Source organism: Streptomyces sp. MGP-BFMKR1, from assembly GCF_057766585.1.
In genome coordinates this window covers 3388381-3501762 of the sequence record NZ_CM173408.1, presented here as the reverse complement: position 1 = coordinate 3501762, position 113382 = coordinate 3388381, and the positions used below count along the sequence as shown (strand labels likewise).

The window sequence follows — 113382 nt, the reverse complement described above, 5'->3', positions numbered from 1 at the left end:
CTACAGCAAGGCTCTTGAGATCAGCGGTGTGGGTTACCGCGTCCAGGCGAAGGGCTCCAACCTGGAGTTCTCGCTGGGCTACAGCCACCCCATCCTGATCGAGGCCCCCGAGGGCATCACCTTCAAGGTCGAGTCCCCGACCAAGCTCAGCGTCGAGGGCATCGACAAGCAGAAGGTCGGCGAGGTCGCCGCGAACATCCGCAAGCTGCGCAAGCCCGACCCGTACAAGGCCAAGGGCGTGAAGTACGCGGGCGAAGTCATCCGCCGCAAGGTCGGAAAGGCTGGTAAGTAAGCCATGGCATACGGTGTGAAGATCGCGAAGGGCAACGCCCGCAAGGGTGCCGCCCTCAAGCGTCGCCACATCCGCGTTCGCAAGCGGATCTCGGGTACCCCCGAGCGTCCCCGCCTCGTGGTCACGCGTTCCAACCGCCACATGGTGGCGCAGGTCATCGACGACATCGCGGGCCACACGCTCGCGTCGGCGTCGACCCTGGACGCGTCGATCCGCGGCGGAGAAGGCGACAAGAGCGCCCAGGCCCAGCAGGTCGGAGCCCTGGTGGCCGAGCGTGCCAAGGCCGCCGGCGTCGAGGCCGTGGTGTTCGACCGCGGTGGCAACCAGTACGCCGGGCGCATCGCCGCTCTGGCGGACGCCGCCCGCGAAGCCGGGCTGAAGTTCTAAGCCCCGGTTCCGGAGCTAGCGGACCGTAACAGAGAGAGGTATTACCAATGGCTGGACCCCAGCGCCGCGGTGGCGGCGCCGGTGGCGGCGAGCGGCGGGACCGGAAGGGCCGGGACGGCGGCGCTGCTGCCGAGAAGACCGCGTACGTTGAGCGCGTTGTCGCGATCAACCGCGTCGCCAAGGTCGTGAAGGGTGGTCGTCGCTTCAGCTTCACCGCGCTGGTCGTGGTGGGCGACGGTGACGGCACCGTGGGTGTCGGATACGGGAAGGCGAAGGAGGTTCCGGCCGCCATCGCCAAGGGCGTTGAGGAGGCCAAGAAGAACTTCTTCAAGGTCCCCCGGATCCAGGGCACCATCCCGCACCCGATCCAGGGTGAGGAGGCCGCGGGTGTCGTGCTGCTCAAGCCGGCGTCCCCCGGTACCGGTGTGATCGCCGGTGGCCCGGTGCGCGCCGTCCTGGAGTGCGCGGGCATCCACGACGTGCTGAGCAAGTCGCTCGGTTCGTCGAACCCGATCAACATCGTGCACGCCACGCGTGCGGCTCTGCAGGGGCTTCAGCGTCCCGAGGAGATCGCCGCCCGCCGTGGCCTGCCGCTGGAAGACGTCGCCCCCGCCGCACTGCTGCGGGCGCGTGCCGGGGTGGGTGCGTAATGGCTCGCCTCAAGGTCACGCAGACGAAGTCGTACATCGGCAGCAAGCAGAACCACCGTGACACGCTGCGCTCGCTCGGCCTGAAGAGGCTCGGCGACGTCGTGGTCAAGGAAGACCGCCCCGAGTTCCGCGGCATGGTGAAGACCGTCCGCCACCTCGTGACGGTTGAGGAGGTCGACTGATCATGGCTGGTTCCTCCGAGAGCAAGCCGCTGAAGGTCCACAACCTCCGTCCCGCCCCGGGCGCCAAGACCGCCAAGACCCGTGTGGGTCGTGGTGAGGCGTCGAAGGGTAAGACGGCCGGTCGTGGTACCAAGGGCACGAAGGCCCGCTACCAGGTTCCGGAGCGCTTCGAGGGCGGGCAGATGCCCCTCCACATGCGCCTCCCGAAGCTGAAGGGCTTCAAGAACCCCGCGCACAAGCAGTTCCAGGTCGTCAACCTGGACAAGCTGGCGTCGCTCTACCCGCAGGGTGGCGAGGTCACGGTGGCCGACCTGGTCGCCAAGGGCGCGGTGCGCAAGAACGAGCTCGTCAAGGTGCTCGGCACCGGCGAGATCTCCGTGGCGCTGCAGGTGACGGTGGACGCCGTCTCCGGCTCCGCCAAGGAGAAGATCGCCGCCGCCGGCGGCACCGTCACCGAGCTCATCTGAGCCGGTGACAACCTGCCGGGGATGCCCCTCATAAGGGGCATCCCCGGTTGGTCGTTCCTAGGGGGGCCCAGTCGCCGGTAAGGTGGCGTGCGCTGTTACCCTCCGCGTGGCCTGTGTCCGCGCGGGTTTTGACTGATTTGTATTCGTCGATCCTCAAGACCGTCACCTCTCGCGCTCGACGCGGGGGGCGCAGGAGGCACCGTGCTCACCGCGTTCGCCCGAGCGTTCAAGACGCCCGACCTGCGCAAGAAGCTGCTCTTCACGTTGGGCATCATTGTCCTGTTCCGGCTCGGGGCGCACGTCCCGGTCCCGGGCATCGACTACAAGAACGTCCAAGAGTGCATGGATCAGGCTGAGGCCCAGCAGGGTCTGTTCGGTCTGGTGAACATGTTCAGCGGTGGCGCCCTGCTGCAGATCACCATCTTCGCGCTAGGGATCATGCCGTACATCACGGCGAGCATCATCCTTCAGCTGCTCACGGTGGTGATCCCCCGCCTTGAGGCCCTCAAGAAGGAGGGTCAGTCCGGGCAGGCGAAGATCACGCAGTACACCCGTTACCTGACGGTGGCGCTCGCGATCTTGCAGGGCACCGGCCTGGTGGCCACCGCGCGCAGCGGCTCGCTCTTCCAGAACTGCAACGTCGGCGACCAGATCGTCCCGGACCAGTCGATCTTCGTCACGATCACCATGGTCCTCACCATGACCGCCGGCACCGCGCTGGTGATGTGGCTCGGTGAGCTCGTCACCGACCGTGGCATCGGCAACGGCATGTCGATCCTGATGTTCGTCTCGATCGCCGCCGGCTTCCCGAGCGCGCTGTGGGCGATCCGGGTGCAGGGCAAGATCATGGACGGCTGGCTGGAGTTCGGCCTCGTCATCCTCTGTGGTCTGGCGATGGTGGCCCTGGTGGTCTTCGTGGAGCAGGCGCAGCGCCGCATTCCCGTCCAGTACGCGAAGCGCATGATCGGCCGCCGCTCGTACGGCGGGACCTCGACCTACATCCCGCTGAAGGTGAACCAGGCGGGTGTGATCCCGGTCATCTTCGCTTCCTCGCTGCTCTACATTCCGGCGCTCATCGCTCAGTTCAGCGGTTCCGACTCGGAATGGGCGACCTGGATCGAGGCCAACTTCGTGACGGGCGACCACCCGGTCTACATCGTCACGTACTTCCTGCTGATCGTTTTCTTCGCCTTCTTCTACGTCGCGATCTCCTTCAACCCCGAAGAAGTTGCTGACAACATGAAGAAGTATGGTGGCTTCATCCCGGGTATTCGGGCTGGTCGTCCCACTGCGGAGTACTTGAGCTACGTGCTGAACCGCATCACGTGGCCCGGCTCGCTCTACCTGGGCCTGATCGCTCTGGTGCCGACGGTGGCGCTGGTGACGCTCAACGCAAACCAGAACTTCCCGTTCGGTGGCACCAGCATCCTCATCATCGTGGGTGTGGGTCTGGAGACGGTGAAGCAGATCGAGAGCCAGCTTCAGCAGCGACACTACGAAGGGTTCCTCCGCTGATGCGAATCGTCCTCGTCGGGCCTCCCGGGGCGGGCAAGGGAACGCAGGCCGCGTACCTCGCCAAGAACTTGTCAATCCCGCACATCTCCACGGGTGACCTTTTCCGCGCGAACATCAGTCAGGGCACGCCCCTGGGCCAGAAGGCCCAGGAGTACATGAAGGCCGGACAACTGGTGCCGGACGAGGTCACGGTGGGCATGGCCAAGGACCGCATGGCCCAGCCCGACGCGGAGCACGGCTTCCTGCTCGACGGGTTCCCGCGCAACCTCCACCAGGCCAAGGTCCTCGACCAGCTCCTGGCCGACGAGGGGCTGCGGCTGGACGCGGTGCTGGACCTGGAGGTCCCCGAGGGCGAGGTCGTGAAGCGGATCGCCGGCCGGCGCACCTGCCGTACGGACTCCAGCCACACCTTCCACGTGGAGTACAGCAAGCCGAAGGTGGAGGGCGTCTGCGACATCTGCGGCGGCGCCCTGTACCAGCGCGAGGACGACAGCGAGGAAACGGTCCGCAAGCGCCTTGAGGTCTACCACAGCGAGACCGAGCCGATCATCGACTTCTACAAGGCCCAGGGCCTGGTCGTGACGATCTCGGCGCTGGGCAAGGTGGCCGAGGTCACGCAGCGGGCCATGGAGGCCCTGCCGCAGCGGGCCGAGCGGGCCTCGGAGGCCGACGGGCGGACCGTTCCCGGTCCGTGAGTCCGCGAGCGGGGCGGGTCGGCCGCGACGTACGCGTCGAAGGCCCGCCGCGGTGCGGTGACAGTGTGTGTGCGGCCGTGGTGCTCCTGGGAGCGCCACGGCCGTACTGTTGTGTGTGCAGGTATCACGAACCCCGGAAGGTGGAAGAAGGCGACCCATGCTGGAGATCAAGACCCCGGACCAGATCGCGAAGATGCGCGAGGCGGGGCTGGTCGTCGCGCGCGTCCACCAGGCGTGCCGGGAGGCGGCCGTCGTGGGCGCCACCACCAGGGACCTGGACGAGGCCGCCCGCAAGGTGCTCGCCGACGCCGGCGCGAAGTCGAACTTCCTGGGGTACGGGGGCTTCCCGGCCACGATCTGCACGTCGGTGAACGACGTGGTGGTGCACGGCATCCCGGACCGGGAGACGGTCCTGAAGGACGGCGACATCATCTCCATCGACGCCGGCGCCATCGTGGACGGCTGGCACGGCGACGCGGCGTTCACCGCCTTCGTGGGCGAGGGCCACGCGCCGGAGCTGCACGAGCTGAGCCGGGTCACCGAGGAGTCCATGTGGGCCGGGATCGCCGCGGTGCGCAAGGGCAACCGGCTGGTGGACATCTCCAAGGCGATCGAGGGCTACATCCGCCGGCAGCCGCGGCCGGCGTCCGGTCGGTACGGGATCATCGAGGACTACGGCGGCCACGGCATCGGCAGCGAGATGCACATGGAGCCGCACCTGCTGAACTACGTCACGCGCAAGCGGGGCAAGGGTCCGAAGCTGGTGCCGGGCTTCTGCATCGCGATCGAGCCGATGGTGAGCCTGGGCACGGCCGCCACGCACGTGCTCGCCGACGACTGGACGGTCAAGACGGACGACGGCTCCTGGTCGAGCCACTGGGAGCACTCGGTGGCGCTGACCGAGGAGGGCCCGCTGGTGCTGACCGCGGTGGACGGCGGTAAGGCGAAGCTGGCGGAGTACGGCGTGACGACGGCGCCGGACCCGCTCGCGACGGCCTGACGCCGGGGCCTGACACGACGGCCTGACACGAGGGCCTGACGCGGGGGCCGGTGCCGGGCCGTGGCCCGGCTCGGTGCCGGCGTCACGGGCCCCGGGCGCCGGTGCGGCGGGGCCGGTGGCGGCGCGGCCGGCTGGCGTACCCCCTGAGCGGGGCGTTGCTTAAAGATCTCCACGTTCGGGCAGTAGACCTGGATTCGTCTTTCGGGAAGCCCTGACGTAGACTGATGCGTCGGCTCTCGTATATCCGCGCGCCCGCATCCGTTTCCCTCAATCGGAGGCATGCGAGCGCGTGATCGTGTCGAGAGTTGATCAAGGTAGCCGATTCGAAGGGCGAAGCGTGGCCAAGAAGCAAGGTGCCATCGAAATCGAGGGCACCGTGATCGAGTCCCTCCCGAACGCCATGTTCAAGGTGGAGCTCCAGAACGGTCACCAGGTCCTCGCGCACATCAGTGGCAAGATGCGCATGCACTACATCCGCATCCTCCCTGACGACCGGGTCGTGGTGGAGCTGTCTCCCTACGACCTGACGCGCGGACGCATCGTCTACCGCTACAAGTAGATCTCGCTGCCGTCCCGCTCCCGTGGGGCGATGGCACGACCCGGAGAACCTCACACCCATGAAGGTCAAGCCGAGCGTCAAGAAGATCTGCGACAAGTGCAAGGTGATCCGCCGTCACGGCCGGGTCATGGTCATCTGCGACAACCTGCGCCACAAGCAGCGCCAGGGCTGACGCACGACCCGCACCTCGCAGTACCTTCGCGCGACGCGAGCAACTCGTACATACGCAGTCACCCGTCTCCTCCTCGCAGGGGACGACACCCCCGGCGGAGGCCGGGGACCCGGTAGCCGCCACCGCGCAGGCCCGGGAGTGGTGTTGCGGAAGACCTCCGAATAGCAACTGGAGCCAGATTTATGGCACGCCTCGCAGGCGTTGACCTCCCGCGCGAAAAGCGCGTCGAGGTCGCCCTCACCTACGTCTTCGGCATTGGTCGCACCCGTGCCCAGGAGACCCTGAAGAACACCGGCGTCAACCCCGACACCCGCGTGCGCGACCTGGCCGAAGAGGACCTGGTCAAGATCCGCGAGTACGTCGACGCCAACCTCAAGACCGAGGGTGACCTCCGTCGTGAGATTCAGGCCGACATCCGCCGCAAGGTGGAGATCGGCTGCTACCAGGGTCTGCGTCACCGTCGTGGCCTGCCGGTCCACGGTCAGCGCACGAGCACCAACGCCCGCACCCGCAAGGGCCCGCGTCGCGCCATCGCCGGCAAGAAGAAGCCGGGCAAGAAGTAGTCCGCACCGGACGCGCCGCGGCCCGGGGGCTCGCCCCCGGTCCCCGCGAGCAGTTCGCGGTCCGAGCTGTAGGACCGATCACCTCCACGGGAGTTCATCAGAATGCCTCCGAAGAGCCGTACGGCTGGCGCCAAGAAGGTGCGCCGCAAGGAGAAGAAGAACGTCGCCCACGGGCACGCTCACATCAAGAGCACGTTCAACAACACGATCGTCTCGATCACCGACCCCACGGGCAACGTGATCTCCTGGGCCTCTGCCGGCCACGTCGGCTTCAAGGGCTCGCGCAAGTCGACCCCGTTCGCCGCGCAGATGGCCGCCGAGTCGGCCGCGCGCCGCGCGCAGGAGCACGGCATGCGCAAGGTGGACGTCTTCGTCAAGGGTCCCGGCTCCGGCCGTGAGACCGCGATCCGTTCGCTCCAGGCCACCGGCCTGGAGGTCGGCTCCATCCAGGACGTCACGCCGACCCCGCACAACGGCTGCCGCCCCCCGAAGCGGCGCCGGGTCTGACGGACCGGTTGGGCTAGAAGTCGAGCCGCCACCCGAAGCAGCGCACCCGCGCTACGGACGGTAGTCGCTCACAGGTCACGGGCGGTACACCTCCACCAAGGCGGCGTACCGCCCGTACCCTTGCAGTATCCGTCGGCATCAAATAGTGGGTGCCGAAGACTGGAGGCAACACCTCATGCTGATCGCTCAGCGTCCCTCTCTGACCGAAGAGGTCGTCGACGAGTACCGCTCCCGGTTCGTGATCGAGCCGCTGGAGCCGGGCTTCGGCTACACCCTCGGTAACTCCCTGCGTCGTACGCTCCTCTCCTCGATCCCCGGTGCGGCGGTCACGTCCATCCGGATCGACGGGGTCCTGCACGAGTTCACCACCGTGCCGGGCGTCAAGGAGGACGTCACCGACCTGATCCTCAACATCAAGCAGCTCGTCGTCTCCTCGGAGCACGACGAGCCGGTCGTGATGTACCTGCGCAAGCAGGGCCCCGGCCTGGTCACCGCCGCGGACATCGCCCCGCCGGCCGGCGTCGAGGTGCACAACCCGGACCTGGTCCTGGCCACCCTGAACGGCAAGGGCAAGCTGGAGATGGAGCTGACCGTCGAGCGCGGTCGCGGCTACGTCTCCGCCGTGCAGAACAAGCAGGTCGGCCAGGAGATCGGCCGCATTCCGGTCGACTCGATCTACTCGCCGGTCCTCAAGGTCACCTACAAGGTCGAGGCGACCCGTGTCGAGCAGCGCACCGACTTCGACAAGCTGATCGTCGACGTCGAGACCAAGCAGGCCATGCGCCCGCGCGACGCCATGGCGTCGGCCGGTAAGACCCTGGTCGAGCTGTTCGGTCTGGCCCGCGAGCTGAACGTGGACGCCGAGGGCATCGACATGGGCCCGTCCCCGACGGACGCCGCGCTCGCCGCCGATCTGGCGCTGCCGATCGAGGAGCTGGAGCTCACGGTCCGCTCGTACAACTGCCTCAAGCGTGAGGGCATCCACTCGGTGGGCGAGCTGGTGGCCCGCTCCGAGGCGGACCTGCTCGACATCCGCAACTTCGGCGCCAAGTCGATCGACGAGGTCAAGGCGAAGCTGGCCGGCATGGGCCTGGCGCTCAAGGACAGCCCGCCCGGATTCGACCCGACCGCCGCCGCGGACGCCTTCGGCGCCGACGACGACGCGGACGCCGGGTTCGTCGAGACCGAGCAGTACTGAGCCGCTCCCGGCCGGGGCGGGGGCCAGCCCCGCGTCCCGGCCGGGGACGCAGCGAGACTTCCCGGGCGCGAGCCCGGGTTCCGGCGGACGATCGTCCGTCCGGGAACTGACACCGGTACCTGATACGGCCGGTGCAGACACCGAGGAGAAACACCATGCCGAAGCCTGCCAAGGGTGCCCGTCTGGGCGGCAGCGCCGCGCACGAGCGTCTGCTGCTCGCGAACCTCGCCACGGCGCTGTTCGAGCACGGCCGCATCAAGACGACCGAGGCCAAGGCCCGCCGCCTGCGTCCGGTCGCCGAGCGCCTGGTCACCAAGGCGAAGAAGGGCGACCTGCACAACCGTCGCCTGGTGCTGCAGACCATCCGCGACAAGGGTGTCGTGCACACCCTCTTCACGGAGATCGCGCCGCGCTACGAGAACCGCCCGGGTGGCTACACCCGCATCACCAAGATCGGTAGCCGCCGTGGCGACAACGCGCCCATGGCCGTCATCGAGCTGGTCGAGGCGCTGACCGTGCAGCAGACCGCCGTGGGTGAGGCCGAGGCCGCCACCAAGCGGTCCGCCAAGGACGCCGCCGGCGACGAGGCCGTCGCGGACCTCAAGAAGGGCGAGGCCGAGCAGGCCCCGACCGAGGCCGCCGACGAGACCGAGGCCAAGGACGCCTGATCGCCGCTCCCGCTCCGGCGGGGCGCGTGAGACAGACGTTGCCAACGGGCCCGTTCCAGATCTCTGGGGCGGGCCCGTTCGGCATGAGACAGGGATGCTGCGTGGACAAGGACGGCGAGTGAGCGACGAGGCGGCCCCCGGGCAGGTACGGCTGCGGCTGGACCTCAGCTACGACGGCAGGGACTTCTCCGGCTGGGCCCGGCAGGCGGGCGGGCGGCGCACCGTCCAGGGCGAGATCGAGGACGCGCTGCGCACGGTGACGCGCTCGACGCGCACGTACGAGCTGACGGTGGCCGGCCGCACGGACGCCGGGGTGCACGCGCGGGGGCAGGTCGCGCACGTGGACCTGCCCGTCGAGGTCTGGGAAGAGCACCGGGAGCGGCTGCTGCGCCGGCTGGCCGGGCGGCTCCCGCACGACGTGCGCGTCTGGCGGGTCGAGCCGGCGCCGGCGGGCTTCAACGCCCGCTTCTCGGCGATCTGGCGGCGGTACGCGTACCGGGTGACCGACCACCCGGGCGGCGTGGACCCGCTGCTGCGCGGGCACGTGCTGTGGCACGACTGGCCGCTGGACGTGGCGGCCATGAACGAGGCGGCCGGGCACCTCGTGGGCGAGCACGACTTCGCGGCGTACTGCAAGCGGCGCGAGGGCGCGACGACGATCCGTACGCTCCAGCGGTTCTCCTGGGAGCGGGGCGCGGACGGGGTGATCACCGCGACCGTGCGGGCGGACGCCTTCTGCCACAACATGGTGCGCTCGCTGGTGGGCGCGATGCTCTTCGTGGGCGACGGGCACCGGCCGGTGGACTGGCCGCGCGCGGTGTTGGCCGCGGGCGTGCGGGACTCGGCCGTGCACGTGGTGCGCCCGCACGGGCTGACCCTGGAGGAGGTCGGCTACCCGGCCGACGAGCTGCTCGCGGCGCGTAGCCGGGAGGCCCGGAACAAGCGCACGCTGCCGGGCGCGGGCGGGGCCGTGGGCTGCTGCTAAGGGCTGGCGGTACACCGGGAGCCGCCGCGCTCGCGCGGGCGCGGCGGACGCGGTTGAGCGGGCGGGAATGAGTGGACGCGGTTGAGCGGGCGGGCGGGCCCGGGGGATGGGCCCGCCCGCCCACTCGGGCGTCGGGTGCCTTACGCGGTGCGCTTGGGGCAGGTCAGGGCGAGGTTGTTGGCCTTGGTGAAGTAGGGCCGCACGCCCCCCACGACGGGGTAGAGGTCGGTCTTGTTGCGGTCGAGGATGTCGCCCAGGACGCGGCCGACGCGCAGGCTCGCGGGCCCGTCGCCGCCCGGCTGGAGGCTGACGTCCCAGACCGGGTCGACCGACTCCTTGCCGGAGCGGGTGGCGTGCACCTGCTCGTAGCGCAGCGTGAAGCGGAACCGGTCCGGGCCGAGCACGGTCACCGGGGCGGTGAACGCCTTGCCGGCGGTGCGCGGCTTGGCGATGACGGTGGGCGCGGCGCCCGTGCCGTCCTCGGTCAGCGTGGTGCCGTGCAGTGTGCAGGTGACGGTCACGCCGACGTCGTCGGCGTGCACGGTGTGGGCCTCGGCGTGCGCGTCGCGGTACCAGGTGCGCAGGGCGAGGTAGCCGTCCACGGTGGTGTACGGCACCCACCAGGTGAACGGCGTGCCGTCCAACGGCCGCGCGTCGACCAGGCCACGGCCCTCGGCGTAGTGGCAGGCCAGGCGGCGGCGGGCGCCGTCGCCGCGGACGACGTGCAGGTCCCAGCGGCCCTCGGTGAGCCGGACCAGCTCGTGGTCCACGACCGCGGTCCAGGCCCCGCCGGGCTCGGCCGGCGGCTGGAGCGGGACGCGGAACTGGTCGCCCTTGGCGCGGTCGGTCAGCGTCACGGCCAGCTTGGGCCCGTGCACGCCGGCGCCACGGACGCTGAGCGTGAGGCGTCCCGTGCCGTCGGCCCGGCAGGTGGCGACGGGCCGCAGCGGGGGCTTGCGCACCAGGCTCTTGACGGTGGCCTTGAGCACGTCGGTCAGCGGCTTGCGCTGGGTCCGCGCACCGGAGGCGCCCCGCGACGGCGCGGCCTGACCACGGGCCGCGTACAGCTCGCCGATCAGCTTCTCGTACGCGGCGGCCACGTGCTCGGGCGCGTAGCGGGCGGCGGCGGCGCGGGCGGCCTGGCCCATCCGGCGGCGCCGGTCCTCGTCCTCGATGAGGGAGAGCAGGCCCTTGGCGATGGCGTCCGCGTCGCCGTTGGCGACCAGCAGCCCGTCCTCGCCGTCCGCGATGATCTCGCCGGGGCCGTGCGGGCAGTTGGTGGCCACCACGGGCACGCCGCAGTGCATGGCCTCCACGATCGTCATGCCGAACGACTCCTCGCGGGAGGTGACGGCCGCGATCGAGCCCTTGGCCCACTCGGTCTCGATGGGGGCGTGCGGGCCCATGAGGGTGATGTGGTCGGCCAGGCCGAGGTCGTCGATCTGCTGGCGCAGCGCGGCGTGCTGCGGGCCGCGCCCGTACAGCCGCAGCTTCCAGTCCGGGTGCGCGGCGGCGACCGTCGCCCAGGCGGTGACGAGCAGGTCGTAGCGCTTGACCGGGACCAGCCGGCCGGCGGCGACGACCAGCTTGGCGGTGCCGTCGGAGGGCTCGACGTCGGTCGCGGGGACGCCGTTGGGCAGCCCGACGAGACGGGTGGTGATGTCGGGCAGCTTGGCGCGGTGGGTGGCCGCGTCGGCCTCGGAGACGGTGGTGTGGGCGTCGAGCCGGGCGATGGCCGCGTCGCACGCGGCGCGCAGGGCGGGCTTGTGCGTCTCGTACAGCCGGTGCTCCTGGCCGATGCGCAGGAAGTCGCGGCCTCGGCCACGGCCCAACTCGGCCAGGTAGATGAGCAGGCCGGGGCGGGTCGCTATGACGACGTCCGCGTCGGTGGCGTCGAGGAAGGCGGCGACGCGCTCGTCGGTGAGCGCGTTGAAGTTCACCGTGCCGTTGGCCTCGGCGGCCGGGATGCGCGGGGTGATCTGCTTGAGCAGCGGGTTGTCCGCGTCGCTGGCGCGGCCCTTGCGCAGGTCGATCAGGTTGACGACGCGCACCGCGTCGTGCAGCGGGAGGCTCGGGGCCTCCGCGGTGCGCATGAGGGAGACGATCTCCACCTCGTGGTGTTCGGCGAGGGCGCCCGCCACATTGAACGTGGAACGGATCGTTCCCCCGATGCCGTACACGTTGTGCAGCAGAAATGAGATCTTCATTTTGACTTCACGCAGGACGGCTTGCGTCCGTTGCGTGCTGCCTCCCCTCTGGCCTGGCCTGCCTCATTAGACGATCGCGGGTGCAGAAAGTTGCTTATGCATGCGGTGATATGCAATGGCCCACAATCATCGAGCACACCACAACCTTCCGCCCCTTTTGTTCGTCCGCGGGTGCGGGCACGCGGGAGCGGGCGCGTTTTTCTTCGGGGCGACAGGGTGCGCCGGGGAGCGCGTCGCCGGGGCGGGGGAGCGCGGGAGGGGGCCGGGCGGCGGGGCGTGCGCCGGGTCGCCGGCCGCCGACCCGGCTGACGATGCGCCCGCCCGGCGCGCCGGCGCGCCCGATCACCGCAGGCCGGGGCGGGGTCGGCTGGGGTCGGGTGCGGCGGGGGCCGCCGTGCCGGCGGTGGCGCGGTGGGTGTGGGCGCGCGGGTCAGCGGGCCGTGGCCGCCGCTGACGCCTGGGCGTTCGCCCGCTGCATGATGCGGCTGAAGGCGTGCTCGGCGACGTCGAGCCCGGCCTGCCGGGCCTTGGTGTCGTCGGTGCGTACGGGGCTGCCGTCGGTGTTGCCGGCGATGGTGAAGTAGCCGTAGCGGCCGATGGCGTTGCTGGTGGAGCGGCAGGCGGTGTTGCGGCAGAAGCGCTCGACGCCGTCGCCCGGCAGCGAGACCAGGAAGGGCCCGGCGGCGGCCTTGGCCTTCTCGGCCGCGGCCTTGGTGTCGAAGACGGCGATGCCGACCGTGACGGCGACGTCGCCGTTGGTGTACGTCGCCCGCACCACCTGGCGGCAGCCGTTGCCGGTCAGCGCGGGGTAGAGCTTCTTCTGCGCCACGGAACCGCAGTCCTTCGTGCTCGCCGTGGCGCCCTTGGTGTAGTCGCGGCCGGCCACGGTGGCCCGGTCGCCGGGGAAGAGGCCGGCGGCGGTGATCGGCGCCGTGTCCTTGGAGCGGTCGGAGATGACCTCCAGCGGGCTGATCGGCGCGGGCGGGTCGACGTCGGAGAACGTCGGCTCGCTCTGCGCCGACTCGCTGGGCAGCTCGGCCGGGGTGGGGAGCTGGGAGGCGCTCCGGTCGCCCTTGCCCCCGTCGTCGTCGCCCACGATCACGGCGGTGGCGACGATCGCGGCGATGGCGGCGGCGGCCAGCGCCCCGCCGCCGAAGAGCAGCCACTTGCGGCGCCGGTCGCGGGCCGCGGTGTCGGCGAGGGCCGACCAGTCCGGCGTAGGCGGTTGAGATCCCCCGGGCCCGTACGGCCCCCCTTGCCCAAAGCTCATGCCGCGCATCCTATGGGCACGCCCGGGCGGCCGGGGGCCCGGTGGCCGCGCCGGAAAACGGTTGGCCGACGGCGGGGGGCGACACCCAGACTTCCGGTATGGGACACGTTGAGGGCGCGCATCTGGAGTACTACCTACCCGACGGCCGGGTGCTGTTCGGCGATGTCTCGTTCCGGGTGGGGGAGGGCTCCGCGGTCGCGCTGGTCGGTGCGAACGGCGCGGGCAAGACCACGCTGCTGCGGCTGATCTCGGGCGAGCTGAAACCGCACGGCGGCACGGTGACGGTCAGCGGCGGCCTGGGCGTGATGCCCCAGTTCGTCGGCTCGGTCCGGGACGAGCGCACCGTACGGGACCTGCTGGTCTCGGTGTCCCAGCCGCGGTTGCGGAAGGCGGCGCGGGCGGTGGACGAGGCCGAACACGCGGTCATGACCGTCGACGACGAGGCCGCCCAGATGGCGTACGCGCAGGCGCTGAGCGACTGGGCCGAGGCGCGCGGGTACGAGGCCGAGACGCTGTGGGACATGTGCACGATGGCCGCGCTCGGCATGCCGTACGAGCGGGCGCAGTGGCGGCAGGTGCGCACGCTCAGCGGCGGCGAGCAGAAGCGGCTGGTGCTTGAGGCGCTGCTGCGCGGGCCCGACGAGGTGCTGCTCCTGGACGAGCCGGACAACTACCTGGACGTGCCGGGCAAGCGCTGGCTTGAGGAGCGGCTGCGCGAGACGCCCAAGACGGTGCTGTTCGTCAGCCACGACCGGGAGCTGCTCGCCCGCTCCGCGCAGAAGATCATCAGCGTGGAGCCGGGCCCGGCCGGCAGCGACACCTGGGTGCACGGTGGCGGCTTCGCGACGTACCACGCGGCCCGCAAGGAGCGCTTCGCGCGCTTCGAGGAGCTGCGCCGGCGTTGGGACGAGGAGCACGCCAAGCTGCGCCGGCTGATGCTCACCTTCAAGCAGAAGGCGGCGTACAACGCGGACATGGCCTCGCGCTACCAGGCCGCCCAGACCCGGCTGCGCCGGTTCGAGGAGGCCGGCCCGCCACAGGAGCCGCCGCGCGAGCAGGACATCCGGATGCGGCTGCGCGGCGGGCGCACCGGGGTGCGGGCCATCACCTGCGAGCAGCTTGAGCTGACCGGCCTGATGCGCCCCTTCGACCTGGAGGTCTTCTTCGGCGAGCGGGTCGCGGTGCTCGGCTCGAACGGTTCGGGCAAGTCGCACTTCCTGCGCCTGCTGGCCGGCGGCGACGTGGCCCACACGGGGAAGTGGAAGCTGGGCGCGCGGGTGGTGCCCGGGCACTTCGCGCAGACCCACGCCCACCCCGAGCTGATGGGCCGCACGCTGGTCGACATCCTGTGGACGGAGCACGCCAAGGACCGCGGGGGCGCGATGAGCGTGCTGCGCCGGTACGAGCTGGAGGGGCAGGGGGACCAGCCCTTCGACAAGCTCTCCGGCGGCCAGCAGGCGCGGTTGCAGATCCTGCTCCTGGAGCTGGCGGGCGCCACCGCGCTGCTGCTCGACGAGCCGACGGACAACCTGGACCTGGAGAGCGCGGAGGCGTTGCAGGAGGGGCTCGCGGCGTACGAGGGCACGGTCCTCACGGTCACCCACGACCGCTGGTTCGCCCGGTCCTTCGACCGCTTCCTGGTCTTCGGCTCCGACGGCCTGGTCCGCGAGGTACCGGAGCCGGTCTGGGACGAGGGGCGGGTGCGGCGCGCGCGGTGACGGCGGCGCGGGCGGGCTGGCGCCCGGGGTCGGGGCTCGGGGTTCGGGGTTGGTGTCCGGGGTCGGGCTGCGACCGTGGCGAGGTCGGGCCCGGGGCTGGGGGCGGGGGCTGGCGGGCTGTTTTGACCCGGATGGGGGCGGGCCGGTATTCTGCCGGTTCGTTATGCGTATTGGCTTGCTCGATCTCACGTGAGGGGCCCTTACGCCGGTCCACCGGGCCGATGACCAGCGGCAGGCACTCGGGTTGCGTCCCCGGCGTGCCGCCACGGCTGTCGTGATCGTCCGGGTGGCCTTGTCAGGACTTCGTCCTCTTGATCCTCGCGGATCAGGGGCGACCCCATCACTGAAGAAGCGAAGGCTACGACCGTGCGTACGTACAGCCCCAAGCCCGGCGATGTCCAGCGCCAGTGGCACATCATTGACGCGCAGGACGTCGTCCTGGGCCGTCTGGCCACGACGGCCGCGTCCCTCCTGAGGGGCAAGCACAAGCCGATCTACGCGCCCCACGTCGACACCGGTGACTTCGTCATCATCGTCAACGCCGACAAGGTGCACCTCTCCGGCAACAAGCGGACCCAGAAGATGGCCTACCGCCACTCGGGTTACCCGGGTGGTCTGCGGTCCGTCCGCTACGACGAGCTGCTGGCGAAGAGCCCCGAGAAGGCCGTCGAGAAGGCCATCAAGGGCATGCTCCCCAAGAACACCCTGGGCCGTCAGATGCTCTCGAAGCTGAAGGTCTACTCGGGTGCCGAGCACCCGCACGGCGCTCAGCAGCCGGTCCCGTTCGAGATCACCCAGGTCGCGCAGTAGTACCGGCCACCCCTAAGACTGAAAGAATCTGAGGAGAATCGTGGCCGAGACCACCGCAGAGACCCCCGTCGTCGACGAGGTCGTGGAGACGACCGAGCAGATCGAGGACGTCGACGTTCCCGTCGAGGAGTACACGAGCGAGTCGCTCGCGTCCCGCTTCGGCGACCCGCAGCCCGCCGCGGGCCTCGGACGTCGCAAGAACGCCATCGCCCGCGTCCGCATCGTTCCGGGCACCGGCAAGTGGAAGATCAACGGTCGCACCCTTGAGGGCTACTTCCCGAACAAGGTGCACCAGCAGGAAGTCAACGAGCCCTTCAAGGTGCTCGAGCTCGACGACCGCTACGACGTCATCGCCCGCATCAGCGGCGGCGGCATCTCCGGCCAGGCCGGTGCGCTGCGCCTCGGTGTGGCCCGCGCGCTGAACGAGGCCGACGAGGACAACAACCGCGGCGCCCTCAAGAAGGCCGGGTTCCTCAAGCGTGACGACCGTGCGGTCGAGCGCAAGAAGGCCGGTCTGAAGAAGGCCCGCAAGGCCCCGCAGTACAGCAAGCGCTAATCTCGCGCAGAACGCTTCGCAGCGGTTTGCAGCGAGTCTCGCTGCGCTTCCAACGCCCCGGCGGCACCATTCGTGCTGCCGGGGCGTTCGGTTATGGACAACCAGGGGCGTATACCTGGACGTAAACCCTGGTTCATGTGACGTGATCTCGGAGGACACCAGTGGGACGACTCTTCGGTACGGACGGTGTGCGCGGTGTCGCCAACGCCGACCTGACAGCGGAGCTGGCGCTCGGCCTGTCGGTCGCGGCGGCGCATGTGCTCGCCGAGGCGGGCACGTTCGAGGGCCATCGCCCGGTGGCAGTGGTCGGACGCGATCCGCGGGCCTCCGGGGAGTTCCTTGAAGCCGCCGTCGTGGCCGGCCTGGCCAGCGCGGGCGTGGACGTGCGGCGCGTGGGCGTGCTGCCGACGCCCGCCGTCGCCTACCTGACCGGCGCGCTCGGCGCCGACCTCGGCGTGATGCTCTCCGCCAGCCACAACGCGATGCCCGACAACGGCATCAAGTTCTTCGCGCGCGGCGGACACAAGCTCGCCGACGAGTTGGAGGACCGGATCGAGGAGACGTACCACGCGCACGCCGCCGGCGAGCCGTGGGACCGCCCGACCGGCGCCGGCGTGGGCCGGGTCACCACCTACGACCAGGGCTTCGACAACTACGTCGCGCACCTGATCGGCGTGTTGCCGAACCGGCTCGACGGGCTCAAGGTCGTCATCGACGGTGCGCACGGCGCGGCGGCGCGGGTCTCGCCCGAGGCGTTCGCCCGGGCCGGCGCCGAGGTCATCACGATCGGCACCGAACCGGACGGCCTGAACATCAACGACGGCTGCGGCTCCACGCACCTGGCCAAGCTGCGCGCCGCCGTCGTCGAACACGGCGCCGACCTGGGCGTCGCCCACGACGGCGACGCCGACCGCTGCCTGGCCGTGGACGCGACCGGCGCCGAGGTGGACGGCGACCAGATCCTGGCCGTCCTCGCGCTGGCCATGCGCGACGCGGGCGGGCTGCGCAAGGACACCGTGGTCGCGACCGTCATGTCCAACCTGGGCTTCAAGCTGGCCATGGAGCGCGAGGGACTGTCCCTGGTGCAGACGGCCGTCGGCGACCGGTACGTGCTCGAGGAGATGAAGCGCAGCGGCTTCGCGCTGGGCGGCGAACAGTCCGGCCACGTGATCGTCCTCGACCACGCCACGACCGGCGACGGCACGCTGACCGGGCTGATGCTCGCCGCGCGTGTCGCCGCCACCGGGCGCTCGCTCGCGGACCTGGCGGGCGTCATGGAGCGACTGCCGCAGATCCTCATCAACGTGCCGGACGTGGACAAGTCGCGCGTCACCACCTCGCCCGAGGTACGGATCGCCGTCACCGACGCGGAGCGCGAACTCGGCGCCACCGGACGCGTGTTGCTGCGCCCGTCGGGCACCGAGCCGCTGGTGCGCGTGATGGTCGAGGCCGCCGACATCGAGCAGGCCAGGTCGGTCGCGGGCCGACTGGCGGACGTGGTGAAGTCGGCCCTCGGCTAGCTGGCTGACGGCACCGGTTGGCGGGGCGCCGGGCGCTGGGCGGGTGGCGTGGGGCTTGGGTTTCGGCTTGGGGCGGGGCTTGGGCTTCGGCTCGGGACGGGCTTGGCTGGGGCTTCGGCACGGGCTTGGGCTGGGGCTACGGCCGGGCTTTGGTTTGGGCCGGGGCTTCGGCTCGGGGTTGGGCTTGGCTTTTGTCTGGTGGCTGTTGGCTGGTGTCTTGTCTGGGCTGTTGTTTCTGCTTGCCCGTGTGCCCGTGTGCCCGTGTGCCCGTGTGCCCGTCTGGCCGCTTGCTGGTGGCTGGTGAGCGGGCCGGTCAGGTGGTGGGCGCGGGCGGTGCTGGCGGCGGGGGCGGTGCGGAGGCGGGGCTGCCTGGGCGTCTGTCCTGTGCGGTCGTCGCGCGTTGGTACGGCCGTATGACCGTGGTGGACCGAACCCCGGCGCTTCGATGGAATCGGAGCGCCGGGGTTTCGGCGTCTGTGCTCCTCCTAGGGAACAACCCCGATGCTGAGTACGCCATGTGAGGGAGCGTCGGCCAGGGTGAAGCCAGGGGGCGTGTCGTACCACGGTCCGATTCCCCCGGGCGGCGTGCTCGGCAGCATGGATGGCGTACGCGTGAGCCGTTCGTCTCGGGAGTGCCGCATGAGAGCCCATCCCCAGCCTGCCCCTCAACCTGGCCGGCAGGCCCATTCCGTCGGCCGACCCGACGGTCAGCCCTGGCCATTGCCGCGAGGTGGTGGCCCGACTCGGCGCCACGTTCGTGCTCGCGTTCGGGCGCGGGCCTGGGCGCGGGCGCGCTCAGGGGTGGCCGCCGCGGTCGTCGTCGGGTTGGCGGCGTCGGCTGGGTTGATGGCCGGGCCCGCGTGGGCTGACGGGCAGTCCGGTGGCGATGTGTCGCGGGCGGCTGCCGCGCCATCGGTGGTCGGCGCGCATGTGGTGGGGCGCGCGACGGACGGGCCCGATGTCGCGGCGCTGGAGAAGGCGTTGCGCGGGTTGCCGGACCGGGACGCCACGGCAGCGCTGGTGCGCGTCGGCGGCCATGGCACGTGGCGAGGGAAGGCCGGGGTGCGCGATCTGGTGAGCGGACGCGGGGCGTTGACCGATGCCCGGTTCCGCGCCGGGTCCACGACCAAGGTGGTGACCTCGGCCGTCGTGCTGCAACTCGCCGCCGAGGGCCGGATCGACCTGGACGGCACCGTGCAGGAGTACCTGCCGGGGTTGCTGTCCGACGCCTTCGGGCCCATCACCGTGCGCCACTTGCTCACGTTCACCAGCGGACTCCAGCCGGGTGCCAACCTCGGCCCGACGGACGGGGAGGGGTACGAGCGCCGCTTCGAGACCCTGACGCCGGAGGCTGTCGTGGCCGCGTCCGTCGCCAAGGGCCCCTACCGAGGCCCGGGCGAGGGCCCCGGCAAGAAGCAGCGGTACGGCAACATCGGCTACACCGTCCTCGGCATGCTCATCGAGAAGGTCACGGGCGACTCGTACGAGCACCAGGCGGCGGTGCGCGTGCTGCGGCCCGCCGGGATGTGGCACACGTCGTTCCCCGGCGGACCCGACCCGCGTCTCCACGGGCCGCACCACCGCGGCTACCAACTGCTGCGGGACGGCAGGTTGGTGGACGCGACGGAGTGGAACGTCTCCGACCGGTGGGCGGCCGGCGACATGATCTCTACCACCGCTGACCTGGAGCGCCTGCTGCGCGCACTGTTCCGGGGAAAGATCGTGCCGCAGCCGCTGCTGGACCGGGAGATGTTCACGCTGCCGGAGGTCGAGGGCGCTACCTACAGCGCGGGCCTCCAGCGCTTCATAGGCGAGGACGGGAAGACGGTGGTGTGGGGCAAGTCCGGCGCCCGACCCGGCTACGCGACAGCCATCGCGGCCACCCGGAATCTGTCCCGCACCCTGGTCTATTCGGTCAATGCGACGGAGGCGCATGGCGAGTTGAACCCGGTCAGCGTGCGCATCATTCGGGCCGTCTTTCCGTTGGAGTTGTCGCGATAGGGCGGTAGGGCGTTGGTGGGGTGGTGGGGTTCGGGCTGGGGCGGGGAGGTTGGGATTGGGCTCGGGGCTCGGGTTGCGCATGCGGTTCGCGTGCGGAGGGTGCGTACGTGGGTGGGGCGGCGGGTGAGTGGGGCGTGTGGGTGAGCCTGGGGTGCGGGTGCGGGTGCGGGTGCGGGTGCGGGTGCGGGTGCGGGTGCGGGTGCGGGTGAGTGCGTGGGTGTGGGTTGGTCTGCGTGCTGGTGTGTGGGTGAGCCTGGGCGTGGGTGCGTGGGTGCGTGGGTGCGTGGGTGCGTGGGTGCGTGGGTGCGTGGGTGCGTGGGCTGGTGGGAGGTTGGGCGGGCTGGCGTTGGGGCGCTGTGCTGGATGGGCGGGGGCGTAGTGCCTGGGGGTGGGCTGAGGTCGGGCTGTTCGGCTGAGGTTCCCCGGCGCTCGCCGGCTGGGGCCTGGCCGGGGGCCCTGCTCCGAAGGGGGCGGTGGCGTGGGTGGTGAATCTGAGGGGGTGGGGAGGGAGGGGAGGGGGGAGGGGCCTCCAAGTGCCCACTCCGCAGGCGATGCCCCCGACCCACCCGCCCTGCCAGCTACCAGCAGCCGCGCGGCGGGCGCCGGTTGCCGGGCGCCGGTTGCCGCTGCCGGTGGTCCCGGCGCCGGCAGAGGTGGAATACGCGTCCGATGCCGGTGGCCTCGGCGCCGGCCGAGGTCAAATCCGCAGCGGGTTGCCGGACCACCCGTTCACAGACGTATACCGGCCCCCAGGCGCGCAGTTCATGCCCTCTGACCTGCGGAGTCCCGGACCTGCAGGCTGATGGCCCGTCAGTCCGCCAACGCGGCGCGATCCGGCTCCCTCGATGGAGGGGAAAAAGTTCGGATGGAACAAACTCTTGACCGCGCTCCGACAATCAGTATGGTCTAGACCAAGCAGGCGGCGTGGGGCCGCTGTTACGGCCGACGACCCGTGCCCCCACACCCGGTCGCCATCTGACACGCCCTGTGGCTCTGCGCCGCCTGCGGTTGTCACCTGCCCCCACGGCAGGCCCCCCACTCAAGGAGTTCCACCATGCGCGGTAAGAAGAAGCTGGCTGTCACTCTCGGTGCGGCCATCGCGCCGATCCTGGCCGTCAGTCTGCCCTCCGGCTCGGCCAGCGCCCACGGCTACATCAACTCGCCCCCGAGCCGTCAGGCCCAGTGCGCGGCCGGCTCCCTGCCCTGTGGCCCCATCAAGTACGAGCCGCAGAGCGTGGAAGGCCCCAAGGGGCTCAAGAGCTGCAGCGGTGGCAACGCCGCCTTCGCCGAGTTGGACGATGACAGCAAGCCCTGGAAGGTCACCCCCGTCAGCCGCACCACCAGCTTCAACTGGCGTCTGACCGCCCGCCACGCCACCAGCACCTGGCAGTACTACGTGGGCGGCAGCAAGATCGCCGAGTTCAACGACGGCGGAGCACGGCCCGGCGAGACCGTGACCCACCAGGTCAACTTCGGTGGCCTGTCCGGCAAGCAGAAGGTGTTGGCGGTGTGGAACGTCGCCGACACGTCCAACGCCTTCTACGCCTGTGTGGACGTGAACATCAGCTAGCCCGGAACCGGGCACGGCGGCGCCGCACGCCGGCGCTCTCCGCTCGATCCGCCGCGCCGCCGCACGGCGCGGGGCGGGTCACTCGGCGGCGTCCCCGGGGCGCCGGGGTGGGGCGACGACGGACTGCACAACTACGGCGGGGGCCGCCGTCCGTCGTCGCCACCGACGCCGCCGTGTCCACTCCCAGCTCGTCCGGCGCTCCCCAGCCGCGCTGAGCCCGCCGGTTCCGGCCGGCTCGCAGTCCGTAGGCGGCGACCGCCCTGACTCCTACCGGTCGCGCCAGACCTGACCAGACCTGACCAGCCCTCCGGCCGCTGTCAGCCCCCCGGCCGCTGCCAGCCCCCCCGGCCGCTACCGGGCTCCCGGGCCCTACCGATCGACCCGGGAAGCGCCAAATTCCGGTCGCCTCGGCCGCTCGTCGCCTCGGCCGCTCAAGCCCCCGCCGTCTCGGCCGATACGCAGCCCACGAGCCTCAACCGAGGCGACGGCCACGGCCTCGATCACGGCCGCGCCGGAAGTCAGCGCCGCCACCGAGGTCAGTTCCGAGGTGAAGGGGCGGAGGCCAGGCTCCCCGGTCCGGGACCCAAGCCGAGGTGAAGGCCCGAGGTCAGGCCCCCAGCCACGAACCCCCAGCCCGGCGCCCCAGCCGGGGCGAGAACCCGAGGTCAGGCACGCATCCCGGAGCCCAAGAGGCCGGGGCGAAGGCCCGCTGCCAGGCCCGTAGCCCCAGGTCCAGGTAAGGGTCGAAGTCGCAACCGGGCCGGGCCCGGGACGACAGCCACCGGACCTCAACCGCCCTTCAACCGGCCCTCAATCAGCCCTCGGCCAGTCCGCAGTCAGTCCTCAGCCGACCTTCGGGGGCGTGTCCGCGAGGGCGGTCACCTGGAGTCGGCCCCAGTCCACGACGCGGTCGAAGTTCAGGACCGCGGACCGGGTCTCGGCGGGCGGGGTGACCTTGAGGTGCCGGGAGTGCACGGCGTCCGTGCCCGACTGGGTCCAGGCGAGGTCGGCCCATGCCGAGTCGCCGGCCTCCACGCGTACGTTGGTCTTGCCCGGGTCCTTCGCGTACCAGGTCGAGCCCCACTCGGCCTTGGTGGCGAGCGGCTTGTGCTGGGTGTTCTCCAGGCCGAGCCCCGGGTAGCCGCGCAGGATGCAGGTGTGGTCGGTGGTGTTCTCGAACCGCAGGTAGATGCCCGCGTGGCTCATGCCGTTGCGTGCGCCGTCCGGCACGCCGCCCTTGTCCAGCGTGACCTTGAGGCCGGCGAGCTTGCAGGTGGGCGTGGCGGTCACCGCGGGCGCGCCGCGGTCGCCGGCCTGCTGGCCGACCGCGCCGGCGCTGCTCGCGGTGAGCCCGGCGGTTAACAGGGTCGCGGCCAGGACGGCGCCCCCGGCGATGGCGCGGCCTGGGCGCGCGGCGCGGCGCGGTGCGATGGTCGTGGTGCGGGCGGTGCTCGTGGTGCGAGTGCTGTGCATGATGGGTTGGCTCCTCCTCGTACGGGTCCGGCGTTTGTGCTCCGGATGTCGGTATGGACCTGAGTGCGCCCATTCCGTACTAGAAGTGACCCGATGAAGTGGCCAACGGAGGGGTCTCCTTTCAGCCAGGAAACGGGCCCCGGTTTGCCGACCGTGACCCCCGCCGAGCGCCCGGCTTCCCCAGCGCCCTCGGCCGGGCTTCCCCCCCCGCCCCCGTACGCGCATGCGTCAGCAGCTCAACTGCCCTACACCGCAAGTCAGTTGAACGCAGCGGGTGTCACCGTCCGTCAGGGAATGAGGGTGGGCCGAGGCCGGGTGGTCGCCGGCCAGGGGCTCGGTGGTGTGGGCGGGGGGGGGTGTGCGGTGTGTGGCCCGTATGGCGAAACGGCCGCCGAGGCGGCCGTTTCGCCCCGCACCGCTGCGAGCGTGGCTGCTCAGTGGGGGTGCGGGGGAGGGGCGGAAGGGTGCGCGCCGGCGGTTAGAGCGGCAGCCCGTAGTCGGTGCAGGTCGGCTTGAAGTGCGGGTCGTTGGGCCCGAGCGCGTTCACCACGTGCTGCACGGTCGGCCCGTCGACGAACATTCCCACATGGCCGACCGGGTCCGCCGGGCACTGGTCCTGGATGGTGATGTTGCGGACCGCGTCGCCCTTGAGGAAGGCGTTGGTGTACGGGGTGACGACGGCGTCCTTCGTGGTCTGGAGTACCACGTGGCGCACGCCGGGCACGGTGTCGCCGTCGGCGAAGAGGTCCTTCTGGAATTGGGAGTTGATCTCCTGCTGCTTGAGCGCCGGCAGGCCGACGAAGTCGAAGAGGTTGTTGACGAAGCCGATGATCCCGAGCGCCTCGCCGAGGTTGGTCAGGCCCGAGAGCGTGGTGCCGTGGTTGCTCGGCGACAGGGCGACCAGGGTGCCCACCTTGCCGGCGCCGTTCAGCCGCTTGAGGTAGTAGTTCGGCATCATGCCGCCCTGCGAGTGGCCGACGAGGTTGACCTTCGGCGCGCCCGTCGCGGCCAGCACCCTGTCGATGAAGGCGCTCAACTGTCGGGCCGACGCGGGGATGTCGGCCAGTCCGCCGACGCGGCCGAGCGAGAGGTGGTTCATGCCGTAGTTGAGGGCGAAGACGCAGTGGCCCGCGTTGGCGAGGGTGGGGGAGATCTTCGTCCAGTTGGCGCCGAGGTTCACGCCGGTGGCGTGCACGAGGACGACGGGGTACGGGTGCTCGGCGGTCGGCTTGCACCGCCAGTCGTTGGCGCCCTCGACGGCGCCCGGGCTGGCGATGAAGTTGCGTACGGCCTCCGACAGGCCGCCCACCGGGTGCTCGGCCCGCACGCTCGGCCCGGCCTGGGTCGTGCTGGCGGACTGTTCGGCCTGGGCCGGGCCGGCGGCGGTGATGGTGGCCGCGCCCAGGCACAGGGTCATGCCGACGGCCGTGGCCCAGCGGCGCACGGACCGTAGGGGGCGCCGGGGGTTGGGGGACTGGTTCATGAGGGTGGACCTCCGAGGGGGAGGGGCGGTGGCCGGCCCGTACTCGGGCTGGCCGGACCGCGTGGGGGCGTGCCGGATCGCCGCGCGGGCGCACGGCGGCACGGGGACAGCGCCGGACGGCGGGCGTGGGACCCGCCGCCCGGCAGGGGCGCGACCCGCGGTGCGGGCGTGCCTGACCTGGGGCGGGGCAGGGGGCGCCGCCGTGAGCGGGGCGTTCCGCGGTGGGTGTGCGCGGACGGCGGCGCCGGCGCGCGACGCTCGGGGCGCCGGCGCACGGCGGCAAGCTCGTGGCGAGACCGGGTGGCGGCCGGCGCGGCGCGAGCGAGCGGCCCGGCCGGGCCGGGCCGCGTGGGGGCGTGCCGGTGGAGCGGGTGGAGCGGGGGCGGGCGTGGGGCGTGGTGGGTGCGGGGCGCGCGGCGTGGTGCCGCGCGGTGGTGGGGCGCTCGTGGGGTGTGGGGGTGGTACGCGGTGGTGCGGGTGTGCCCGTGGGGTGGTCGGTGGTGCGGGGTGGTGCGGCGGCTCTGCGTACTGCGGGTGGGACGGGGGTGCGTACGTCACCGCGTGCGGGCCCGCGCTGCGCGGGCGTGCGCGTGGTGACGTTGCTGGCCACGGCCCGAAAGGAGGCGCGTCCAGCCGGTGTTACCTGACGGTAAGTCTGCGGTCGCGCGCATGACAAGAGGCGTGCGTCGAGCGAATGTGGGCGGCCTCCGGGCCGTACGGGGCGGGCCGGCGGCTGGGCTCGTAAGGGCGGGGCGGAGGGGGCTGGCCGGGCCGCCGGGGTGGCGGGACCGGCCGGGGCCAGAAGCGCCCGGGGCGTCCGAGCCGGTGGTGGACGCGCCGGCGTACGAGCGGGGCCGGGCCCGCGGGCCCGGCCAGATGAGCGAGCGCGCGGGCGCACGGGCAGGGCCACGCCCGCACCCGCCTCCCCCACGGCGCTGCCCTCGCGTGCACCACACCCGCCGCACCGGCCAAACAGCCCGCACCCGTCGCCTCCCGCGCCCCCGCCCACCGCCCCCCACGCCCCGCCCCGTCCCGCCGGACTCGTCCGACTCGCCCAACAAGACCCGCCCCAATCCAACCCAATCCGGCCTGTTCCGGTCTGACTCGACCTACTCTGATCGGATCTGCTCCCACGCGACCGAGGTGAACGGCGTGAACGATGACGGCCCGGGGGGACTGCACTGCCTGGTCACGGGAGCGACGGGGTACATCGGGGGCCGTCTGGTGCCCGAGTTGCTGGCGGCCGGCCACCGGGTGCGGTGCGTGGGGCGCTCGCCCGAGAAGCTGTACGCGCACCCCTGGGCGGACCGGGTCGAGATCGTGCGCGGCGACGTGCTGGACGCCGACGCGATGGGCGCCGCGCTGCGCGGCATCGATGTCGCGTACTACCTGGTGCACGCGTTGGGCACCGGGCGGAGCTTCGAGGACACCGACCGGCGTGCCGCTCGTACCGTCGGCGAACAGGCCGCCGCCGCGGGCGTGCGCCGGCTCGTCTACCTCGGCGGTCTCACGCCAGAGGGCGTACCACCCGCCGAACTCTCGCCGCACCTGCGCTCGCGCACCGAGGTGGGCGACATCCTGCTCGCCTCGGGCGTGCCCACCGCCGTGTTGCGCGCCGCCGTCATCATCGGTTCCGGCTCCGCGTCCTTCGAGATGCTGCGCTACCTCACCGAGCGGTTGCCGGTCATGGTCACGCCGAGTTGGGTGCGTACCCGCATCCAGCCGATCGCCGTCCGCGACGTGCTGCGCTACCTCGTCGGCTGCGCCGAACTGCCCGCCGACGTGAACCGCGCCTTCGACATCGGCGGCCCGGACGTCATGACGTACGTGGCGATGATGCGCCGGTACGCCGAGGTCGCCAGGCTGCCGCGGCGGGTGATCGTGCCGATCCCGCTACTGACGCCGGGGCTCTCCGGCTACTGGGTGGGCCTGGTCACGCCCGTCCCGCACGCCATCGCCAAGCCGCTCGCGGCCTCGCTGCGACACGAGGTGGTCTGCCAGGAACACGACATCGCCCGCTATGTGCCCGACGGGCCGAACCAGCCGCTCCCCTTCGACGCCGCCCTCGCCCTGGCCCTCCGCAGGGTCCAGGAGGCGCAGGTGGCCACCCGTTGGTCGTCGGCCGCGTTGCCGGGGGCGCCGAGCGACCCGCTGCCGACCGACCCGGACTGGGCCGGCGGCAGCCTGTACACCGACCACCGCGAGCTGACCGTGGACGCCTCGCCGGCCGCCCTGTGGCGGGTCATCGAGGGCATCGGCGGCGAGAACGGCTGGTACTCCTTCCCGCTCGCCTGGGCCGTGCGCGGCTGGTTGGACCGGCTGGCCGGCGGGGCCGGGCTGCGCCGTGGCCGGCGCGACGCCCAGCACCTGCGGGTGGGGGACGCGCTGGACTTCTGGCGGGTCGAGGCGGTCGAACCGGGCCGGCTGTTGCGGCTGCGTGCCGAGATGCGGATGCCCGGGCTCGCCTGGCTGGAACTGCGCGTCGACCGGGACGCGGACACCGGCCGGACCCGTTACCGGCAGCGGGCGCTGTTCCACCCGCGCGGGCTGCTCGGCCACGCCTACTGGTGGGCCATCGCGCCGTTCCACGCCCTCATCTTCGGCGGTATGGCCCGCAACATCGTGGGGGCCGCCGCGCACGAGACGGCGCCGGACGCGGTCCCACCCGCCGCGCCACGGTGACCGCCCCCGCCTCGATCCCGCGGACCGGCCTCGCGGGACGCGCCCCGCGAGGCCGGCCCGCCCGGGCCGGGCCCCGCCAGCCGACCTCGCGGAGAGGGGCGGGCCCGGGCCAGGACCCGCCCCTCTCCGCGGCCCCGTGCGCATGTGGATCACCGGACCAGGAGGGAAGCCGATGCGGGTTTCCGTCGTCTTGTTCACCGCCGACCTGCGAATGCACGACCACCCGCCGCTGCGGGCCGCCCTGGCCGGCGGCGGGCGGGTGGTGCCGCTGTTCGTCCGCGACAGCGGCATCGCCACGGCCGGCTTCGGGGCGCCCAACCGGGAGGCGTTCCTCCGCGACTGTCTGGCCGACCTCGACGCGGGGCTGCGGTCGCGCGGGGGCCGGTTGGTGCTGCGCTCCGGCGACGTGGTGGAGGAGACGTGCCGGGTCGCGGCGCAGGTCCTGGCCGGGGAGGTGCACGTGTCCGCGGGCGCCAGCGGCTACGCGCAGCGCCGCGAGGAGCGGTTGCGGGCCGCGCTCGAACGGGACGGGCGGCACCTGGTGGTGCACGAGGCGGTGACCACCGTCCTGCCGCCCGGCGCGGTGTCCCCCTCCGGGGGCGGAAGTCACTTCGCGGTGTTCACGCCGTACTTCCGCGCCTGGTCCCGGCAGGCGCCACGGGACCCGCTGCCGGCCCCGCGCGCGGTGCGGCTGCCGGAACGGTCCGTCGCCTCCGACCGGATGCCCGTGCGCGGGGGCGTGCGCGGGCTCTCGCCCGGGCTCGCGGTCGGCGGCGAGAAGGACGGCCGGCGGCGCATGACCGCCTGGCTGCGCGACGGCCTGGCCGGCTACGAGGAGGGCCACGACGACCTCGCGGGCGACGCCACCTCGCGCTTCTCGCCCCATCTGCACTTCGGCACGCTGTCGCCGGTCGAACTCGTCGCCCGGGCGCGCAAGGTCGGCGGGCCGGGCGCGGCGGCCTTCGAGCGGCAACTGTGCTGGCGCGACTTCCACCACCAGGTGCTCGCGGCCCGCCCCGAGACGTCCTCGGCCGACTACCGACCGCGCGGCGACCGCTGGCGCGACGCGCGCGAGCAGGCGGCCGAGGACGTCGCGGCCTGGCGCTCGGGCCGCACCGGGTTCCCCGTGGTGGACGCCGCGATGCGACAACTGGCGCACGAGGGCTGGATGCACAACCGAGGCCGACTGCTCACCGCGAGCTTCCTGACCAAGACGCTGTACGTGGACTGGCGGGTCGGCGCCCGCCACTTCCTCGATCTGCTGGTCGACGGCGACGTGGCGAACAACCAGCTCAACTGGCAGTGGGTGGCCGGCACCGGCACGGACACCCGGCCCGGCCGGGTGCTCAACCCGGTGCGCCAGGGCAGACGGTACGACCCGGACGGCGCGTACGTACGCCGCTGGGTGCCCGAACTCGCCGACCTGCCGGGGCCGGCGGTGCACGAGCCGTGGACCCTGCCGGCCGAGGAGCGGGCGCGTTACGACTACCCCGACCCGATCGTCGACCTCGCCGCCGGCCGGGACCGCTTCCACCGCGCCCGCGACCAGGTGACCAGGGATGACCTGGGGTGACCTGGGCGTATGGCCTGTGCGGGCCCGTTGGCCGGCCCGGTGGCGCGGCTCGGCCGGGGGCGAGTGTCAGTGGTGGCCCTTAGCGTGGTGCGTGGTCGCTCGCCGCTGCGGCGCCGCCGTCCGCTCGCCCCCGCACGCCCGGCCCCGCTCCCGGGGCCGGCCGCCACCGTCACCGCCACCACCCCACGGAGATCCCGATGACCATTCGCCGTGTCGTCCCCAACCTCGCCTCGCGGGCGCAGGAGGAGAGCCGTGACTTCTACGGCCTGCTCGGCTTCGAGGAGGTCATGAACCAGGGCTGGATCATGACGCTCGCTTCCCCGTCCCAGCCCGCGGCGCAGGTCAGCTTCATGACCGAGGACAGGACCGGGCCCGTGATCCCGGACCTGAGCGTGGAGGTGGAGGACGTGGACGCGGCGTACGCGGCGCTGCGCGACAGCGGGGCGGAGATCGTGCACCCGTTGCAGGACGAGGAGTGGGGCGTACGCCGGTTCTTCGTCCGCGACCCCAACGGGCGGGTGGTCAACGTGCTCGGCCACCGCTGACCCGCCCCCGCCCGCGTACGGAACCCGTTCCCGCCCGCTTACGGGGGACCCGGCCCGCCCGCCGGGTCGGGTGGCGGTCAGGACAGTGTGTCCGCGACCACCGAGGCCGCCTCCGCGATCAGCTTGTTGTCGTACTCGGCGTCCTTGTCGCGCCGGTTCGACATGATCGCCATGACGATGGGGGCCGAGTCCGGGGGCCACACCACGGCGATGTCGTTGCGCGCGCCGTACGTGCTGCCGGAGCCGGTCTTGTCGCCGACCTTACAACTCTTCGGCACGCCGGCCCGGATCAGCTCGTCGCCGGTCTGGTTGGTGCGCAGCCAGGTGGTGAGTTGGGCGCGTTCCGGCTTGCGGAGCACGTCGCCGAGGACGAACGCCCGCAGGTTGTTGGCGAGCGTCCGTGGCGTGGTGGTGTCGCGCGGGGACGCCGGGTCCCAGTCGCTGAGCCCCGGTTCGATGCGCTCCATCCGCGTGACGTCGTCGCCGATCCCCTCAAGGACGGCGTCCAGCCCCTTCGGGCCGCCGATCTCCTCGAAGAGCAGGTTGGCCGCGGCGTTGTCGCTGTAGCGCACGGCGGCGTCGCAGAGCGCGCGCAGGGTCATCCCGGTGTCGACGTGCTTCTCGGTCACGGGAGAGTTGGCGACCAGGTCGTCCTTGGAGTACCGGATGACCTTGTCGAGGCCGGACAGGGAGAACTCGCGCAGCACGGCGCCGGCCTCCAGGGCCTTGAACGTGGAGGCGAAGGGGAACCGTTCGCCGTCGTTGTAGGCCACCTCGCGCCCGCTGCCGGTGTCGACGGCGTACACGCCGAGCCGCGCGTCGAACTTCCGCTCCAAGTCCTTGATCTTGTTGGTGGCCGCGGACGCCGCCGCGTCCGGCGTGCCGGGCGTCGCGGCCGACGGCGGCGCCGACGACGCGGTGGCCGACCGGCTGGCCGAGGGCGACGCGTCGGCGGAGTCGTCACCGCCGCAGGCCACGAGCGGCGCGAGGGTCAGCGTGGCGAGCGCGCCGATGACGGCTCGCCGGGCACGGGTGTGCTGCATGGCGTGGAAACCTCCGGTGGGTGTGTGCCCCGTGTGGGGCGCGTGGCCGAGCCCCGCGCACGACGGAGCAGGGCGTGCTTGGAGTGGGGCGCGGGCGTGCGGAAGGAGGGGGACCGCCCCGCCGATGCCGGGCCGGGCGTCTCGGACCACCCTCGCGCCCGGCGGCCATGCGGTCCAATGCGCCCGCGCGCGGTTCCATGCGCAAACGGCATACGAGGCGACTGCGGGGCGGGGGCGGAGTGGGTGCGGGGCGGTGCGGAGTGGGCGGGGAGCGAGCGCGGTGCCGGCGTACGGGACTGAGACCGGGCCCGGAACGGGACTGGGACCGGGCCCGGAACGGGGCTGACATAGGGTGCGGGCGTGGATCTGGTGGGAGCGTGTCGCGCGTTCGTCAGCGTCAGCGAGCGCGGCAGCTTCACCGTCGGGGCCGCCGCCGCCCGCATGTCCCAGTCGGTGGCCAGTCGGCGGGTGGCTGCGCTGGAGGAACGGTTCGGGGAGCCGCTGTTCGAGCGCGCCTCGCGGCGCGCCCGGCTCACCCCGTTCGGCCGCGACATGCTGCCGGTGGCCAGGCAACTCGTCCAGGCGGCGGACGTGCTGCTGGACGAGGCGGAGGCCGCCAGGCGTAAACCGTGGCGGCTCGCGGTGCCCGACATCTGCTCGACGGCCAGGCTCGCCCGCCTCGTCGCCGACGCGCGCGGCCAGGGCGTCACGCTCGACCTGCGGGTCGCGGCGCCGGCGCAGCGCGGCGAACTCCTGCACGCCCAGCAGGTGCGGGCCGCGCTGCTCGCGGTGCCCGCCGCCGACGCCACCTGGTCCGTGCCGCTCGGCCTGGCCGGGGTCGCCGACCCGGGCGTACGGCGCGTCTACCTCGACACGCTGCGGGTCGGCCGGGCCAGCACCGGCCCGGCCCGGCGCGTGTGGGTGCAGCCCGAGGACGACGTACCGCACGTACGCGACCCGCTCGCACGGCTCCGCGACGCGGTCGGCCTGCGGCCCGCCCAACTCGCCACCGCTGCCGACCTGACCACCGCCGCCGCGGAGGTGCTGGCAACCCGCGACCTGCTGCTGTGCTCCCCGGACCAGGCCGACGAACTCGCCCTGCACTGGCGGCCCATCGGAGAGTTGGCGCTGCGCCGCGGGTTCGCCCTCGCGGCGGCGGGCGACGGCAACCCCCACCTCGTCCAGACCCGCCTGGGCCGGGCCATCGCCCGCTGCCTGGGCGCGGCGGAGGCCGATGCGGGCGGTACGGGCGCCGCGGGCGGTACGGGGGATGCGGGCGGTACGGGCGCGGCCGACGCGGGCGTGGCCGGTGCGGGCGCCACGGCCGATGCGGACGAGATGGGTACGGATGCGGCAGTCGGCGCGAACGTGGCCGCCGACGCCGACGCCGACGCCGACGCCGACGCCGACGCCGCCCCGGCCGCCGGTGCGGTCGTGCGCCGGAGCGGTGACGCGCGGGGGGTGGTCGGGGCGTGAACACCGAGTCGCTGCTGCGCGCGGCGCGCGAGTCGCTGCGCGAGGGTGGCCTGCGCGGCTGTCTGCTCGTACGGGACCTGCACACCGGCGAGGAGCTGGGCATCGATCCGGACACCCAACTGCCCTCCGCGTCCCTGGTCAAGGTCCCGCTCGCGGTGGCGACGGTGGAGCGTATCCGGCGTGGGGAGTTGGACGGGGCGATGGCGCTTGAGGTGCGGCCCGGGCGGATCAGCACGCCGGGCCCGACCGGGCTGAGCCGGTTCCGCCACCCGGCCCGGGTGGCGGTCGACGACCTGCTCTACCTCAGTACGTGCGTGAGCGACGGCACGGCGGCCGACGCGCTCTTCGAACTCACCCCGCCCGCTCAGGTCGCCGCCATCCTGCGCGAACTCGGCCTGCGCGACATCACCGTCCGACACGGCATGCGCGAGCTGTCCGAGACCCCCGAGGAGCGCTTCGACGCGACCCAGGCCCACCTCGCGCACGCGCTGGCCATCGACGCCGGCACCAGCGGACGCGGCCACCGCGTGCCCCAGCTCGACACCACCCGCGCCAACACGGGCAGCGCCCGCGCCTACGTCGACCTGCTCCAAGCCCTGTGGCGGCCCTCGGCCATCCCCCCCGAGGTGGCGGCCCGGACACGCGACCTGATGGCGCACAACCTGTTCCGCCAACGGCTCGCCCCGGACTTCAGCTCCGACGCCACCACCTGGTCCTCCAAGACCGGCACCCTGCTCAACCTGCGCCACGAGATCGGCGTCGTGGAGCACGCCGACGGCCAGGTCTTCGCCGTCGCGGCCCTGACCGAGTCACTGGTCCCCGCCAGCTCCCAGCCGGGCGCGGAGGCCCTGATGTCCCAGGTGGCCCGCACGTTGCGGGATCACCTGCGGCAACTGTGAGCGGGGGGCCCGGCCCGCACGCCACCGCTCAACTCGTCGGCGCGGCGGGGCCGATGTCCTCTGCGGGTGTGATGTGCCAGTGGAGGGTGACGGTGGCGGTGTAGTGCAGGTGGCGTCCGTCGGGGTGGTCGCGGGCGGCGTGGCTGGTGCACCAGCGTTGGGCCTGGTGGTGCATGCCGGTGATGGTTTCGGTGGGTTCGGGGGTGGGTGACTGGTCGCCGCAGGTGGTGCAGGTGGCGTGGACGGTGTACGGGGTGGTGTCGGGGTCGGGGGCCAGGGTCATCTCGACGTAGCGGTAGCGGCGGCGTCCGTGGTGGCGGGTGGGGTGGGGTTGGTGGTTCATGTGCGTGGCTCCTGGCTGCTGACGCGCAGGCGGGCCGCGCGGGCGCAGGCCGGGTGGACGGTCAGGGTCCGGGGCGGGTCGGTGGGGGTACGGCGAGCGGTGAGGGTGACGCTCTCCTTGGGGTGCAACTCCCGTTCACACAGGGCGCACGGGGTGGGCAGCGCGCCGGGCCCGTGGGCGAAGAAGACGGCGGAGGTGAGCACCGCCCCCAGGTAGTACGGCTGGGCCAGGTAGCGGCCCGACCACTCGCCCGTGATCCGCCAGTGCAACCCCGGCCCGGTACGCCGGTGCGAGGGCGGCACCCCGACGTAGTGCGTGCGGCTGCCGGCGGCGAGCAGGCTCACGTACTGGCCCAACCGCTCCCAGTGCGCGAACCCGGCCGTCTCGCCCGGCGGCAGCAGCCAGTACGTGCAGGAGGTGCGCGGGTCGATGATGGCCGCGCAGTTCTCCGTACCGTCCAGGATCTGGAAGGCGGCGTCCGCGATGGCGGCGGAGGTGCGTACGGCGTCCCACTGGCAGCCGGCCGGCAGGAGCATCACGCCCTCCTCCGACGGCGGGACCCAGTCGAGTCCGATCACGACCGCCCGCCCTTCGTGGGCCGCAACGCGGCGAGGGCGTGGGCGCCCAGGTAAGTCGGCAGCGTGCGGCTGTGCCACCCCAACTCCCCGTCCCGCGTCCAGCGGACGCCTCCGCCGGGGGGAAGCCAGTCGTGGGGTGGGGGTGGGGCGGTGGCGACCATGAGGCGACTCCGTAACGGTGTGTGTTCTGGCCGTCACATCGTGATCGGATGCGAGATGCGCTGCGTTGCGCGATTGGCAACGCTCCCTCTGTTGACGCGGTGGTCCGTTGCTGCTAAACGCCACACCACGCGGCGAACTCGCGCAGTGGCTCCTCCGCACGCTGGCGTGCTCTCAGCAGCGTGGCCACGGTCTCGTGCACCGAGTGGTGATAACGCGTGAGCTGGGCCGACGCCGTGCGTGCCGCGTGGAGGGAGGCGAGCGCGGCGGGGCGTTTCGCGGTCCACGCCTCCGCACGGGCGCGGTCGATCCAGTAGTGCGCCGCCCTCGTCGGTGCGTACCCGTCCGGTAGGCGGACCGTACGGGCGTACTCCAGTGCCCGCGCATGGTCGTCGCGGTCGCCTGCCGCCGCGATCTGGTGCAGCCGTACGTTGAGCGGGCCGAACGCCAGCGCGTAGTGCCGGGTTTCGCCGGTCACCCTCGCCAGCTCGGTGGCTTGCCCGAGCCAGTCCTCCGCTGCCGAGTCGTCGCCGCCCCGGGCTGACAGGACGGCGGCCCGCAGTTGGAGGGTGCCCCGTACGGCCTGGGTGGCGCGGTCGCCGTCATCGTCCAGGTCACGCAGTGCGTGCCGCATCAGGGAGACGCCCCGGCTCAGCCGTGAGCTGTCCGCCGCCATCTGGGCGCGCTCGTACCGTTCGATCGCGACCTGGCGTGGATCGCCGGAGTGCGGCGCGGCGACGGCCATGCGGGTGAGGGCCAGCCGGGCCAGGTCCATGTATCCCAGCCGGTAGGCGACGATGGCCGCCGTGCGCGCGGCCTCGGCTTGCAGGGCGTGGGCGCGCTCTTGTCGGTGTCCGGCGGGCTGGAGTTGGCTGGCGATGGCGATCTCGGTGACCAGGCCCGGGAGGCGTTCGGCGAGCTTGGTGAACTCGGCCTGTACGCGCAGTGCGATGAGTCCTCGTATCGCCGTCTCCAGGGCCGTGAGTGAGCGCGGGGGCGGTGCGTCGGTGGGCGGGAGGTCCCAGTCGTCGAACGCGGCGCTGATCGGCGTGAGCAGGGCGTCGAGCTGGTCGCGTTGGAGAGCTTGGATGTACGGCTGGCCACGCAGCACGGAGACGTTGACGCCGAGCGCTCGGGCGACGGTGGCGAGGATGGGCTCGCTGGGGTAGCGATCCCCCTTCTCGATGCGGCAGAGCTGGCTAGCGGACACGTGGGCGTGCCGGCCCAGTTCCTGAAGGGAGTAGTCGCGGATCAGGCGGAGTTGGCGTACGCGGGCGCCGATGGTCTCGGTGGGGTCGGACATGGTGCTCCCCGTTCTGTGCTGACACTCAGCACGGTAGCGCTCAACGATGCGCAGGGCGGGCCCTGTTGCTCCGGTTGCCCCCAGCGTGTACGCCTCCGTCGTGGTCGACCACGGTGGCCGCGGGAACGCCGTCGAGGCGCTGCCGACCCGTTACGCGGGCACACTCAGGGCATCGGCCAGCACGCGCGTCTCGGGAGTCAGCGTGCGTCGCCGCTTGATCACGTGGCCCACGATGTCCTGTGCGTAGCGCTGTTGTACGAGCCATTCGGGTTGGGCGGCATGGATCGCGGTGAGCACCTCCACCGCCTCCGGGTACTTGCGCACCATCGTGTAGGCGCGGGCGACATCGAGCCGGTGGCGGTGGTAGTCGGTCTCCTGACCCGCCCCGGTTCCCACCAGTCGCTGGCCGGCGCGTAGGACCTCGTCCGGGCGGTCGAGGATCACCCCCTTCTCCGCTGCCTTGTACGCGACCACCACCGGCCCCCACGGGTCTGGACGGGTGCTGCTCGGGGTGATCGTCCCCGTTACGGTCGCCGCCGCCCGGGCGAGCCGCATCATGTCGTCGGCCTCCCCGTCACGGGCGTCGCGCAGGCTCGCGGACGCTCCGTGCAGGAGCAGCCAGCCCCAGGCCGCGATGGTCTCCACCGGTGCCCGCGACAGCTTGGGCTCCGTGTCGTCCGCCCAGCGCTGCGCCAGCTCGGACGCCTTGTCCAACCGACCCTGGCGCATCAACAGCCAGGACGAGGTGGCGATGACCGAAGCGGCGCGTACGCGGTCGGGCGCGTCGTCCAGGGCCCGGCGTAGCGCCAGCTCCGCCCCCTCGTACTGCCTGGCCTGCGTCAGCATGGCACCCGCCATGTGGAGGAGCTGGGCGCGGATGGAGCGCATCTCGGGTGAGCTGTCCAGCGCGTCGACCTCACGGAGCAGCGGCACCAGGACGGCGACCTCGTCGGCCATCCGCTTGGCGATGTGCAGCCGGCGCACCTCGGCGAGGGCCGCGAGGAGGCCGGGTGTGGTGGGTTCCTCGTCCAGGCGCGCCGGGCGGGGAGCGGCGACGGCCTCCAGGAGTGGCTGCCAGGGGGCGGGGTCCGGGGCCGGGTCCTCGGGCGGCTGACGCCGTACGAGAGCTGTCGTCGGCACCCGCAGGGCCGCTGCCAGCGCGCGTACCGTCTCCATGCGCGTCTCGCCGGCGCTGCCCTGTTCCAGTTTCCGCACAGTGGAGACGGACACCTTGGACGCGGTGGCCAACTCGCGCTGGGAGAGGCCGCGGCGCTTGCGTAGGTCACAGACGCGCTCGCCGAGCGTGCCGCGGTTCTCGGTCATATCGGACTCCTCGTCCTGACGTCGATACTCTGACGGTACCGCCGTCGCTGGGCGTGTTGTCAGGGCCAACGGGCTTTCGGCGCAGGGCTGTTGGCGCGTGGCGGGGCGCCGGGCGGAAGCTTCGAGCCGCCCCCGCCGCTCCCCCGGAACAAGGCCGCCGCCGCTACTCCGCCCGCAACGCCACAGCCGTACGCGTCCTGGCCGCCCAGCCGGCCGGAGCGAGCGCGCCCAGGAGGGCGATCGCGGCTCCGCTCAGGCCCAGCAGGAGCAGCCGTAGCGGGTCGTACACGTCGAGGACCGACGGCGGCAGGGTGGTGCCCACGGCGTGGCCCATGACTGGCATAACGAGGTGGTGGAGCGCGTAGCCCGCCGGCACGCCGAGCAGGCCGCCGAGCGTGCCGAGCGTCGTGACCGGGGTGAGTACCAGGAGCATGGTCTGGCGCGGTGACATGCCGATCGCCTTGCAGACGCCCAGGTCGTGGACGCGTTCGCGGGTGTCGAGGACGGCGGAGTCGAGTACGCCGAGGCCGGCCACGCAGATGAGCATGAGGGTGAGTAGCGCGGCCAGCGCGGACATGAGGAGGACGATGCCGTCCCGGCCCGGGGAGGTGTGGGTCGTGGCGTCGCCGCCCAGTGGCTGGACGACCGCGGCGAGTTCTCGCGCGTACGCGTCGGCGGAGACGCCGGGCCGCACCTCGACGAGGAAGGTGTCGGGCTCGGCCGAGGGGAAGTCGGCCAGGTCGGCGTGGATCTCCAGGTCGTCGCCCGAGGTGTCGAAGGACTCGCCCACGATGCGCAGGCGCGCGCTCTCCTCCGCGTGGGTGACCCGCACCGTGTCGCCGATCTGGCTGCTGGTGCGCTCCAGGAAGCGGGTGGGCACCACCACCTGTCCCGGACCGGTGAGCCAGTGCCCGGAGAGCATCTCGTAGCTGCCGGAGCGCGCGTCGCCCTCGTACAGGCTGGCCTGGACCGAGCCGGGGACGCCGGCGACGGTGACCTCGGTCTGGGCCTTGCCGTAGTACGAGTCCGTGCCCGGCTGCGAGGCGAGGGCGGCGCGGACCTTCGCCGGGTCGGCGGACCTGTGGTCGGGTGGCCCGGGCGCGGCGCCGCCTGGGGGTGACGGGCTGGTCGCGCTGTCGCCCGCGGGGGGAGGCGGTGGGGGAGCGAGGTGGTGGGCCCGGGTGGTGGTGACCGTGACCGCGGCCCGGCGCTCGGGGTCCTGGGCGGTGCCGATCGCGGTCAGGGACGAGGTCAGGCCCACCGCGAAGGTCGCCGCGACCGTGCCGGACGCCACCGCGAGCAGCGTCGCGAGGGCGCGGACTGGGTGCGTGAAGGGGGTGGCGAGTCCGTAGGTGACCGGGCGCGGCAGGGGCAGCCGCGCCAGCGCGCGGTGCGCCCACTGGCCGCGCCCCGGGCGCGGGGACCGGCCGAGCGCGATGGCCTCGACCGTACGCAGCCGCCCGGCCCGCAGGGCGGGGGCCAGCGCCGCGAGTCCCACGACCACCAGGGTGGCGGCCGGCACCGCGGCGCTCACCCACCAGGCCGCCGCGAGCGGGCCGGCGCCGTACATGGCCTCGGTGTCCGCGAGGAGCGGCACCGCCAGGAGGTTGCCCAGGGCGACGCCCAGGGCGGTGCCGACGCTGGCCGGGAGCAGCGCCTGGGCCAGGTAGGCGCGTACGACCTCGCGCGGGGTGAAGCCGATGGCCTTGAGGATGCCGATCCTGCGCCGGCTGGTGCCGACCGCGCCGCTGATCACGCTGCTGACGGTGATCACCGACATCACGATGCCGAGCACGCCGAAGGCCGTGACGAACGGGACGGTCGCCGCCGCGGCCTGGTCGGCGGCGCGCTGGGTGTCCAGCCAGGACCGGGTGCCGAGGAGCGCCCCGGGTGGCACGGCGGCGGCGAGCGTCCTCCGGTCGGCGAGGACCTGTTCCCTGGTGCTCGCGGAGTCGAAGCGGTAGAGCATCTGGCGCGTGACCGGGGTGCCCTTCGACGCCAGGGCGTTGACCTGTGCGGGCGTCGTCCAGGCGTCGGCGGTATCGCTGACGGACACGGCGAGGCCGACGACCGTGAGGGTGGGGGCGTCCGCGGCGTCCGAGGCTCGCAGCATGGTGCCGATCGCGATGGTGGGTCCCTCGAACGAGGCGGCGAGCACGACCTCGCCCGGTGCCCGCGCCCACCGGCCGGAGGTCAGCTCCACGCGGTCCACGGCGCCGCCCGGGCCGGGCCTGCCGACCAGGGTCAGCGTCGGCAGCGGGAAGCCCGTCGGGTCCACCGGGCGGAACGTCGTGGCGGGGTAGGGGCCCGCGCTCGCGGTGACGCCGGTCGCCTTTCCGGTGCGGGCCAGTTGGGCCGCGCTCGCCTTGGCCGGATCGTACTCAGCGCTGAGGTGCGCGCCGTGCTGCTTCCCGAAGGCGTGCGCGAAGGGCTCGGACGAGGCGACCAGCAGTGTCCCGGCGACCACGGCCGAGGCCACGGCCATCATCGTGGCCACGGCGATCACCACCGTCCGCCCCCACCGCCGCCCCACCCCGGAGCGCACGACCCGGCCCAGGGCGCCGCTGCCGAACCGGATCATCGCGCGGCCCGCGCGGACGAGTCGCTGGCGATACGACCGTCGACCAGGTGGACCGTGCGGCTCGCGCAGGCCCGTGCCAGCGTCGGGTCGTGCGTCACCAGCACGATGGTCTGCCCGGTCCGGCGCAGGTCCAGCAGCAGGCCGCGCACGTCGTGGCCCGCCGCGCTGTCGAGCGCGCCGGTGGGCTCGTCGGCGAGCAGCAGCGCGGGACGGTTGACCAACGCCCGGGCGAACGCGACCCGTTGGCGCTCTCCCCCGGAGAGCCGGCCCGGGTAGGCGCGGGCGTGCCGCTGGATGCCCAGCGCCTCCATGAGTTCAGCCGCGCGGGCGGCGGCCTGGCGCCGGCCAGCTCCGGCGAGTTGGGCCGGGAGCTGGATGTTGTCGGTGACGGTGAGGTCGTCGAGGAGGTTGAAGAACTGGAAGGCGATGCCGATGTGCGCGCGGCGGAACGTGGCCAGGGCGCGTTCGTTCAACTGGTCGATCCGTCGCCCGGCCACGGTCACGGAGCCGTCGGTCGGCCGATCGAGGCCGGCGACGAGGTTGAGCAGGGTGGACTTGCCGCTGCCGGAGGGGCCCGTCACGGCGAGGGCCTCGCCCTGGGCGACGCTGAGCGTGCACGGTCCGAGGGCCGGCGCTCCGCCGCTGTCGTAGCGCTTGGCCACACCCGCCAGTTCGATCACCTGACGCATACGAGTAGTCCGTCCTCACGGTCGCTGGGGGCGCCTGCTGTTGCCGGCCCGGTGAACGTAGAGGCGGCCGGGTGCGGGGCGCGTCGGCCGTGGAACCAACATCGGGCCCTCCGCGGGGACGAATGGGCCGTGGCGTCCTCCCCGAGGAGTACGACGTGCGGAGGAGGCCCTGACCGCACAGGCGGACGCGGCCCGTACGGCGGGCACCGCACAATCTAGGGATGGACACCGAACGCCGGCGCGGCGCGTACCAGCAGCTCGTCGACGCGCTGCGGCCGGAGGCCAGGGCGGCCCCGCCGTCCCGGCGAGCGGTGCGCGTCGATGTGGCGCTGGCGGTCGTGTTGACCGTCGTCGCCCTGTTCGTGGCGGTGCGCTATCCCGGTGACGGGCCGGTGGACATTCCGTCGCGGGTCGACGCCGGGGCCGGGGTCCCGGTTCCGCCCGCGCCGCCCGATCCGGGGCAGACGCCCGTGGCGGAGGAGCGGGAACCCGTGCCCTGGGCCCTGGTCGTCCTGTCGACGCTGCCGCTGGTGGCCCGGCGCCGGTACCCGCTGACCCAGTTCGTGGTGGTGCTGGGCGCGGCCCTGGCCGTGGGCGACTCCGCCTCCTGGATCACCGTGGTGGCCTGCGTCATCGGGGCCTACAGCGCCGTCGTCCACAGCCGGTACCGGGTGGCGGCGGTCGCCGTCCTGGTGATCGCCGCGGCGCTGTCCGGCTTCGCCTTCCGCAACGCGGACCCCGTGCTCCCCGGGTGGTCGAGCCCGGGGTTCGTGCTGCTCGTGGCCGGGACGCTGGCCAGCCTCGTCCGCTTCCTGCACCTGCGGTTGGCGGCGAGCCGGGACCGGGTCGCCGAGTTGCGGGCGGCTCAGGAGCAGGCCACGCGCCGGGCAGTCGAGGAGGAGCGCGCCCGCATCGCCGCCGAACTGCACGACGTGGTGACCCACAACGTGAGCGTGATGGTGATCCAGGCGGGCGCGGCCCGCAAGGTGATGGACGTGGTGCCCGAACAGTCGAAGGAAGCACTGCTGGCCGTCGAGGCGGGAGGCCGGGCCGCCATGGCCGAACTGCGCCACGTGATGGGCCTGTTGGCCGCACCGGACCAGGAGCGTCCCGACGCCCTGGAGCCCCAGCCAGGGCTCGCGCGACTCGACGCGCTGGTCCACCGGGTACGCGCCGCCGGGACGCCCGTCAGCGTCGACGTGTCACTGCCACCGACCCCGTTGCCGCCGGGGGTTGACCTCGCGGCCTACCGTGTCGTCCAGGAGGCGCTGACCAACACGCTCAAACACGCGCGCGGCGCGCACGCGTCCGTGGCCATCGCGTACACCGACGACTGGCTGGAGATCGAGGTCACGGACACCGGCGGCGCCCAGGGCCCCTCGCCGGTGGCGGGCAACGGCCGCGGCCACCTGGGGCTACGCGAACGGTTGGCCGTCTACCGGGGCGAGCTGACGACCGGACCGACGAACGCCGGTGGCTACCAGGTCACGGCCCGCATCCCACGGAGTGCCGGATGAACCCGCCCACGAACGGGCCCGTACCCACGGACCACCCACCGCTGCGCGTCCACCCACCACTGCGCGTCGTCATCGCCGACGACCAGGCCCTGGTGCGCACCGGCTTCCGCATGATCCTCGCCGCGGACGGCATCGACGTGACGGCCGAGGCGGCCGACGGGGCCGAGGCCGTCGCGGCGGTCCGCCGCACGCGGCCCGACGTGGTCCTCATGGACATTCGGATGCCGCAGACGGACGGCATCGAGGCCACCAGGCGCATCGTCGGCGACGCGGGCTTGGACGGCACCCGGGTCATCATCCTCACCACGTACGACCTCGACACTTACGTCTACGCCGCGCTCACGGCCGGCGCCAGCGGCTTCCTGCTCAAGGACGTCACCCCGGAACACCTGGTCGCCGCCCTGCGCCTGGTGCGGACCGGTGACGCGCTGCTCGCGCCCACCATCACGCGGCGGCTGATCGAGCGGTTCGCCCCACGGGAGGAGCCGCGCACCGTCGCACCGCACCGCGACCTGTCCGGCCTGAGCCCGCGCGAACTGGAGGTGCTCCGGCTGCTCGCGACGGGCCTCAGCAACGCCGAACTCGCCTCCCGGCTGTTCCTCAGCCCGACCACGGTCAAGAGCCACATCGGCCGCATCCTGACCAAACTGGACCTGCGCGACCGCGTCCAGGCCGTCGTCTTCGCGTACGAGACGGGCCTGGTCACCCCGGGCGGGGATGCGCCCAGCGGCGCGTAGCGCGTGGCGTGCCCGCCTGCCGGTCCGGTGGGGCGCGAGCCCGGTCCGGCGCGACGCCGTCACAACCCACCCGGTGAGCAGAGAATGAAGCGATGACATGGCGTGGTGATGTGGCCGAGTTGCTGGCGGAGGCCGGCGTTCTCGACGTGGACGTCGAGAACATCGAGAACATCGAGGACGTCGTCGCGGACGAGCACGTCCGGTCGGCCGCGTACCAGCGCGTCGTCTCGGTGGCCGCTTCCGCGCCGAGCCGTGAACGTGACCGCGCGCTCGTGGCCACGATCCTGCGCGACCCGCACGAGATGACGTCCAAGACGGCGGTGGTCGCCCTCGTGGACGGGGTCGCGACGCGGGCGAGCGGGCAGGCCGAGTTCCGGCGGTGGGCGGCCGGGGTGCTGCCGGAGGTCGACCGCCTGACGACGGAGGCGTACCGCGAGTTCATCCGCCGTCGCGTCCACGACTGGCTGTTTCACCTGGCCGTCAGGGACGGCCACGTGCCGACGGCGGCCGAGTTGGCACAGGTCACGGACTGGATGCAGCGCCTCGTCGCCGAGGAGTCGACGTCCCCGGCGGTACTCGCCCTGCTCGCCGCGTCGGGCCGCCGCGGGAAGACGCGGAACGTGGCGATGAACCGGAGCCGGAGTCGGAGCGTTGACGGTTCGCGGGGACGTGGGGGAGCGGCGGGCGACGGGCGCGGCGGACGCGGTTGAGGGCGGGCGGCGATGACCTCGCCACCGTGGGCAGGGGGGGCGACCCTGCTGGCCCCAGCCGGCCAGCCTGCTGACCGGCCGGCCAGGCGTTCAGGTCGCCGACTCACCCAGGGTGAGAAGCGCGCGTTCCGATGGGGAGCCCGGCTCGGCCTGGTAGATCCACAGTTGGAGTTCCGGGTGGTCGGGCGGGGTCAGGACGTGCTGGCGCAGGGTGAGCGGGCCGGCCACCGGGTGGCGGAAGTGCTTGGTGGCGCTGGCCTTGCGGTGGACGTCGTGGCGGGCCCAGAGGCGACGGAACGAGGCGCTGCGGTCGCTGAGTTCGCCGACCAGCTCGGCCATCTGGGGGGTGTGCGGCGCGGGGCCGGCCGCCGCGCGCAGCGTGCCGACGGTGCACTGGGCCAGGTGCTCGGGGTCGGGGACGAACTCCCCGACGGCGGGGTCCAGGAACGCCATCCGGGCCAGGTTGTCACGCAGCGGGAGGCCGGCGTACAGCGCGTCGGCGGGGCCGTTGCGTACGAGCACGTCCAGCCAGGGGGTGACCAGCATGGCCGGGGCGGTGACCCAGTGGCGTACGAGGTGGGTGAGGGCATCTTCGGTGCCGGTGGGCAGGGTGTCCGGGGCGGTGGGTGGGGCGGGGTGGTCCGCGAGGGCGCGCAGGTGGGCGTGGGCGGCGGCGTCGAGGCGTAGCGCGCGGGCCAGCGCGGCGAGCACCTGCGGGGAGGGCCGGCGCTCGCGGCCCTGTTCCAGGTGGACGTAGTAGTCGGTGCTGACGCCGGCGAGCAGCGCGACCTCCTCGCGCCGCAGCCCCGGCACCTGCCGGGCGGGCCCGGGGGCGAGGCCGTGGTCCGTGGGGCGGACGAGCGCGCGGCGGGCGCGGAGGTACTCCGCGAGCGGCCCCGCTGATCTCGACGCGGCACCCGGCTCGCCCCTGCCGCCCTCGTCAGCCGCGTCACCCATGGTCACCCTCCTCACCCAGGCCACCCGTGCCACCCATGCCAGTCATGACACCCGCGCCAGCCATGGCACCCGTGCCCAGTCATGCTAGGCGGCGGCCTCGCGCTCGCGGGTGGGTGTGCCACCACCACCCGCGCTGCCCGGCCGGCACCTAGCGTCGCCGTGGGTCAGGCGGCGCGGCGCGCCATAGGAGCGAGGAGAGGCATCGTATGTACGTCGTGACAGGGGCCACCGGGCGCACGGGCAGTGCCGTCGTGGACGAGCTGGTACGCGCCGGCCACGGCGTGCGCGCGCTCGGGCGCAGCGCCCGTGGCCTGGCGCCGGCCGCCGCCGCCGGCGCGGAGCCGGTGGTGGCGGAGCCGACCGACGCGCAGGCGCTCGCCGCGGCCTGTCACGGCGCCGAGGGTGTCTACGTCATGGTCCAACCCAACTACATCCCCGACAGCCCCGACTTCGCGGCGCACCAGCACCGGATCGTCGAGGCCATGACGGTGGCGCTGGCCGCCGCGGGTGTGCGGCGGGTGGTGACGTTGAGTAGCTGGGGTGCGGACCAGGAGGCCGGCACCGGTCCGGTGGCCGGGTTGCACCGGCTGGAGCGGCGTACGAACACCCTGGACGCGGCGGTCACCCACCTGCGGGCCGGCTACTTCATGGAGAACCTGCTCGGCCAGGTCGAGTCCATCCGCCGGGACGGCCGGGTCGCGGCGCCCTTCACCCCCGACCTCCCGATGCCGTTCATCGCCGCCGAGGACGTCGGCCGCGCCGCCGCCCGCCACCTCGTCGGGCCGACCCCGGCGCGCCCGGGCGCGCCGGAGGTGGTCGAACTGCACGGCGAGCGCGACCTGAGCATGGCCGAGGTGACGGCCGTGATCGGCAGGCTCGCGGACCTGCCGGGCCTGCGTTACGTGCAACAGTCGATCGAGCGGTTCGTGGCCGAGCAGCGCGCGGCCGGGGCGTCGGCGAACGTCGCCGGCCTGATGGCCGAGGTGGCCCGCTCGATCAACTCCGGACACATCGCCGCCCGCCAACCCCGGTCCGCGGCCACCACCACGCCGACGACGATCGAGACCTTCGTCGTCCACGGCCTCCTGCCCGCGCTGCGGGCCGGGTCCCCGGAGCAGGCCGCACGGTGATCGGCGTACGCGCCCACCTGCCGTAGCGAGGGGCGGGACCACCCGGCCGCTGACGGCGCTCACGGACCTTTCGTCCAAGACAGGGGTGCCGAAGTCGGCGACGGTAGGGGCATGCGCAGACACGAAGTGGGGGGCGCCCCCACGGATCGCGATGCCGAGCGCGGCTGGGAGGTCGCCCGCCCCCTCGGCGGTACGTCACTCGACGGCGTACGGATGGCCGGATACCGCGACCGCGCCGCCACCGGCCTCGACCTGCGGGTGCTCCCGCAGCCGGCCGTGATCCTCGTCATCGGGCTCGGGAGCGAGCCGCTCACGGTGGAGAGCGCCACCGGCCAACGGCCCCTGCGGAGCCTGGTCGCCGCGCTGTCACCCGGCCCGGCCCGGGTGCGCGGCGAGCGCGTCGAATGCGTCGAGGTGCGCCTGTCACCCCGGGCCGCCTACGGGCTGCTGGGGGCCTCGCCGCCCGAACTGGACGGCTCGATCACCAGCCTCGCGGACCTGTGGGGGGCGCGGGAACGACGTCTGCGCGAGCGGTTGGTCGAGGCCGCGACGTGGCAGGAGCGCCTCGCGCTGACCGAGGAGTTCCTCACCAAGCGGGCGGCGGCGGCCCCGTCAATGGCCCCCGAGGTCGCCGCCGCCTGGGACACCATCGTGGCCCGCCGAGGCCGGATACGGGTGGGTGACCTCGCCGCGTCCTGCGGCTGGAGCCACAAGCGACTGCGCACCCGGTTCCAAGCCCAACTCGGCCTCACCCCCAAGCGGGCCGCCATGCTGGTCCGCTTCGACCACGCGGTACGGGCGCTGTGCGCGGGCGAGAGCGCCAGCACGGTCGCCCTGACCTGCGGGTACGCCGACCAGCCGCATCTGCACCGGGACGTGGCGGCCCTGGCCGGGTGCACGCCCGGCGCCCTGGTCCGCCGGCTGACGTCTGCTGGTTGACCTCTGCCGGCTGACGTCTGTCGGTTGGCCTCTGCGGGCTGGTCTCTGCCGGCTGGGCCGGCCTCACGCGCGGAGGAGACGGGCCGCGCCCGCGTCTCGCACCTCCCACCCTCACTTACCACCCACCACTCACCACCCACCACCCACCACCCACCCGAAGAAAGGAAAGCACCCGTGACGAACACCGATGCCCGAGCGACGGACGATGTCCGAGCGACAGAGGATGCCCGAGAGGTGGGCGATGCCCGAGAGGCGGGCGATGTCCGAGAAGCAGGCATGGCCGACCGGGATCTGATCGTTCGGCTCGCGTTCGGGAGTATGGCCGCGCAGACCCTGCGCGCGGCGGTCCGGTTAAAGGTGATGGAACGGGTCGGCGCCACGCCGCGCCCGGCCGCCGACTTGGCCGCCGAGGTCGGCGCCGCACCCCAGCCCATGACGCGGTTGCTGCGCGCCCTGGCCGGCCTCGGCCTGCTGGTGGAACACACCCCCGACCACTTCTCGGCGACCCCCGCGGGTGCCCTCCTCGACCCCGGAAACCCCGACTCGCTCACCTCGTTCGTGCGGATGTTCACCGAGCCGACGATCGTGCGCGCCTGGGAGCACCTGGACGACAGCGTCCGCACCGGGGACATCGCCTTCGACGCCGTCTTCGGCACCGACTTCTTCAGCCACCTCGCCCAGCACCCCGAGCTGTCGGCCGAGTTCAACGCGGCGATGAGCCAGGCCGTCGCGGCGACCGCCGCCACGCTGCCGTCCGCGTACGACTTCGGCCGCTTCACCACGGTCACGGACGTCGGCGGGGGCGACGGAACCCTCCTGGCCAGCGTGCTGGCCGCCCACCCGGGCCTGAACGGCGTGCTCTTCGACACGGCGGAGGGCCTGTCCAAGGCGCCGACGACGATGGAACGGCACGGCGTGGCGGGGCGCTGCTCGCTGGTCGCCGGCGACTTCTTCCGCTCGGTCCCCGCGGGCTCGGACCTCTACTTGATGAAGAGCGTGCTGCACGACTGGACGGACGACCAGGTGGTCACCATCCTGCGCAACTGCCGCGCGGTGCTCCCGCCCGGTGGCCGCGTCCTCATCGTGGAGCCCGTACTCCCCGAGGTCGTCGACCCCCGCGCCGAGGCCGACGTCACCGACGGCGGAATCACCTACCTGTCCGACCTCAACATGCTCGTGAACGTGGGCGGCAGGGAGCGCACCCGCAAGGACTTCACCGAGGTGTGCCACCGCGCGGGCCTGACCCTCACCTCGGTCACCCCCCTCGCCGAGGCCGCACCGTTCTCCCTCATCGAGGCCGTGGCCGACTGACCGCGGCCTGTCCGACAACCCGCCCTCGTCCGCCCGGCCCTCAGTACGATGCGCCGGTGATCCCCCAACGAGGCGACACCACGCAGCAGTTACTGGCCGTGTCCTGGCTCGTGCTCTCCCTGACCGCCGTGGGCGTGGAGAGGTACGCGACGCAGACCCTGCCCACCGAGTGCATCGTCGCCTTCTCCAGAATCACGGTCGGCAACGAGCCCCGCGACGAGCAGTGGCCAGACGAGGCGACGTTCGACCGCGCCTACCTGCAAGCCCAGGAGGCGGGAGGCTGCGAGCGGCCTCGGAAGCGGTGGGAGGAATGGCTCGACTGACAGGTCTGGCGTGCCGCTCCTCGCGGGCTGCCAACGCCCCAAAATTCCGCGCCCCACGCCACCCCAACCGCCTACCCTCCCCACCATGATCGAGCCCGAGTCCCACACCGCGTCCCAGCCTGCCTTCGAGACCGCACCCGCGACCACCCCCCAAACCACCTACGCCTGGCGCGGGGCCTTCGCCAATCCCGAGGTCAACGTCCTGCACGCGCAGGGGTTTGACCATCCGCCGTTGGACATCGACTGGCACACCCAGGTGCATCGGCACAGCCTGGGGTGGGTGTGTGCGCGGCGGGGGGAGGAGTTGGTCGGGTTCGTCAACGTGGCCTGGGACGGCGGGGTGCACGCGTTCGTGCTGGACACCGTGGTGGCCGAGGGGGCGCGGCGGACGGGGGTGGGGACGCGGCTGGTGGCGGCGGCCGTGGAGGGGGCCCGGGCCGCGGGGTGTGAGTGGCTGCACGTGGACTTCGACGACCACCTGCGCGCGTTCTACTTCGACGGCTGCGGCTTCACCCCCACCGACGCGGGGCTCATCGCCCTGTGAGGCGCGCGACGCCGCGCGGCACGGGCACCCCACCTTCCCGGCGCTGCGCGGTCACCCGCCCCCGCCCGCCACGGTCACCCGCCCCCGCCCGCCACGGTCGCCCGCCCCCGCCCGGCGCGGTCGCCCGCCGCCCCCCGCCCCCGCCCCCCCGCCCCGGCGCCGCCCCGCACCCCGCCCGCCGCTCAGCCCTTGGTGCGGCGGGCGTCCCGGAACTGGGTGTGGCGGGACCAGAACAGGCGCTGGGCCAGCAGCGTCAGGGTGCCGGCGAGGGCGATGCCCGCGAGGTTGAGGAGGAGTTGTTCCGTGGAGCCTCGGGTCTGGCCCAGGTCGCCGTAGCCGAGGGCGACGGCGGCGTTGGCGGCGGCCGGGACCGTGGTCACCGAGATCGCCACGCCGACCAGCGCGCCCGACTTCGCCGACGTCAGCGACAGCGTGCCGGCGATGCCGGCGAGGAAGGCCACGACGAAGGAGAACAGGTCGGGCCGGTAGATGAAGTTGGTGTTCGGCCGCTCGGCCTCCACGTCCGCCTCGTGGAAGAGGCCCGCCGCGTCCATGAACAGGCTGAACAGCGTCGTCAGCGCCATCGCCACCGCGAACCCCACCAGCAGGGCGAGCAGCGAGCGCACCGCGAGCCGTGGGGCGCGCCGTACCAGCGCGGTGCACAGCCCGGCGAGCGGGCCGAACTCGGGGCCGACGGCCATCGCGCCGACGATGAGGATCGCGTTGTCGAGGACCACGCCGCAGGCGGCGAGCATGGTCGCCACCGTCAGGAAGGCCAGGAAGGTGACGGAGAGGGTGGACTCCTCGTGGGTGGCCTCCACCAACTGTTCCCACACCACGGCGTCCGAGCCCTCGCCGGGCGCCTCCTTCTCGGCCCGGTCCGCGCGGTGCGACAGCGTCAGGTCGATGTTCTCGACGGTGATCGCACCGCACTCGTCGATGCCGATCGCGCGCAGTTCGCTGAGCACCTCGTCGGCGGCCTCCCGCGCCACGTCGCACAGCACCACGTCGCCGGCCGGGTCGCGGCCGGCCCCGGCGAGTACGGCCAGGTGGGTGGCGCCCACGCTGCGTTCGAAGAGCGCGACCACCTCGTCGGTGCGGTGCGCGGGGACGATCAACCGCAGGTGCAGCACGGCGGGCTCCTCGGAGTCGGCGTCACGTCAGCGTCAGGTCGGCGTCAGGTGGGCGTCCCACGGGCGGTCGGACCGGGTCACGGGTGGGCAGCGGCAGCCTACGGGGGCCGGGGTGGGACGGGCTCCCGGGGCCGGGCGAGGCGCGGGCCGCCCCGCGCGGTCACAGCTTGCGCAGCCGCAGGCGTTGCACCTTGTGGTCGGGGCCCTTGCGAAGCACGAGGGTGGCCCGGCCGCGGGTGGGGGCCACGTTCTGTTGCAGGTTGGGCCGGTTGACCGTGCGCCAGATCATGCGCGCGTAGTCGAGCGCCTCGTCCTCGGAGACCTGGGTGTACTTGCGGAAGTACGAGAACGGGTTCTGGAACGCCGTCTCGCGCAGCTTGCTGAACCGGCCCAGGTACCAGCGCTCGATGTCCTCCGTCCGGGCGTCCACGTACACGCTGAAGTCGAAGTAGTCGGCCAGCGCCACCCGCGTCCTGCCGTCCTTGCCGGGCAGCGCCGGCTGGAGCACGTTCAGGCCCTCGACGATGAGGATGTCGGGGCGGCGCACGGTCAGCCGCTGGTCGGGGACGATGTCGTACACCAGGTGGGAGTAGACGGGCGCGCTGACCTCGTCCTTGCCCGCCTTCACGTCGGCCACGAAGCGGGTCAGCGCCCGGCGGTCGTACGACTCGGGGAAGCCCTTGCGGGACATCAGGCCGCGCCGGTGCAGTTCGGCGTTGGGTAGCAGGAAGCCGTCCGTGGTGACCAGCTCGACGCGCGGGTGCTCGGGCCAGCGCGCGAGCAGGGCCTGTAGGAGGCGGGCGGTGGTGGACTTGCCGACCGCGACGCTGCCGGCCACCCCTATGACGAACGGCGTGCCCTGCTGCGCGCCCTGGCCGCTGCCCGCGTCGCCGAGGAAGGTGTTGAGGGCGCCCCGCAGGTTGCTGGTGGCGCCGACGTAGAGGTTGAGCAGCCGGGACAGCGGCAGGTACACGTCGCGCACCTCGTCGAGGTCGATGACGTCACCGAGGCCGCGCAGCCGCTCCACCTCCTCCGCCGTCAGCGGCAGCGGCGTCTTCTCGCGCAGCCCGCTCCACTGGGCGCGCGAGAGATCGACGTACGGGCTCGACTCGGCCCGCCGCGGAACACCGCCGTGCTGCCCGCCGTGCGGCCGTTGGTCACTCACCGAAGACCTGATCACTGATTCATTGTGGGTTGTCGGGGCGCGGTACGGGGCGTGCGTTCGGTCACGCCGGGGCGTGGCGACCCGCCCGGCGGGCCGTCGTGGCGGGGCGCACGGCCGCGCGGGGGCCGCGCGTACGCTGCACCCCATGTGCGGAATCGTTGGCTATGTGGGAGGGCAGTCCGCCCTCGACGTCGTTCTGGCCGGGCTCGGGCGCCTCGAATACCGGGGCTATGACTCGGCGGGGGTCGCGGTCCTCGCCGACGGCGGCCTGGCCGCCGCGAAGAAGGCGGGCAAGCTCGCCAACCTGCACAAGGAGCTGGCCGACCGGCCGTTGCCGACCGGCACCACCGGCATCGGCCACACCCGCTGGGCCACCCACGGCGGGCCCACCGACACCAACGCCCACCCGCACCTGGACGACGCGGGCCGGGTCGCCGTCGTCCACAACGGCATCATCGAGAACTTCGCGCCGCTCCGCGCCGAGCTGGCCGAGCGCGGCCACGCCCTCGCGTCGGAGACCGACACCGAGGTCGTCGCGCACCTGCTCGCCGAGTCCTTCTCCTCCACCGGCGACCTGGCGGAGTCGATGCGGCAGGTGTGCGGGCGGCTTGAGGGCGCGTTCACGCTGGTCGCGGTGGTGGCCGACGACCCCGACGTGGTGGTTGGTGCGCGCCGCAACTCGCCGCTGGTGGTGGGCGTCGGGGTCGGGGAGAACTTCCTGGCCTCCGACGTCTCCGCGTTCATCGCGCACACCCGCGAGGCCATCGAACTCGGCCAGGACCAGGTGGTGGAGCTGCGCCGGGACGCGGTCACGGTCACCGGCTTCGACGGTGCGCCGGCGACGGTGCGCCCGTACCACGTGGACTGGGACGCCTCGGCCGCCGAGAAGGGCGGCTACGACTACTTCATGCTCAAGGAGATCGCCGAGCAGCCGAAGGCCGTGGCCGACACGCTGCTCGGCCGGATCGACGCCGCCGGCGACCTGTCGCTGGACGAGGTCCGCATCCCGGCCGCCGAGCTGCGCGAGGTCGACAAGATCGTCATCGTGGCGTGCGGCACCGCCTTCCACGCCGGGATGATCGCCAAGTACGCCATCGAGCACTGGACCCGCATCCCCTGCGAGACGGAGCTGGCCAGCGAGTTCCGCTACCGCGACCCGATCCTGGGCCCGCGCACGCTGGTCGTCGCCATCTCCCAGTCCGGCGAGACGATGGACACCCTGATGGCGCTGCGGCACGCCCGCGAGCAGGGCGCCCGGGTCCTGGCCGTCTGCAACACCAACGGCTCGACCATCCCGCGCGAGTCCGACGCCGTGCTCTACACGCACGCCGGGCCCGAGATCGCCGTCGCCTCCACGAAGGCGTTCCTCACCCAACTCGTCGCCTGCTACCTCGTCGCCCTCTACCTCGGCCAGGTGCGCGGCACCAAGTGGGGCGACGAGGTGCGCGCGGTCATCCGGGAGCTGTCGGAGATCGCCACCCAGGTGGAGCGGGTCCTGGAGACGATGGAGCCGGTGCGCGAGCTGGCGCGCTCGCTGGCCGACCAGGACACGGTGCTGTTCCTGGGCCGGCACGTGGGCTACCCGGTGGCCCTCGAAGGCGCCCTCAAGCTCAAGGAGCTGGCGTACATGCACGCCGAGGGGTTCGCCGCCGGCGAGCTGAAACACGGGCCGATCGCGCTGATCGAGGACGGCGTGCCGGTGGTCGTGGTCGTCCCCTCGCCGCGCGGCCGGTCCGTACTGCACGACAAGATCGTCTCCAACATCCAGGAGATCAGGGCCCGTGGCGCCCGCACCATCGTGATCGCCGAGCGCGGCGACGCGGGCGTGGCGCCGTACGCCGACCACCTGATCGAGGTCCCGGCCACGCCGACGCTGCTCCAGCCGCTGGTGACCACCGTGCCGTTGCAGGTCTTCGCCTGCGAGCTGGCCACGGCGCGCGGCAACGAGGTGGACCAGCCGCGCAACCTCGCCAAGTCCGTGACGGTGGAGTGAGGGTGAGAGTGAGCGTGGGAGTGCGGCCGGTGGCCGCCACGGGCCACGGCCCCCACGGGGCGGCCTCGTGATCATCGGGGTGGGGATCGACGTCGCCGAGATCGACCGGTTCGGCGCGGCCATGGAGCGCACGCCGGGGCTCGCCGAGCGCGTGTTCGTACGACGGGAGCTGTGGCTGCCCAGCGGCGAGCGCCGGGGCACCGCCTCGCTGGCCGCCCGGTTCGCGGCGAAGGAGGCGCTGGCCAAGGCGCTCGGCGCGCCGGGCGGGCTGCGTTGGACGGACGCGGAGGTGTGGACGCTGCCCAGCGGCCAGCCCCGGCTGCGGGTGCGCGGCACCGTCGCCGAGCGGGCGGCCGAACTCGGCGTGCGCACCTGGCACGTCTCGCTCAGCCACGACGCGGGCGTCGCGTCGGCGGTGGTCATCGCCGAGGGCGAGCCGGCCGCCGAGCCCGCCCCGGACGGCTCGGCGGACGACTGGCCCGCGGACGACGGCTGGCCGGCGCGGTAGGGCGCGGCCGGCGCCGCCTCCGGCGGGCCCGGGTGCGGCACTCGCCCGGCCGGCGGGTGACCGGCGCGGGAGACTGGGGCGCATGAGGACTGCGTACAGCGTGGAGACCGTACGGGCCGCCGAGCGGGAGCTGTTGGCCCGGCTGCCGGAGGGAACGCTCATGCACCGGGCCGCGGCCGGCCTCGCCGCCGCCTGCGCCGGGCTGCTGGGCGCGGGCCCGGGACCCCGCACCGGGCCGGGGTCGACCCGGCGCGGGCGGGTGTCCGGCGCGCGGGTGGTGCTGCTCGTCGGCAGCGGCGACAACGGGGGCGACGCCCTCTACGCCGGCGCCCGGCTCGCCCGTCGCGGAGCCGCCGTCACCGCCCTGCTGCTCGCCCCCGGCCGCGCCCACCCCGGCGGCACCGCCGCCCTGCGCGCGGCGGGCGGCCGGCTGGTCGAGGCGACCGGCCTGGACGCGGGGTCGGGCCCGGCGACGGAGTCGGACGACGGCGCGGCGGACCTGGCCGACGGTGGGCGCGCGGCCGGCGACCGTACGGAGCGGCGCGACGATCACCCCGCGCTGCGGGCCCTCGCCCGCGCCGATCTCGTGCTGGACGGGATCGTGGGCATCGGCGGCCGGGGCGGGCTGCGGCCGGACGCCGCGCACCTGGCCCGGGCCGTCGCCGAGGCCGGCGTGCCGGTGGTCGCCGTCGACCTGCCCAGCGGCGTGGACGCCGACACCGGCGAGGTGCGCGGCGCGGCGGTACGGGCCACGGCCACGGTCGCCTTCGGCACGTACAAGCCCGGGCTGCTCATCGACCCGGCCGCCGAACACGCCGGCGCCCCGCGCCTGGTGGACATCGGCCTGGGCCCGTGGCTGCCGCCGGTGCCCGACGTGGAGGCGTTGCAGCACGCGGACGTGGCGGCGGTGCTGCCGCGCCCGGCGGCGGAGAGCGACAAGTACCGGCGCGGCGTGGTCGGCGTCGTCGCGGGCTCGGCCCGCTACCCCGGCGCGGCGGTGCTCGCGGTGGCCGGGGCGCTGCGCGGCGGCGCGGGCGCGGTGCGGTACGTGGGGCCGGGCGCCGACGCCGTGATCGCCCGCTTCCCCGAGACCCTGGTCTCGGCGGGCCCGCCCGGCAAGGCGGGCCGGGTGCAGGCGTGGGTGGTCGGGCCCGGCGTCGGGGACGACGCGGACGCCCGGCGGGCCCTCGCCGACGTGCTGGCCAGCGACGTGCCGGTGCTGGTGGACGCCGACGCGCTGCGGCTGCTGCCCCCGGACGGCGTCCGCGCGCGCACCGCCGCGACCCTGCTGACCCCGCACGCGGGCGAGGCGGCGGCGCTGCTCGGCCGCTCCCGCGAGGAGGTCGAGGCGGGCCGGCTGGCGGCGGTGCGGGAACTGGCCGCCAGGACCGGGGCGACGGTGCTGCTCAAGGGCTCCACGACGCTGGTCGCCGGCCCGGCCACGGGGCCGGACGCCGACCCCGTACGCGTCAACCCGACCGGCACCGGCTGGCTGGCCACCGCCGGCAGCGGCGACGTGCTCTCTGGCCTGACCGGCGCGCTGCTCGCCACCGGCCTGGACGCCCGCACGGCCGCGTCGGCCGGCGCCTACCTGCACGGCCTGGCGGCCCGCCACGCGGCGGCGACCCCCGGCCGCCCGGGCGCGCCCATCACGGCGTCCGAGGTGGCCGGGGCCCTGGACGCGGCCTGGCGGGACGTGGCAGCGGCCGGGTGAGGCGGGCCAGGGGAGGGGGCGCGGGGCGCCTGAGACACTGGCCTTGATGAACGAGACACCGATGCGTGCCCGAGCCACGGTCGACCTGGCCGCGCTCCGGGCCAATGTGCGCGCGCTGCGTGCCCGCGCGCCCCGGGCCGAGCTGATGGCCGTGGTCAAGGCGGACGCGTACGGCCACGGCGCCGTGCCGTGCGCGCGGGCGGCCCGGCAGGCGGGCGCGAGCTGGCTGGGTACGGCCACCCCGCAGGAGGCCATCGCGCTGCGCGCGGCCGGCGACACCGGGCGCCTGATGTGCTGGCTGTGGACGCCGGGCGGGCCCTGGCGGGAGGCCGTCGAGGCGGACATCGACGTGTCGGTGAGCGGGATGTGGGCGCTGCGCGAGGCCGTCGCCGGGGCGCGGGCCGCGGGCCGGGCCGCGCGGGTGCAGCTCAAGGCGGACACCGGGCTCGGGCGCAACGGTTGCCAGCCGCACGACTGGGCCGACCTGGTGGCCGCCGCCCGGCGGGCCGAGGCGGACGGGACCATCAGGGTCACCGGCGTGTGGTCGCACTTCGCGTGCGCGGACGAGCCGGGACACCCCTCGATCGCCGCCCAGCTCACCGCGTACCGGGAGATGCTGGCGCACGCCGAGGCCGCCGGCATCGCCCCCGAGGTGCGGCACATCGCCAACTCGCCCGCCCTGCTGACGCTGCCCGACGCCCACTTCGACCTGGTCAGGCCCGGCATCGCGACCTACGGCGTCTCGCCGAGCCCGGAGGTCGGCGTCAGCGCCGACTTCGGGCTGCGCCCGGCGATGACGCTCTCCGCGTCGATCGCGCTGGTCAAGCGGGTGCCGGGCGGGCACGGCGTGTCGTACGGACACCACTACCACACGCCGGGCGACACGACGCTGGCGCTGGTCCCCGTCGGGTACGCGGACGGCGTGCCGCGCGCGGCGTCCGACACGGGCCCGGTGCTGGTGGCGGGCAAGTGGCGGACGGTGGCCGGCCGGGTCGCCATGGACCAGTTCGTGGTGGACCTCGGCGGCGACCGGGCGACGGTGGGCGAGGAGGCCGTGCTGTTCGGGCCGGGCGACCGGGGCGAGCCGACGGCCGAGGACTGGGCGCAGGCCGTGGGCACGATCGCCTACGAGATCGTCACCCGCATCGGCCAGCGCGTCCCGCGCGTCTACCTGCACGCCGACAGCGAGCCGGGCGCCCCGGCCCCGGCGGGGCCCGCCAGCCTCACGACGGAGGACGAGATCGCCCGTACGGGTGATGTTTCCCCGGCCGGGAACGCGGGGGCGGGCTCCCCGACATGAGCGAGGAGACGGGCGGGGCGGTCGACGCGGCGGCCGGCGCGGTCGAGGCGGCGGCCCGCGCGGGGTGGCGCCGGGGCGCGGGCCTCGCGGGCGCGGCGCTGGGCGTGGTGGCCGCGGGCGCCGCGGTCGGCGTCGCCGTGGAGCGGCTGACGGTGGGCCGCGGCGTGCGCCGCAAGGCCCGACTGGCGCTGGACGCGGCCGGCCCGTACGGCACCCTGCGGGGCACCCCCGGGGTGGCCGTCGCCGAGGACGGCACGGAGCTGGCGTACGAGGTCCAGCCCGGGCCGGCGCGGGCGCCCGAGGGCGGCGAACCGACCGGGCCGCCGGTCACCCTCGTCTTCTGCCACGGCTACTGCCTCGGCCAGGACTCCTGGCACTTCCAGCGCGCCGCACTGGCCGGCACCGCCCGCGCCGTCTACTGGGACCAGCGCAGCCACGGCCGCTCCGAGCGCGGCCGGGCCCAGCGCGAGGACGGCGAGCCGGTCACCATCGACCTGCTCGGCCGCGACCTCAAGGCGGTCATCGACGCCGCGGCCCCCGAAGGCCCGCTGATCCTCGTGGGCCACTCGATGGGCGGCATGACGATCATGGCGCTGGCCGCGCAGTTCCCCGAACTCGTGCGGCGCCGGGTGGTCGGCGTCGCCTTCGTCGGCACCTCGGCCGGCAAGCTCAGCGAGGTCAGCTTCGGGCTGCCGGCGGCCGGCGTACGCGCCGTGCGGCGGGTGCTGCCCAGCACGCTGCGGGCGCTCGGCGCGCAGGCGGAGCTGGTGGAACGGGGGCGGCGGGCGACGGCCGACCTGTTCGCCGGGGTGATCAAGCGCTACTCGTTCGGCTCGCGCGACGTGGACCCGGGCGTGGCACGGTTCGCCGAGCGGCTGATCGAGGCCACGCCGATCGACGTGGTGGCCGAGTTCTACCCGGCCTTCGCCGAACACGACAAGTCCGAGGCGCTGCCCGTCTTCGCCGCCCTGCCGGTCCTGGTCCTGGCGGGCGAACGGGACCTGATCACGCCGAGCGAGCACAGCGAGGCCATCGCCGACTTCCTGCCCGACGCCCACCTGGAGATCGTCCCCACCGCCGGCCACCTGGTCATGCTGGAGCACCCGGAGACCGTCACCGCCGCCCTGCTCCGCCTCCTGGAGGCGACCGGCGCGCCCGCCGCGACCGACCCGAGCCCCACCACCCCGACCTGACCCCTTCCCTCACCGGGCCGCGCCCCACGCGCGGGGCCGGGCCGCCCGGCCCACCCGTCCGGAACGAGACGTTCCGGGGACGTTCCGGGGTCGGTCCCGGAGGCGTCGGGGGAGTGTGGGGCGGGCCGCGCGGGCCCGTACCATCGGCGAACATGAACGTTCCGTACGCCCGCGCACAGATCACCGTCAACACCCCCGAGCACATGGGGGACTTGGGTCGCCGCCTGGCCGCCTTGCTGCGCCCCGGCGATCTGGTGCTGCTCACCGGCGAGTTGGGCGCCGGCAAGACCACGCTGACCCGCGGCCTCGGGGCGGGCCTCGACGTGCGGGGCGCGGTGACCTCGCCGACCTTCGTCATCGCGCGGGTCCACCCGCCACTCGGCGACGGGCCGCCGCTCGTGCACGTGGACGCCTACCGTCTTGGCGGCGGCCTGGACGAGATGGAGGACCTCGACCTCGACGTGTCGCTGCCGGAGTCGGTGGTGGTCGTCGAGTGGGGCGACGGCAAGGTCGAGGAACTGTCGGACGACCGGCTGCACGTCGTGATCGAGCGCGCGGTGGGCGCGGACGGCGAACTCGCCGCCCCGCACCCCGCCGCCCCGGCCGCCCGCGCCGCGACCGCCGCCACGACGCCCCCCGCCGACGTCCCGGAGCCGATCCCCGCCAACGCCACGGGCCCCGCCGTTCTCGACGTCGACGCCGCGACGACCGAGGCCGACGCCGAGGCGGCCGACGTGCGTCGGGTGACCGTGACCGGCGTCGGCGCGCGCTGGGCGGGCGTGGACCTGAGCCCGCTGGAGGGGTAGCGGCCGGCCGGTCACGTAACGCTGTAGATTCCGACAAGCCGTCGGGAAGATGTTGCGTTCACCGCCCCGAGCGTGGTGACATGGACTTGAGCGCGCTAGTTAGGCGTACCTAACCGCCCGTGCGCGCCCATGCCCCAGGAGTACCGGGAGGCACCCCATGGAGACTCACCAGCCCAACAAGCCGCCGGCGCGAAGCTACCCGAAGGCGCCATCGGTGGCTGACATGCTGGCGGCTTGTGCCGCGGCGACCGAGCTCTCCACGCCGCCCGGGGGACACGCGCTCCCCGGGGTCGAACCGGCGACAGAGCCCCAACCGACGGCGCACTGTCGCCGCGAGGCGGCCTGACCTTCGAGCTCTTCCGCGCGCTCGTCCGCGCCTCGTTCACGGACGCCTGTCGCTCCCGTACGCCCGTCACGCACGCACGCTCGTCAGCCACGTACGCCCGTCGAGCACCCACGCTCGTCACGTACGCCTGTCGCTCCCGTACGCCCGTCACGCACGCACGCCTGCCGACCCCACGCCTGTCACTGACGGACGCCGGTCACTCACGCACGCCCGCCGCCCACGCACGCCTTCGGTCGCACGCCTGTCAGACAGACGATGCCCCACGCCCGTCCCTAACGGACGACGACGACCTCGGTGCCGATCGAGGCGAAGGTCCACATCGCCGCGCCGTCCGCGCGCTTCTCGCGGATGCCACCGGTGCGCCGGTTGGAGTCGGGGTCGGGCGTCGAGCCGTCCACCGCGGCGCTGAAGCCGAACACTATGTCGCCCTCGGTGTGGAAGCGCACGACGTGCTCGATGGACACCCCGTCCGAGCCGGTGACGCTGGCGGACCGGGAGGTCACGTTGTACGTGCCGGGGGCCGGGCTGACCGAGCTGGGGTAGATCGGGTACGTGCGGATGGCCTGCTCGTTCGCGCCGACCAGCCAGACCCGCTTGTCGCTGAGCGCGTACACCACCCGGCGCCCGGTGCCGGAGCTGGCCGGGATCGCGGTGGACTTCTCCTTCTTCGCCTTGTCCTTGGGCTTGGCGGAGTCGGAGGCACCGGGGCGGGCCGCCTGGTTCGGGTTGATCGGGGCGTTCGCGGAGGCGTGGTAGGCGAGGACGCCCACGACGATGATCGCCCCGGCCGTGAGTCCGGCCACGATGGTTCCGGAGCTGTTCCGTGCCACGCTGAAGCCCCCTTCGTCACGCCTCTACCGGGCCGACGGTAGCACCCGGAAAGCCGGCGCGGGATCGGCGCTCGGCCGGCGGTCGTAGGCTTGTGGGCGTGCTGCTGCTCGCTCTTGACACCGCTACCCCCGCCGTGACCGTCGCGCTCCACGACGGCCGGACCACTCTCGCGACCTCCCACCAGGTGGACGCCCGCCGACACGGCGAGCTGCTGTTGCCGGCCGTGCACCGGGTGCTCGCGTCGGCCTCCGCCACCCCGGGCGACCTGACGGACGTCGTGGCCGGGATCGGCCCCGGCCCGTACACCGGGTTGCGGGTGGGGCTCGCGACGGCCGCCGCGTTCGGCGCCGCCCTCGACATCCCGGTGCGCGGGCTGTGCACCCTGGACGGCATCGCGTACGCCGCCGGGCAGGCCGGGCTCACCGGGCCGTTCGTCGTCGCCACGGACGCCCGGCGCAAGGAGGTCTACTGGGCGCGGTACGCGGACGGCAGGACCCGCGTCAGCGAGCCCGCCGTCGACCGGCCGGCCGACATCGCCGAGCAGGTGGCGGGGCTCCCCGTGGTGGGCGCCGGCGGCACCCTCTACCGGGAGGTCTTCGCCGCGGCGGGCGCCGGGCCCGGGGCCGCGCTGCCCGGTGTTCCGGAGGGGATCGAACTGCCCGAGCACCAGTCCGCCGCCGCGCTCGCCGCGCTCGCGGTGGAGAAGCTGGCCGCCGGCGAGGAGTTCCCGCCGAACCAGCCGCTGTACCTGCGCCGCCCGGACGCGCAGGTGCCCGCGAACTACAAGGTGGTCACCCCGAAGTGAGCGAAGCGCGCGAGACGGGCGCCCCGCCCGGCAGCGAAGCCGAGCCGCCGACCGGCACCGTCATTTCCGGGGGCGCCGCCGCGACGAACGGCGGAAGACCGACGGGCGGCCCAGCCGAGCGGCCGAGCGCTGCCGTGGCGGCTGGCGACGGCGTGGACGAGGCCCCGCGGGTGCGCGAGATGCGCTGGTGGGACCTGGACGCCGTGCTCGCCATCGAGGGCGAGCTGTTCCCCGAGGACGCCTGGTCGCCGGGGATGTTCTGGTCGGAGCTGGCCCACGCCAGGGGCGCCGGGGCGAGCCGGCACTACGTGGTCGCCGAGGACGCTACGGGCCGCCTCGTCGGGTACGCCGGGCTCGCCGCCGTGGACGGCACCGGCGACGTGCAGACGATCGCCGTGGCCCGTAGCCACTGGGGCACCGGGCTCGGCGCGCGGCTGCTGAGCGACCTGCTGACCGCCGCCACCGCGTTCGAGTGCCACGAGGTGCTGCTTGAGGTGCGCGTGGACAACGCGCGCGCCCAGCGCCTGTACGAGCGCTTCGGCTTCGAACCCATCGGCTTCCGGCGCGGCTACTACCAGCCGGGCAACGTGGACGCCCTCGTCATGCGGCTGTCCGGCCCGGCGGCCCCTACGGCCCTGACCAGCGATGTCGTACCCGGTGAAGGGGTCGACAGTCCCATCGAGGGCCCCTTCGACGCGGCAACCGAACAACCACCCGAGCACGCGCCCGAGCGCGCTCCCGAGACAGCGCCGCGGGCGGCGCGCGAGACAGAGACGGGAACCCATGGCTGACGCATCCGGCCGCCGAGACGAGCCCCTCGTCCTCGGCATCGAGACCTCCTGCGACGAGACCGGGGTCGGCATCGTGCGCGGTCACACGCTGCTGGCCGACGCGGTCGCCTCCAGCGTGGACGAGCACGCGCGCTTCGGCGGCGTGGTGCCCGAGGTGGCCAGCCGGGCGCACCTGGAAGCCATGGTCCCCACCATCCAGCGGGCCCTGAAGCAGGCCGGCGTCGCGGCCAGCGACCTGGACGGCATCGCCGTCACGGCGGGCCCCGGCCTCTCCGGCGCGCTGCTCGTCGGCGTGTCGGCGGCGAAGGCGTACGCGTACGCGCTGGGCAAGCCGCTGTACGGGGTGAACCACCTGGCCTCGCACATCTGCGTGGACCAGTTGGAGCACGGCGCGCTGCCCGAGCCGACGATGGCCCTCCTCGTCTCCGGCGGCCACTCCTCGCTGCTGCTCGCCCCGGACATCACCTCCGACGTACGGCCGCTGGGCTCGACCATCGACGACGCGGCGGGGGAGGCGTTCGACAAGGTCGCCCGCGTCCTGAACCTCGGCTTCCCCGGCGGCCCGGTCATCGACCGCATCGCCCGCGACGGAGACCCGGACGCGATCCGCTTCCCGCGCGGCCTGACCGGCCCGCGGGACGCCGCGTACGACTTCTCCTTCTCCGGCCTGAAGACCTCCGTCGCCCGCTGGATCGAGGCGAAGCGGGCGGCGGGCGAGGAGGTGCCGGTCGCCGACGTGTCGGCCTCGTTCCAGGAGGCGGTGGTGGACGTGCTGACCCGAAAGGCGGTGCGGGCCTGCAAGGACAACGGCGTCGAGCACCTGATGATCGGCGGCGGCGTCGCCGCCAACTCCCGGCTGCGCGCGATGGCCGAGCGCCGCTGCGAGGACGCCGGCATCGTGCTCCGCGTCCCGCGCCCGGGCCTGTGCACGGACAACGGCGCGATGGTGGCCGCCCTCGGCGCGGAAATGGTCGCCCGCGGCCGTTCCGCGTCGGCCTGGGACCTGTCGGCCGACTCCTCCCTCCCGGTCACCGACCCCCACGTGCCGGCGCCCCCACACGCCCCGGACCACGACCACGGAGACGGCCACGACCACGGTCACTCCCACGGCGACGGCCACTCCCACGACCACTTCCACGAGCTGAGCAAGGACAACCTCTACTCATGACCCTCGCGCTGATGTGGGAGGCCCGAGCCGCCGACGGCCGCGGCCCCGAACTCCTCGACTGGGCCCGCGCCCAGCCCCTGACCCCCGCCCCCCTCCGCCGCGAGACCTTCCGCGCCCCCGGCGACCGCGTCCTCGTCATCACCTGGTGGGACGCCCCGTACGAGGCGGACCTCCCCGAACTCCCCACCCCGGCGCACGACTTGCTGAGCCGACCGGTGCACCGCTGGCGGTTTGAGGCGGTGGCGGGGGAGTAGGGGGCGTTCGCGGCGCGCGGGCGGGTGGGTGGGCTACTGGCCGGCTAATGGCCAGGCTCGGGCTCGCGTGGCGGGGGTCCGCCAAGGGTGGGTTTGCCGCCGTGCCAGTCGCCTTCACGCTCTTGCCGAGCCTGGGACGGTTCAAGGATGCGGAAGGTCATTCGCTCAGGCCGCAGGGCCCGTAATCCGGATTACACTGCCAATCATCGAAGTTTCCCTTCGGGTGCTCCAGATCGTGATTGAAGTCAATGAACCAGATCACGGCGTATATCACGAGTGCGACGAAGGCAAGGGCTATCAGCCACGGCAGAACCTTGCGGATCACATGGCCAATCCCGTGGGACGATCGAGACCCTTGAGGCTCAATATCCTCCCCATCGCGTTCGCCTTCCTCCTCTTCATCGCCTGAGTAATGCGACCAGCGATGGCCTTCAGTCTCTTCTCCCGACCTGTGGGGCTTGCTTGAGTGGTGCCCCCTTGTCATTTCTTCTTCATCCCCCCAGATTCTTCCTGCGACATCGAAGCCCTGAGTGCTTCCACTGAATGCAGGTGGGCTATCTCGGTGCGCGGGCCGGCTACTGGTCAGGCTCGCGCGGCGGGGGCCCGCCCGGAGTGGGTCGGTTGCTGAGCTGGTCGGCGACCGAGGCGAGCCAGGAACTGGCGGAGTGCGGGGCTGGTGGGCCGATCTCCATGCCCAACTCGGCGTATTTCGCGTCGTGTTCACGCGGCTTGAGGGGCATGGCGTTCTGCCCTGGAGGCAGATCGAAAAGGTGGTCTGAACGGTCAAGCCCTGCGCACGGGCGGCATCCCGTTTCAGCGCGACGCGCGCCCGCCCCGCCCGCACATCCACCGGCCCTCGACCCGCCAGGGCGGTTTCCCGGTCGGAGTAGGCGGCAGACCTGGTACGCAACGGCTCAGTCCTCTCCGAGAGTCCGCCAACGGTAACTGTGATGCTCGCGCATGTGCGCCGTCATCGTGTCCGCGATGAGTGGCAGCCATTCCGTCCATGACAGGGAGCCGGAGCCCATGAGGTAGCCCTCCTGGAAGAACCAGAACATGGAGTCTTCGTCGTGAAAGAGGGCCAACGCTTCATGACATTCGCCGACCAGTCCGGGGAGCAGCCAGGGGCAGGTGGGGTGGATGCCCTCGACGTACATCTCCAGTCCCTGGACCTCGGTGGTCTCGTCGTCCTCGTAGGCAATGCCGTCTTGGCCGAAGTACACCTGGAGGAGGTGGTTGAGGTGCGGGAAGCGAACGTTTATCTCGTCACGGGTGGGGGTGGCTTCTTTTAGTTTTGGAATGACCCCGTAAAGCCAATTCTCGACATAATCTGCAATATGCAGCAAGGTCGCGGCTGTTTCCTGATTCGAGGACGCCCTCGGGAAGTGGCGAACGACATCCGGAACGCCCTCCGGCGTAGTGGCGAATATGTGGCTGACTTCGCGAATTTGAGCTGCTACTTCGTACAGTGTGCGTCCGCCACGCTCGCTAAGGGTCCAAGCGGCGCGGAGGGCCGGTTGGAGTGCGCGATTCCTCTCCTCGGCTGAGGTGGGGAGCGTTGTGGAGCTCAAGCTGGTGAGGAGGTCGCGTGCGCCGGATAGGCGAAAAAACTCGGACAGCTCCTGGTTGGGCACTTTTGCTCCCGTGGGTCAACTCTTGGCTTATGTTTAAGTGACATGACGGTGATGGCGCTGCATGGTGGACGGAATGGTTTCCGGTGAAATAATAATTCATTGCACCACTCGATTTTCCGCCTTCCTCCTTTTTGCTTCGCTGGTTAGCGATTATCTTGTTGGTGGGTCCCGCAGGGCACCCGCCGGCTAATACTTCAGTGTGGTTTCGTGATCACGTGCGGGTCGACTGCGCCCGGACCTGCCCGAAGATCGTTGAGTCGAGCCGTAGTTGCAGGCGGGCTCTGTGGGCAGACATATTGATGGTCGAGCCAGGAACCGAACTGCTGCAGCACACGTCTCCCGCACCATGATCTCAAGCGAGCACCCAGAGCACGCGATTTCCACCAGGCTGGTCTCGCCGTCCTCGGTGAGTGTGGATCCGTCGAAGGTCAACGACTACAACAGCTTCGCCGAGGCGTACACGGCCGCGAACGAAACCAACCTGGTCAATGCCTACTACGAGCGTCCCGCGATGCTGGCCCTCGCTGGAGACATGGCTGGCCGGCGGACCCTCGACGCCGGCTGTGGTTCGGGGCTCCTGTTTGCCGCGCTGCGCGACCGTGGCGCCATTGTGAGTGGCTTCGACTCGAGTGCCGAGATGCTGGGGCTGGCCCGGCAGCGGCTCGGCGACGGTGCGGATCTGCAGGTGGCGGACCTGGGCAGCCCGCTTCCCTACCCTGATGACACGTTCGACGACGTAGTGGCGTCCCTGGTGCTGCACTACCTGGAGGACTGGGAGCCGGCGCTGGCCGAGCTGCGACGTGTACTCAAGCCCGGCGGTCGGCTGATCACGTCTGTCGACCATCCCTTTGCCGTCAACCTCATCCACCGCGAGGCCGGTCATGAGGCCGAGTGCAACTATTTCGACACCACCAAGTGGACCGTAGAGTGGAGCATGGGCGGCCAGACCACCCTGGTGAGTCGCTGGAACAGGCCGCTGCACGCGATGATCGAGGCTTTCACCGGGGCCGGTTTCCGGATTACGGTCATCAGCGAGCCGGAGCCTGATCCCGCCGCCCGCGAGCTGTTCCCCGAGGCCATCGCGGCCAAGCCGCGCTTCCTGTGCTTCCTGTTCTTCGTACTGCAAGCGGATTAGTACTTCGGTGTGCAGTTCTCGCGATGGCCCAGGGCGGCGACGGCCAGTATCGCAGCGCCTGACGCAGGCGGTTGCCGCGAGGTGATCAAGGGCTGTGTGGACTCCTGAAGATCGTGCGGTAGCCGCGGGCCATAACGTGGACCCTGCCCGCTGGCGGGCGATGCTCGACCAGGTCATGGCCCGGATCGCAGGCCGGTTCGGGCGGGTTGAGTTCCCGAGCGACGGCCCGTGCCTACCTGTTCGGGCTGCTATCAAGCGTCGAGCGGAAGAACTGCTGGCATCTAGCAGAACAGTCGGGCCATAGTCGGCCAGGACCGATGCAACGCCTGCTGCGCCACGCCCGCTGGGACGCCGACGCCGTCCGCGACGACCTGCGCGCCTATGCCGCCGAACACCTCGGCACCGACGGCAGCGTTCTCGTCGTCGACGAGACCGGCTTCCTGAAAAAGGGCCGGTTGTCGGCAGGGGCGCAGCGGCAGTACACCGGCACCGCAGGCCGTATCGAGGACGCCCAGGTCGGCGTGTTCCTCGCCCTGGCCACCAGCCGGGGACGGGCCCTGATCGACCGACGGCTCTACCTCCCGGAACGCTCCTGGTCCGCTGAGCCCGAACTCCGTAACGCGGCCGGGATACCCCGGACGGTGCAGTTCGCCACCAAGCCCCGTCTGGCCGAGGAGATGATCACAGCCGCACTCCCGTCCGCGTGGGTACCGTCGCCGGCCGCCTGCCCACCACGGCCTGGCACCGCCAGAGCGCCGGAAAAGGGGCGAAAGGCCGGCGATACTACGACTGGGCCTGGGTCCACATCGGCACCGGCAGCCAGCAGCACCTGCTCATCCGACGCGACCCCTCCACCGGCGAACGCGCCTTCTACCTGTGCTGGTCACCCACTGCGGTATCGCTGTCCGCACTGGTCCGTGTCGTCGGTGCCCGCTGGAGCGTGGAGGAATGCTTCCAGGCCGCCAAGGGCCAGGTCGGACTCGATCGCTACCAGGTCAGGAACTGGACCGCATGGCACCGGCACATCACGCTCGCCATGCTCGCCCTGGTCTTCCTGTCCGCCCTCGCCGCCGACGCGGCACCCGCCGGCTCAGCGGGCTCACCGACGAGCCTCTACGCCCGGCAGCCCGACCACCACGAGCCAACCACCGCCGTAACTCCCCACCCCCGCACGGCATCCCGAACCCCCGCGCCACCCCCACCCGTCAGGCCGAGGCCCCCCGCACCAGCAACCGCCCCTCCAGCGTTCCGATCACCACGTCGCCCGTGGGCGTCGTGGTCAGGGTCAGGGGGGTGAAGGGGTGGCCGCCCGGGGACGTGAGGGGGTGGCGGGTGTGGAGGGCGCCGGTGGTGGGGGAGAGGGTGAGGAGGTCGCCCGTCGCGGTGGTCGCGTAGAGGGTGTTCGCGTGCAGGTCCACGCCCGCGATGGCGGAGTCGGTCGGCAGCGACCAGGTCGGCTCGCCGTGTGGGAGGGCCCTGCTGGTGAGGCGGGGGGTGCCGGAGTCGGCGGTGGCGAGGATGAGGGCGGGGCCGGCGGCGTCGTTGACGTAGACCGCCGGGCCGCCACGGACGGCGGTCCTCGGGCCGAGCGGGAAGAGTGGCTCGACGGCGCCGGGCGCGTTCCGGTCGCCGAGGGACACGCGGGCCAGCCACGTCTCCTGGCGGGCCAGTCGCGCCTGCTCGGCGGCGTACGCGTACGACCCTCCGACGGCGTCGCCCCGTGCGGCGTCGGTCTCCGTGCCGGGTGGCGCCGGGCGGTCCCGTACGACCAGGGCGTACAGGTCCGGCGCGCGGCGGACGGTGAGTTCGGTGCGCACGTCGTAGTGGCCGAGGGGGACCGCGCCGAGCGGGGTGCCGTCGGGGGCGAAGAGCAGGGTGGCGGACGGGGACCACGAGGGCGGGGCGGGGAAGAGTTCGCAGGTGTCGCGGGCGGCCCAGACGCCGTCGGCGCGGGACGCGAGGAGGGCCGGGTAGCGGAGGCGGTGCTCCTCGCGCACGGAGCCGTCGGTCAGCGAGACCGCCAGCACGGTGGAGCGGCGGTTGTCGCTGGTGCCGGTGGCCACCGTGACGCGGGCGATGCGCTCGTCGGGGGTGACCTGAAGCTGGAGGCCGACGTACTGGAAGGACTCGGCCGGCGGCGGCACCGTCCATATCCGCCGCCCCTCGGGCGACCAGCACTCCAGCAGGTTGTCCTCGCGCGCGGCCAGCACCCGCCCGTCGCGCAGCGCCGCCACCGCCCACACCGCGCGCCGCGCCCGCCAGTCGCGCCCGCCGGCCGTGGCCAGCTCGTGCAGCTCGGCGTGGCGCGCCGGGACGTCCACCTCCGGTAGGCGGGCCGCCCAGTGGGGCGCGGCCGGTTGCCGTACGGCGAGGGGCGCGGGCCCGGGGGCGTCCGAGGGCCCGGAAGCCTCCTCGGACTCGGGGGCCAGGGTGAGCCAGTCGCCCGAGGGCGGGCGCGGCACGGCGGACTCCGCGTAGCGGATCAGCCCCTCCGACGCCAGGTCGTGCTCGGTCTCGGTGAGGAGTACGTCGAGCGTGTCGGCGTCCCGCCAACGCAGCGCGACCACGCCCGCGTCGGCGCACACCACCCGCGCCTGACGCCCCGTCACCACGTCGGTCAGCAGCAGCGTGCCGTGGCGCGCGTACTCGTCCCCCTCGTCCGTGCCGACCGCGAGGAGCGGCAGGGTGGGGTGGAAGGCGAGCGTGTCCACGGACTCGCCCGGCACCGCCACGGTGCGGTGGTACGACAGGTCGGCGCGCCGGTAGACCAGCACGCGGGGCGCGGGGCGCGACCCGTGCGGCAGGTCCACGGTGCGCGAGCGGGAGAAGGCGCCGCCCAGGTAGCCGACCACGGCCAGCCACCGCCCGTCGGCGCTCAGCGCGGTGTGGAACGCCGTGCCGACCTCGGGGAACGGCTCGTCGGGCACGATCCGTAGCGGCTGGCTCATCCCTTCGCCGTCCCACGGGCGAGCAGGCCGTCGATGAGCGCGTGCAGCCCGTTCGGTACGTCGCAGGCGCTCGCGACCTCGTGCCACTGGTCGCCGAGCGAGGTCAGCCGGGGCAGGGTGGCCGCGTCCTCGGGCGTGAGCATGTCCGGGATCGGGCGGTGTGTCGCGCCGTCGGTCGCCTCGCTGGCGCGGCGGTTGGTGGCGGCGTGGTAGGCGAGGTCGCCGTAGATGTAGAACCAGATGGCACGGTAGGCGCGGATGGCCTCGCGCGGCGCCAGGCCGCAGCGGATCGCGGAGTCGAGGATCTCCTCCACCATCCACATGGCGCCCTTGTCGGTGACGTGCCCGAGGCCGAGCACCTCGACCACCCACGGCAGTCGTTGGAGCACGTCGTGGATGTGCAGGGCCGTGACGTAGATGCGCTCGCGCGGCGCCGGGGGCAGCTCGGGGCGTGGGGCGGAGGCGGCCATGCCGGCGAGGACGAGCAGCAGCAACTCGTCCTTGTCGCGCACGTGGTGGTAGAGCGCGCGCGGGGTGCTGCCGACCTCCTTGGCCAGCCGGCGCATGGACAGCGCGTGCACGCCCTCCTCCTCCAGGATGCGCCGCGCGGTGGTCACGATCGCCGCGCGCTCCAGGCGCGGGGGCCGCCCCACGGGCCGCCCGGTGGCACGCGCGCCCCCCGCGCCCGCCGCACGCGCCGCTGCCGTCTTGCGCCCCGCTCCCGCCTCGCCCCTCGCTCCCGCCTCGCGTGCCGCTGCCGTCTCTTCCGTGCTCACCCGTCCACCCGTTCACCGCTTCTCGTCCCGACGTCTGGCCGGCCCGGCGCCCGGCACCCCGCCGCGCCCGCCACCCGGGCCGCTCGATCATCCGGCTCGCCCGGCTACCCGATCACCCGAGCCGCCCGGCCACCCGATCCGCCCGGCCACCTGGCCGTCCGGTCCCCATCCTCCCCGGCGCCTGGCTGTGCCGCCGTGCCCACCCTCCCGTTCGGCCCCGACGGCACCCGCCACCGACGGCGGCGAGCGGTCCCGGTGAGTTTTTCCACGCGTGTAGTAATCTGCGTCGCAGAGTGCTGGCAGCCGGCCGCGCGGTCGGCCCAATCCGCATGCCCGGAGGGTGAGTTGTGACGTACGAAGCCGATCCCCGGGACGGGACCACCGGAAGCGGTAGCGAGGTCGGGCGAGCCCTTCCGCGCGGCGTGGACGCGGGGGGCGAGGCGGGGCCCGAGCCGCGGCACGGGGGGCTGCTCGCGGTGGTGCTGACCGTCCAGTTCCTGGTGGCGCTCGACATGTCCGTGGTGAACGTGGCGCTGCCCGACATCCGCGCTGACCTGGGCTTCTCCGCCGACGACCTGCTGTGGGTGGTCAACGCGTACGCGCTCGCCTTCGGCGGTCTGCTGATGTTCGGCGGGCGCCTCGCCGACCTCGTGGGCCGGCGGCGCACGCTGATCGCCGGGCTCGCCGTCTTCGGCGCCGCGAGCCTCGGCGGCGGACTGGTCGGCTCGCCGGGCGCCCTGATAGCCGCCCGCGCGCTCCAGGGCGTGGGCGCCGCGGCCCTGGCGCCCGTCGCCTTCGCCCTCATCACCGTCACCCTGCCGGCCGGGCCCGCCCGCTCCCGGGCACTCGGCCTGTGGGGGATGGCGGGCGCGGCCGGCGGCGCGGTCGGCGTCCTCGCGGGCGGGCTGCTCACCGAGGCGGCCGGCTGGCGCTCCGTCCTGCTGATCAACGTGCCGATCGTGGCGCTCGCGCTGGTCGGCGCGCGCCGCTGGATCGCGCCCGACCGGCGCGCGGGCGCCCCACCGCGGCTCGACCTGGCCGGGGCCGTGCTCGTCACGCTCGGCATGACCGCGCTCGTCTTCGGCCTGGTGCGAACGGAGACCTACGGCTGGGCCTCGGCCGAGACGGTGGGCACGCTGGCCCTCGCGGTGCTGCTGCTCGCCGCGTTCGTCGTGGTCGAGCTGCGTACGCGGCAGCCGCTGCTGCGCATCGGACTGCTGGCCAACCGCCCGCTGCTGGCCGCGAACCTCTTCGTGATGCTGCTGTTCTCCGGCCAGTTCGCGACGTTCTACTTCCTGTCGCTCTACACCCAGCAGGTCCTCGACTACGGCCCGACCGAGGCCGGCCTGTCCTTCCTGCCGTTCTGCGCCGGGATCCTCGTCGGCTCGGTGATCGCCACCCGCGCCGTGGCCGTCGTCGGCCTGCGCTGGTTGCTGGTGGTCGGCGGGGCCGTCGGGGCCGCCGGCTTCGGCTGGTTCGCGCTCGCGGTCTCCGCCGACGGCACGTTCCTGACCGCCATGCTCGGCCCGTCCCTGGTCGCCAGCGTGGGCGTCGGCATGTGCTTCGTACCGCTGGGCACCGCCGCCACCACCGGCGTCACCCCGGCCGAGGCCGGCATGGCCTCCGGGTTGCTCAACAGCTTCCGGCAGATCGGCGGCTCGCTGGGCCTCGCGGTCCTGGTGACCGTGGCGGCCCGCGCCACCGACCGGGCGCACGGCTCCGCCGCCGAGCGGCTGACCAGCGGATACGCCACCGCCTTCGCCGCCTCGGCCGGCCTGCTGCTGGCCGCCGCGCTGGTCGCGGCCACGCTGCTACGGGGACGGGGACGAGGCCAGGCTCCGGCGCCCGGCGCGCCCGCCGAGGCCGCCGCCACCGCGACGGGAGCCGGAGCGGGCACCGTGGCCGAGGGCGGGCGCGCGCGAGGGGCGGCCGGGTAGCGGGCCTCGTCCCCGCCCGTTGAATCGCCGCCCCGCTGGCCAAGCCACCCGTTCCGGGGGCGGGGCCCGACGTCGCCGGAGCCCGGCCGCCCGCCACCCGGACCGGGGCCACGCCTCGGTCGTCAGCAGCCGGCCACGACCCGGTGGTCACCGGCCGGCTACGCCGTGGTGGCCACCAGGACCGCGTACCCGATCTGGGTGTCACCCGTGAACCGGACGGCGATGTCCCTCGTGCGCTGGAGGAGATCGACGACCGCCGGGTCGGCGGCACCCCCGTCGATGGTCTGGAGGAGCTTCTCGGCGGCGTCCCGGCAGCTCTCGTACGTGCCGCGGACGCTGTGCTCGGAGATGTCGAGCGACTCCCTGAGCGTCAGGCCGCTCCTCGCCAGCAACTCCGGGTACGCGGCGAGTGGGACGATCGAGGGGGCCCGTACCAGCTCGCCGAAGGTCGCCAGCAACTCCTCGTCCGCCGGGGACAGCGGGCCGCGCAGCACCACGTTGGAGATCACCACCCGTGCGCCGGGGCGCAGCACCCGCGCGGTCTGCCGCAGCACGTGCTCCGGGTCCGGCATGTGCAGGAGCGACTCGAACAGCCACGCGCCGTCGAAGCTCCGTGCCGCGAAGGGCAGGTCGACCGCGTCCGCTCGCTGGAAACGCACCGTCTCGGCCAGCCCTTCCCGGGCGGCGAGTTCGGTGGCCACCCGTACCTGCTCCGGGCTGATCGTCACACCCGTCACCCGGGCGTCGGTCGCCATCGCCAGTTCGACGGCCGGGCGTCCGGCGCCGCAGCCGATGTCGAGCACGGACTGACCGGCCGTGACGCCGAGTTTCTCGATCATCAACGCGGTCATGCGCCGGGAGGCTTCCACCATGGAGCCGCTGTCCGAGGCGTCCGGCCAGTAGCCGTAGTGGATGCTGCCGCCGAGCGCTTCGAGGAAGAACGCGGTGGACTGGTCGTACATCGCGCTGATGCTCTCGGCATGGGACACAGGAGTGTCGTTCATCGTCGGAACCTTTCGTCGTGCCGAGGGCCGCCCCGCGCTCGATGTCCTTCCACGGTGCGGCGATGACCGGAGGTCGCGGCGCGCTCAGCGCGCGCGGTGGCGGGCGGAGACGTCGGCGACCTGGTGGATGTCGCCGGGCAGCAGGTCGCTCGCCTCCGAGCCGACGGCCAACGAGCGGCCGTCGGTGCTGACGGAGGGGGCGGGGGCGTATGAGGGGTCGTGGGGGAGGGCCGTACGAGGGGCCGCCGGCGGTGCGCCGACGGCGGTCGGGCTCACGCGCTTCGCGCTGCGCGCTCCGTGCGCCCGGCGTGCGCGCCGGCCGGCCCCGCCCCGGGCGCGCCCACCGGCTCCGCCCCGTGCGCGCCCGGGGCCCGGCGGTCAGGTGCCGGGTGCGCGGACGCCGCCTCGGTAGACAACGGGGCCGCCGTCACGCGGGCCGCCACCGGCGGGGCCCACGCTCTCCGCGCTCTTCGACTGGTGCTTCCCATGACGCTCCCCCCGGGGCCGCCGGCCCGCCGCCTTCGCGCCGCCCTGACGGACGACACGGACCGAGCGTCCCCCGCCCCGGGCCCGGAGCACGGTGCGTTCGGCATCGAGGGCGGGAAATACGCCTGGTGCGGGAGTGTCGCCCAGACATTCGAGCGGTACCGGAGTAACCGACGTGCCACCGGGGCGCGTCGGGCGAGGCGTCCGGCGGCGGAAAGCCGGCCCCAGGAGCGCCCGCCCGCCGGAGACCGCCTGCTCGGGGCCAGCGCGCGCCCACGCCCGCGACGCCCAGGCCAGCGCACGCCCACGCCAACGCGCGCCCACGCCCGCGCGGGCCCACGCCCGCGCGCGTCCGCGCCGGACCCGACCGCCCTACGCGGCCGGCCGCCCCGGGCGGCCGATCAGCATGGAGGGCGCGCCGGCCACCCGGGTCAGGAACACCGTCGCCGACGCCGCGCCCTGCGGCCTGACCTTCTTGCGCAGCTCCTCGGGCGTCACCGGCGAACCGCGCTTCTTCACCGTCAGCACCCCGACCTCCCGCTCGCGCAACAGCGCCTTGAGGCGTTTGACGTTGAACGGCAGCACGTCCGTGATCTCGTACGCGCTGGCGTACGGCGTCGGCACCAGTTCGTCCGCGGTGACGTACGCGATCGTCGGGTCGATCAGCCGCCCGCCGACCCGCTGCGCCACGTCCGCGACCAGGTGGGCCCGGATCACCGCCCCGTCCGGCTCGTACAACCAGCGGCCCACCGGTCCCGGCTCGGGGTCCGGGAGCCCCGCGCCGGTCAGCGAGGCGCCGCCGGGCAGCAGGGTCGCGCGGCGGGCGCCCGGGGCCGTGCCGAACCACAGCACGGCCTCCTTCACGTCCCCGCCGTCCGAGATCCACTCCGCCTCGGCGTCCCGTGGGATGGCCTCGTGCGGCACGCCGGGCGCGACCTTCAGCGCCGCGTGCGGGACGGCGCGGGCGGCGCCGACGGCCCAGGACAGCGGCGGCGAGTACGCCTCGGGGTCGAAGATCCGGCCCCGGCCGCCGGTCGTGGAGCCGCCCCGCCCGGTGGCGCGCCGGGCGGGGTCGACGAACACCGCGTCGTAACCGGCGGTGTCCACGTCGGCGACGTCGGCGCAGCGCACCTCGATCAGTTCGGCGAGGCCAAGGGCCGCCGCGTTGGCGCGGGCGACGGCGCAGGTCAGCGGGGAGCGGTCGACGGCGAGCACCCGCACGCCGGCGCGCGCCAGCGCGATCGCGTCGCCGCCGACGCCGCAGCACAGGTCGGCCAGTCGGCGCGCCCCGAGAGTCGCGAACCGCTCCGCCCGGTGCGCGGCCACGGTGGCGCGGGTGGCCTGCTCGACGCCGTCGGGCGTGAAGTACATCCGGTACGCGTCGGCCGCGCCGAACTTCGCCGCCGCCCGCTGGCGCAGCCGCGCCTGGCCGATCGCGGCGGAGACCAGCTCGGCCGGGTGGTCGCGGCGCAGCCTGGTGGCGGCGGTCAGCTCGGCGGCCGGGTCGAGGTCGCGCAGCGCGCCGAGCAGGGCCTGCCCCTCGTCGGTCAACAGGGCGTGGAAGGTCTCGACGGGCGGGGTGGTGGCGCTCACCGGCCCATTCTCGCAGCGCACCGGCGACCGGGCCGCGCGGGCGGGCGGCCGACCCGGACGCGCCCGGCACGCGCTCCGTACGCGCCCCCCGACACGCCGCGTACGGGGCCCGACGAGCGGCGCCGCGTTGGCACTCCGCTTGACCGAGTGCTAACCGCGTCCTAGTCTCAGGGCTGGCACTCCACATCGCGGAGTGCCAAACACAGCGACGGGCAGATCCGGCACCCGCGACGACGGATCTACCAGGTCGCCACCTCAGACAGTTAACCCCGTGAGATCTCCGAAGGGGGAGGTCGGATCGTGACGACCGCCAGCTCCAAGGTTGCCATCAAGCCGCTTGAGGACCGCATCGTGGTCCAGCCGCTCGACGCCGAGCAGACCACGGCCTCGGGCCTGGTCATTCCGGACACCGCTAAGGAGAAGCCCCAGGAGGGCGTCGTCCTGGCCGTGGGCCCGGGCCGCTTCGAGGACGGCAACCGTCTTCCGCTCGACGTTTCCGTCGGCGACGTCGTGCTGTACAGCAAGTACGGCGGCACCGAGGTGAAGTACAACGGCGAGGAGTACCTCGTCCTCTCGGCTCGCGACGTGCTCGCGATCATCGAGAAGTAATTCACCCAGTTTTACGTGATCTGCGCCCCGGCCACCCGTGTCTGAACAACCGGGCGTCCGGGGCGTAGTTCTTTGGAGAGGACTTAGGCAACCATGGCGAAGATCCTGAAGTTCGATGAGGACGCCCGTCGCGCCCTCGAACGCGGTGTCAACAAGCTCGCTGACACCGTCAAGGTGACGATCGGCCCCAAGGGTCGCAACGTCGTCATCGACAAGAAGTTCGGCGCCCCGACCATCACCAACGACGGCGTCACCATCGCCCGTGAGGTCGAGGTCGAGGACCCGTTCGAGAACCTGGGCGCCCAGCTCGTGAAGGAGGTGGCGACCAAGACCAACGACATCGCGGGTGACGGCACCACCACCGCCACCGTGCTGGCCCAGGCGCTGGTCCGCGAGGGCCTGCGCAACGTCGCCGCCGGCGCTTCCCCGGCCGCCCTGAAGAAGGGCATCGACGCCGCGGTCAAGGCGGTCTCCGAGGACCTCCTCGCGACCGCCCGCCCGATCGACGAGAAGTCCGACATCGCGGCCGTCGCCGGCCTGTCCGCCCAGGACAAGCAGGTCGGCGAGCTGGTCGCCGAGGCGATGGACAAGGTCGGCAAGGACGGTGTCATCACCGTCGAGGAGTCCAACACCTTCGGCCTGGAGCTGGACTTCACCGAGGGCATGGCCTTCGACAAGGGCTACCTGTCCCCGTACATGGTCACCGACCAGGAGCGTATGGAGGCCGTCCTCGACGACCCGTACATCCTGATCCACCAGGGCAAGATCAGCTCCATCCAGGACCTGCTGCCGCTGCTTGAGAAGGTCATCCAGCAGGGTGCCTCCAAGCCGCTGCTGATCATCGCCGAGGACGTCGAGGGCGAGGCGCTGTCCACCCTCGTCGTCAACAAGATCCGCGGCACGTTCAACGCCGTGGCCGTCAAGGCCCCCGGCTTCGGTGACCGCCGCAAGGCCATGCTCGGCGACATCGCCACCCTCACCGGTGCGACCGTCATCGCCGAGGAGGTCGGCCTCAAGCTCGACCAGGCCGGCCTGGACGTGCTCGGCACCGCCCGCCGCGTGACCATCACCAAGGACGACACCACCCTCGTGGACGGCGGCGGCAACGCCGACGACGTCAAGGGCCGGGTCGCGCAGATCAAGGCCGAGATCGAGGCCACGGACTCCGACTGGGACCGCGAGAAGCTCCAGGAGCGCCTCGCGAAGCTGGCCGGTGGCGTGTGCGTGATCCGCGTCGGCGCGGCCACCGAGGTGGAGCTCAAGGAGAAGAAGCACCGTCTGGAGGACGCCATCTCCGCGACCCGCGCCGCGGTCGAGGAGGGCATCGTCTCCGGTGGTGGCTCCGCGCTCGTCCACGCCGCCAAGGCGCTGGAGGGCGGCCTGGGCAAGGAGGGCGACGAGGCCACCGGTGTCGCCGTCGTCCGCCGCGCGGTCGTCGAGCCGCTGCGCTGGATCGCCGAGAACGCCGGCCTTGAGGGCTACGTCATCACCTCCAAGGTCGCCGACCTGGAGAAGGGTCAGGGCTTCAACGCCGCGACCGGCGAGTACGGCGACCTGATCAAGGCCGGCGTCATCGACCCGGTCAAGGTCACCCGCTCCGCCCTGGAGAACGCCGCGTCCATCGCGTCGCTGCTGCTCACCACCGAGACCCTGGTGGTGGAGAAGCCGGCCGAGGAGGAGCCCGACGCGGGCCACGGCCACGGCCACTCCCACTGATCCCCGGATCAGCCAGCACCACCGCCGAGGCCCGGCGCTCCCCTCAGGGGGAACGCCGGGCCTCGTCGCGTCCGGGCCGGGCCCGGCTCTGGGCCTGGGGTCGGCCGGAGCGGGCCGCCGCTGGACATGGCCCTGACATCCGCCCGCGCGGGGCGCGCCGTGCCGGACGGCGGTCGGCGGGGGCCGCGTGCCCGTACGAGGTGTACGAGTCGTACGCGAAGCAGGGCGCCAACTCGCCCACGTACGCGACCGGTTGGGGAATCCGGGACAGGGGTCAGCGCGGCCCGTAGCGGCGGCCGGTCCTGGAGGAGGCGCGGGCCAGCGTGGCGCGGGGCGCGAGCCTGGCAAGGCCGGTCAGCGCCTTGTACCGGGGGTCGGGCACCGAGAGCGACTTGCCGCGCGCGAGATCCTTGAGCGCCGCGTCCACCAGCCGGTCCGCGTCCAGCCACATCCAGCCGGGGATGTTCTCGGTGTTCATCCCGGCCCGCTGGTGGAACTCCGTCCGCACGAACCCCGGGCACAGCGCCATCAGCCGCACCCCCGAGTCGCCCAGGTCGTGGGCCGCGCCCTGGGTGAACTGCACGACCCACGCCTTGCTCGCCCCGTACGTGCCGCGCGGCACGAACGCCGCGACCGAGGCCACGTTCACCACCCCGCCGCGACCCCGCTCGCGCATCGGCACCACGGCCGCCGTGGTCAGCCGCAACACGGCCTCGCAGTGCACCTTCAGCATCGTCAACTCGTCCGCTACCGGAACGTCCAGGAACTGGCCCTTGTTGCCGAACCCGGCGTTGTTGACCAGCAGGTCGACCGGGCGCGCGCGGTCCCCGAGCCGCTCCTCGACGGCCGCGATGCCCGCCTCGTCGGACAGGTCAGCGGAGATCACCTCGACCTCCACGCCGTGCCGGTCGTGCAACTCCGTCGCCTGCTCCCGCAGCCGCCCCGCGTCACGCGCCACCAGTACCAGGTTGTGCCCGGCCCCGTGCCCCTTGGCCTGCGCGGTTCCCTGTGCGGCCAGCCGCCGCGCGAACGCCGCGCCGATGCCCGCCGTCGCTCCCGTGATCAGTGCAGTCGTCATACGGGGCACGCTATCCGGCCCCGGCGCGACGGCGGACACGGACGCCCTGGTCAGTGCCGCGCCACGGCCGCGCGGCGCGCCGCCATCCGGGCCGAGCGGGACGAACTAGGAACTCTCGCGGCGCCCGCCCGCCTCCGCGCGCCGCAGCGCCTTCTCGTACGCCTCCGGGTGCAGCGCCCGGCCGGCCGCCAACACCCGTGGCCACAGGTCGGGTTCGCCGGTGCTGGCGCGGAACAGGAAGGCGACGCTCACCTCGTGCTCGGGCCGGTACGCGATCTCGATGGGGTCCCCGGCGCTGATCTCGCCCGGCTCGATGACGCGCAGGTACGCGCCGGGCAGCCCGGCCCGCGTGAACCGCTTCACCCAGCGCTGCTCGCCGAGGAAGCCCGCGAAGGTGCGGCACGGCGTGCGCGGCGAGGTCACCTCAAGGAGCAGCGAGCGCCCGACCCGCCAACGCTCCCCGATCAGCGCGCCGTTGACGTCGAGCCCGCTGGTGGTGAGGTTCTCGCCGAAGACGCCGCTGGGCAGCGCGCGCCCCAACTCGCCCTCCCACCCGTCGAGGTCCTCGCGCGCGTACGCGTAGACCGCCTGGTCGTCGCCGCCGTGGTGGCGGGTGTCGCAGACGGCGTCCCCGGCCAACCCGCTGGCCCCGACGCCCTTGGGTCCGGGGGCGCTGACGGCCACCGGGCCCGTGACGGGCCGCTTGTCGATGCCGGTGTGCTCGGCGTCGGTGTGCGCGGAGCGCTCCGGGCGGCCGAGGTTCAGTGAGAGCACGTGCATGCCCGCACGGTAGGCGACCCGCCCTCAAAGCGTCGAGCGAAATTTTACGTTTCCCCCCAAGGGTCCCTTATGCTCGAAGCATGATCGAGGCCCGTCACCTCCGAGTGCTCCGCGCGGTGGACGCCACCGGTTCCTTCTCCGCGGCGGCACGCGACCTGGGCTGTACGCAGCCGGCGGTCAGCCAGCAGATGAAGGCCCTGGAGCAGGCCGCGGGCACCGCGTTGCTGGTCCGTACGGGCCGTGAGATCCGGCTGACCGAGGCGGGCCGCGCCCTGCTGCGGCACGCGGTCGGCATCCTGGCCGGGCTGACCGCCGCCGAGGAGGAGGTGGCCGCCATCGCCGGGCTTCGCGCGGGCCGGGTGCGGCTGGTCTCCTTCCCGAGCGGCAGCTCCGCGCTGGTGCCCACCGCCCTGGCCGAGCTGCGCGCGGCCCACCCGGGCACCGAGGTCTCGCTGGTGGACGCCGAGCCGCCGCGCTCGGTCGAACTGCTGCGGGCCGGCGACTGCGAGATCGCGCTGGCCTTCCGCTATCCGGGGGTCGGCGGCGCGGCCGGCACCCCGCGGGACGCGGCCGAGTGGAGCGACCTGGCGGTACGCCCGCTGCTGACCGACCGGCTGATCGGCCTGGTCCCCGAGGGGCACCGGTTCGCCGAGGCGCGGGTGGTGGGGATCGCGGAGCTGGCCGAGGAACCGTGGATCGCTGGCTGCCCGCGCTGCCGCCGGCACCTGGTCGAGGTCTGCGAGGAGGCGGGCTTCACGCCCCGCATCGACTTCGCCACCGACGACTACCCGGCCGTGGTCGGCCTGGTCGGCGCGGGCCTGGGCGTCGCGGTGCTGCCCGAACTGGCGCTGGAGTCGGTGCGGACGAAGGGGGTGCGTACGGTGCGCGTCGAGCCCGCCGTGCACCGCGAGGTGGTGGCGCTCACGCTGCCCGACCTGACGCGCGTCCCGGCCGTGGCGGCCACCTTGGACCGACTGGAACTCGCCTCCCGACGCGCCGTCGGCCACCCGCCACGGCCCGCCGCCACCGCCGACCCGGCCGTTGCCGACGCGGCCCCCGACAGCGCACTCGACGCCGCGCCTCACGCCGTCGCCGCCGGCGCCGCGGCACGGTCCGCGCCCGGCCGGCTGGACCCGCGGCACGCCGCCCGCTGAACCGGGGCCCCGCCTCGGTCGTGCTCCGCCGACGCGCCAGCGGGGTTCGCGCCCGCGCACATTGCTCGCGCCGCGCTCCGCCAAACGGGTGGGAAGTGGGCCGCCGGTGCGGCGGTCAGCTCATGCGGTACGGCGGGGGTCGCGGTGCGGGCGAGGGGCCGGAAAGGCTCGGGGTGACCCGCAGGCAGGAGAAACGTTTCTGCTGATCGGGGCGGGGCGTCAGCTCGCCGACGGGGTGGCGGCGGCGATCGCCCGGTGGCGTGCGCGCCCCATCAGTTCCTCGCGCTCGTCCTCCGTCAGGCCGCCCCACACGCCGTACGGCTCCCGCACGGCGAGCGCGTGGGCCGCGCACTCGGCGCGCACCGGGCACCGCATGCACACCTCCTTGGCCGAGGTCTCACGCGCGCTGCGCGCCGCGCCGCGCTCGCCCTCGGGGTGGAAGAAGAGCGAGCTGTCGACCCCCCGGCACGCGGCCAGCAACTGCCAGTCCCACAGGTCGGCGTTGGGTCCGGGAAGGCGGGAGAAATCTGCCATTGCTATCCCCTTGCAGGCGATCTGATGCGGACGGGGTGTCGCGTGGTCGCGCATCTGCTGTGTAAGCAGATGTAAATATGACTCATTGCGAATCTAGCCATAGACGCCGCCGAAATGAAGTAAAAGCCACCAAATAGGGCAAAGGATCCGAAGGAGGCGCGGCCTGCGGCTCGCGGTTCGGAACGTGTTCCTCCCCTCACGGAGCGTGCCGAAGGTGGCCCTCTCACCCCGTAACTCTTTCGGGTGACCGTCGTTGAGAGTGCGAGGCGGTTGATGAATGAAGCGCTCGGGCAGATGTCCGACGGATCGACCGCTCAGGTGACGAAAAGTACCCAGCCTGGAGGCTCAAGGTGACGCGCATCAGCTCCGGAGGGCGGCCATGACTTCCGTCCTCGTTTGCGACGACTCCCCGCTTGCCCGAGAGGCGCTGCGCCGCGCGGTGGCGACCGTGCCCGGCGTCGAGCGCGTGACGACTGCGGCCAACGGCGAGGAAGTCCTCCGCCGCTGGGGCGCCGACCGCTCGGACCTGATTCTGATGGACGTACGGATGCCGGGACTCGGCGGCGTGGAGACCGTGCGCCGCCTGCTGTCCGCCGACCCCGGCGCCCGGATCATCATGCTGACGGTCGCCGAGGACCTGGACGGCGTGGCCCTCGCGGTCGCCGCCGGCGCCCGCGGCTATCTGCACAAGGACGCCTCGCGCGCCGAGTTGCGGGCCACCGTGACGCAGGCGCTCGCCGACCCGACCTGGCGGCTGGCCCCGCGCCGGCTGCGCTCGGCCGAGATGGGCGCGGCGCCCACGCTCACGGCGCGCGAGATCCAGGTCCTGGAGGGCATGAGCCACGGCCGCTCGAACGCCGAGATCGGCCGGGAGCTGTTCCTCTCCGAGGACACGGTGAAGACGCACGCGAGGCGGCTGTTCAAGAAGCTCGGCGCCTCGGACCGGGCCCACGCCGTCGCGCTGGGCTTCCGCTGGGGTCTGGTCCGCTAGGGCCCCTCGCCATGGATCGCCTGCCTCCCGCTCGCTGGGTGGACGACGCTGACGGTGCCGCTGACCGCCCGCGTCGCCCCGCGGGGCGTGGTGGCGGCGTGACGCGCCCCGTCCGCCGCGCGGTGGGCGGGGGCGGCGGGAACGAACGCCTCCGGAACCGATTTGAGTGGGTCGTACGTCACCTTCCGCACGCGCGTGACCAGCGAAGAGGCCACCGCCGTGGGCGAGCCGGCCGCGTGCTGGGCGGCGGATGTGGCAGCCGCTTGTGTCAGTTCGGCCCGCGCTGCCGCATCCTTGAGGCATGGAGTTCCTCGGGGACGGCTTGGGCAGGCGTGAGGGGAGGGCGCGCGAGTTGAGTGCGAACGCTCCCGCTTATAACGCTTCGACGTACAACCACGGGCGCGGTGCCACGGAAGTCGCGGCGCCAAGGCACCATGGACCGATGCGTGACGACGAGAAGCCAGGGTCGGCGGTGGCCGCGGGTCCTGGCGACATCGGAACCCTCGTCCGCCGCGCCACCGCGGGCGACGATCGGGCCACCCACGACCTCCTCGCCCTCGTGCACCCACTCGCCCTGCGGTACTGCCGCAGGAAGCTGTCCCGGCTGCCGGGCGACGCCCGGCACTTCGTGGACGACCTGGCGCAGGAAGTCTGCCTCGCGGTGCTGTGCGCGCTGCCGCGCTACCGCGACACGGGCAAGCCCTTCGAGGCGTTCGTCGTCGCGATCGCCGCGCACAAGGTGGCCGATCTCCAGCGGGCCGCGATGCGCCGCCCCGGCAGTACGGCCGTGCCCTCCGACGAGATGCCCGAGCGGCCCGACGACTCGCTCGGCCCCGAGGAGCGCGCCCTGCTCAGCAGCGACGCCGCCTGGGCCAAGAAGCTGCTCGCCAACCTCCCCGAGCACCAGCGCGAGCTGGTGCTGCTGCGGGTCGCGGTCGGCCTGACCGCGGAGGAGACCGGGCAGGTGCTCGGCATGTCGCCGGGCGCGGTCCGGGTCGCCCAGCACCGCGCGCTGAGCCGGTTGAGAGCCCTCGCCGAGCAGTAGGGCCCGACGCCCACACCGCTCGCCCGGCCCACCCGTTCCCCGCCCCCTGCCCACACCGCTCGCCCGGCCCACCCGCTCCCCGTCCCCTCCGCCTCTCGTCCCACCCGCTTCCCGCCCCCGGCGGGCCCGTGGTCCCGGCCGAGCGGGGACGTGGGGCCCGGTGGAGCGGGGGACGTACGGCCGGCGGCGAGTGGGCTGACCGGCCCGGAAGTGGAATGTGGCATCCGGGTGGCCGGAGGGCGGAATGTTGGGGTCGCCCCGCCCGTTAGCATGGGAGTCCGCGCCGAGGCAAGACCATCTGGAAGGGTGTCATGACTGACAACGTCGACGGAGTGCCTGAGAAGTTCGCGATGCTCGGGCTGACGTACGACGACGTGCTGCTGCTGCCGGGCGCCTCCGAGGTGCTGCCCAACGCGGTGGACACCTCGTCCAGGATCTCCCGCAACGTGCGGGTCAACATCCCCCTGCTGTCCGCGGCGATGGACAAGGTCACCGAGTCGCGGATGGCGATCGCGATGGCCCGCCAGGGCGGCGCGGGCGTGCTGCACCGCAACCTCTCCATCGAGGACCAGGCCAACCAGGTCGACCTGGTCAAGCGCTCCGAGTCCGGCATGGTCACCGACCCGATCACGGTCCGCCCGGACGCCTCGCTGCACACGGCGGACGCGCTCTGCGCGAAGTTCCGCATCAGCGGCGTGCCGGTCACCGACGAGGCGGGCAAGCTGCTCGGCATCGTTACCAACCGCGACATGGCCTTCGAGCTGGACCGCAGCCGCCAGGTGCGCGAGGTCATGACGCCGATGCCGCTGGTCACCGGCAAGGTGGGGATCTCCGGCGAGGACGCGATGCAGTTGCTGCGTCGCCACAAGATCGAGAAGCTGCCGCTGGTCGACGAGGCGGGCGTGCTCAAGGGCCTCATCACGGTCAAGGACTTCGTCAAGGCCGAGCAGTACCCGCACGCGGCCAAGGACGCCGAGGGCCGGCTGGTCGTCGGCGCGGCCGTCGGCGTGGGCGACGAGGCGTTCGACCGGGCGCAGGCGCTGGTGGAGGCCGGGGCCGACTTCCTGGTGGTGGACAGCGCGCACGGACACAGCCGCGGCATCCTCGACATGATCGCCAAGATCAAGTCGAACGTCCGGGTGGACGTCGTGGGCGGCAACGTCGCCACCCGGGACGGCGCCCAGGCGCTGATCGACTCCGGCGTGGACGGCGTGAAGGTCGGCGTGGGCCCGGGCTCGATCTGCACCACGCGCGTGGTGGCCGGCATCGGCGTGCCGCAGGTGACGGCGATCTACGAGGCGGCCCGCGCCTGCCACGCGGCGGGCGTGCCGCTCATCGGCGACGGCGGCCTGCAGTACTCGGGTGACATCGCGAAGGCCATCGCGGCCGGCGCGGACACCGTGATGTTGGGCAGCCTGCTCGCCGGCTGCGAGGAGTCGCCCGGCGAGATGGTCTTCATCAACGGCAAGCAGTTCAAGTCCTACCGGGGTATGGGCTCGCTGGGCGCCATGCAGTCCCGTGGCCAGGCCCGTTCGTTCTCCAAGGACCGCTACTTCCAGGACAACGTCCTGTCCGAGGACAAGCTCGTCCCCGAGGGCATCGAGGGCCAGGTGCCCTACCGTGGCCCGCTCGCCTCGGTGGCCCACCAGCTCGTCGGCGGCCTGCGCGCTTCCATGGGGTACGTCGGCTCCGCCAACGTGGCCGAGCTCAAGGACAAGGGCCGCTTCGTGCGCATCACCGCGGCGGGCCTCAAGGAGAGCCACCCGCACGACATCCAGATGACGAGCGAGGCGCCGAACTACTCGCGGCGCTGACCGGTGGCTCCACCGACTGGTGCGATCGGCCCGGCCGCCCCACGGCCGGGCCGATCGCCGTTCCGGCCCCCGGGGCGGGGCGACAGCCGCTACGCTCGTCGGCGCCTACCGAAGGGGGTCCGATGCTGTACGCGGTGAAGTTCACCGAGGAAGCGGCCCGGGTCCGCGACGAGCTCCCCGGCGACCGCCGGGCCCTGCTGGAGCGGGGCCTCACGGTGTTGGCGCAGGACCCGCAGCCGAAGATCTCGGTGCCCATCTCGGGCGACGAGACCACCCGCTCGCTGGCGCTGACCCCGAACATCGGCATCGAGTACCTGGTCAGCGACGGCCTGCTGCTGGTCCTGGTGGTACACGTCGTGGACTTCACCCAGGTCCTCGTCGAGGAGTGAGCGCGCGGCCTCGCGTGATGCGCCCGCAGACCATCCCGTGCGCCCCCAGTGCCCCCGGTCGGGGATACTGGGGGCGTAATCCGTAGGAAGGGCCACACAGTGACTGAGATCGAGATCGGCCGCGGCAAGCGCGGTCGCAGGGCGTACGCGTTCGACGACATCGCCATCGTGCCGAGTCGTCGCACCCGGGACCCCAAGGAGGTCTCGATCGCCTGGCAGATCGACGCCTACCGCTTTGAGCTGCCGTTCCTGGCCGCGCCGATGGACTCGGTCGTCTCGCCGCGGACCGCGATCCGCATCGGTGAGCTGGGCGGTCTCGGCGTGCTCAACCTCGAAGGGCTGTGGACCCGGTACGAGGACCCCGAGTCGCTGCTCGCCGAGATCGCCGAGCTGGACGAGCACACCGCGACGCGTCGGCTCCAGGAGATCTACCAGGCCCCGATCAAGGAAGAGCTGATCGGCCAGCGCATCAAGGAGGTGCGGGACTCCGGCGTCGTGACGGCCGCCGCGCTCTCCCCGCAGCGCACCGCGCAGTTCTCCAAGGCCGTGGTCGACGCGGGCGTGGACATCTTCGTCATCCGCGGCACCACCGTCTCGGCCGAGCACGTCTCCGGCGCCGCCGAACCGCTCAACCTCAAGCAGTTCATCTACGAACTCGACGTGCCGGTCATCGTCGGTGGCTGCGCCACGTACACCGCCGCCCTGCACCTGATGCGCACCGGCGCGGCGGGAGTCCTGGTCGGCTTCGGTGGCGGCGCCGCGCACACCACGCGCAACGTGCTGGGCATCCAGGTCCCGATGGCCACCGCGGTGGCCGACGTCGCCGCCGCGCGCCGGGACTACATGGACGAGTCCGGCGGCCGGTACGTGCACGTCATCGCCGACGGCGGCGTCGGCTGGTCGGGTGACCTGCCCAAGGCGATCGCCTGCGGCGCGGACGCCGTGATGATGGGTTCCCCGCTGGCCCGCGCCACCGACGCGCCGGGCCGCGGCTACCACTGGGGCATGGAGGCCGTCCACGAGGACGTGCCGCGCGGCAAGCGGATGAACCTCGGCGCGGTCGGCAGCACCGAGGAGATCCTGCTCGGCCCCTCGCACATCCCCGACGGCTCGATGAACTTCTTCGGCGCGCTCCGCCGCTCGATGGCCACCACCGGCTACTCGGAGCTGAAGGAGTTCCAGCGGGTCGAGGTGACGGTCGCCCCGTCGCAGCACGACAAGCGGTGACGATTCACCGCCCCTGACCTGCCCGGTCGCCCCGCCACCGAGCCGGCCCGCGCCCCGCGCGGCCCGGCTCGCCCGGCCTCGGCGACCCACGGTCGGTCCAACACAGCGCCGCGCCCCGCCGATTGACTTCGGCGGGGCGCGGCGCTGGTGCGTGGAGTGCGGGCGTCAGCCCGTCGCTCAGCGGTTGCTCAGCTTGTGCGCGGCACCGTAGGCGGCGATCGGCGACAGCGCCAGGAAGATGTACGTCAGGGCGTCGGCGTCTTCCTTCCAGGCGTCGAACAGGTCGCCGAACTGGTCGAAGAAGAGGTCGTTCGCCGACGGCACCTCGCTGCCGTCGCCGCCCATGCGCTCCACGGCGTTGCTCGCGAAGTCGCTGGCGACCATCGCGTAGCCGTACAGCTCGCCGAGGAAGATGGCGACGAGGGCGAAGACCGCGCCGACGATCCACAGGCCCTGGTTGCGCCCGCCCAGCTTGGCGACGACGAAGCCGACGAGCGCGCCCAGCGCCACACCCGCGTAGGCGAACTGCGTGATCTCCGGCTGCTGGCCGTCCGTGTCCGCCAGCGCGCTCAGCAGGAAGGCGTAGAGCAGCCCGCCGACGAGGGCGGCGGCGACGCCGGCCAGGAGGGCGAGGCCCGCGTTGCCCTGGGGCGCGGGGGCGGGGGCCGGTGGCGGGAAACCACCGCCGTACTGGGGCTGCTGCTGACCACCGGGGTGGGGCTGCTGCGGGTAGCCGTAGCCACCCTGTTGCTGCGGGTACCCGCCTGGCTGCTGGGGCTGTTGGGGCTGTTGTGGCTGCTGCCAAGGCTGGCTCATGAGATCCCCCGGGGATGAAGGTGTGTGCGACCGCGCTCCGGGGACAGAAAAAGGTGGAGTGCGGTTGGTTATTTTCGAGCCACAAACTAACAGCTTGGTCGGACGGTCAGACAAGCTGAGGAGTTGTCCGTGACACGCCTGGGACGTGCCCGAGACAACCTGGCCCGCTATATGCCCATTCGGCGCTGTCGGCCGTGAAGAGTTGGTGCAGGGCCTCCACAGCATGCGACCGCTTGTGGAGCGGGCGCCGTGGGGCTCTCGCAGGTCGGGAGGGGCTCAGGGGGGCGCCATCTGGCGGGCGTTAAGCCGAGATAAGAATCCGGCATAGGGAATAATCTCATCTTATGGCGCAAAGTAAGTCGTTCAGCGGACGTGACATGGGCATTGACCTCGGCACCGCGAACACCCTGGTGTACGTGCGGGGCAAGGGGATCGTGCTCAACGAACCATCGGTCGTCGCCGTCAACGCGGTGGACGGCACGGTGCTGTCGGTGGGGTCGGAGGCCAAGCGCACCATCGGCCGTACGCCCTCCAACATCGTGGCCGTGCGCCCCCTGCGGGACGGGGTCATCGCCGATTTCGAGATAGCCGAGCGGATGCTTCGGCACTTCATCAAGAAGGTCAGTGGTGGGCGCCGGTTCTCCCGGCCCCGGGTGGTGATCTGCGTGCCGTCCGGGATCACCGGTGTGGAGCGGCGCGCGGTCATCGAGGCCGCCTCGCAGGCCGGGGTGCGGCAGGTGCACCTGGTGGAGGAGCCGATGGCCGCGGCGATCGGCGCCGGGCTGCCGGTCGGCGAGCCCACCGGCAGCATGATCGTGGACATCGGTGGCGGCACCACCGAGGTCGCCGTGATCTCGATGGGCGGCATCGTCACCGCGCGCTCGGTCCGTACGGCGGGCGACGCGATGGACGCGGCGATCACGTCGTACGTCAAGAAGGCGCACTCGCTGGCGATGGGGGAGCGCACGGCGGAGCACGTGAAGATGGCCATCGGCTCGGCGGCGCCCACCGGTTACTGGTCGGCGCAGACCCTGGACGCGCTCAGCCGGCGGGCCGGGTCCGACGTGGAGTTGCCCGCAGAGCAGGCCGCCGCGGTGGAGGAGGCGGCCGAGGGCGCGGCGGAGAGCGACGCGGAGCGTACCCAGGCGATGTTGCCGCCGGACCGGTGCACGGTGCGCGGCCGGGACCACGCCAGCGGGCTGCCCAAGACGTTGGAGCTGACGGCGGACGAGGTGCGGCACGCGCTGTCGGAACCGGTGGAGGCGATCGTGAGCGCGGTGCGGCAGACGCTGGACGAGACGCCGCCGGAGCTGGCCGGCGACATCATGGACCGCGGCATCGTGCTGACCGGCGGCGGGGCGCTGCTGCGCGGCCTCGACACCCGGCTCAGCCAGGAGCTGGACATTCCGGTACTGGTCGCCGACGAGCCGCTGGACTGCGTGGCGGTGGGCACCGGGCGGTGCGTGGAGGACTTCGACGCGCTCCGCAAGGTGCTGGACGCGCAGCCGCAGCGACTGGTGCAGATGTCCCGGGTCTGAGCCCCGCGCCCGCCGGACGGCGGTGGCGGTGGCGGTGGCGGTGACGATGGCGGTGGCGGTGGCGGTGGCGCTCAGCGGAAGTCGGGCCCGGTGGCGTGCGGGGGAGGGCCGCGCCCGGCGGTGGCGTGCCGGTGGCCAGCCGGAGTCGCGGTCGGTGTCAGCGAGCATCAGTGTCAGCCGGGGGCGTGGCCGAGTCGGAGTCAGTCGGAGTCGGGGTCGGTCAGGGGGAGTTCGGCGGTGAGGCGGAAGCCGCCGTCGGGTGCGGGTTCCGCGCGCAGCGTGCCACCGACGCGCACCAGCGTCTCGGCCAGCGCGTTGATGCCCTGACCGGTGCCCGGCAGCGACTGCCGTGGCCCGGGCGGTGGGGCGTTGACGACGCTGGCCCGCAGGGTGTCGCCGGTGCGGGTGACGCGCAGGTGGGTGGCGGCGCCGCGGGCGTGCCGGGCCGCGTTGTTCAGGCCCTCGCGCAGCACCCGGGAGCACAGTCGTTGCGCCTGCTCGGGGGCGTCGTGGGCCGCCGCCGACACCTCGGCCTCCAGCGGCATGCCGTGCGCGCGGTAGGTGCGCAGGAGCGGTTCCAGCTCGTTCAACAGGGGCTCGCTCGGGCGGGCCACGGAGGCCGGGCGGCGCAGCATCTCCAGGGCGACCCGGAGTTCCTCCATGGCCTCGCCGGCGGCGTCCGAGATGGCCCAGCACTTGTTCCGGGTGCGTTCGTCCGTGCCGGGTTGCACCTCGATGGAGGCGGCCTGGATCGACATCAGGCTGATCCGGTGGCCCACGCCGTCGTGGACGAGGGCGCTGATGCGGTTGCGCTCGTCGAGCTCGCGGGCCCGCAGCTCGCTCTCCCACTGGGCCCGCCGGGAACGCTCGGCGGTCTGTTGGGCGCCCACGGCGAGGCCGAGCAGGGCGGGGAAGAGGAGTTCGCCGAGTTCGTTCAGGACCGGCCGCTCCTCGAAGAGGGCCGCGCCGTCGAAGGCGTGGCTGGTGGTCCACGCGGCGATCGGCACCGCGACGGTGGCGAGCGCGAGCCAGGGACGGCGCAGCCGGACGGCGGTGTAGGTCGCCACGTACAGCGGCAGGTGTTGCCCGCTGGCGAGGAAGACGGCGCCCGCCGCGCTCGCGAAGGCGGTCGGGTGCCGGCGGCGGACGGCGATGGCGGCGGTGCCCGCCAGCGCGATCAGCAGGGTCAGCCAGAGTTCGCGGACCAGCCCCAGCTCCGGGCGCAGCAGCGTCGCGGGGACGACGATGACGGCGACGGTGACGGCGAGCAGCAGGTCGCGGCGGGGCGAGCGGACCAGGGCGAGGAACCGGTCCTCCGCCCACGCCGCCGCCCGGCGCGTGCTCAGTCGCGGCATCGGTCCGCCCGGAGGGGTCGTGGGAAGGCCCAGGGGCCGGCTGTTCGGGTGGGTCGGGGCACGGCGGACGTGCCGGTCGGCGTACGCGCTCGCGTACGGGCGTGGAACGGGGCCTGTTCACGATAGAGCGAATGTGCGGCGGTGTGACCGTTATGTCGCCAGGCTCACGGCCGAAGGGCGCGGGGCGCGGGGGCCGTGTGAGGGGGGGCCGCGCGGGCTAGAGGCGGTGGGCCGTGCCGGCCGGGCTGGCGCCGCGGGTGTCCAGGAGGAGTTGGGCCTTGGCGGCCAGGCCCTGGAGGTCGTACGTGCGGTGCTGCTGGAGCAGCACGGTCAGGTCGGCGTCCGCCGCGGCCTCGTACGGGGACTCGGCGCGCGGGACCGGGCGGCCGTGCACGCGCCACCGCGGGACGTACGGGTCGTGGAAGCTGAGCTGGGCGCCCAGTTCCTGGAGGCGGGAGGCGATCTCACGGGCGGGGGCGCCGGTCTGGTCGGCGACGTCGGGCTTGTAGCTGACGCCGAGCAGCAGCACCCGCGCGCCGCGCGCCGACTTGCCGTGCTCGTTGAGCAGGGTCGCGCAGCGCTGGGTGACGTAGCGCGGCATCCGGCCGTTGACCTCCTGGGCCAGTTCGACCATCCGCAGCGGGTAGCCGAGGGTACGGCCCGGGTAGCCGAGGTGGCCCGGGTCGACGGCGACGCCGGGGCCGCCGACGCCCGGCCCGGGGCGGAACGCCTGGAACCCGAACGGCTTGGTCTCCGCGCAGCGCACCACGTCCCACAGGTCGACGCCGATGTCGTGGCAGAAGATGGCCATCTCGTTGACCAGCGCGATGTTGACGTGCCGGTAGTTGCTCTCCAGCACCTTGACCGCCTCCGCCTCGCGCGGGCCACGGGCGCGGACCACCTTGTCCGCGAACCGCCCGTAGCAGGCGGCGGCGGCCTCGGTGCAGGCCGGCGTGAGGCCGCCGATGACCTTGGGCGTGTTGGCGTAGCCGAAGGCGCGGTTGCCGGGGTCCACCCGGCTGGGCGAGTAGGCGAGGTGGAAGTCCCGTCCGGCGCGCAGCCCCGAGCCGGCTTCGAGGATCGGGCGGAGGAACTCCTCGGTGGTGCCGGGGTAGACGGTGGATTCGAGCAGCACCGTGGTGTGCGGGCGCAGGTGGTCGGCGAGGGTGCGGGCGGCGTCGCCGACGGCGGTCAGGTCGAGCGACCGGTCGGCGGCGAGCGGGGTGGGCGCGCAGATGACGGCGGTGCGCACGCGGCCGAGCACGGCCGGGTCGGTGGTGGCCCGGAAGCCCCCGGCCAGCATGCGGCGCAGGCCGGCCGCGGACGGTGGGCCGGCCCCGGGCTCCTGTTGCGCCGCGCCGCCCCCGGCGCAGCCGCCGGGCGGGCGGCCCGCGGTGAGTTCGGCGACGGTGTGCGGGTCGGGGTCGTAGCCGATGGTGTGGAGGTGGGCGGCGGTCGCGGCCTGGGCGAGCGGGAGGCCGAGGTGGCCGAGGCCGATGACGGCGAGATCGGCGCGCATGGAGGTGCCGTCCTTCCAGGGCGATTCCGGATGGCGCGAATTCACACTAAGCGGAAATATGACCCACGGTGCGGATTGAGGGCCGGGCCTGACGCGGCGTAGCCCGCTTGGGGGCCTGGCCCGTCGTGGTGCGGTCTGCGACGCGGGTGTGGCCTGGTCGCGGTGCGGCCCGCGACGGGGGCGTGCGGGGGCGCGGGCGGCGTACGCGGTGCGGGGGTTTCCGAGCCGGGCGCGGGTGGCGCGGGGAGGTCACGCGCGGGCGCGCGGGCGCGTGGGGCGGGAGTGCAGGGCCGTGGGTGGCGGGGTAGGCGGGGGGTGCGGTGGCGCGGGGAACCGGGTGCTGTTCGCCGCCGGGCGTGGGGCGCGCGGTGCTGGTCACCCGGGTGGCGTAGTGGGCCGGGACGGCGGCGCAGGCTGGCTGGGCAGGCCCCAAGCGGTCAAAATCGTACAGAAGTGAGCGTGACCCCGATCACAGTGGGAGGCAGTGGTGAGGACAGCGACCCTGGGACCGGCGGAGCGCGCCACGGCGCTCGCCCAGATGGCGGGGCAGGAGCTGGACGTGCTGGTCATCGGCGCCGGCGTGGTCGGCGCCGGCACCGCGCTCGACGCCGCGACCCGCGGCCTGGCCACCGGCCTGGTCGAGGCGCGGGACTGGGCGGCGGGCACCTCCAGCCGGTCCAGCAAGCTGATCCACGGCGGGCTGCGGTACCTGGAGATGCTCGACTTCGCCCTCGTACGCGAGGCGCTGAAGGAGCGCGGGCTGCTGCTGGAGCGGCTCGCGCCGCACCTGGTCAAGCCGGTGCCGTTCCTGTACCCGCTGCAACACAAGGGCTGGGAGCGGCTGTACGCGGGCTCGGGCGTCGCCCTCTACGACGCCATGTCGGTCTCCTCGGGACACGGCCGCGGGCTGCCCGTCCACCGCCATCTGACGCGCGGCCGTGCGCTGCGCGTGGCGCCCGCTCTGCGCAAGGACGCGCTGGTGGGCGCGTTGCAGTACTACGACGCCCAGATGGACGACGCGCGCTTCGTGACGACCCTGGTGCGCACCGCCGCCTCGTACGGCGCGACCGTGGCCAACCGCGCCCGCGTCGTCGGCTTCCTGCGCGAGGGCGAGCGCGTCGTCGGGGCCCGGGTCTCCGACCTGGAGCAGGGCGGCGAGTTCGAGGTGCGCGCCCGACAGGTCGTCAACGCCACCGGGGTGTGGACCGACGACACCCAGGCCATGATCGGCGAGCGCGGCCAGTTCCACGTCCGCGCCTCCAAGGGCATCCACCTGGTCGTGCCCAAGGACCGCATCCACTCCACGACCGGGCTGATCCTGCGCACCGAGAAGAGCGTGCTGTTCGTCATCCCCTGGGGCCGGCACTGGATCATCGGCACCACGGACACCGACTGGGATCTGGACAAGGCGCACCCGGCCGCTTCCAGCGCCGACATCGACTACCTGCTCGAACACGTCAACTCGGTGCTCGCGACGCCGCTCACCCGGGACGACGTGGAGGGCGTGTACGCCGGGCTGCGCCCGCTGCTGGCCGGCGAGTCGGACGCGACCAGCAAGCTCTCGCGCGAGCACACCGTCGCGCACCCGCTGCCGGGGCTGGTCGTGGTCGCGGGTGGCAAGTACACGACGTACCGGGTGATGGCCAAGGACGCGGTGGACGAGGCCGTGCACGGGCTCGACCAGCGCGTCGCCGGCTGCGTCACCGAGGACGTGCCGCTGGTGGGCGCCGAGGGCTACCGCGCCCGCTGGAACGCGCGGGCCCGGCTCGGCCGCCGCGCCGGGCTGCACGTGGCCCGGGTCGAGCACCTGCTGAACCGGTACGGCTCGCTCGCCGACGAACTCCTGGAGATGATCGCCGCCGACCCACGGCTCGGCGAACCGCTGCCGCACGCCGAGGACTACCTGCGCGCCGAGATCGTCTACGCCGCCTCCCACGAGGGCGCCCGCCACCTGGACGACGTACTGACCCGGCGCACCCGCATCTCCATCGAGACCTTCGACCGCGGCACGCACAGCGCCCGCGAGGTCGCCGAGCTGATGGCGCCCGTCCTTGGCTGGGACGCGGGTCAGGTGGAGCGGGAGGTCGAGCGGTACGAGAAGCGGGTGGAGGCCGAGCGCGAGTCGCAGCGCCAGCCGGACGACCTGACGGCGGACGCGGCACGGCTGGGCGCCCCGGAGATTCAGCCGCTGTGACCGCCGGCGCCCGGCGCCCCGGCGGCGCCGGCCGCGCCCCGCGGGCCATCCCGCCGCTGCCCCGCCGCCCACGTGCCCGGCGCGCTCCGCCACCCGGGCCGGCCGGGCCCGCGCGGGCGCTCGGACCGTGCGGAGGGCGCCCGGCCGCGCGCCGGCCCTCCGTACGGGCGGTCGATGAGGCCACGCCCGGCCGAACCTTGGCCGAATATCTACGGAATGACGAGGGAACAGCGGGCGCGGCGCGCCGCTGGGGCCGCGTCGAACGTCCCTGCTCAACCAGGAGTGGCGGGAAATGATTGGCCCCCCGCGCGCCTCGCGCGACACCCCGTCGCCCCGTGTCGTGACCGGGGCGCGCCCACGCGCGCGCTGGGCCGGTACTTCCGCCCGTTCGTGGATGAGAGACAATGGACGCTCTGCCAGGGTGGGTTGATTGCAGAGGGGACGCATGTCGGAGGCGGAGCAGACGCAGGGCACGACTGGGCGCCTCCTCGCTGGGCGGTACCGGCTCGGCGAAGTCCTGGGCCGGGGCGGCATGGGGACGGTCTGGCGAGCCCGTGACGAGACGCTGGGCCGCACCGTCGCGGTGAAGGAACTGCGCTTTCCGTCAAGCGTGGACGAGGACGAGAAGCGCCGCCTGATCACCCGTACGCTGCGCGAGGCCAAGGCCATCGCCCGGATTCGGAGCAACGGCGCGGTCACGGTGTACGACGTCGTCGACGAGGACGACCGGCCGTGGATCGTCATGGAGCTGATCGAGGGCCGTTCCCTGGCCGACGTGGTACGCGACGACGGCGCGCTCACCCCGCGCCGGGCCGCCGAGGTCGGCCTCGCCGTCCTCGACGTGCTGCGCGCGGCGCACCGCGAGGGCATCCTGCACCGCGACGTGAAGCCGTCCAACGTGCTGATCGCCGACGACGGCCGGGTCGTGCTCACCGACTTCGGCATCGCGCAGGTCGAGGGCGACCCGTCGGTGACCTCGACCGGCATGCTGGTCGGCGCGCCGTCCTACATCGCCCCCGAGCGCGCCCGCGGCCACCGGCCGGGGCCGCCGTCGGACCTGTGGTCGCTCGGCGGCCTGCTGTACGCGGCGGTCGAGGGCGTCCCGCCGTACGACAAGAGCACGGCCATCGCCACGCTGACGGCCGTGATGACCGAGCCGCTCGACCCGCCGAAGAACGCGGGCATGCTCGAGGAGGTCATCTACGGCCTGCTGGCCAAGGACCCGACGCACCGGTTGGACGACGCCGGCGCGCGGGCGCTGCTGACGGCCGCGGTCAACGCGCCCGACGACGTCATCGACCGGCCGGTGTCGGCCGTCGAGCCGACCCGCACCATGCCGCTGCCCGCGGCGCCGACCGGCCCGTTGACGCCGCCGCGCCCCGGCCGGGCCCACCAGACGCCGGCCGCGGGCACACTGCCCGGCGCCGCCGGCCGACCCGCGGGCCGCGCGGCGAGCGCCACCGGCCTCGCGAGCGGTGGTCAGCCCACACCGCGCCGGGACGCGGCGACCCCGCCCCGGCCGCACGCCGTCCCGGGGGCGCCGGCCGCGCCGGGGCCCGCCGGCGGTTCGCGCGCCTCGATCACCGACGTGGTGCCCAAGCGGACGCTGGTCATCGTCGTGGTCGTCGTCCTGCTCGCCGTGCTGGGCACGGTGCTCGCCTTCGCCCTGGACGGCGGCGGCGACGGCGACAAGTCCGGTGCCCAGCCCACCGCTTCGAGCGGCCAGGACCAGACCACCGAGCCCGACCCGACCGGCGACGACGACGCGAACGCGCCGTCCACCGGCGCCCAGGACCCCACCGACCAGGGCGAGGGGAAGGACGGACAGGACCAGGGGGACGGGAAGTCCGAGCAGCCGGGTGACGCGCTGCCGGCCGGCTACCAGCGGGTGAGCGACGACGCGTTCCACTTCGGCATGGCGCTGCCCAAGGGCTGGCAGAAGCGGCCCATCCCGGGCTACAGCGGCGGCACGGTCTACAGCGCCTCCGGCGGATTCCCGCGCGTACAGGTCGACTTCAACGCCAAGCCGCTGCCCGACGCCGCCAAGGCGTGGCGCGGCGCCGAGCCCGGTGCCTCCCGCACGATGAAGGGCTACCGGAGCCTGGGCATCCGCTCCGTGCAGTGGAAGGGCTACCCGACCGTCGCCGACTGGAGCTTCGAGCGCCAGCAGCGCGGCCAGGCGGTGCGGGTGCTCAACCGCGGCTTCAAGGTGGACGCCCACCGCGGCTACGCCGTCATGATCACCTGCGCCAGGGACGCCTGGACGGAGAAGGAGTGCGCGACGCTGCGACAGACCGCGCTGCGCACCTTCACCCCGCGCGGCTGACGGGTCGTACGCTCTGGAGTGGGAGCGCGCCCGGTGCCCTTGCGGCGCAAGGGCCGTGCCGGGCCGCCGTCGAACGAGCGGAGTCGGTGGAGCGGTCGGCAGGAAGCCGCTCGGGCCCGTATCGTGAGAACCCGCCGCCGTGGGTAGCTGTACAAGCGCGGGGTTAGAGACCGGTAGAACGGTGACGCGCGGTGAGCCTTGGGCGAATCGCGCGCTTGGGGAGGCGTCGTGGACGACTACGCGGGTCGGGTACTCGCCGACCGCTATCGACTGCCGCTGCCGCCCGCCGATGAGTACGAGTTCGTGGAAACCCGCGCGTTCGACACCTACAGCGGCCAGGAAGTCCTGCTCAGGCAGGTGCCGTTGCCCGAGGTCGTCGAGGCCGAGGTGGTCGGCGAGGGCGCGGCCCACGGGGCGTACGGCGCCGGCGGCTGGCCGGGCGGCGGCCTCGACGCGCGGCGCAGGCCGGCGCACCTCGACGGCATCGGCGACCCGGCCGTGCGGCGCGCCATCGACGCGGCCACCGCCGCCGCCCAGGTGCCCGACCACCCCCGACTCGACCAGGTCTTCCACGTCTTCGCCGAGGCCGGCAGCCTGTGGATCGTCAGCGAGTACGTGCCGGCCCGGCCGTTGGCCGCGCTGCTCGCCGAGCGCCCGCTCACCCCGCACCGCGCCGCCGAGGTCGCCGCCGACGTGCTGACCGCGCTGCGCGCCCTGCACGCGCACGGCTGGACGCACCGCAACATCACCACCCGTACCGTGCTGGTCTGCGACGACGGCCGCGCGATGCTCACCGGGCTGGCGGCGGGCGCGGCGGAGGAGGCGCTGTGCGGCTACGACCCGGTGCCCGAGGCGCTGCGCGCCCCCCGCCCGCGCGAGCCGCTGGACGATGCGGTCCCCGCCCGCGCGGCGGAGCCGGGCGCGCGCCCGGCGGCCGGCACCCCGCGGGTGGACGCCGGCGCGGTGCCGTCGGCCCGCCCCGGCACCGGCCCCGACTCGGTGCGGGAGGCCGCCCCGGGCGGCCCGCCGCCCGGCCCGGGCCCGGCGCGGAACGCCATGCCGCCGCCGGCGGCCCCGGTCGTACGGCGCGGCCCCGCCGGCCCCGTCTACCGGGACCAGGGCCCGCCGGGCGGCGCCGCGCCAGCCGGCGGCGGCCCGGGCGAGGGCGGAGCGGACCCGTACGGGCGGGCCACGCCGTCGCGCGCGCCGCGCGCCGGCGCCATCGCCGCCTACCGCGCCGGGGCGCGGGCCGCCGCGCGCGAGGCCGTCGAGGGCTCACCCGCCGACACGACCGACACGACCGACACGACATCGGGCACCGGCCCGGCCGCCGGCGCGCGCGCCGTGGCGCCGGGTGCGGCCGGGGCGCGACCGGGCGCGGCGGTCGAGGACGAGTGGTGGGCCGAGGGCCGCGACGAGCCGTACTGGGACGAGGACCAGGAGGGCGCCGAACCGGGGGCACCCGAGGCGAGCGAGCCGGCCGACGAAGCCGACGCCGACGCGCGCGTGGCCCCCGCCGCGCCCCGGGGCGGCGACGGCTACCGCGGGCCCGACTCCGCGCTCGCCGCCGAGCGGGCCCGGCAGGCGCGCATCGTCGTGGTCGGCGCCGTCACCGAGCGCTGGGCCCCCGAGCAGGCCGGCCCGGTGCACGAGAACTGGCGGCTGGCCCCGCCCGTCGGCCCGGCCGCCGACCTGTGGGCCGTTGGCGTACTCCTGTTCCGCGCGGTGCAGGGGCACGCGCCCTACCCCGAGGACAACGCGAGCGAGCTGGTCCATCTGGTGTGCGCCGAGCCGCCCGCGTACGCCGAGGAGTGCGGCGCGCTGCGACCCGTGGTCGAGTCGCTGCTGCGCCAGGACCCCACCGAGCGCCCGGACTTCGAGGAGTTGCGCGGCTGGCTGCGCTCGCTGATCAGGTCGGCGCCCGAGCCCGACGTCGGCAGCCGCACCGTCACCGTGCCGCCCGCCGAGGCGATCGGCACCGGCGACCCCAGGCGGCTGCCGATCCTGCGCCGCCGCGGCGAACTGGTGCGCCGCCGGCGCCAGGCCGCGACCCTGCACGGCCGGCACCGGCACAAGCGGGGCAAGCCGCCCCGGGTGCCCCGACAGCGCCACGAGACGCACGACGCGGCGCCCCGGCAGGAGAAGCACCTGCGCCTGGAGGCGCACGACACCGCCCCGCTCCGCGACACCCGCGCGCCCGGCGCGCGCGCCCCGCGCCACCTGGGCCGGTTGCTCCTGGTGTTGATACTGCTGCTGCTCGCGGCCGGGGTGCTGTACGCCATGTTGTTCATGCCCAAGGCCGACGAGGGGGAGGGCCCGGACCGTGGCGCCGGCACGTCGCACAGCGGCCCGCCGGCCACCGACCCGGAAGCCGGCCGCGTCGACCCCGGCGAGCGGGCCGGCGACGGAGCGCCCACCGGGCAGCAGCCGCAGTCCACCGACCCGACCGCCCTGGCCAAGGGGTTCGCGCTGCGCAAGGACCCGGACGGCTTCCAGGTCGCCGTCGCCGAGGACTGGAAGCGCCGCCCGCCCAACGGCCGTGGCCAGATCCGCTACCTCGGCAGCGACTACGAGATGATCGTCGTGCCCGGCCGGGACAAGACCGCCGAGTACGGCAGCGACCCCATGAAGTACCAGCAGAACCTGGAGCCGGAGCTGGCCCCGTACCGCGACTCCGACTGGGCGTCGGCCACCGGGCTGCGCCGGATCGACGTGGGCCAGACCGCGATGGCCGAGGGCGCCTTCGGTTGGAAGGACACCAGCGGGCGGCAGGTGTACGTGCGCAACCTCGCCATGATCATCAGTGGCCGGTACCACGTGCTCCAGATCATCGGCCCGGCCGACGAACGCGGCGCCGTGGACCGCTACTTCGACCAGGCGGCGGCCAGCTACCGCGCCACCCGCTGATCACCGAGCCGCCGGCCGCCCGGAGCTGCCGGGTGGCCCGAACGTCGGCGGGTGGCGCGAACACCGGGCGGGCGCGGGCGCCGGCGGGCGGGCGTAGGCGGTACGGGACGAGCACGAAGCCGGCGGACGGCGAGACCCTGAACGGGCGTCCGATCAGACGGCGCTGACGCGGAACGGAGTGCGGCTCAGGCGTCGGGCGACGGGCAGCGGTTGGCGTGCGAGGCACGGGCCACGGTCGCGGCCTTCTGCCCCTGCCTTTGCCTCGACCTCGACCTCGACCTCGTCGAGCTGGTTCCGGACAGCCTGGCGGGTTGAGTACCGGGACGGGGTGCGGCTGTTGCTGCCGGCAGGTGTCCGTCCGGGCTCAGTCTTCCTTGGGCGTCGGCTTTCCGCTCGGGCTCTCCCGGTCGTCGGGCCGTGCGTCGGGCTTGGCCTCGGCGTCGGGCTTCGGTGTGGCCTCCGCGTCCGCATCGGCGTCGGGCTTGGCGCCGGTGGTCGGGGTGGCGGACGGGTCCGGTGCGGCGTCGACGCGGAGTTGGTCGCGGGCGATGGCGAAGAGTTCGTCCTGCTCGGCGCGGTGTGGCCCGGTCGCCGTGGTGTCGATGAGGAGCTGGTAGACGCGCTGTTCGGCGCCGGGGACGAAGAGTTCGAGGCGGCGGCGCTGCTCGCGCTTGCCCCGGGCCTGGTAGTCGACCTCGATCCAACGGGCCCGCTGGCCGTACCAGTCGATGCTGTGCCGGCGGGTGCGCACGCCCTCCATCGCCGAGTCCTTGGTCGTGCGGTACCAGGTGATCTGCTTCTCGGACGCCTCGGTGGCGGTCGCGCCGCGGCTCGTGTCGCGCTTGAGGCTGATAGTGAAGGCCCGCTTGTCGCCGCCGACCCAGTTGGCCTGCGTGCGGGTCGTGTCGCGCAGCGCGTAGCCGTCGGGCAGGGCCACCGTCGCGGTCAGCGGCTGGTGCGGGTGCAGCCGCCAGCCGGCGGGCAGTGCCGGGCGCCCGGCGTCGGTCGGGGTGGCCGTGGGCGTCGGGGTGGCGGTGGGGCTCGCGGCCGTGCTGGGCGGGGCGCTGGTCGGGGGAGCGGGGGCGGCCTCGTCGTCGCTGAGCGGGCCCGTGAGGAGGAAGACGCCCGCCCCGACGACGAGCACCAGCGCGCCCAGCGCCCCGACGGCGACGCGGGGCCGCACCCCGCCCCACGGCCCGCGCTTGCCCGCTGTGCTGCCGGCCCCGGCACCGCCCGCAGCCGCACCGCCGGCCGCGCCGGCCGCCTGCGCCGTCATGGGCACGGCCGGCGGCAGCGCGCCGGGCAACCCGCCCGCGCGGCCGGCCCCGGCCGCCTGGCCCGCGCCGCTGGACGTCCCGTACCCGGCGGAGTGCGGCGGCAGCGGCGTACCGGCCTGGCCGTACGGAGAGACCGCCGGGCCGGCGGCCGGCGGCCCGGCGGCGCCCAGGCCGGCCGGGGCGTGCTGACTGTGCTGGTCCTGCGGGTTGGGCTTGTGGGGCTGGTGGGGCTGGTGGGGTCGTGCGAGCTGGTGGGACGGGTCGGCGGGGTGTGACCGGTTGCCGAGCGCGGTGAGTTGTTGGGTGTCGTCGGACCTGGGTGCGCGCTGCGGCTGTGACGGCGCCGGTCCCGGCTTGGCGCCGGTGTCGGCGCCGGTGTCGGCGTCAGGGGCGGGGTCGCCCGGTCGTAGTGCGCGGAGCTGGATGGTGTCCATCGCCGAGGGCTTGCGGGGCTGGTTGCCGGGCCGTGGCCGCTGCGGCTCCGGCGCCGCCGCCAGCGCGCGCAGCGCCTCCTCGGCCTGTTCGGCCCCGGGCCTGGCCGCCGGGTCCCGCGCCAGCAGCCGCCCGATCAACTCGGTCAGCGGCCCGGTTCGTACGGGTGGGTGCGGCCCGGCACCGAGCATCGCCGCCACCGTCTCCGCCGGGGTCTCGCGACGGAACGGAAGCACGCCCTCCACCGCCGCGTACAGCACGACACCCAGCGCCCACAGGTCCGCCGGCGGCGCCAGCGCGGCGGGCTCGGGGCCCAGCCGCTCGGGGGCGACGAACTCCAGCGCGCCGGCCGGTCCGTGGGCCGCCGCCGTCCCCGCCGCGCTCGCGCCGGGGGCGGGCGTGCCGGGGTGCGCCGCGCCGGCCGGGTCGCCGAGCGCCGCCCGTCTCTGCTGGTCCACCGCGTGCACCATGCCGAAGTCGGACAGCACGATCCGCCGAGCGCCGTCGCCCGCACCCGGGGCGGCGCCGGTGGCGGCCGGGCGCTCTCGGCCGAAGAGGATGTTGCCGGGCTTCACGTCGCCGTGCACGATGCCCGCGGCGTGCGCGGCCCGCAGCGCGCCGGCGACCGCGAGGCCCACGTGCGCGGCCTGCCGCACGCCGAGGGTGGCGCCGCGCAGCGTGGCCGCGAGCGAACCGCCGCGTACCAACTCCATCACCAGCCACGGCCGGTCCTCGATGGTGAGCACGTCGTGGACGGTGATGACGGAGGGGTGCTCGATGCGGGCGGCGGCGCGCGCCGCCTGTCCGAGCAACTCGTACGCCCGCGCGCGCTGGTCGGCCGGGAGCCCCGCGGGCAGCCGGGGCTGCTTGACCGCCACCTCGCGGCCCACGAGTTCGTCGCTGGCCTGCCATACGGTCCCCAGCGCACCGTCGCCGAGGTGGTCGCCGAGCCGGTAGCGGCCGGCGAGCAGCCCCCGGCCGTGGAACGGCCCCGGACCACCGCCTCGTCCCACCGGCGGCTGTTCCCCCGACATCGCGCCCTCCCCTCCGTGCGTCATGTCGTCCATCATCGCTCGATGTTGCGACGTACGGGACACAAGGGGGCCCTCGCGCGCGAGGGCCCCGGGCGCGGACGGCGGAGGGCGGCGCGCGACGGCGTGCGACGGGGCGCGGCGGGAGCCGGCCGAGCCGCCCTCGGGAACTCACGCGGGGACTTCCACGGGGCCGACGTCGCGGCATCCGGCGGGGCTTCGACGGGGCTTCGGCGGGGCGCGGGGCGGCCTGCGGGAGGGGCGCGCGGCCGGGAGTGCGTCGTCACGGAGCGTCGATGCCGTGTTGTGTCCTTGGCGCGGCTCGTTACGCGGGGGAGTCGGCTTCGCCCTCCGGTACGCTCCGTTGGATGCGAGCTGTGCGGAGGCACGAGGACGCGGAGCGGGTCGCGACGGCGGCTTCGGCGGCGCGCCCAAATGCTGCTCGGACGGGGCGTGCGGCCTTTGCGCGGGCCGTTGTTCGACTCCCCGCGATGTGCGTCGCACAGTATGCACCACCCATACTCCTTGGCGCTGGAATATGTCTGAAGTGCTTGGTGAGGTGACTGTACGTCAACCATGCTGTCTCGTTGTGGGGTCACGTTCCGTGATCCCGGAGAGGCGCGAAGCGATGTGTCCACCGGTTCGGATGGTGTGAGCGGTGCAGGTGCTTCAGGTACAGATGGAGGTCCGGCCAGACCCGGCCGAGGTGGGAAGGGCGCGCCGCTGGGCGCGGTCCCGCCTCGTGCGCTCGGGGGTGGCCGTTGACGAGCCGTTGGCAGAGACGCTCGTCTTGTTGATCTCAGAGCTAGTGACCAACGCCGTGGTGCACACGGGCTGCCCCGCCGTGCTGCGGATGCTCTTCCCCGCGCAGTGCGCGGACCCCGCGGACCCCACAGATCCCGCAGACCTCGCGGACGGAGGCCAGGGCGGCGCCCCGGCCGCCGGCTACGGCGCGGCGGGCCTGGACGCGGCCGACCCGGCAGCGGCGGGCACGCCCGCGCTGCCACCCGGCGCGGGCGCCGGGCTCGCGGCGCTGGCCGACGGGGCGTACGGGGCCGGCTCGACGCCCGCGCCGGCCAACGGCGTTGACCCGCCGGCGGTGGCGATGGTCCGGGTGGAGGTCGCCGACGCGAGCGCCTGCCCGCCGCGCCCCCGGTGCGCCGACGACGACGACACCAACGGGCGCGGCCTGGAGTTGGTGGACGGCCTCGCGGACCGCTGGGGCTGGCAGCCGGAGGGCAATGGCAAGAGCATCTGGTGCGAGGTGGACCGACAGGGCGCCACCACGCCGTCCACGGCGTACTCCGGCGCGCACCTGGCCGCCCAACCCGCCCAGCCCCCCGAGGCCGCCGAGGTCGTGCCGCCCGGGCTGGTCGGCGGCGCGACCCGGAACGAAGCGGGTGGTTCCGAGGTCCTGGGCCCGGCGGCGGCTGCCGCGACCGTGACGACCGCCGGGACCGTGGCCGCCACCGGGACGGCGGTGGCCATCGAACGCGCGGTGTCGCTGGCGGGCGCGTGCGCCACCCGGCGCCGCGCCGCGCGCCAGATGTGAATCAATAAGTCCAGACCAGGTGTTGACGTGGCGTGTTCAATTGATCACCCTTAGGTGCAGCGATACGCCGTGAGGGGACGCCGAGGGCCGCTCGCGCCCGGGTGCGGAGACGCCCGCGGCCTGGTCCTCGGCGAGAGCGGATCGCGGTTCGGCGCGCTTCCAGGGCGGCGGCGCCGGATGGGCTGGCGGTGCGCGGTGCCGTGCTCGGGGCGCGCACGTGCGCACCGCCCAGCCAAGTCCCCTGCCCGGCGCGGCACGTGGCGCCCGGCCGCACTCCCCGAGGAGCGAGCGGCGGGCGCTCGCCCGTGGACGCGGGTCGCTTCGGGTCGCGCCGTACGGGCCGTACGGGCCGTGGTGAGCCGCGCCGTACGAGCCCTGCCGGCGCGTCGTACGCACCCCCGTCACATACGCACCCCTGTCAGGGAGCGTGGCGGGGCGCGGCCTCGATGACCTCTTCCAGCAGCCGCCGTGAGGCCAGGAGTTCGGCGACCTGCTCGTCGATCCGGTCCCGCTCGCGCCGCAACTCGTCGGCGAGTTCCGGCGTGCACGGCCGCAGCACCCCGTCCCGCTCGCACACGCTCGGCAGCAGCCGGCCGATGACGGCGGTGGTCAGGCCGGCGGCGAGCAGCGACCTGATGTAGCGCACGAGCCGTACGTCGTCCTCGGCGTAGACCCGGTAGCCGTTGCCGAGCCGGCGCGGGGTGAGCAGGCCCTGTTGCCCGTAGTACCGCAGCAGCCGCACGCTCACCCCCGTGCGCTCCGCGAGCTGGCCGATGCGCAACGGCGGGCCCGACTCGGCTTCCGGCTCCGCTTCCGCCGCCGCCGACGCCGGCGTCCGCTCCGGGGCGGGGCCCGTGGGGCGCGCCGTCGTCGGGGCGGTGGTGCCGCCCCGGGGGTGCTGGCCAGCGCGGGTCTGCGTACGCACCTGCGACATGTGCTCTCCTCCTCCGCCCGGTCTCCGCTCCAGTCTCTCTGGTCCCGTGCGTCACTTCGCCACACTGTCTTGAGCATGCCACCAATAGGAGGCTTTATCGTCGCCCCATGGCCTACCGCGAACTCGTCACTCGCCCCGTGCTGAACTGGTCTTTCGTCACCCTGGCGGCTCGTACGCCGGTCGCCATGGCACCGCTCGCCCTGGTCCTCCTGGTACGGGAACGGTCCGGTGGCTACACGCTGGGCGCGGTCCTCGCCGCCGCGTACGTCGTCGGCGAGGTGGTGGGCGCCGTCGCCCTGGGGGCCCGGCTGAACTCCGCCCGCGCGCGCCCCCACCTCGCGCTCGGCCTCGCCGTCGGCGCCGTCGCCTTCGCCGCGCTCGGGTGTGTGGGGTCGGCGCACCCGGTGTTGCTGGGCGCCCTCGCGGTGGTCGCGGGTGGCGCGCCGGCCGCCGCCCCCGGCGGGCTGCGCGCGCTGCTGACCAGCCTGGTGCCGGAGCGCCTCGGCACGCAGGCGCTCAGCATGGACGCCATCCTCACCTACGGGGTGTGGACGGCCTCGCCCGCGCTGGCGACCGGGCTCGCGCTCGGCGTGCACCCGGCGCTGCCGCTGCTGCTCGGCGCGGTGCTCGCGGCGTGCGCCGCGGCCGGCCTCTGGGCGCTCCCGGCGGGGTGGGACGCGGACGAGAGCGACCGCGAGGGCGCGTCCATGCTGCGCACCCTGGCCGCCGCCTGGCCGGTGTACGTCACCGGCGCCGCGGCGCTCTCGCTGCTCGCGCTCGCCGAACTCGTCCTGCCGGCCCTGCTCGAACAGCGCGGCATCGCGGTCGGCTGGGCCGGGCCGGTACTCGCGGGCTACTCGGTCGCCGCCGCCGTCGGCGCCTTCCTCTACGGGCTGCGCGGGTGGCCCGGGACGCTGGGCACGCAGAGCTTCGTGCTGCTGCTCGCGGTCATCGCGTGCGTGGCGGCTGCGGCGGTGCTGCCGGGACTCGCCCTGATCGCGGGCGCCATGCTGCTGGCGGGGCTGCTCCAGTCCGGGGTGCAGGTGACCCGCAACCTGTCGCTGCGCGACGCCCTGCCACAGAGCGCGCTCGCCGCCGGTTACTCGATGCTGTACGCGGCCGTGGGGCTCGGGTACGCGACGAGCGCGACCCTGTCCGGCGTCGTACAGAACGCGACGTCGCCGAGCACGGCGGTCCTCGGCGGGGTGGGGTTCGCGCTGCTGCTCACCCTGGTCGCGGGGGCCGGTGAACGACGGTCGGCCGCCACGCGCCGCCGCGCGACCCGGGCCGACCAGGCCGTCGCGGCGGCTTCCGGAGCACCGGCTTCCGACGCGGCGGCTCTTGGCGCGGCGGCTGCCGACACCGCGGCTTCCGGTCAGGCGGGCCCCGGTGTGGCGGGCTGCGCGGTGAGCGGGCCCGGGGCCGACGAGGGGGCCGGCGGCGGGGGACGGGTCGGGGCCGCCGGTGAGTGAGGTGCCTGGTGGTCCGTCCGACGGCGGGTCGCGGAGCGCCGGCCGGGTCGCCGCCGGGTTCGGGGCGCGGCGGCCCGAAGGCGTGCGCGCGAACTCGCGAGACGACCAAGGCCCGTGAGGCGTACGGGGGGCACGGGTCGTACGGGCTGCACGGGTCGTACCGGACAGGCGGGGCGTACGGGACAGGCGGGGCGGGCCGGTGTGCGGGAAGGGCGGCGCGGCAGGCCCCGGGGTGGGCCGGTTACCGCAGGTCGCGGGCGATCCGCTGGGCTATTCGACGGGACTCGGTGGCCAACTCCCTGAGCATGCCGCTGGCCGGGTTGGCGTAGCCCGTGAAGTACAGGCCGGGGGCCGCCGCCTGGCGGCGCGCGCCGTGGGCGCGCGGGTGGCCCCGGGCGTCGAGGACGTCGAGGTGGCCCACGAGGTCGTCGAGGCCGGGGCGGTAGCCGGTGGCGGCGATGACCACCTCCGCGTCGACGCGGCTGCCGTCCACCAGCACCGGCTTGTCGCCGTCGAAGGACTCGACCGCGGCGACGATCTCGACCCGACCCGCTCGTACCGCGCGGACCAGCCCGGTGTCCCGCACCGGAACGGCCCCCGCCCGGGCGCGCGAGTAGAGCCCGGCGACACCGACCGACGCGGGGCGGGGCAGCCCGTGCCCGGCGAGGTCGGGCGCGCACAGCCGGGCCCGGACGGCCGACACGCGGTCCGCCACCGGCACCGGCAACCGGCGGGCCAGCACCGCCGACCGCTGCGCCGACCAGCCGAGACGCGACCGGCGCACGACGTGCGGGACGGTCCGCACCGCGAGCCTGACCCGGCCGGCGCCGCCCTCGGCCAACTCGGTGGCGATCTCGGCGCCCGAGTTGCCGGCGCCCACGACGAGGACGTCCTTGCCCTGGTACGGGCTGGCGTTGCGGTAGTCGGCCGCGTGCAGCAACTCCCCGGCGTACTCCGTACGGCCCGGCCAGTCGGGGAGGTAGGGCGTGTGGCTGTACCCGGTGGCGACGACGACCGCCCGCGCGGTGAGTTCGCGCCCGCCGCTGGCGTGCAGCACCCAGGGGTTCGGCGGAACGTCGCCGTCCGCCGCCGCGCGGGCCACGCGCGCGACCTCGACGCCGGTGACGCACTCCAACCGGTGGTGCTCCACGTACTGCTCCAGGTACCGCACCAGGTCGTCGCGCCCCACCCAGCGGCCGTACCCGCGCGGGATGGGCAACCCCGGCAGCGCGGACATCCGCCGGGTGGTGTGCAACCGGAGCCCGTCGTAGTGCGCGCGCCAGGCCCCGGCCACCGCGTGGCTCCGCTCCAGGACGACCGCGCGCACGCCGCGCTCGCCGAGCGCGGCAGCCGCCGCGAGTCCGCCGGGGCCGCCGCCGATGACGTACACGGGGGTGCGGGGGGCGGGAGTTCTGTCGGCCATACGCGTGAGCGTAGTCGGATCATTGACGGGTTTCGGTCAAACCGGTACCGAATCGGTTGCGGAAGGGTTACGGACCGCGACCCGCCCGCCGTCGACCAACCGTCGGGACGGGGCGGCGGCACCGGCCTGACGACCCGTTACGGCGCGGCCCGTCGCGGCGGACCCGTGCCGAGCGGAACGGCCGCCCCCGGTGGGCCCGGCTCCCCCTCGGCGGTGTTGAATGCGGAGGCGGACGGACAGGCGGCTGCGGGCGGGGCGGCGTGCGAAGGGAGACGCGGATGCTGGAGCCGGTCGAGTTGGAGATGTACGGGCTGGTGCTGCGCCCGTGGGAGGAACAGGACCTCCCCGCCATCGAGCGCGGCCTGGCCGATCCGGAATACCGCCGCTGGAGCGCCGTCAACTCGCCCGCCGCCTACCCGGACGGCGCGTGGGACTTCCTCCGCGCCCGCACCGAGGGCTGGCGGCGCGGCGACATGACCTCCTTCGCCATCACGGACCTGACGACCTCCCAGGTGCTCGGCAGCGTCTACGCCGGCACGCTCGACTTCGACCACCGCAGCGCCCGCGTCGGCTACTGGGTGCTGCCCGAGGCCCGCGGCCAACGGGTGGCCGCGCGCGGCCTGGAGACGATGACCCGCTGGCTGTTCCAGCACGTCGGCCTGCACCGGCTCGAACTCGGGCACGCCGTGGGCAACGACGCCTCGTGCCGGGTGGCCGACCGCTGTGCCTACCGCGTCGAGGGCATCTTCCGCGGCGCCATGGTGGACCTGTCGCGCACGCCGCGCGACATCCACGTGCACGCCCGGCTGGCCACCGACCTGCCGCCGTACCGCTTCGGCCAGACCGCCGTCCCCTCGGCCGCGGACGCCGCCCGCGCCCACACCCCCGCCTGGGCGGCGGCCCCCCAGCGACCCACCCCTGACCGCGAGCGCCATCCCTCCTGAGCCCACCGGCTCGCGCCGTTCCCCGCGTACTCGGGCCCACCCGCACGCCCTGGCGACCCGCCCGACCCGGCGGCCGGAGCCCCCGCGCCCGTCAGGGCCAGAGCAGCTCGCGGGTCCAGCCGTCGTCGGTCGCGCGGTAGCGCAGCCGTACGTGCCGGCGGCGTTCGTCGCCCTGGAAGAACTCGACCTCCTCCGGGTCCAGGACGTACAGCGTCCAGGTCGGGGCCGGGGCGTCCGGCTCGCGCTGGGCGCGCTCCCAGGCGGCGGCCGATGCCCGGTCCAACTCCTCGTACGCGTCGAGCACCTCGCTCTGCCGGCCGACCAGCGCCGCGGCGAGGGCGCCCGGGGAACGCCGGCGCAGGTCGGCGGCGCTCTCCTCGGGCCCGGCCGTCACCACGCGGCCGGCCACCCGCACCTGGCGCCCCACCTCGGGCCAGTAGAAGGCGAGCGCCGCGTACGGTCTCGCGGCCAGGTCGCGGCCCTTGCGGCTGGTGCGGTGGGAAGCGAAGTGCCAGCCGTGCTCGTCCGCGTCGTGCAGCATCACCACCCGCACGGAGGGCCGTCCCTCGCCGTCGGCCGTCGCCAGCGTCATGGTGTGCGGCTCCCGCGCCCCGGCGTCGGCCGCCTCGCGCAGCCAGCGCTGGAACAGGGGGAGCGGCTCGGCTGGCGCCGCCTCCGGGTCGAAGTGCGGCAGCCGGTCCTCCCAGACCCGCAGGGTCCTCAGCAGTTCGCGGAAGGCCCGCTGGTCCTCGTCGTTCATCGGGTTCATCACCCCTCCATACTCGCCGCCGCCCGGCCTCCGTGCCGGCTACTCGCCGGGCGGCTCGTCCGGGCGGGGCCCGGACCCGCTGGCCACCGGGCAGCCGCCCTCCGGGTGCGCGACCGGCCGCGCACCCGGCCCCGGGCGGGCCGCGGCTATGTACGCGCGGGCCAGGGCGACGACCACCGCGGCGTACGGCGTCTCGCGTCGGGCCGCGCTGAAGTGCGCGGTGGGGCCCGGGCCGTCGGCGCGGTAGACGCGCACGGCCTGGTCGGTGGTCTCCACCCGGCGAACGTCCCGCCAGGGCGTGGCGCTGCCGTCCAGGAACAGGGTGTCGGCGGAGAGCGCGAAGCGCCCGTAACCGACCGTCCCGCCGCGCCCCAGGCGGTGCTCCGTGCGCGGCAGTTCGTCGGCCGTCGCCACCTCGGCTATGCGCACCGCGGCCTCACCGCTCACCGCGTACACCACCTGACCGGCCCGGTCCCGGACCTCGGTCCACTCGACGGCCTCGCCCGGTCCGCCGTGCGGCGCGTACGCGCTCTCACGGAAGGAGCTGACCCGCGCCTCGGACCAGGGGAGCGCGCGCACCTCCGCGCCGTGCGTGAGCACGAAGCCGTGCTCGAAGCAGTGGAAGACCACGGGCGGCGGCCCCTTGAGCTCCTGCCAGACCCTGGTGCCGATCGGCACCACCACGCTGAGCACCACCAGCCCGACGCCGACGAACCGACCGACCGTGCCCATGTCCCGGTCGGAGGCCACGCTCGCGGCGGTCACGAGCGCGCCCAGCAGGAACATGAGCATGCTCAGGGTGCAGCCGAGGCAGGCCACCCCGTCGCGCTCCGTCTTCGCGCTTCCGACGAAGCGGCCGAAGTCGCGCCGGTCCGCCATGACCCGTACGTCGCCTTCGGGTAACTCCTTCGCCAGCTTCATGCTCGCCCCCGTCCCGCACCTCGGCTACCGGTTGTGATGCCGCGAGTACAGCACCATGTATAGCGCGCTCCACTGACAACCGCGGCCCGCACGCCAAAAGCCCTGGCAGGAGGCGTCCGCCCGGACCGAAGGCCCGCCACTGGCAAGGCCGTTGGCCCGGTCGCCGCCCCGGCCGGCCCCCGCGCTCGACGACCACCCGGACGGTAAGTGCCGCTGTGCGCCGGCCTGTTGGCGCTGCGCGTCCGGCCGCCGCGCGCCCCGCGTACGCCGCGCCCCCACCGCCCACCCGTCGCCCCGCGACGCGGTCGGCTCCCCGGAAAACTCCCCGCCGCACCCGTCGCCCGCGCCGCGAAGGTGTCCGTCGGATTCATCGGCGTCACCGAATGCGCACATCTTCCGCCGACACGCGAAAGCCGTGTGAATGACGTCACCATGAAGTGCCGTACGACGGCCCGGAATTGGTCCGTACTTGGCGCCGGGGGTGGCGTCGAAAGATCAACGAACGGGTTCAAACGGGACCGGCCGTTAAGATCATCCGGCGGCAATTCCCGGGCTATGTCCACATTTTGGGGCATTCGCTATTGCCGAGTTCTGGCGACTGTGTAACAGGGTGATCTGGTTATTGAAATGACCATGGAGAACCGGGCAGAGTCTTTGCAGGCGCAGTGGAAATCATCCCGCTGCCAAGCGTGATTGCAACAAATTCCCCCCACAGCACGCACGCGAAGGGTCAACTCTTCATGGCATCTCACAAGCGCATGAGCAACCGTCGTCTCACCCTGGCGATAGGCGCCGCAGCGGCGGTCGCCGCCGGGGCGTTCGTGGCCGTTCCGGCCGGCGCCACCGACGCGCCCGCCGAGGGCACGGTCTACGGCGCGAACGCCAAGGGCGCCGTCGACGGCAGCTACATCGTCATGCTCAAGGGCGGCAAGAGCGTCAAGGCCGCCGACTCGGGCAAGGACCTGGCCAAGGAGTACGGCGGCCAGCTCTCGCGCAGCTACGACTCGGCCATCAACGGCTTCTCGGCCAAGGGCCTGAGCGAGACCGAGGCCAAGCGCCTCGCCGCCGACCCGGCCGTGGACAAGGTCGTCCAGAACAAGACCTTCAAGGCCACCGGCACCCAGGACAACCCGCCGTCGTGGGGCCTGGACCGCATCGACCAGACCGACACGCAGGGCGACTCCGCGTACACCTACCCGGACAGCGCTGGTGAGGGCGTCACCGCGTACGTCATCGACACCGGCGTGCGGGTCACGCACAAGGACTTCGAGGGCCGGGCCACGCACGGCTTCGACGCCGTGGACGGCGACGACTCGGCGGACGACGGCAACGGGCACGGCACGCACGTCGCCGGCACCATCGCCGGCGCGGACCACGGCGTGGCCAAGAAGGCCAAGATCGTGGCCGTGCGCGTGCTGGACGACCAGGGCTCGGGCACCACCGAGCAGGTCGTCGCGGGCATCGACTGGGTGACCGAGAACCACCAGGGCCCCTCCGTGGCCAACATGAGTCTGGGCGGCGGCGCCGACGAGGCGCTGGACGCGGCGGTGCAGAAGGCCATCGCCTCCGGCGTGACCTTCGGTGTCGCGGCCGGCAACGAGTCGACCGACGCCGGCCAGGGCTCGCCCGCGCGGGTCCCCGAGGCCATCACGGTCGCCTCCAGCACCGACGCCGACGAGCAGTCGAGCTTCTCCAACTACGGCGAGATCGTCGACATCTACGCCCCGGGCTCGGACATCACCTCCGCCTGGAACACCGGCGACGACGCCACCAACACCATCTCGGGCACCTCGATGGCCACCCCGCACGTCGTGGGCGCGGCGGCCGTCTACCTGGGCGCCCACCAGGACGCCACGCCGGACGCGGTGGCGAAGGCGCTGACCGACGGCGCGACCCCGGACAAGATCAGCAACCCGGGCCAGGGCACGCCGAACAAGCTGCTCAAGGTGGTCGAGTAAGCCGCTGAGACGCATCCCCTACGACCGCTGTCGCGCGGCGCGCACCAGGTCGGGCCGGCCCTGGGCTGGAGCGACCACCGGGCGGGCCGGGTGGCGGACACGGGGAACGTCGAACGCGGTTGACCGCTTCGGATGAGACCGGGTCGGGCGTGGTGGCCGTCATGATGACGGACCGCCGCGTCCGGCCCGGATTTCCGTGCTGGGTAAGGCCCTTGGTACATCGGACGCGTGCGGGCATGCGCGGGATTGCGGGCGGCGGCTTTTCCGTCGCGAATAGCGCGCCCCTGTCCGCCCGCGTGCGCCCCCCGAATTCGCGCCGGGGGTTGTCTTCCGTTGCCACCTATCGCGCCGGCGGAATGCCGAATGAGCGTGCGTAGTACCGGGCTTGGTCGTATGGCCGGCGGTCGGTCGCATTCATGGCGAGGGGGCGTGGGAGCGTGAGGCGGTGGTGAGTCGCGCGTTGCCGCCCGCGTTGTGACGCCGTTGGGTCGCATCGCGCCGGGGCGGCGCAGGGAATGGCACGGGCCGGAAAAGCGGGCCTGCCTGGCGCCGCATGAGCCGCGTGCGTACGTCGCGTCGGGAGCGGCGCGCTACGCGAGCGGACCGAGTGCGGCGGGCGGCGGCTGCCGGTCGGGGCGACGCGGGTGCGCTCGGAGCGCTCGGTGTGCGTGCGCGGGGCCGTGGTGGCTCGTCGGGAGGCGCGCGGTACGGGGCGCGCGGGCGCGGGGCGCGCGCGGTGGCGCGCTGTGGGGGAGGGCGGCGCCCTCGGTGGGCGGGCGTCCGTGAGGTGGGCGGGGGGCCCGGGACCGGCCGGGGTGGGCCGCTGGGCGCTACTTGGACGGCTTGCGGCCCGTGACGCCCAGGTGGACCAGGAGTGCCAGGTTGGTCTTCAGCTCGGCCTGCTTGACGCCCGAACTCTGGAAGCCCTTCTGGTGTGCGGCCACGGCGGCGAGCATCGCCACCAGGGACCCGGCCACGGCCGCGGGGCTCACGTCCTTGTCCACCTTGCCCTTGGTCTGGAGCTCCTTGACGGAGTCGGCCAGGGAGCTGGTGACGGCGTTGATGAGCTTCATGCGGATCTTGTAGAACCGCTTGTCGCCCTCGGCGGCGCCCAGGTCCACGACCCGCAGGATGGCATCGTTTTTGCGCCAGAAGGAGAGGAAGCCATCCACAAGCTCCTCGGCCGACTGCCAGCCCGACCTCCCCGCCCAGGAGCGGCCCGCCACGAGATCCGTGAGGCCGGCGCCCTCCTGTGCCGTCTCCTCGGCGATCTCGAGGACGGCGCCCTCGACGTCGGGAAAGTACTGGTAGAACGTCGCGGGTGAGGTTCCTGCCTTGCGCGCGACATCGATGACCTTGACGTCTCTGTACGGCGAGGAACTGAGCATCTCGCTGAGGCAGTCGAGCAGCTTCTGCCGCGTCGCCTGTCCGCGGCGCCCGGCCACTCGGCCGTCAACCGTGCGAACTTGTCCTGTCATGCCGTCAGCTTACCGAGGGGTGATCAGAGCGCGATCCGGCTGCCTGCAAATGGGGTGCGGCCCGGTCGGGCCGGGGAAAGGCCAGTTCAGAGCGGGTGGGGCGGCGGCGGGGCGGTCGGTGAGTGACCCATCTACCGCGCGCTGTGGGTTCGGCCGGACGGATGATTCCTGTTATCAACAGCCTGTGGATAACGTCGGTGGATAACTCGTGCCCGGCTCGTGGAGGCGGTGTGTGCGACGCTCCTTCGCCCGCTGTTCCCCTTCCGTACGCATCGAGCCCGGGAACCGCTCGCCTCGCGGTCGTAGGGAAGTCTCCTTCACCGGTCCGCGTCGCGGGGCGGGCGGGATGGGCGCTGCGCCGTTAGCGTGGCCGATAAGGCACTTGCCGAGTGTCGATCACTCTGTACGGGAGGACACCGAGCCATGGCCGTATTCCCGGAAGGTGTGCCCTGCTGGGTGGATGTGGCGCTGCCCGACGTCGCGGCGGGCAGGCGTTTCTACGGCGAGCTGCTCGGCTGGACCTTCGGGCCCGCCGCGCCCGACTACGGCTCGTACACGCAGGCGTTCCACGACGGCAGGAACGTCGCCGCCCTGGTGGCCAAGCCCGACGGGCGGATGCCCACCGCGTGGAACGTCTACCTGGCCACCGCCGATGTCTTCGGGACGGCGGTCAGGGCCCGCGCCGCGGGCGGCACGGTCATCATGGACCCGGTACGGGTGGGCGACTTCGGCACGATGGCGGTGGTCGCCGACCCCGGCGGCGCGGTCTTCAACCTGTGGCAGGCCGGCAGCCACGCGGGCTTCGAGGAGCAGGGGCAACCCGGCTCGTACGGCTGGGCTGAGGTCTACACCCGCGCGCCGGAGCGCGTCGACGCCTTCTACGAGGACGTGTTCGGCCTGCGCGCCGAGGTGGACGACGAGGCGGGCCGGCCCGACTTCGTGCGCTGGGTCCCACGGGGCCGGCCGGCGGGGGCGCGGCACGCGGTGAGTGGCCGGGGGCTGATCAGCAGCGGCTATCCGGAGGAGATGCCGGCCCACTTCCTGACCTACTTCGTGGTCGAGGACTGCGACGCCGCGGTGGCCGCCACCGGGCGGCTCGGCGGCCGGGTCGCCATCGACCCGGTGACCACGCCGCACGGTCGCTCGGCGGTGGTCGTCGACAACCAGGGCGCGAGCTTCGCCGTCATCGACACCAGAACCCGCGGCGACGCCCCCCACCCGGAGGGCCCGCCCGCCTGAACCCACGCCTCCGCATCCGGGCCCGGGGCTCCGAGCCTCCCGGGGTGGGTCCACGGGGGCGGGTGGCGCCCCGCATCGGGCCGGTGGCAGCGGGCAACAGCGCGGGCGCACTACTCATCCTGAACTACGCCACTTTGATGAGGTATCACCCCTCAAAGGGTGGGCATGGCGGGTGGCTTGGGTCACTCATCACTCGCTGGCCCGCCTCGGTGGGAGGAACCTCTGTTCTCATGGGGGTACGAGTAGTTGACCCGGTTTGGTTAGGTCTTAGGGGAGGCCACGTGCACTCACGGGGGCAATCGATCGGCACGGGTGAATGGGGACGGCACGGGAGGCCGGGACACTCGACTCCCGACTTCTCACTGTTGACCAAGCGAGAGGTGGAGGTCCTGTTGCTACTGGCCGACGGGGAATCCAATCGTTCGCTTGCTCGCCAGCTCAACATCGCCGAACGCACGGTGCGGGCCCATGTGACCAGCCTGATGCGCAAGCTGGGGGCTCGCTCACGCGTCGAAGCCGCGTTAATGGTCTACAACCACCGTACTGCGCTGACGGCGGAAGCGGCATAGCTCGTTTGGATCATGCCTGGTTGGGCATAGCCGATGCGGCATAGCCACAACGGCTATGCCG

The 113382-nt window shown here is 73.5% G+C and carries 97 protein-coding genes and 4 pseudogenes (1 of these 101 only partly in view); 66 read left to right on the top strand and 35 right to left on the bottom strand.

The window, feature by feature from the left end; genetic code table 11:
* The 15 genes from rplF to truA all read left to right on the top strand — a co-directional run.
* Positions 1–292 carry the 3' portion of a 50S ribosomal protein L6 gene (rplF, locus tag AC3CHW_RS13230; RefSeq protein WP_176163512.1) on the top strand. It extends 248 nt beyond the left edge of the window, so only the last 292 of its 540 coding nucleotides appear in the window; the start codon falls outside the window, past its left edge; its stop codon occupies positions 290–292.
* 3 nt (positions 293–295) lie between these two features.
* Positions 296–679, top strand: coding sequence for a 50S ribosomal protein L18 (gene rplR, locus AC3CHW_RS13225; RefSeq protein ID WP_176163513.1), 384 nt, complete (start codon positions 296–298; stop codon positions 677–679).
* Positions 680–726: 47 nt separating this feature from the next.
* On the top strand, positions 727–1329 hold the full coding sequence (rpsE, locus tag AC3CHW_RS13220) for a 30S ribosomal protein S5 (RefSeq protein ID WP_176163514.1): 603 nt from the start codon (positions 727–729) through the stop codon (positions 1327–1329).
* Complete coding sequence (rpmD, locus tag AC3CHW_RS13215; protein WP_176163515.1) at positions 1329–1511, top strand: 50S ribosomal protein L30; 183 nt, start codon at positions 1329–1331, stop codon at positions 1509–1511. Before rpsE ends, rpmD begins: the two co-directional genes overlap by 1 nt.
* A gap of 2 nt (positions 1512–1513) precedes the next feature.
* The gene (gene rplO, locus AC3CHW_RS13210) at positions 1514–1978 is read left to right on the top strand and encodes a 50S ribosomal protein L15 (RefSeq protein ID WP_176163516.1); all 465 of its coding nucleotides are present in this window, start codon (positions 1514–1516) and stop codon (positions 1976–1978) included.
* Positions 1979–2179: 201 nt separating this feature from the next.
* Positions 2180–3493, top strand: a complete 1314-nt coding sequence (secY, locus tag AC3CHW_RS13205; RefSeq protein ID WP_488470585.1) for a preprotein translocase subunit SecY — start codon at positions 2180–2182, stop codon at positions 3491–3493.
* Positions 3493–4188, top strand: a complete 696-nt coding sequence (locus AC3CHW_RS13200) for an adenylate kinase (protein ID WP_398609645.1) — start codon at positions 3493–3495, stop codon at positions 4186–4188. The genes secY and AC3CHW_RS13200 overlap by 1 nt, the downstream gene beginning before the upstream one ends.
* A 157-nt stretch (positions 4189–4345) precedes the next feature.
* Positions 4346–5188 (top strand): type I methionyl aminopeptidase, encoded by an 843-nt coding sequence (gene map, locus AC3CHW_RS13195; protein WP_176163519.1) that lies wholly within the window; start codon positions 4346–4348, stop codon positions 5186–5188.
* 337 nt (positions 5189–5525) lie between these two features.
* Positions 5526–5747 (top strand): translation initiation factor IF-1, encoded by a 222-nt coding sequence (gene infA, locus AC3CHW_RS13190; protein WP_030262853.1) that lies wholly within the window; start codon positions 5526–5528, stop codon positions 5745–5747.
* A gap of 58 nt (positions 5748–5805) precedes the next feature.
* Positions 5806–5919, top strand: a complete 114-nt coding sequence (rpmJ, locus tag AC3CHW_RS13185) for a 50S ribosomal protein L36 (protein ID WP_003956441.1) — start codon at positions 5806–5808, stop codon at positions 5917–5919.
* Between the two features lie 182 nt (positions 5920–6101).
* Positions 6102–6482, top strand: coding sequence for a 30S ribosomal protein S13 (gene rpsM, locus AC3CHW_RS13180; RefSeq protein WP_176163520.1), 381 nt, complete (start codon positions 6102–6104; stop codon positions 6480–6482).
* Positions 6483–6584: 102 nt separating this feature from the next.
* Positions 6585–6989: a 30S ribosomal protein S11 gene (rpsK, locus tag AC3CHW_RS13175; protein WP_009715860.1), complete on the top strand. Its 405-nt coding sequence runs from the start codon at positions 6585–6587 to the stop codon at positions 6987–6989.
* Positions 6990–7164: 175 nt separating this feature from the next.
* Positions 7165–8187 carry a DNA-directed RNA polymerase subunit alpha gene (locus tag AC3CHW_RS13170; protein ID WP_144380962.1) on the top strand — a complete coding sequence of 341 codons (1023 nt, stop codon included), beginning with the start codon at positions 7165–7167 and terminating at the stop codon, positions 8185–8187.
* A gap of 155 nt (positions 8188–8342) precedes the next feature.
* A complete protein-coding gene (rplQ, locus tag AC3CHW_RS13165) occupies positions 8343–8855 on the top strand; it encodes a 50S ribosomal protein L17 (protein ID WP_176163521.1) in 513 nt (170 codons plus the stop codon).
* A 118-nt stretch (positions 8856–8973) separates the two neighbouring features.
* Entirely contained in the window at positions 8974–9840 is an 867-nt protein-coding gene (gene truA / locus AC3CHW_RS13160; RefSeq protein WP_187087369.1) for a tRNA pseudouridine(38-40) synthase TruA, read from the top strand.
* A gap of 140 nt (positions 9841–9980) precedes the next feature.
* Here the strand turns inward: truA and AC3CHW_RS13155 are convergent, their stop codons facing one another.
* On the bottom strand, positions 9981–12047 hold the full coding sequence (locus tag AC3CHW_RS13155) for a glycosyltransferase (protein ID WP_488470584.1): 2067 nt from the start codon (positions 12045–12047) through the stop codon (positions 9981–9983).
* A 430-nt stretch (positions 12048–12477) separates the two neighbouring features.
* On the bottom strand, positions 12478–13317 hold the full coding sequence (locus AC3CHW_RS13150; RefSeq protein ID WP_488470583.1) for a hypothetical protein: 840 nt from the start codon (positions 13315–13317) through the stop codon (positions 12478–12480).
* 98 nt (positions 13318–13415) lie between these two features.
* Between AC3CHW_RS13150 and AC3CHW_RS13145 the strand changes: the two genes are divergently transcribed.
* The 6 genes from AC3CHW_RS13145 (at position 13416) to AC3CHW_RS13120 (ending at position 21492) form a co-directional block, all read left to right on the top strand.
* Positions 13416–15035: an ABC-F family ATP-binding cassette domain-containing protein gene (locus tag AC3CHW_RS13145; RefSeq protein WP_176163525.1), complete on the top strand. Its 1620-nt coding sequence runs from the start codon at positions 13416–13418 to the stop codon at positions 15033–15035.
* 366 nt (positions 15036–15401) lie between these two features.
* Positions 15402–15845: a 50S ribosomal protein L13 gene (gene rplM / locus AC3CHW_RS13140; protein WP_176163526.1), complete on the top strand. Its 444-nt coding sequence runs from the start codon at positions 15402–15404 to the stop codon at positions 15843–15845.
* A gap of 40 nt (positions 15846–15885) precedes the next feature.
* The gene (gene rpsI / locus AC3CHW_RS13135; protein WP_176163527.1) at positions 15886–16401 is read left to right on the top strand and encodes a 30S ribosomal protein S9; all 516 of its coding nucleotides are present in this window, start codon (positions 15886–15888) and stop codon (positions 16399–16401) included.
* A 161-nt stretch (positions 16402–16562) separates the two neighbouring features.
* A complete protein-coding gene (glmM, locus tag AC3CHW_RS13130) occupies positions 16563–17921 on the top strand; it encodes a phosphoglucosamine mutase (RefSeq protein WP_398609652.1) in 1359 nt (452 codons plus the stop codon).
* Positions 17922–18767: 846 nt separating this feature from the next.
* A complete protein-coding gene (locus AC3CHW_RS13125) occupies positions 18768–19922 on the top strand; it encodes a serine hydrolase domain-containing protein (RefSeq protein WP_488470582.1) in 1155 nt (384 codons plus the stop codon).
* 1054 nt (positions 19923–20976) lie between these two features.
* On the top strand, positions 20977–21492 hold the full coding sequence (locus tag AC3CHW_RS13120) for a lytic polysaccharide monooxygenase auxiliary activity family 9 protein (protein ID WP_398609654.1): 516 nt from the start codon (positions 20977–20979) through the stop codon (positions 21490–21492).
* An 843-nt stretch (positions 21493–22335) separates the two neighbouring features.
* Here AC3CHW_RS13120 and AC3CHW_RS13115 read toward each other — a convergent pair.
* The gene (locus AC3CHW_RS13115; protein ID WP_488470581.1) at positions 22336–22965 is read right to left on the bottom strand and encodes a DUF4232 domain-containing protein; all 630 of its coding nucleotides are present in this window, start codon (positions 22963–22965) and stop codon (positions 22336–22338) included.
* Between the two features lie 478 nt (positions 22966–23443).
* Positions 23444–24448 (bottom strand): esterase/lipase family protein, encoded by a 1005-nt coding sequence (locus AC3CHW_RS13110; RefSeq protein ID WP_488470580.1) that lies wholly within the window; start codon positions 24446–24448, stop codon positions 23444–23446.
* A gap of 1152 nt (positions 24449–25600) precedes the next feature.
* On the opposite strand from AC3CHW_RS13110, the gene AC3CHW_RS13105 reads away from it, so the two are divergent.
* From AC3CHW_RS13105 to AC3CHW_RS13095, 3 genes are all read left to right on the top strand, one after another.
* Positions 25601–27130 (top strand): SDR family oxidoreductase, encoded by a 1530-nt coding sequence (locus AC3CHW_RS13105; protein WP_488470579.1) that lies wholly within the window; start codon positions 25601–25603, stop codon positions 27128–27130.
* Positions 27131–27302: 172 nt separating this feature from the next.
* Positions 27303–28703 carry a cryptochrome/photolyase family protein gene (locus AC3CHW_RS13100; protein WP_488470578.1) on the top strand — a complete coding sequence of 467 codons (1401 nt, stop codon included), beginning with the start codon at positions 27303–27305 and terminating at the stop codon, positions 28701–28703.
* A gap of 197 nt (positions 28704–28900) precedes the next feature.
* Positions 28901–29248: a VOC family protein gene (locus AC3CHW_RS13095; RefSeq protein ID WP_488470577.1), complete on the top strand. Its 348-nt coding sequence runs from the start codon at positions 28901–28903 to the stop codon at positions 29246–29248.
* A gap of 77 nt (positions 29249–29325) precedes the next feature.
* On the opposite strand, the gene bla is transcribed toward AC3CHW_RS13095, so the two are convergent.
* Positions 29326–30291: a class A beta-lactamase gene (gene bla, locus AC3CHW_RS13090; protein ID WP_488470576.1), complete on the bottom strand. Its 966-nt coding sequence runs from the start codon at positions 30289–30291 to the stop codon at positions 29326–29328.
* A 360-nt stretch (positions 30292–30651) separates the two neighbouring features.
* Here bla and AC3CHW_RS13085 point away from each other — a divergent pair.
* Together AC3CHW_RS13085 and AC3CHW_RS13080 are read left to right on the top strand one after the other, a co-directional pair.
* Positions 30652–31530 (top strand): annotated as a pseudogene (locus AC3CHW_RS13085) (LysR family transcriptional regulator); the annotation flags it as partial.
* Positions 31531–31763: 233 nt separating this feature from the next.
* Complete coding sequence (locus AC3CHW_RS13080; protein WP_488470575.1) at positions 31764–32666, top strand: serine hydrolase; 903 nt, start codon at positions 31764–31766, stop codon at positions 32664–32666.
* 28 nt (positions 32667–32694) lie between these two features.
* Here AC3CHW_RS13080 and AC3CHW_RS13075 read toward each other — a convergent pair whose 3' ends face one another.
* The 6 genes from AC3CHW_RS13075 to AC3CHW_RS13050 form a co-directional block, all read right to left on the bottom strand.
* A complete protein-coding gene (locus tag AC3CHW_RS13075; protein WP_488470574.1) occupies positions 32695–33009 on the bottom strand; it encodes a DUF7848 domain-containing protein in 315 nt (104 codons plus the stop codon).
* Positions 33006–33587, bottom strand: coding sequence for a hypothetical protein (locus AC3CHW_RS13070; protein WP_488470573.1), 582 nt, complete (start codon positions 33585–33587; stop codon positions 33006–33008). The genes AC3CHW_RS13075 and AC3CHW_RS13070 overlap by 4 nt, the downstream gene beginning before the upstream one ends.
* A gap of 274 nt (positions 33588–33861) precedes the next feature.
* Positions 33862–35049 (bottom strand): helix-turn-helix domain-containing protein, encoded by a 1188-nt coding sequence (locus AC3CHW_RS13065; RefSeq protein ID WP_488470572.1) that lies wholly within the window; start codon positions 35047–35049, stop codon positions 33862–33864.
* 150 nt (positions 35050–35199) lie between these two features.
* Positions 35200–36372: a helix-turn-helix domain-containing protein gene (locus AC3CHW_RS13060; protein ID WP_488470571.1), complete on the bottom strand. Its 1173-nt coding sequence runs from the start codon at positions 36370–36372 to the stop codon at positions 35200–35202.
* A gap of 163 nt (positions 36373–36535) precedes the next feature.
* On the bottom strand, positions 36536–38953 hold the full coding sequence (locus AC3CHW_RS13055) for an ABC transporter permease (protein WP_488470570.1): 2418 nt from the start codon (positions 38951–38953) through the stop codon (positions 36536–36538).
* Positions 38950–39642, bottom strand: coding sequence for an ABC transporter ATP-binding protein (locus AC3CHW_RS13050; RefSeq protein WP_488470569.1), 693 nt, complete (start codon positions 39640–39642; stop codon positions 38950–38952). Before AC3CHW_RS13050 ends, AC3CHW_RS13055 begins: the two co-directional genes overlap by 4 nt.
* A 221-nt stretch (positions 39643–39863) precedes the next feature.
* Here AC3CHW_RS13050 and AC3CHW_RS13045 point away from each other — a divergent pair, with 221 nt between their 5' ends.
* The 3 genes from AC3CHW_RS13045 to AC3CHW_RS13035 all read left to right on the top strand — a co-directional run bounded on the left by AC3CHW_RS13045 (position 39864) and on the right by AC3CHW_RS13035 (position 42606).
* The gene (locus AC3CHW_RS13045) at positions 39864–41159 is read left to right on the top strand and encodes a sensor histidine kinase (RefSeq protein WP_488470568.1); all 1296 of its coding nucleotides are present in this window, start codon (positions 39864–39866) and stop codon (positions 41157–41159) included.
* Positions 41156–41896: a response regulator gene (locus AC3CHW_RS13040; RefSeq protein ID WP_488470567.1), complete on the top strand. Its 741-nt coding sequence runs from the start codon at positions 41156–41158 to the stop codon at positions 41894–41896. The genes AC3CHW_RS13045 and AC3CHW_RS13040 overlap by 4 nt, the downstream gene beginning before the upstream one ends.
* A gap of 92 nt (positions 41897–41988) precedes the next feature.
* Entirely contained in the window at positions 41989–42606 is a 618-nt protein-coding gene (locus AC3CHW_RS13035) for a hypothetical protein (protein WP_488470566.1), read from the top strand.
* 90 nt (positions 42607–42696) lie between these two features.
* On the opposite strand, the gene AC3CHW_RS13030 is transcribed toward AC3CHW_RS13035, so the two are convergent.
* The gene (locus AC3CHW_RS13030; RefSeq protein ID WP_488470565.1) at positions 42697–43563 is read right to left on the bottom strand and encodes a helix-turn-helix domain-containing protein; all 867 of its coding nucleotides are present in this window, start codon (positions 43561–43563) and stop codon (positions 42697–42699) included.
* Between the two features lie 206 nt (positions 43564–43769).
* On the opposite strand from AC3CHW_RS13030, the gene AC3CHW_RS13025 reads away from it, so the two are divergent.
* From AC3CHW_RS13025 to AC3CHW_RS13005, 5 genes are all read left to right on the top strand, one after another.
* Positions 43770–44693, top strand: a complete 924-nt coding sequence (locus AC3CHW_RS13025; protein WP_488470564.1) for an NmrA family NAD(P)-binding protein — start codon at positions 43770–43772, stop codon at positions 44691–44693.
* Positions 44694–44804: 111 nt separating this feature from the next.
* Positions 44805–45632, top strand: a complete 828-nt coding sequence (locus AC3CHW_RS13020; protein ID WP_488470563.1) for a helix-turn-helix domain-containing protein — start codon at positions 44805–44807, stop codon at positions 45630–45632.
* A gap of 276 nt (positions 45633–45908) precedes the next feature.
* Positions 45909–46943, top strand: coding sequence for a methyltransferase (locus AC3CHW_RS13015; RefSeq protein ID WP_488470562.1), 1035 nt, complete (start codon positions 45909–45911; stop codon positions 46941–46943).
* Positions 46944–46999: 56 nt separating this feature from the next.
* Complete coding sequence (locus AC3CHW_RS13010; protein ID WP_488470561.1) at positions 47000–47266, top strand: hypothetical protein; 267 nt, start codon at positions 47000–47002, stop codon at positions 47264–47266.
* 85 nt (positions 47267–47351) lie between these two features.
* Positions 47352–47810 (top strand): GNAT family N-acetyltransferase, encoded by a 459-nt coding sequence (locus tag AC3CHW_RS13005; protein WP_488470560.1) that lies wholly within the window; start codon positions 47352–47354, stop codon positions 47808–47810.
* 182 nt (positions 47811–47992) lie between these two features.
* Here AC3CHW_RS13005 and AC3CHW_RS13000 read toward each other — a convergent pair whose 3' ends face one another.
* Positions 47993–48943 (bottom strand): DUF389 domain-containing protein, encoded by a 951-nt coding sequence (locus AC3CHW_RS13000; RefSeq protein WP_398609677.1) that lies wholly within the window; start codon positions 48941–48943, stop codon positions 47993–47995.
* 160 nt (positions 48944–49103) lie between these two features.
* Positions 49104–50108 (bottom strand): type I pantothenate kinase, encoded by a 1005-nt coding sequence (gene coaA / locus AC3CHW_RS12995; protein WP_176166335.1) that lies wholly within the window; start codon positions 50106–50108, stop codon positions 49104–49106.
* Positions 50109–50253: 145 nt separating this feature from the next.
* On the opposite strand from coaA, the gene glmS reads away from it, so the two are divergent.
* The 6 genes from glmS to tsaE all read left to right on the top strand — a co-directional run bounded on the left by glmS (position 50254) and on the right by tsaE (position 57622).
* Positions 50254–52101: a glutamine--fructose-6-phosphate transaminase (isomerizing) gene (gene glmS / locus AC3CHW_RS12990; RefSeq protein ID WP_488470559.1), complete on the top strand. Its 1848-nt coding sequence runs from the start codon at positions 50254–50256 to the stop codon at positions 52099–52101.
* A 67-nt stretch (positions 52102–52168) separates the two neighbouring features.
* Complete coding sequence (locus tag AC3CHW_RS12985) at positions 52169–52609, top strand: holo-ACP synthase (protein WP_459248660.1); 441 nt, start codon at positions 52169–52171, stop codon at positions 52607–52609.
* 82 nt (positions 52610–52691) lie between these two features.
* Positions 52692–54323: an NAD(P)H-hydrate dehydratase gene (locus AC3CHW_RS12980; protein ID WP_488470558.1), complete on the top strand. Its 1632-nt coding sequence runs from the start codon at positions 52692–52694 to the stop codon at positions 54321–54323.
* 46 nt (positions 54324–54369) lie between these two features.
* Positions 54370–55623 (top strand): alanine racemase, encoded by a 1254-nt coding sequence (gene alr / locus AC3CHW_RS12975; protein WP_488470557.1) that lies wholly within the window; start codon positions 54370–54372, stop codon positions 55621–55623.
* Entirely contained in the window at positions 55620–56816 is a 1197-nt protein-coding gene (locus AC3CHW_RS12970; RefSeq protein WP_488470556.1) for an alpha/beta fold hydrolase, read from the top strand. The genes alr and AC3CHW_RS12970 overlap by 4 nt, the downstream gene beginning before the upstream one ends.
* Positions 56817–56968: 152 nt before the next feature.
* Positions 56969–57622: a tRNA (adenosine(37)-N6)-threonylcarbamoyltransferase complex ATPase subunit type 1 TsaE gene (gene tsaE, locus AC3CHW_RS12965; RefSeq protein ID WP_488470555.1), complete on the top strand. Its 654-nt coding sequence runs from the start codon at positions 56969–56971 to the stop codon at positions 57620–57622.
* A gap of 618 nt (positions 57623–58240) precedes the next feature.
* Here the strand turns inward: tsaE and AC3CHW_RS12960 are convergent.
* Complete coding sequence (locus tag AC3CHW_RS12960; protein WP_398609683.1) at positions 58241–58798, bottom strand: hypothetical protein; 558 nt, start codon at positions 58796–58798, stop codon at positions 58241–58243.
* A 98-nt stretch (positions 58799–58896) separates the two neighbouring features.
* Here AC3CHW_RS12960 and tsaB point away from each other — a divergent pair, with 98 nt between their 5' ends.
* The 4 genes from tsaB (at position 58897) to AC3CHW_RS12940 (ending at position 61817) form a co-directional block, all read left to right on the top strand.
* Positions 58897–59604: a tRNA (adenosine(37)-N6)-threonylcarbamoyltransferase complex dimerization subunit type 1 TsaB gene (gene tsaB / locus AC3CHW_RS12955; RefSeq protein WP_488470554.1), complete on the top strand. Its 708-nt coding sequence runs from the start codon at positions 58897–58899 to the stop codon at positions 59602–59604.
* Between the two features lie 179 nt (positions 59605–59783).
* On the top strand, positions 59784–60395 hold the full coding sequence (rimI, locus tag AC3CHW_RS12950; protein WP_488471037.1) for a ribosomal protein S18-alanine N-acetyltransferase: 612 nt from the start codon (positions 59784–59786) through the stop codon (positions 60393–60395).
* Positions 60388–61563 carry a tRNA (adenosine(37)-N6)-threonylcarbamoyltransferase complex transferase subunit TsaD gene (tsaD, locus tag AC3CHW_RS12945; protein ID WP_187088045.1) on the top strand — a complete coding sequence of 392 codons (1176 nt, stop codon included), beginning with the start codon at positions 60388–60390 and terminating at the stop codon, positions 61561–61563. Before rimI ends, tsaD begins: the two co-directional genes overlap by 8 nt.
* On the top strand, positions 61560–61817 hold the full coding sequence (locus AC3CHW_RS12940) for a hypothetical protein (RefSeq protein WP_488470553.1): 258 nt from the start codon (positions 61560–61562) through the stop codon (positions 61815–61817). The genes tsaD and AC3CHW_RS12940 overlap by 4 nt, the downstream gene beginning before the upstream one ends.
* A 157-nt stretch (positions 61818–61974) precedes the next feature.
* Here AC3CHW_RS12940 and AC3CHW_RS12935 read toward each other — a convergent pair whose 3' ends face one another.
* The 3 genes from AC3CHW_RS12935 to AC3CHW_RS12925 form a co-directional block, all read right to left on the bottom strand.
* The gene (locus tag AC3CHW_RS12935; RefSeq protein ID WP_488470552.1) at positions 61975–62142 is read right to left on the bottom strand and encodes a hypothetical protein; all 168 of its coding nucleotides are present in this window, start codon (positions 62140–62142) and stop codon (positions 61975–61977) included.
* A gap of 250 nt (positions 62143–62392) precedes the next feature.
* On the bottom strand, positions 62393–62557 hold the full coding sequence (locus AC3CHW_RS12930) for a hypothetical protein (protein ID WP_488470551.1): 165 nt from the start codon (positions 62555–62557) through the stop codon (positions 62393–62395).
* A gap of 174 nt (positions 62558–62731) precedes the next feature.
* Positions 62732–63451 (bottom strand): contact-dependent growth inhibition system immunity protein, encoded by a 720-nt coding sequence (locus AC3CHW_RS12925; protein ID WP_488470550.1) that lies wholly within the window; start codon positions 63449–63451, stop codon positions 62732–62734.
* 346 nt (positions 63452–63797) lie between these two features.
* Between AC3CHW_RS12925 and AC3CHW_RS12920 the strand changes: the two genes are divergently transcribed.
* Together AC3CHW_RS12920 and AC3CHW_RS12915 are read left to right on the top strand one after the other, a co-directional pair.
* Positions 63798–64586, top strand: a complete 789-nt coding sequence (locus AC3CHW_RS12920; protein WP_488470549.1) for a class I SAM-dependent methyltransferase — start codon at positions 63798–63800, stop codon at positions 64584–64586.
* Between the two features lie 160 nt (positions 64587–64746).
* A pseudogene (locus AC3CHW_RS12915) lies at positions 64747–65664 on the top strand (IS701 family transposase); the annotation flags it as partial.
* A gap of 127 nt (positions 65665–65791) precedes the next feature.
* Here AC3CHW_RS12915 and AC3CHW_RS12910 read toward each other — a convergent pair.
* Positions 65792–67534: a hypothetical protein gene (locus tag AC3CHW_RS12910; protein ID WP_488470548.1), complete on the bottom strand. Its 1743-nt coding sequence runs from the start codon at positions 67532–67534 to the stop codon at positions 65792–65794.
* The gene (locus tag AC3CHW_RS12905) at positions 67531–68187 is read right to left on the bottom strand and encodes a TetR/AcrR family transcriptional regulator (protein ID WP_488470547.1); all 657 of its coding nucleotides are present in this window, start codon (positions 68185–68187) and stop codon (positions 67531–67533) included. Before AC3CHW_RS12905 ends, AC3CHW_RS12910 begins: the two co-directional genes overlap by 4 nt.
* 635 nt (positions 68188–68822) lie before the next feature.
* Here AC3CHW_RS12905 and AC3CHW_RS12900 point away from each other — a divergent pair.
* Positions 68823–70247, top strand: a complete 1425-nt coding sequence (locus AC3CHW_RS12900) for an MFS transporter (RefSeq protein WP_488471036.1) — start codon at positions 68823–68825, stop codon at positions 70245–70247.
* Positions 70248–70405: 158 nt separating this feature from the next.
* Here AC3CHW_RS12900 and AC3CHW_RS12895 read toward each other — a convergent pair whose 3' ends face one another.
* The 3 genes from AC3CHW_RS12895 to AC3CHW_RS12885 all read right to left on the bottom strand — a co-directional run bounded on the left by AC3CHW_RS12895 (position 70406) and on the right by AC3CHW_RS12885 (position 73330).
* Positions 70406–71251 (bottom strand): SAM-dependent methyltransferase, encoded by an 846-nt coding sequence (locus AC3CHW_RS12895; protein WP_488470546.1) that lies wholly within the window; start codon positions 71249–71251, stop codon positions 70406–70408.
* An 84-nt stretch (positions 71252–71335) separates the two neighbouring features.
* Positions 71336–71527, bottom strand: a complete 192-nt coding sequence (locus AC3CHW_RS12890; protein WP_488470545.1) for a hypothetical protein — start codon at positions 71525–71527, stop codon at positions 71336–71338.
* A gap of 582 nt (positions 71528–72109) precedes the next feature.
* Positions 72110–73330, bottom strand: a complete 1221-nt coding sequence (locus AC3CHW_RS12885; RefSeq protein WP_488470544.1) for a class I SAM-dependent methyltransferase — start codon at positions 73328–73330, stop codon at positions 72110–72112.
* Positions 73331–73630: 300 nt separating this feature from the next.
* Here AC3CHW_RS12885 and groES point away from each other — a divergent pair, with 300 nt between their 5' ends.
* The gene (gene groES / locus AC3CHW_RS12880; protein ID WP_014178834.1) at positions 73631–73939 is read left to right on the top strand and encodes a co-chaperone GroES; all 309 of its coding nucleotides are present in this window, start codon (positions 73631–73633) and stop codon (positions 73937–73939) included.
* 93 nt (positions 73940–74032) lie between these two features.
* A complete protein-coding gene (gene groL, locus AC3CHW_RS12875) occupies positions 74033–75655 on the top strand; it encodes a chaperonin GroEL (protein WP_398609693.1) in 1623 nt (540 codons plus the stop codon).
* A 274-nt stretch (positions 75656–75929) separates the two neighbouring features.
* Here the strand turns inward: groL and AC3CHW_RS12870 are convergent, their stop codons facing one another.
* Positions 75930–76733, bottom strand: a complete 804-nt coding sequence (locus AC3CHW_RS12870; RefSeq protein WP_459250523.1) for an SDR family NAD(P)-dependent oxidoreductase — start codon at positions 76731–76733, stop codon at positions 75930–75932.
* 105 nt (positions 76734–76838) lie between these two features.
* Positions 76839–77513, bottom strand: coding sequence for an MOSC domain-containing protein (locus tag AC3CHW_RS12865; protein WP_488470543.1), 675 nt, complete (start codon positions 77511–77513; stop codon positions 76839–76841).
* A gap of 80 nt (positions 77514–77593) precedes the next feature.
* On the opposite strand from AC3CHW_RS12865, the pseudogene AC3CHW_RS12860 reads away from it, so the two are divergent.
* Positions 77594–78508: pseudogene (locus AC3CHW_RS12860) on the top strand (LysR family transcriptional regulator); the annotation flags it as partial.
* Positions 78509–78886: 378 nt separating this feature from the next.
* On the opposite strand, the gene AC3CHW_RS12855 reads toward AC3CHW_RS12860, so the two are convergent.
* Positions 78887–79201: a WhiB family transcriptional regulator gene (locus AC3CHW_RS12855; protein ID WP_176163571.1), complete on the bottom strand. Its 315-nt coding sequence runs from the start codon at positions 79199–79201 to the stop codon at positions 78887–78889.
* 379 nt (positions 79202–79580) lie between these two features.
* On the opposite strand from AC3CHW_RS12855, the gene AC3CHW_RS12850 reads away from it, so the two are divergent.
* The 5 genes from AC3CHW_RS12850 (at position 79581) to AC3CHW_RS12830 (ending at position 84667) form a co-directional block, all read left to right on the top strand.
* The gene (locus AC3CHW_RS12850) at positions 79581–80192 is read left to right on the top strand and encodes a response regulator transcription factor (protein ID WP_003948568.1); all 612 of its coding nucleotides are present in this window, start codon (positions 79581–79583) and stop codon (positions 80190–80192) included.
* A gap of 442 nt (positions 80193–80634) precedes the next feature.
* The gene (locus tag AC3CHW_RS12845; RefSeq protein ID WP_398609696.1) at positions 80635–81237 is read left to right on the top strand and encodes a sigma-70 family RNA polymerase sigma factor; all 603 of its coding nucleotides are present in this window, start codon (positions 80635–80637) and stop codon (positions 81235–81237) included.
* A gap of 311 nt (positions 81238–81548) precedes the next feature.
* Positions 81549–83051 (top strand): IMP dehydrogenase, encoded by a 1503-nt coding sequence (gene guaB, locus AC3CHW_RS12840; RefSeq protein ID WP_176163573.1) that lies wholly within the window; start codon positions 81549–81551, stop codon positions 83049–83051.
* A gap of 122 nt (positions 83052–83173) precedes the next feature.
* Complete coding sequence (locus AC3CHW_RS12835) at positions 83174–83440, top strand: hypothetical protein (protein ID WP_176163574.1); 267 nt, start codon at positions 83174–83176, stop codon at positions 83438–83440.
* A gap of 99 nt (positions 83441–83539) precedes the next feature.
* On the top strand, positions 83540–84667 hold the full coding sequence (locus AC3CHW_RS12830) for a GuaB3 family IMP dehydrogenase-related protein (protein WP_398609697.1): 1128 nt from the start codon (positions 83540–83542) through the stop codon (positions 84665–84667).
* 177 nt (positions 84668–84844) lie between these two features.
* On the opposite strand, the gene AC3CHW_RS12825 is transcribed toward AC3CHW_RS12830, so the two are convergent.
* Positions 84845–85483, bottom strand: a complete 639-nt coding sequence (locus AC3CHW_RS12825) for a hypothetical protein (protein ID WP_398609698.1) — start codon at positions 85481–85483, stop codon at positions 84845–84847.
* Positions 85484–85827: 344 nt separating this feature from the next.
* On the opposite strand from AC3CHW_RS12825, the gene AC3CHW_RS12820 reads away from it, so the two are divergent.
* Positions 85828–87021, top strand: coding sequence for a rod shape-determining protein (locus AC3CHW_RS12820; RefSeq protein WP_488470542.1), 1194 nt, complete (start codon positions 85828–85830; stop codon positions 87019–87021).
* A 200-nt stretch (positions 87022–87221) separates the two neighbouring features.
* Here AC3CHW_RS12820 and AC3CHW_RS12815 read toward each other — a convergent pair whose 3' ends face one another.
* Positions 87222–88376 carry a sensor histidine kinase gene (locus AC3CHW_RS12815; protein WP_488470541.1) on the bottom strand — a complete coding sequence of 385 codons (1155 nt, stop codon included), beginning with the start codon at positions 88374–88376 and terminating at the stop codon, positions 87222–87224.
* A gap of 217 nt (positions 88377–88593) precedes the next feature.
* Positions 88594–89895, bottom strand: a complete 1302-nt coding sequence (locus tag AC3CHW_RS12810; protein WP_488470540.1) for a nucleotide sugar dehydrogenase — start codon at positions 89893–89895, stop codon at positions 88594–88596.
* A 487-nt stretch (positions 89896–90382) separates the two neighbouring features.
* On the opposite strand from AC3CHW_RS12810, the gene AC3CHW_RS12805 reads away from it, so the two are divergent.
* The 3 genes from AC3CHW_RS12805 to AC3CHW_RS12795 all read left to right on the top strand — a co-directional run bounded on the left by AC3CHW_RS12805 (position 90383) and on the right by AC3CHW_RS12795 (position 97322).
* Positions 90383–92089 carry a glycerol-3-phosphate dehydrogenase/oxidase gene (locus tag AC3CHW_RS12805; RefSeq protein ID WP_187061115.1) on the top strand — a complete coding sequence of 569 codons (1707 nt, stop codon included), beginning with the start codon at positions 90383–90385 and terminating at the stop codon, positions 92087–92089.
* Between the two features lie 445 nt (positions 92090–92534).
* On the top strand, positions 92535–94415 hold the full coding sequence (locus AC3CHW_RS12800) for a serine/threonine-protein kinase (protein ID WP_488470539.1): 1881 nt from the start codon (positions 92535–92537) through the stop codon (positions 94413–94415).
* A 228-nt stretch (positions 94416–94643) separates the two neighbouring features.
* Positions 94644–97322 (top strand): protein kinase, encoded by a 2679-nt coding sequence (locus AC3CHW_RS12795; protein WP_488470538.1) that lies wholly within the window; start codon positions 94644–94646, stop codon positions 97320–97322.
* Between the two features lie 364 nt (positions 97323–97686).
* Here AC3CHW_RS12795 and AC3CHW_RS12790 read toward each other — a convergent pair whose 3' ends face one another.
* Positions 97687–100089 (bottom strand): serine/threonine-protein kinase, encoded by a 2403-nt coding sequence (locus AC3CHW_RS12790; protein ID WP_488470537.1) that lies wholly within the window; start codon positions 100087–100089, stop codon positions 97687–97689.
* A gap of 652 nt (positions 100090–100741) precedes the next feature.
* Here AC3CHW_RS12790 and AC3CHW_RS12785 point away from each other — a divergent pair.
* Together AC3CHW_RS12785 and AC3CHW_RS12780 are read left to right on the top strand one after the other, a co-directional pair.
* Positions 100742–100924: pseudogene (locus AC3CHW_RS12785) on the top strand (ATP-binding protein); the annotation flags it as partial.
* Entirely contained in the window at positions 100916–101614 is a 699-nt protein-coding gene (locus tag AC3CHW_RS12780) for an ATP-binding protein (RefSeq protein WP_488471035.1), read from the top strand. The pseudogene AC3CHW_RS12785 and the gene AC3CHW_RS12780, both read left to right, overlap by 9 nt.
* Positions 101615–102032: 418 nt before the next feature.
* On the opposite strand, the gene AC3CHW_RS12775 is transcribed toward AC3CHW_RS12780, so the two are convergent.
* Positions 102033–102395, bottom strand: coding sequence for a MerR family transcriptional regulator (locus AC3CHW_RS12775; RefSeq protein ID WP_176166338.1), 363 nt, complete (start codon positions 102393–102395; stop codon positions 102033–102035).
* A 260-nt stretch (positions 102396–102655) separates the two neighbouring features.
* On the opposite strand from AC3CHW_RS12775, the gene AC3CHW_RS12770 reads away from it, so the two are divergent.
* Positions 102656–104020 (top strand): MFS transporter, encoded by a 1365-nt coding sequence (locus AC3CHW_RS12770; protein WP_488470536.1) that lies wholly within the window; start codon positions 102656–102658, stop codon positions 104018–104020.
* A gap of 241 nt (positions 104021–104261) precedes the next feature.
* Here AC3CHW_RS12770 and AC3CHW_RS12765 read toward each other — a convergent pair whose 3' ends face one another.
* Positions 104262–105443, bottom strand: coding sequence for a flavin-containing monooxygenase (locus AC3CHW_RS12765; RefSeq protein ID WP_488470535.1), 1182 nt, complete (start codon positions 105441–105443; stop codon positions 104262–104264).
* Positions 105444–105721: 278 nt separating this feature from the next.
* Between AC3CHW_RS12765 and AC3CHW_RS12760 the strand changes: the two genes are divergently transcribed.
* On the top strand, positions 105722–106387 hold the full coding sequence (locus AC3CHW_RS12760; protein ID WP_488470534.1) for a GNAT family N-acetyltransferase: 666 nt from the start codon (positions 105722–105724) through the stop codon (positions 106385–106387).
* Between the two features lie 91 nt (positions 106388–106478).
* On the opposite strand, the gene AC3CHW_RS12755 is transcribed toward AC3CHW_RS12760, so the two are convergent.
* Together AC3CHW_RS12755 and AC3CHW_RS12750 are read right to left on the bottom strand one after the other, a co-directional pair.
* A complete protein-coding gene (locus tag AC3CHW_RS12755; protein ID WP_488470533.1) occupies positions 106479–107156 on the bottom strand; it encodes a pyridoxine/pyridoxamine 5'-phosphate oxidase in 678 nt (225 codons plus the stop codon).
* Positions 107157–107195: 39 nt separating this feature from the next.
* Positions 107196–108077, bottom strand: coding sequence for a hypothetical protein (locus AC3CHW_RS12750; RefSeq protein ID WP_488470532.1), 882 nt, complete (start codon positions 108075–108077; stop codon positions 107196–107198).
* A gap of 740 nt (positions 108078–108817) precedes the next feature.
* Between AC3CHW_RS12750 and AC3CHW_RS12745 the strand changes: the two genes are divergently transcribed.
* Positions 108818–110035, top strand: a complete 1218-nt coding sequence (locus tag AC3CHW_RS12745) for a S8 family peptidase (RefSeq protein ID WP_488470531.1) — start codon at positions 108818–108820, stop codon at positions 110033–110035.
* An 830-nt stretch (positions 110036–110865) separates the two neighbouring features.
* Here AC3CHW_RS12745 and AC3CHW_RS12740 read toward each other — a convergent pair.
* Positions 110866–111513 (bottom strand): TetR family transcriptional regulator, encoded by a 648-nt coding sequence (locus AC3CHW_RS12740; RefSeq protein WP_488470530.1) that lies wholly within the window; start codon positions 111511–111513, stop codon positions 110866–110868.
* Between the two features lie 423 nt (positions 111514–111936).
* On the opposite strand from AC3CHW_RS12740, the gene AC3CHW_RS12735 reads away from it, so the two are divergent.
* Both AC3CHW_RS12735 and AC3CHW_RS12730 read left to right on the top strand, forming a co-directional pair.
* On the top strand, positions 111937–112752 hold the full coding sequence (locus AC3CHW_RS12735) for a VOC family protein (RefSeq protein ID WP_488470529.1): 816 nt from the start codon (positions 111937–111939) through the stop codon (positions 112750–112752).
* 137 nt (positions 112753–112889) lie between these two features.
* Positions 112890–113321 carry a response regulator transcription factor gene (locus AC3CHW_RS12730; protein WP_488471034.1) on the top strand — a complete coding sequence of 144 codons (432 nt, stop codon included), beginning with the start codon at positions 112890–112892 and terminating at the stop codon, positions 113319–113321.
* The last annotated feature ends 61 nt before the right edge of the window (positions 113322–113382 follow it).

Excerpts from the sequence above, each read along its gene's own strand:
- AC3CHW_RS13015 (WP_488470562.1), top strand. The coding sequence starts at position 45,909 with ATGGCCGACCGGGATCTGATCGTTCGGCTCGCGTTCGGGAGTATGGCC.
- AC3CHW_RS12845 (WP_398609696.1), top strand. The coding sequence starts at position 80,635 with ATGCGTGACGACGAGAAGCCAGGGTCGGCGGTGGCCGCGGGTCCTGGC.
- AC3CHW_RS13115 (WP_488470581.1), bottom strand. The coding sequence starts at position 22,965 with ATGCACAGCACTCGCACCACGAGCACCGCCCGCACCACGACCATCGCA.
- rimI (WP_488471037.1), top strand. The coding sequence starts at position 59,784 with ATGCGCTGGTGGGACCTGGACGCCGTGCTCGCCATCGAGGGCGAGCTG.
- rpsK (WP_009715860.1), top strand. The coding sequence starts at position 6,585 with ATGCCTCCGAAGAGCCGTACGGCTGGCGCCAAGAAGGTGCGCCGCAAG.
- AC3CHW_RS12920 (WP_488470549.1), top strand. The coding sequence starts at position 63,798 with ATGATCTCAAGCGAGCACCCAGAGCACGCGATTTCCACCAGGCTGGTC.
- AC3CHW_RS13025 (WP_488470564.1), top strand. The coding sequence starts at position 43,770 with ATGTACGTCGTGACAGGGGCCACCGGGCGCACGGGCAGTGCCGTCGTG.
- AC3CHW_RS12980 (WP_488470558.1), top strand. The coding sequence starts at position 52,692 with ATGAGGACTGCGTACAGCGTGGAGACCGTACGGGCCGCCGAGCGGGAG.
- AC3CHW_RS13060 (WP_488470571.1), bottom strand. The coding sequence starts at position 36,372 with ATGACCGAGAACCGCGGCACGCTCGGCGAGCGCGTCTGTGACCTACGC.
- rplR (WP_176163513.1), top strand. The coding sequence starts at position 296 with ATGGCATACGGTGTGAAGATCGCGAAGGGCAACGCCCGCAAGGGTGCC.
- guaB (WP_176163573.1), top strand. The coding sequence starts at position 81,549 with ATGACTGACAACGTCGACGGAGTGCCTGAGAAGTTCGCGATGCTCGGG.
- AC3CHW_RS12755 (WP_488470533.1), bottom strand. The coding sequence starts at position 107,156 with ATGAACCCGATGAACGACGAGGACCAGCGGGCCTTCCGCGAACTGCTG.
- AC3CHW_RS12800 (WP_488470539.1), top strand. The coding sequence starts at position 92,535 with ATGTCGGAGGCGGAGCAGACGCAGGGCACGACTGGGCGCCTCCTCGCT.
- rplO (WP_176163516.1), top strand. The coding sequence starts at position 1,514 with ATGGCTGGTTCCTCCGAGAGCAAGCCGCTGAAGGTCCACAACCTCCGT.
- groL (WP_398609693.1), top strand. The coding sequence starts at position 74,033 with ATGGCGAAGATCCTGAAGTTCGATGAGGACGCCCGTCGCGCCCTCGAA.
- AC3CHW_RS13040 (WP_488470567.1), top strand. The coding sequence starts at position 41,156 with ATGAACCCGCCCACGAACGGGCCCGTACCCACGGACCACCCACCGCTG.
- AC3CHW_RS13035 (WP_488470566.1), top strand. The coding sequence starts at position 41,989 with ATGACATGGCGTGGTGATGTGGCCGAGTTGCTGGCGGAGGCCGGCGTT.
- AC3CHW_RS13065 (WP_488470572.1), bottom strand. The coding sequence starts at position 35,049 with ATGTCCGACCCCACCGAGACCATCGGCGCCCGCGTACGCCAACTCCGC.
- alr (WP_488470557.1), top strand. The coding sequence starts at position 54,370 with ATGAACGAGACACCGATGCGTGCCCGAGCCACGGTCGACCTGGCCGCG.
- rpmJ (WP_003956441.1), top strand. The coding sequence starts at position 5,806 with ATGAAGGTCAAGCCGAGCGTCAAGAAGATCTGCGACAAGTGCAAGGTG.
- map (WP_176163519.1), top strand. The coding sequence starts at position 4,346 with ATGCTGGAGATCAAGACCCCGGACCAGATCGCGAAGATGCGCGAGGCG.
- AC3CHW_RS12940 (WP_488470553.1), top strand. The coding sequence starts at position 61,560 with ATGACCCTCGCGCTGATGTGGGAGGCCCGAGCCGCCGACGGCCGCGGC.
- tsaE (WP_488470555.1), top strand. The coding sequence starts at position 56,969 with ATGAACGTTCCGTACGCCCGCGCACAGATCACCGTCAACACCCCCGAG.
- AC3CHW_RS12870 (WP_459250523.1), bottom strand. The coding sequence starts at position 76,733 with ATGACGACTGCACTGATCACGGGAGCGACGGCGGGCATCGGCGCGGCG.
- AC3CHW_RS13005 (WP_488470560.1), top strand. The coding sequence starts at position 47,352 with ATGATCGAGCCCGAGTCCCACACCGCGTCCCAGCCTGCCTTCGAGACC.
- rpmD (WP_176163515.1), top strand. The coding sequence starts at position 1,329 with ATGGCTCGCCTCAAGGTCACGCAGACGAAGTCGTACATCGGCAGCAAG.
- AC3CHW_RS12765 (WP_488470535.1), bottom strand. The coding sequence starts at position 105,443 with ATGGCCGACAGAACTCCCGCCCCCCGCACCCCCGTGTACGTCATCGGC.
- AC3CHW_RS13150 (WP_488470583.1), bottom strand. The coding sequence starts at position 13,317 with ATGAGCTTTGGGCAAGGGGGGCCGTACGGGCCCGGGGGATCTCAACCG.
- AC3CHW_RS13020 (WP_488470563.1), top strand. The coding sequence starts at position 44,805 with ATGCGCAGACACGAAGTGGGGGGCGCCCCCACGGATCGCGATGCCGAG.
- AC3CHW_RS12820 (WP_488470542.1), top strand. The coding sequence starts at position 85,828 with ATGGCGCAAAGTAAGTCGTTCAGCGGACGTGACATGGGCATTGACCTC.
- AC3CHW_RS12970 (WP_488470556.1), top strand. The coding sequence starts at position 55,620 with ATGAGCGAGGAGACGGGCGGGGCGGTCGACGCGGCGGCCGGCGCGGTC.
- AC3CHW_RS12770 (WP_488470536.1), top strand. The coding sequence starts at position 102,656 with ATGGCCTACCGCGAACTCGTCACTCGCCCCGTGCTGAACTGGTCTTTC.
- AC3CHW_RS12825 (WP_398609698.1), bottom strand. The coding sequence starts at position 85,483 with ATGAGCCAGCCTTGGCAGCAGCCACAACAGCCCCAACAGCCCCAGCAG.
- AC3CHW_RS12815 (WP_488470541.1), bottom strand. The coding sequence starts at position 88,376 with ATGCCGCGACTGAGCACGCGCCGGGCGGCGGCGTGGGCGGAGGACCGG.
- AC3CHW_RS12910 (WP_488470548.1), bottom strand. The coding sequence starts at position 67,534 with ATGAGCCAGCCGCTACGGATCGTGCCCGACGAGCCGTTCCCCGAGGTC.
- AC3CHW_RS13200 (WP_398609645.1), top strand. The coding sequence starts at position 3,493 with ATGCGAATCGTCCTCGTCGGGCCTCCCGGGGCGGGCAAGGGAACGCAG.
- AC3CHW_RS12835 (WP_176163574.1), top strand. The coding sequence starts at position 83,174 with ATGCTGTACGCGGTGAAGTTCACCGAGGAAGCGGCCCGGGTCCGCGAC.
- AC3CHW_RS13075 (WP_488470574.1), bottom strand. The coding sequence starts at position 33,009 with ATGAACCACCAACCCCACCCCACCCGCCACCACGGACGCCGCCGCTAC.
- tsaD (WP_187088045.1), top strand. The coding sequence starts at position 60,388 with ATGGCTGACGCATCCGGCCGCCGAGACGAGCCCCTCGTCCTCGGCATC.
- AC3CHW_RS12930 (WP_488470551.1), bottom strand. The coding sequence starts at position 62,557 with ATGCCCCTCAAGCCGCGTGAACACGACGCGAAATACGCCGAGTTGGGC.
- AC3CHW_RS13030 (WP_488470565.1), bottom strand. The coding sequence starts at position 43,563 with ATGGGTGACGCGGCTGACGAGGGCGGCAGGGGCGAGCCGGGTGCCGCG.
- AC3CHW_RS13120 (WP_398609654.1), top strand. The coding sequence starts at position 20,977 with ATGCGCGGTAAGAAGAAGCTGGCTGTCACTCTCGGTGCGGCCATCGCG.
- AC3CHW_RS12730 (WP_488471034.1), top strand. The coding sequence starts at position 112,890 with ATGAGGTATCACCCCTCAAAGGGTGGGCATGGCGGGTGGCTTGGGTCA.
- rplQ (WP_176163521.1), top strand. The coding sequence starts at position 8,343 with ATGCCGAAGCCTGCCAAGGGTGCCCGTCTGGGCGGCAGCGCCGCGCAC.
- AC3CHW_RS12750 (WP_488470532.1), bottom strand. The coding sequence starts at position 108,077 with ATGAAGCTGGCGAAGGAGTTACCCGAAGGCGACGTACGGGTCATGGCG.
- AC3CHW_RS13045 (WP_488470568.1), top strand. The coding sequence starts at position 39,864 with ATGGACACCGAACGCCGGCGCGGCGCGTACCAGCAGCTCGTCGACGCG.
- AC3CHW_RS12865 (WP_488470543.1), bottom strand. The coding sequence starts at position 77,513 with ATGCACGTGCTCTCACTGAACCTCGGCCGCCCGGAGCGCTCCGCGCAC.
- AC3CHW_RS12735 (WP_488470529.1), top strand. The coding sequence starts at position 111,937 with ATGGCCGTATTCCCGGAAGGTGTGCCCTGCTGGGTGGATGTGGCGCTG.
- glmS (WP_488470559.1), top strand. The coding sequence starts at position 50,254 with ATGTGCGGAATCGTTGGCTATGTGGGAGGGCAGTCCGCCCTCGACGTC.
- AC3CHW_RS12745 (WP_488470531.1), top strand. The coding sequence starts at position 108,818 with ATGGCATCTCACAAGCGCATGAGCAACCGTCGTCTCACCCTGGCGATA.
- rpsM (WP_176163520.1), top strand. The coding sequence starts at position 6,102 with ATGGCACGCCTCGCAGGCGTTGACCTCCCGCGCGAAAAGCGCGTCGAG.
- bla (WP_488470576.1), bottom strand. The coding sequence starts at position 30,291 with ATGCAGCACACCCGTGCCCGGCGAGCCGTCATCGGCGCGCTCGCCACG.
- AC3CHW_RS12900 (WP_488471036.1), top strand. The coding sequence starts at position 68,823 with ATGTCCGTGGTGAACGTGGCGCTGCCCGACATCCGCGCTGACCTGGGC.
- AC3CHW_RS13125 (WP_488470582.1), top strand. The coding sequence starts at position 18,768 with ATGGCCGGGCCCGCGTGGGCTGACGGGCAGTCCGGTGGCGATGTGTCG.
- AC3CHW_RS13095 (WP_488470577.1), top strand. The coding sequence starts at position 28,901 with ATGACCATTCGCCGTGTCGTCCCCAACCTCGCCTCGCGGGCGCAGGAG.
- AC3CHW_RS12810 (WP_488470540.1), bottom strand. The coding sequence starts at position 89,895 with ATGCGCGCCGATCTCGCCGTCATCGGCCTCGGCCACCTCGGCCTCCCG.
- AC3CHW_RS12895 (WP_488470546.1), bottom strand. The coding sequence starts at position 71,251 with ATGAACGACACTCCTGTGTCCCATGCCGAGAGCATCAGCGCGATGTAC.
- AC3CHW_RS12740 (WP_488470530.1), bottom strand. The coding sequence starts at position 111,513 with ATGACAGGACAAGTTCGCACGGTTGACGGCCGAGTGGCCGGGCGCCGC.
- AC3CHW_RS13055 (WP_488470570.1), bottom strand. The coding sequence starts at position 38,953 with ATGATCCGGTTCGGCAGCGGCGCCCTGGGCCGGGTCGTGCGCTCCGGG.
- rpsE (WP_176163514.1), top strand. The coding sequence starts at position 727 with ATGGCTGGACCCCAGCGCCGCGGTGGCGGCGCCGGTGGCGGCGAGCGG.
- AC3CHW_RS13145 (WP_176163525.1), top strand. The coding sequence starts at position 13,416 with ATGGGACACGTTGAGGGCGCGCATCTGGAGTACTACCTACCCGACGGC.
- AC3CHW_RS13100 (WP_488470578.1), top strand. The coding sequence starts at position 27,303 with ATGCGGGTTTCCGTCGTCTTGTTCACCGCCGACCTGCGAATGCACGAC.
- AC3CHW_RS13050 (WP_488470569.1), bottom strand. The coding sequence starts at position 39,642 with ATGCGTCAGGTGATCGAACTGGCGGGTGTGGCCAAGCGCTACGACAGC.
- AC3CHW_RS13170 (WP_144380962.1), top strand. The coding sequence starts at position 7,165 with ATGCTGATCGCTCAGCGTCCCTCTCTGACCGAAGAGGTCGTCGACGAG.
- AC3CHW_RS13155 (WP_488470584.1), bottom strand. The coding sequence starts at position 12,047 with ATGAAGATCTCATTTCTGCTGCACAACGTGTACGGCATCGGGGGAACG.
- AC3CHW_RS12855 (WP_176163571.1), bottom strand. The coding sequence starts at position 79,201 with ATGGCAGATTTCTCCCGCCTTCCCGGACCCAACGCCGACCTGTGGGAC.
- AC3CHW_RS12760 (WP_488470534.1), top strand. The coding sequence starts at position 105,722 with ATGCTGGAGCCGGTCGAGTTGGAGATGTACGGGCTGGTGCTGCGCCCG.
- AC3CHW_RS12780 (WP_488471035.1), top strand. The coding sequence starts at position 100,916 with ATGCTCTTCCCCGCGCAGTGCGCGGACCCCGCGGACCCCACAGATCCC.
- AC3CHW_RS13110 (WP_488470580.1), bottom strand. The coding sequence starts at position 24,448 with ATGAACCAGTCCCCCAACCCCCGGCGCCCCCTACGGTCCGTGCGCCGC.
- AC3CHW_RS12850 (WP_003948568.1), top strand. The coding sequence starts at position 79,581 with ATGACTTCCGTCCTCGTTTGCGACGACTCCCCGCTTGCCCGAGAGGCG.
- AC3CHW_RS12790 (WP_488470537.1), bottom strand. The coding sequence starts at position 100,089 with ATGACGCACGGAGGGGAGGGCGCGATGTCGGGGGAACAGCCGCCGGTG.